The sequence below is a fragment of the Pseudonocardia sp. P-1 genome (assembly GCF_058111925.1).
The window spans coordinates 2,552,150-2,664,583 of sequence record NZ_CM176614.1; the positions used below are offsets into that span (position 1 = coordinate 2,552,150).

The 112,434-nt window shown below is 73.9% G+C and carries 111 protein-coding genes, 3 tRNA genes and 3 pseudogenes; 60 read left to right on the forward strand and 57 right to left on the reverse strand.

Annotated features, from left to right (window positions below; all coding sequences use genetic code 11):
- Positions 1–187: 187 nt before the first annotated feature.
- Positions 188–1,429 carry an MFS transporter gene (locus AC0GKK_RS12355; protein WP_489883892.1) on the reverse strand — a complete coding sequence of 414 codons (1,242 nt, stop codon included), beginning with the start codon at positions 1,427–1,429 and terminating at the stop codon, positions 188–190.
- Positions 1,430–1,543: 114 nt separating this feature from the next.
- On the opposite strand from AC0GKK_RS12355, the gene AC0GKK_RS12360 reads away from it, so the two are divergent.
- Complete coding sequence (locus tag AC0GKK_RS12360) at positions 1,544–2,743, forward strand: class I SAM-dependent methyltransferase (protein ID WP_489883893.1); 1,200 nt, start codon at positions 1,544–1,546, stop codon at positions 2,741–2,743.
- Here the strand turns inward: AC0GKK_RS12360 and AC0GKK_RS12365 are convergent.
- The gene (locus AC0GKK_RS12365; protein WP_073577832.1) at positions 2,740–3,180 is read right to left on the reverse strand and encodes a VOC family protein; all 441 of its coding nucleotides are present in this window, start codon (positions 3,178–3,180) and stop codon (positions 2,740–2,742) included. The two genes, AC0GKK_RS12360 and AC0GKK_RS12365, sit on opposite strands and share 4 nt — an antisense overlap.
- Positions 3,181–3,373: 193 nt before the next feature.
- On the opposite strand from AC0GKK_RS12365, the gene AC0GKK_RS12370 reads away from it, so the two are divergent.
- Positions 3,374–4,387 carry an NAD(P)-dependent alcohol dehydrogenase gene (locus AC0GKK_RS12370; protein ID WP_489883894.1) on the forward strand — a complete coding sequence of 338 codons (1,014 nt, stop codon included), beginning with the start codon at positions 3,374–3,376 and terminating at the stop codon, positions 4,385–4,387.
- On the forward strand, positions 4,384–4,941 hold the full coding sequence (locus AC0GKK_RS12375; RefSeq protein WP_489883895.1) for a nucleoside/nucleotide kinase family protein: 558 nt from the start codon (positions 4,384–4,386) through the stop codon (positions 4,939–4,941). The genes AC0GKK_RS12370 and AC0GKK_RS12375 overlap by 4 nt, the downstream gene beginning before the upstream one ends.
- Positions 4,942–4,991: 50 nt before the next feature.
- Here the strand turns inward: AC0GKK_RS12375 and AC0GKK_RS12380 are convergent, their stop codons facing one another.
- Genes AC0GKK_RS12380 through AC0GKK_RS12390 form a run of 3 tightly spaced genes read right to left on the reverse strand, consistent with a single transcriptional unit; the run spans position 4,992 to position 6,987 of the window.
- The gene (locus tag AC0GKK_RS12380) at positions 4,992–5,735 is read right to left on the reverse strand and encodes a hypothetical protein (RefSeq protein WP_489883896.1); all 744 of its coding nucleotides are present in this window, start codon (positions 5,733–5,735) and stop codon (positions 4,992–4,994) included.
- Positions 5,732–6,631 (reverse strand): ABC transporter ATP-binding protein, encoded by a 900-nt coding sequence (locus AC0GKK_RS12385; RefSeq protein WP_489883897.1) that lies wholly within the window; start codon positions 6,629–6,631, stop codon positions 5,732–5,734. Before AC0GKK_RS12385 ends, AC0GKK_RS12380 begins: the two co-directional genes overlap by 4 nt.
- A complete protein-coding gene (locus tag AC0GKK_RS12390; RefSeq protein WP_208822236.1) occupies positions 6,628–6,987 on the reverse strand; it encodes a GntR family transcriptional regulator in 360 nt (119 codons plus the stop codon). The genes AC0GKK_RS12385 and AC0GKK_RS12390 overlap by 4 nt, the downstream gene beginning before the upstream one ends.
- Positions 6,988–7,109: 122 nt before the next feature.
- Here AC0GKK_RS12390 and AC0GKK_RS12395 point away from each other — a divergent pair, with 122 nt between their 5' ends.
- The 5 genes from AC0GKK_RS12395 to AC0GKK_RS12415 all read left to right on the forward strand — a co-directional run bounded on the left by AC0GKK_RS12395 (position 7,110) and on the right by AC0GKK_RS12415 (position 10,438).
- Positions 7,110–7,436, forward strand: coding sequence for an ArsR/SmtB family transcription factor (locus tag AC0GKK_RS12395; protein WP_405419688.1), 327 nt, complete (start codon positions 7,110–7,112; stop codon positions 7,434–7,436).
- Positions 7,433–7,933 (forward strand): SRPBCC family protein, encoded by a 501-nt coding sequence (locus tag AC0GKK_RS12400; RefSeq protein WP_405419690.1) that lies wholly within the window; start codon positions 7,433–7,435, stop codon positions 7,931–7,933. Before AC0GKK_RS12395 ends, AC0GKK_RS12400 begins: the two co-directional genes overlap by 4 nt.
- A gap of 42 nt (positions 7,934–7,975) precedes the next feature.
- The gene (locus AC0GKK_RS12405; RefSeq protein WP_489883898.1) at positions 7,976–8,923 is read left to right on the forward strand and encodes a DMT family transporter; all 948 of its coding nucleotides are present in this window, start codon (positions 7,976–7,978) and stop codon (positions 8,921–8,923) included.
- 44 nt (positions 8,924–8,967) lie between these two features.
- Positions 8,968–9,654: an ArsR/SmtB family transcription factor gene (locus AC0GKK_RS12410; protein WP_208824655.1), complete on the forward strand. Its 687-nt coding sequence runs from the start codon at positions 8,968–8,970 to the stop codon at positions 9,652–9,654.
- A 100-nt stretch (positions 9,655–9,754) separates the two neighbouring features.
- The gene (locus AC0GKK_RS12415) at positions 9,755–10,438 is read left to right on the forward strand and encodes a TetR/AcrR family transcriptional regulator (protein WP_489883899.1); all 684 of its coding nucleotides are present in this window, start codon (positions 9,755–9,757) and stop codon (positions 10,436–10,438) included.
- A gap of 36 nt (positions 10,439–10,474) precedes the next feature.
- Here the strand turns inward: AC0GKK_RS12415 and AC0GKK_RS12420 are convergent, their stop codons facing one another.
- From AC0GKK_RS12420 to AC0GKK_RS12440, 5 genes are all read right to left on the reverse strand, one after another.
- Positions 10,475–11,191 carry a hypothetical protein gene (locus AC0GKK_RS12420; RefSeq protein ID WP_251787236.1) on the reverse strand — a complete coding sequence of 239 codons (717 nt, stop codon included), beginning with the start codon at positions 11,189–11,191 and terminating at the stop codon, positions 10,475–10,477.
- Positions 11,188–11,388: a hypothetical protein gene (locus AC0GKK_RS12425; protein WP_489883900.1), complete on the reverse strand. Its 201-nt coding sequence runs from the start codon at positions 11,386–11,388 to the stop codon at positions 11,188–11,190. Before AC0GKK_RS12425 ends, AC0GKK_RS12420 begins: the two co-directional genes overlap by 4 nt.
- An 11-nt stretch (positions 11,389–11,399) precedes the next feature.
- Complete coding sequence (locus AC0GKK_RS12430; RefSeq protein WP_489883901.1) at positions 11,400–12,047, reverse strand: ATP-binding cassette domain-containing protein; 648 nt, start codon at positions 12,045–12,047, stop codon at positions 11,400–11,402.
- 177 nt (positions 12,048–12,224) lie between these two features.
- Positions 12,225–12,857, reverse strand: coding sequence for a DedA family protein (locus tag AC0GKK_RS12435; RefSeq protein WP_346102827.1), 633 nt, complete (start codon positions 12,855–12,857; stop codon positions 12,225–12,227).
- A 52-nt stretch (positions 12,858–12,909) separates the two neighbouring features.
- The gene (locus AC0GKK_RS12440) at positions 12,910–13,203 is read right to left on the reverse strand and encodes a Dabb family protein (protein ID WP_251787235.1); all 294 of its coding nucleotides are present in this window, start codon (positions 13,201–13,203) and stop codon (positions 12,910–12,912) included.
- 62 nt (positions 13,204–13,265) lie between these two features.
- Here AC0GKK_RS12440 and AC0GKK_RS12445 point away from each other — a divergent pair, with 62 nt between their 5' ends.
- Complete coding sequence (locus tag AC0GKK_RS12445; protein WP_208824631.1) at positions 13,266–13,625, forward strand: DUF1330 domain-containing protein; 360 nt, start codon at positions 13,266–13,268, stop codon at positions 13,623–13,625.
- A 64-nt stretch (positions 13,626–13,689) separates the two neighbouring features.
- Here AC0GKK_RS12445 and AC0GKK_RS12450 read toward each other — a convergent pair whose 3' ends face one another.
- Both AC0GKK_RS12450 and AC0GKK_RS12455 read right to left on the reverse strand, forming a co-directional pair.
- A complete protein-coding gene (locus tag AC0GKK_RS12450; RefSeq protein WP_208824629.1) occupies positions 13,690–15,867 on the reverse strand; it encodes a 3-hydroxyacyl-CoA dehydrogenase NAD-binding domain-containing protein in 2,178 nt (725 codons plus the stop codon).
- A 14-nt stretch (positions 15,868–15,881) separates the two neighbouring features.
- On the reverse strand, positions 15,882–17,102 hold the full coding sequence (locus tag AC0GKK_RS12455) for an acetyl-CoA C-acetyltransferase (protein ID WP_202968078.1): 1,221 nt from the start codon (positions 17,100–17,102) through the stop codon (positions 15,882–15,884).
- A gap of 179 nt (positions 17,103–17,281) precedes the next feature.
- Between AC0GKK_RS12455 and AC0GKK_RS12460 the strand changes: the two genes are divergently transcribed.
- Both AC0GKK_RS12460 and AC0GKK_RS12465 read left to right on the forward strand, forming a co-directional pair.
- The gene (locus AC0GKK_RS12460; protein WP_346102822.1) at positions 17,282–18,070 is read left to right on the forward strand and encodes a MerR family transcriptional regulator; all 789 of its coding nucleotides are present in this window, start codon (positions 17,282–17,284) and stop codon (positions 18,068–18,070) included.
- 29 nt (positions 18,071–18,099) lie between these two features.
- Positions 18,100–18,537: an acyl-CoA thioesterase gene (locus tag AC0GKK_RS12465; protein WP_346102820.1), complete on the forward strand. Its 438-nt coding sequence runs from the start codon at positions 18,100–18,102 to the stop codon at positions 18,535–18,537.
- A gap of 39 nt (positions 18,538–18,576) precedes the next feature.
- Here AC0GKK_RS12465 and AC0GKK_RS12470 read toward each other — a convergent pair whose 3' ends face one another.
- Positions 18,577–19,752, reverse strand: coding sequence for a fumarylacetoacetate hydrolase family protein (locus AC0GKK_RS12470; protein ID WP_405419708.1), 1,176 nt, complete (start codon positions 19,750–19,752; stop codon positions 18,577–18,579).
- Positions 19,753–19,901: 149 nt separating this feature from the next.
- On the opposite strand from AC0GKK_RS12470, the gene AC0GKK_RS12475 reads away from it, so the two are divergent.
- From AC0GKK_RS12475 to AC0GKK_RS12490, 4 genes are all read left to right on the forward strand, one after another.
- Positions 19,902–20,468 (forward strand): hypothetical protein, encoded by a 567-nt coding sequence (locus tag AC0GKK_RS12475; RefSeq protein ID WP_405419711.1) that lies wholly within the window; start codon positions 19,902–19,904, stop codon positions 20,466–20,468.
- A gap of 168 nt (positions 20,469–20,636) precedes the next feature.
- Complete coding sequence (locus AC0GKK_RS12480) at positions 20,637–21,725, forward strand: S-(hydroxymethyl)mycothiol dehydrogenase (RefSeq protein ID WP_476653729.1); 1,089 nt, start codon at positions 20,637–20,639, stop codon at positions 21,723–21,725.
- The gene (locus AC0GKK_RS12485) at positions 21,725–22,351 is read left to right on the forward strand and encodes an MBL fold metallo-hydrolase (protein WP_346102812.1); all 627 of its coding nucleotides are present in this window, start codon (positions 21,725–21,727) and stop codon (positions 22,349–22,351) included. The genes AC0GKK_RS12480 and AC0GKK_RS12485 overlap by 1 nt, the downstream gene beginning before the upstream one ends.
- 157 nt (positions 22,352–22,508) lie before the next feature.
- Positions 22,509–23,654, forward strand: a complete 1,146-nt coding sequence (locus AC0GKK_RS12490) for an MFS transporter (RefSeq protein ID WP_251787230.1) — start codon at positions 22,509–22,511, stop codon at positions 23,652–23,654.
- 43 nt (positions 23,655–23,697) lie between these two features.
- On the opposite strand, the gene AC0GKK_RS12495 is transcribed toward AC0GKK_RS12490, so the two are convergent.
- The 7 genes from AC0GKK_RS12495 to AC0GKK_RS12525 form a co-directional block, all read right to left on the reverse strand.
- Positions 23,698–24,711, reverse strand: a complete 1,014-nt coding sequence (locus tag AC0GKK_RS12495; RefSeq protein WP_489883902.1) for an iron-siderophore ABC transporter substrate-binding protein — start codon at positions 24,709–24,711, stop codon at positions 23,698–23,700.
- Positions 24,712–24,776: 65 nt separating this feature from the next.
- The gene (locus AC0GKK_RS12500) at positions 24,777–25,934 is read right to left on the reverse strand and encodes an amidohydrolase family protein (protein ID WP_489883903.1); all 1,158 of its coding nucleotides are present in this window, start codon (positions 25,932–25,934) and stop codon (positions 24,777–24,779) included.
- Between the two features lie 84 nt (positions 25,935–26,018).
- Positions 26,019–27,707 carry a chaperonin GroEL gene (gene groL / locus AC0GKK_RS12505; RefSeq protein WP_178374671.1) on the reverse strand — a complete coding sequence of 563 codons (1,689 nt, stop codon included), beginning with the start codon at positions 27,705–27,707 and terminating at the stop codon, positions 26,019–26,021.
- Between the two features lie 180 nt (positions 27,708–27,887).
- The gene (gene mimD, locus AC0GKK_RS12510) at positions 27,888–28,199 is read right to left on the reverse strand and encodes a propane 2-monooxygenase effector subunit MimD (protein ID WP_051050022.1); all 312 of its coding nucleotides are present in this window, start codon (positions 28,197–28,199) and stop codon (positions 27,888–27,890) included.
- 44 nt (positions 28,200–28,243) lie between these two features.
- On the reverse strand, positions 28,244–29,452 hold the full coding sequence (locus AC0GKK_RS12515) for a ferritin family protein (RefSeq protein WP_489883904.1): 1,209 nt from the start codon (positions 29,450–29,452) through the stop codon (positions 28,244–28,246).
- Positions 29,449–30,504, reverse strand: a complete 1,056-nt coding sequence (locus tag AC0GKK_RS12520) for an FAD-binding oxidoreductase (RefSeq protein ID WP_062399904.1) — start codon at positions 30,502–30,504, stop codon at positions 29,449–29,451. Before AC0GKK_RS12520 ends, AC0GKK_RS12515 begins: the two co-directional genes overlap by 4 nt.
- Before the next feature lie 205 nt (positions 30,505–30,709).
- A complete protein-coding gene (locus AC0GKK_RS12525; RefSeq protein ID WP_208824647.1) occupies positions 30,710–32,347 on the reverse strand; it encodes a ferritin family protein in 1,638 nt (545 codons plus the stop codon).
- A gap of 344 nt (positions 32,348–32,691) precedes the next feature.
- Between AC0GKK_RS12525 and AC0GKK_RS12530 the strand changes: the two genes are divergently transcribed.
- Genes AC0GKK_RS12530 through AC0GKK_RS12545 form a run of 4 tightly spaced genes read left to right on the forward strand, consistent with a single transcriptional unit; the run spans position 32,692 to position 36,277 of the window.
- Positions 32,692–34,611, forward strand: a complete 1,920-nt coding sequence (locus AC0GKK_RS12530) for a sigma-54-dependent Fis family transcriptional regulator (RefSeq protein ID WP_489883905.1) — start codon at positions 32,692–32,694, stop codon at positions 34,609–34,611.
- A 10-nt stretch (positions 34,612–34,621) separates the two neighbouring features.
- Positions 34,622–34,870, forward strand: a complete 249-nt coding sequence (locus tag AC0GKK_RS12535; protein ID WP_489883906.1) for a hypothetical protein — start codon at positions 34,622–34,624, stop codon at positions 34,868–34,870.
- A gap of 48 nt (positions 34,871–34,918) precedes the next feature.
- Positions 34,919–35,146 (forward strand): hypothetical protein, encoded by a 228-nt coding sequence (locus tag AC0GKK_RS12540; RefSeq protein WP_073577858.1) that lies wholly within the window; start codon positions 34,919–34,921, stop codon positions 35,144–35,146.
- A gap of 30 nt (positions 35,147–35,176) precedes the next feature.
- Positions 35,177–36,277, forward strand: coding sequence for a gamma-glutamylcyclotransferase family protein (locus AC0GKK_RS12545; RefSeq protein WP_489883907.1), 1,101 nt, complete (start codon positions 35,177–35,179; stop codon positions 36,275–36,277).
- 52 nt (positions 36,278–36,329) lie between these two features.
- Here AC0GKK_RS12545 and AC0GKK_RS12550 read toward each other — a convergent pair whose 3' ends face one another.
- Positions 36,330–37,655 carry an MFS transporter gene (locus AC0GKK_RS12550; RefSeq protein WP_489883908.1) on the reverse strand — a complete coding sequence of 442 codons (1,326 nt, stop codon included), beginning with the start codon at positions 37,653–37,655 and terminating at the stop codon, positions 36,330–36,332.
- Between the two features lie 227 nt (positions 37,656–37,882).
- On the opposite strand from AC0GKK_RS12550, the gene AC0GKK_RS12555 reads away from it, so the two are divergent.
- On the forward strand, positions 37,883–38,794 hold the full coding sequence (locus tag AC0GKK_RS12555) for an ABC transporter ATP-binding protein (protein WP_489883909.1): 912 nt from the start codon (positions 37,883–37,885) through the stop codon (positions 38,792–38,794).
- Complete coding sequence (locus AC0GKK_RS12560) at positions 38,791–39,963, forward strand: ABC transporter permease (RefSeq protein ID WP_208824601.1); 1,173 nt, start codon at positions 38,791–38,793, stop codon at positions 39,961–39,963. Before AC0GKK_RS12555 ends, AC0GKK_RS12560 begins: the two co-directional genes overlap by 4 nt.
- On the opposite strand, the gene AC0GKK_RS12565 is transcribed toward AC0GKK_RS12560, so the two are convergent.
- From AC0GKK_RS12565 to pdxH, 4 genes are all read right to left on the reverse strand, one after another.
- Positions 39,944–41,335 (reverse strand): cryptochrome/photolyase family protein, encoded by a 1,392-nt coding sequence (locus AC0GKK_RS12565; protein WP_489883910.1) that lies wholly within the window; start codon positions 41,333–41,335, stop codon positions 39,944–39,946. The two genes, AC0GKK_RS12560 and AC0GKK_RS12565, sit on opposite strands and share 20 nt — an antisense overlap.
- 222 nt (positions 41,336–41,557) lie before the next feature.
- Entirely contained in the window at positions 41,558–42,868 is a 1,311-nt protein-coding gene (locus tag AC0GKK_RS12570) for a citrate synthase (protein WP_100879456.1), read from the reverse strand.
- A gap of 89 nt (positions 42,869–42,957) precedes the next feature.
- On the reverse strand, positions 42,958–44,352 hold the full coding sequence (locus AC0GKK_RS12575; protein ID WP_304580206.1) for an MFS transporter: 1,395 nt from the start codon (positions 44,350–44,352) through the stop codon (positions 42,958–42,960).
- Between the two features lie 50 nt (positions 44,353–44,402).
- A complete protein-coding gene (pdxH, locus tag AC0GKK_RS12580; RefSeq protein WP_489883911.1) occupies positions 44,403–45,056 on the reverse strand; it encodes a pyridoxamine 5'-phosphate oxidase in 654 nt (217 codons plus the stop codon).
- Between the two features lie 200 nt (positions 45,057–45,256).
- On the opposite strand from pdxH, the gene AC0GKK_RS12585 reads away from it, so the two are divergent.
- A complete protein-coding gene (locus AC0GKK_RS12585) occupies positions 45,257–46,396 on the forward strand; it encodes a citrate synthase 2 (RefSeq protein ID WP_489883912.1) in 1,140 nt (379 codons plus the stop codon).
- Positions 46,397–46,546: 150 nt separating this feature from the next.
- On the opposite strand, the gene AC0GKK_RS12590 is transcribed toward AC0GKK_RS12585, so the two are convergent.
- Positions 46,547–47,833, reverse strand: a complete 1,287-nt coding sequence (locus tag AC0GKK_RS12590; protein WP_489883913.1) for an MFS transporter — start codon at positions 47,831–47,833, stop codon at positions 46,547–46,549.
- Positions 47,834–47,903: 70 nt separating this feature from the next.
- On the opposite strand from AC0GKK_RS12590, the gene AC0GKK_RS12595 reads away from it, so the two are divergent.
- From AC0GKK_RS12595 to AC0GKK_RS12610, 4 genes and pseudogenes are all read left to right on the forward strand, one after another.
- Positions 47,904–48,863, forward strand: a complete 960-nt coding sequence (locus AC0GKK_RS12595) for a GlxA family transcriptional regulator (RefSeq protein WP_489883914.1) — start codon at positions 47,904–47,906, stop codon at positions 48,861–48,863.
- Between the two features lie 63 nt (positions 48,864–48,926).
- On the forward strand, positions 48,927–50,060 hold the full coding sequence (serC, locus tag AC0GKK_RS12600) for a phosphoserine transaminase (RefSeq protein ID WP_489883915.1): 1,134 nt from the start codon (positions 48,927–48,929) through the stop codon (positions 50,058–50,060).
- Positions 50,061–51,001: 941 nt separating this feature from the next.
- Positions 51,002–51,883: pseudogene (gene sepH, locus AC0GKK_RS12605) on the forward strand (septation protein SepH); the annotation flags it as partial.
- A gap of 563 nt (positions 51,884–52,446) precedes the next feature.
- The gene (locus AC0GKK_RS12610; RefSeq protein WP_489883916.1) at positions 52,447–52,809 is read left to right on the forward strand and encodes a hypothetical protein; all 363 of its coding nucleotides are present in this window, start codon (positions 52,447–52,449) and stop codon (positions 52,807–52,809) included.
- 87 nt (positions 52,810–52,896) lie between these two features.
- On the opposite strand, the gene AC0GKK_RS12615 is transcribed toward AC0GKK_RS12610, so the two are convergent.
- Positions 52,897–53,706: a TrmH family RNA methyltransferase gene (locus AC0GKK_RS12615; protein ID WP_482636397.1), complete on the reverse strand. Its 810-nt coding sequence runs from the start codon at positions 53,704–53,706 to the stop codon at positions 52,897–52,899.
- Between the two features lie 168 nt (positions 53,707–53,874).
- Here AC0GKK_RS12615 and AC0GKK_RS12620 point away from each other — a divergent pair, with 168 nt between their 5' ends.
- From AC0GKK_RS12620 to AC0GKK_RS12650, 7 genes are all read left to right on the forward strand, one after another.
- Positions 53,875–55,362 carry a glutamate-cysteine ligase family protein gene (locus AC0GKK_RS12620; protein WP_489883917.1) on the forward strand — a complete coding sequence of 496 codons (1,488 nt, stop codon included), beginning with the start codon at positions 53,875–53,877 and terminating at the stop codon, positions 55,360–55,362.
- A gap of 143 nt (positions 55,363–55,505) precedes the next feature.
- Positions 55,506–56,675 carry a hypothetical protein gene (locus tag AC0GKK_RS12625; RefSeq protein WP_489883918.1) on the forward strand — a complete coding sequence of 390 codons (1,170 nt, stop codon included), beginning with the start codon at positions 55,506–55,508 and terminating at the stop codon, positions 56,673–56,675.
- The gene (locus AC0GKK_RS12630; protein ID WP_357545761.1) at positions 56,672–57,187 is read left to right on the forward strand and encodes a hypothetical protein; all 516 of its coding nucleotides are present in this window, start codon (positions 56,672–56,674) and stop codon (positions 57,185–57,187) included. The genes AC0GKK_RS12625 and AC0GKK_RS12630 overlap by 4 nt, the downstream gene beginning before the upstream one ends.
- Positions 57,188–57,190: 3 nt before the next feature.
- Complete coding sequence (locus AC0GKK_RS12635) at positions 57,191–58,330, forward strand: VldE C-terminal domain-containing protein (protein WP_489883919.1); 1,140 nt, start codon at positions 57,191–57,193, stop codon at positions 58,328–58,330.
- Between the two features lie 4 nt (positions 58,331–58,334).
- Positions 58,335–58,901 (forward strand): hypothetical protein, encoded by a 567-nt coding sequence (locus tag AC0GKK_RS12640; RefSeq protein ID WP_476653699.1) that lies wholly within the window; start codon positions 58,335–58,337, stop codon positions 58,899–58,901.
- Positions 58,902–58,925: 24 nt separating this feature from the next.
- A complete protein-coding gene (locus AC0GKK_RS12645; RefSeq protein WP_489883920.1) occupies positions 58,926–60,446 on the forward strand; it encodes a glycoside hydrolase family 16 protein in 1,521 nt (506 codons plus the stop codon).
- Between the two features lie 184 nt (positions 60,447–60,630).
- The gene (locus AC0GKK_RS12650; protein WP_489883921.1) at positions 60,631–61,545 is read left to right on the forward strand and encodes a glycoside hydrolase family 16 protein; all 915 of its coding nucleotides are present in this window, start codon (positions 60,631–60,633) and stop codon (positions 61,543–61,545) included.
- 161 nt (positions 61,546–61,706) lie between these two features.
- Here AC0GKK_RS12650 and AC0GKK_RS12655 read toward each other — a convergent pair whose 3' ends face one another.
- Entirely contained in the window at positions 61,707–63,140 is a 1,434-nt protein-coding gene (locus tag AC0GKK_RS12655) for an NCS2 family permease (RefSeq protein WP_489883922.1), read from the reverse strand.
- 65 nt (positions 63,141–63,205) lie between these two features.
- Between AC0GKK_RS12655 and AC0GKK_RS12660 the strand changes: the two genes are divergently transcribed.
- The gene (locus AC0GKK_RS12660) at positions 63,206–63,514 is read left to right on the forward strand and encodes a DUF2530 domain-containing protein (RefSeq protein ID WP_100879442.1); all 309 of its coding nucleotides are present in this window, start codon (positions 63,206–63,208) and stop codon (positions 63,512–63,514) included.
- Positions 63,515–63,531: 17 nt separating this feature from the next.
- Positions 63,532–64,269 carry an SDR family NAD(P)-dependent oxidoreductase gene (locus AC0GKK_RS12665; protein ID WP_308817890.1) on the forward strand — a complete coding sequence of 246 codons (738 nt, stop codon included), beginning with the start codon at positions 63,532–63,534 and terminating at the stop codon, positions 64,267–64,269.
- Here the strand turns inward: AC0GKK_RS12665 and AC0GKK_RS12670 are convergent.
- The 3 genes from AC0GKK_RS12670 to AC0GKK_RS12680 form a co-directional block, all read right to left on the reverse strand.
- The gene (locus tag AC0GKK_RS12670) at positions 64,266–64,445 is read right to left on the reverse strand and encodes a hypothetical protein (protein ID WP_308817889.1); all 180 of its coding nucleotides are present in this window, start codon (positions 64,443–64,445) and stop codon (positions 64,266–64,268) included. The two genes, AC0GKK_RS12665 and AC0GKK_RS12670, sit on opposite strands and share 4 nt — an antisense overlap.
- A gap of 16 nt (positions 64,446–64,461) precedes the next feature.
- Complete coding sequence (locus tag AC0GKK_RS12675; RefSeq protein WP_489883923.1) at positions 64,462–65,634, reverse strand: L,D-transpeptidase; 1,173 nt, start codon at positions 65,632–65,634, stop codon at positions 64,462–64,464.
- A 132-nt stretch (positions 65,635–65,766) separates the two neighbouring features.
- Positions 65,767–66,783, reverse strand: a complete 1,017-nt coding sequence (locus AC0GKK_RS12680) for a UDP-N-acetylmuramate dehydrogenase (protein WP_489884018.1) — start codon at positions 66,781–66,783, stop codon at positions 65,767–65,769.
- A gap of 56 nt (positions 66,784–66,839) precedes the next feature.
- Here AC0GKK_RS12680 and AC0GKK_RS12685 point away from each other — a divergent pair, with 56 nt between their 5' ends.
- From AC0GKK_RS12685 to AC0GKK_RS12700, 4 genes are all read left to right on the forward strand, one after another.
- The gene (locus AC0GKK_RS12685; protein ID WP_062399848.1) at positions 66,840–67,337 is read left to right on the forward strand and encodes a DUF2505 domain-containing protein; all 498 of its coding nucleotides are present in this window, start codon (positions 66,840–66,842) and stop codon (positions 67,335–67,337) included.
- On the forward strand, positions 67,337–68,209 hold the full coding sequence (purU, locus tag AC0GKK_RS12690; RefSeq protein ID WP_476653691.1) for a formyltetrahydrofolate deformylase: 873 nt from the start codon (positions 67,337–67,339) through the stop codon (positions 68,207–68,209). The genes AC0GKK_RS12685 and purU overlap by 1 nt, the downstream gene beginning before the upstream one ends.
- Before the next feature lie 188 nt (positions 68,210–68,397).
- On the forward strand, positions 68,398–68,571 hold the full coding sequence (locus AC0GKK_RS12695; protein WP_489883924.1) for a hypothetical protein: 174 nt from the start codon (positions 68,398–68,400) through the stop codon (positions 68,569–68,571).
- A gap of 15 nt (positions 68,572–68,586) precedes the next feature.
- On the forward strand, positions 68,587–69,315 hold the full coding sequence (locus AC0GKK_RS12700; protein WP_489883925.1) for a type IV toxin-antitoxin system AbiEi family antitoxin: 729 nt from the start codon (positions 68,587–68,589) through the stop codon (positions 69,313–69,315).
- A gap of 150 nt (positions 69,316–69,465) precedes the next feature.
- On the opposite strand, the gene lon is transcribed toward AC0GKK_RS12700, so the two are convergent.
- The 7 genes and pseudogenes from lon to AC0GKK_RS12735 all read right to left on the reverse strand — a co-directional run bounded on the left by lon (position 69,466) and on the right by AC0GKK_RS12735 (position 76,727).
- A complete protein-coding gene (gene lon / locus AC0GKK_RS12705; protein WP_202968076.1) occupies positions 69,466–71,808 on the reverse strand; it encodes an endopeptidase La in 2,343 nt (780 codons plus the stop codon).
- Positions 71,809–72,053: 245 nt separating this feature from the next.
- A pseudogene (locus tag AC0GKK_RS12710) lies at positions 72,054–72,592 on the reverse strand (YbaK/EbsC family protein).
- Complete coding sequence (locus AC0GKK_RS12715) at positions 72,589–72,843, reverse strand: DUF2516 family protein (protein ID WP_062404096.1); 255 nt, start codon at positions 72,841–72,843, stop codon at positions 72,589–72,591. Before AC0GKK_RS12715 ends, AC0GKK_RS12710 begins: the two are co-directional and overlap by 4 nt.
- 207 nt (positions 72,844–73,050) lie before the next feature.
- On the reverse strand, positions 73,051–73,779 hold the full coding sequence (locus tag AC0GKK_RS12720) for a hypothetical protein (RefSeq protein ID WP_482636386.1): 729 nt from the start codon (positions 73,777–73,779) through the stop codon (positions 73,051–73,053).
- 5 nt (positions 73,780–73,784) lie between these two features.
- Entirely contained in the window at positions 73,785–74,249 is a 465-nt protein-coding gene (locus AC0GKK_RS12725; protein WP_062399838.1) for a helix-turn-helix domain-containing protein, read from the reverse strand.
- Between the two features lie 159 nt (positions 74,250–74,408).
- Complete coding sequence (locus AC0GKK_RS12730; RefSeq protein WP_476653683.1) at positions 74,409–75,752, reverse strand: DUF445 domain-containing protein; 1,344 nt, start codon at positions 75,750–75,752, stop codon at positions 74,409–74,411.
- 282 nt (positions 75,753–76,034) lie between these two features.
- A complete protein-coding gene (locus AC0GKK_RS12735) occupies positions 76,035–76,727 on the reverse strand; it encodes a bifunctional DNA primase/polymerase (protein ID WP_489883926.1) in 693 nt (230 codons plus the stop codon).
- 153 nt (positions 76,728–76,880) lie between these two features.
- Here AC0GKK_RS12735 and AC0GKK_RS12740 point away from each other — a divergent pair, with 153 nt between their 5' ends.
- A complete protein-coding gene (locus AC0GKK_RS12740) occupies positions 76,881–77,681 on the forward strand; it encodes a TspO/MBR family protein (protein ID WP_489883927.1) in 801 nt (266 codons plus the stop codon).
- A gap of 77 nt (positions 77,682–77,758) precedes the next feature.
- Here the strand turns inward: AC0GKK_RS12740 and AC0GKK_RS12745 are convergent, their stop codons facing one another.
- A complete protein-coding gene (locus AC0GKK_RS12745; RefSeq protein WP_020627638.1) occupies positions 77,759–77,962 on the reverse strand; it encodes a cold-shock protein in 204 nt (67 codons plus the stop codon).
- Between the two features lie 605 nt (positions 77,963–78,567).
- On the opposite strand from AC0GKK_RS12745, the gene AC0GKK_RS12750 reads away from it, so the two are divergent.
- Positions 78,568–79,572: a hypothetical protein gene (locus tag AC0GKK_RS12750; RefSeq protein ID WP_489883928.1), complete on the forward strand. Its 1,005-nt coding sequence runs from the start codon at positions 78,568–78,570 to the stop codon at positions 79,570–79,572.
- Between the two features lie 61 nt (positions 79,573–79,633).
- Here AC0GKK_RS12750 and mftR read toward each other — a convergent pair whose 3' ends face one another.
- Entirely contained in the window at positions 79,634–80,272 is a 639-nt protein-coding gene (gene mftR / locus AC0GKK_RS12755; protein WP_489883929.1) for a mycofactocin system transcriptional regulator MftR, read from the reverse strand.
- A 235-nt stretch (positions 80,273–80,507) separates the two neighbouring features.
- On the opposite strand from mftR, the gene AC0GKK_RS12760 reads away from it, so the two are divergent.
- Positions 80,508–81,548, forward strand: coding sequence for a sigma-70 family RNA polymerase sigma factor (locus AC0GKK_RS12760; RefSeq protein WP_208824582.1), 1,041 nt, complete (start codon positions 80,508–80,510; stop codon positions 81,546–81,548).
- Complete coding sequence (locus tag AC0GKK_RS12765) at positions 81,527–82,258, forward strand: aminoglycoside phosphotransferase/kinase family protein (RefSeq protein ID WP_357439184.1); 732 nt, start codon at positions 81,527–81,529, stop codon at positions 82,256–82,258. Before AC0GKK_RS12760 ends, AC0GKK_RS12765 begins: the two co-directional genes overlap by 22 nt.
- A gap of 7 nt (positions 82,259–82,265) precedes the next feature.
- Here the strand turns inward: AC0GKK_RS12765 and AC0GKK_RS12770 are convergent, their stop codons facing one another.
- A complete protein-coding gene (locus AC0GKK_RS12770; protein WP_346105864.1) occupies positions 82,266–82,916 on the reverse strand; it encodes an FMN-dependent NADH-azoreductase in 651 nt (216 codons plus the stop codon).
- A gap of 91 nt (positions 82,917–83,007) precedes the next feature.
- On the opposite strand from AC0GKK_RS12770, the gene AC0GKK_RS12775 reads away from it, so the two are divergent.
- The 3 genes from AC0GKK_RS12775 to AC0GKK_RS12785 all read left to right on the forward strand — a co-directional run bounded on the left by AC0GKK_RS12775 (position 83,008) and on the right by AC0GKK_RS12785 (position 84,744).
- Positions 83,008–83,490, forward strand: coding sequence for a MarR family winged helix-turn-helix transcriptional regulator (locus AC0GKK_RS12775; RefSeq protein WP_251787193.1), 483 nt, complete (start codon positions 83,008–83,010; stop codon positions 83,488–83,490).
- Between the two features lie 62 nt (positions 83,491–83,552).
- Positions 83,553–84,107, forward strand: coding sequence for an ATP-dependent Clp protease proteolytic subunit (locus tag AC0GKK_RS12780; protein WP_357439189.1), 555 nt, complete (start codon positions 83,553–83,555; stop codon positions 84,105–84,107).
- 10 nt (positions 84,108–84,117) lie between these two features.
- Positions 84,118–84,744 (forward strand): MerR family transcriptional regulator, encoded by a 627-nt coding sequence (locus AC0GKK_RS12785; RefSeq protein WP_251787191.1) that lies wholly within the window; start codon positions 84,118–84,120, stop codon positions 84,742–84,744.
- Here the strand turns inward: AC0GKK_RS12785 and AC0GKK_RS12790 are convergent.
- Positions 84,726–85,667, reverse strand: coding sequence for an endonuclease/exonuclease/phosphatase family protein (locus AC0GKK_RS12790; protein ID WP_357439191.1), 942 nt, complete (start codon positions 85,665–85,667; stop codon positions 84,726–84,728). The two genes, AC0GKK_RS12785 and AC0GKK_RS12790, sit on opposite strands and share 19 nt — an antisense overlap.
- Positions 85,668–85,755: 88 nt before the next feature.
- Between AC0GKK_RS12790 and AC0GKK_RS12795 the strand changes: the two genes are divergently transcribed.
- Positions 85,756–86,694, forward strand: coding sequence for a hypothetical protein (locus AC0GKK_RS12795; RefSeq protein WP_357439194.1), 939 nt, complete (start codon positions 85,756–85,758; stop codon positions 86,692–86,694).
- Here AC0GKK_RS12795 and AC0GKK_RS12800 read toward each other — a convergent pair.
- From AC0GKK_RS12800 to AC0GKK_RS12825, 6 genes are all read right to left on the reverse strand, one after another.
- On the reverse strand, positions 86,678–87,622 hold the full coding sequence (locus tag AC0GKK_RS12800; protein ID WP_357439196.1) for an MBL fold metallo-hydrolase: 945 nt from the start codon (positions 87,620–87,622) through the stop codon (positions 86,678–86,680). The two genes, AC0GKK_RS12795 and AC0GKK_RS12800, sit on opposite strands and share 17 nt — an antisense overlap.
- Positions 87,623–87,705: 83 nt before the next feature.
- Positions 87,706–87,779 (reverse strand) — tRNA-Phe (locus tag AC0GKK_RS12805).
- A gap of 36 nt (positions 87,780–87,815) precedes the next feature.
- A tRNA-Asp gene (locus AC0GKK_RS12810) sits at positions 87,816–87,889 on the reverse strand.
- A 40-nt stretch (positions 87,890–87,929) separates the two neighbouring features.
- A tRNA-Glu gene (locus tag AC0GKK_RS12815) sits at positions 87,930–88,002 on the reverse strand.
- Between the two features lie 120 nt (positions 88,003–88,122).
- Positions 88,123–88,341: a hypothetical protein gene (locus tag AC0GKK_RS12820; RefSeq protein ID WP_062399816.1), complete on the reverse strand. Its 219-nt coding sequence runs from the start codon at positions 88,339–88,341 to the stop codon at positions 88,123–88,125.
- A gap of 185 nt (positions 88,342–88,526) precedes the next feature.
- Positions 88,527–89,888, reverse strand: coding sequence for a GDSL-type esterase/lipase family protein (locus AC0GKK_RS12825; protein ID WP_489883930.1), 1,362 nt, complete (start codon positions 89,886–89,888; stop codon positions 88,527–88,529).
- 190 nt (positions 89,889–90,078) lie between these two features.
- Between AC0GKK_RS12825 and AC0GKK_RS12830 the strand changes: the two genes are divergently transcribed.
- The 8 genes from AC0GKK_RS12830 (at position 90,079) to AC0GKK_RS12865 (ending at position 97,914) form a co-directional block, all read left to right on the forward strand.
- Positions 90,079–91,968: a propionyl-CoA synthetase gene (locus AC0GKK_RS12830; protein ID WP_357439222.1), complete on the forward strand. Its 1,890-nt coding sequence runs from the start codon at positions 90,079–90,081 to the stop codon at positions 91,966–91,968.
- 148 nt (positions 91,969–92,116) lie between these two features.
- Positions 92,117–92,374, forward strand: coding sequence for a hypothetical protein (locus AC0GKK_RS12835; protein ID WP_062399812.1), 258 nt, complete (start codon positions 92,117–92,119; stop codon positions 92,372–92,374).
- A gap of 95 nt (positions 92,375–92,469) precedes the next feature.
- On the forward strand, positions 92,470–92,661 hold the full coding sequence (locus tag AC0GKK_RS12840) for a ferredoxin (RefSeq protein WP_062399810.1): 192 nt from the start codon (positions 92,470–92,472) through the stop codon (positions 92,659–92,661).
- A 100-nt stretch (positions 92,662–92,761) separates the two neighbouring features.
- A complete protein-coding gene (locus tag AC0GKK_RS12845) occupies positions 92,762–94,387 on the forward strand; it encodes an acyl--CoA ligase family protein (protein ID WP_062399808.1) in 1,626 nt (541 codons plus the stop codon).
- Between the two features lie 25 nt (positions 94,388–94,412).
- A complete protein-coding gene (locus AC0GKK_RS12850) occupies positions 94,413–95,630 on the forward strand; it encodes an MFS transporter (protein ID WP_489883931.1) in 1,218 nt (405 codons plus the stop codon).
- A gap of 43 nt (positions 95,631–95,673) precedes the next feature.
- Positions 95,674–96,645, forward strand: a complete 972-nt coding sequence (locus AC0GKK_RS12855) for an ATP-binding cassette domain-containing protein (RefSeq protein WP_208824556.1) — start codon at positions 95,674–95,676, stop codon at positions 96,643–96,645.
- Complete coding sequence (locus AC0GKK_RS12860) at positions 96,642–97,460, forward strand: ABC transporter permease (protein ID WP_374107532.1); 819 nt, start codon at positions 96,642–96,644, stop codon at positions 97,458–97,460. Before AC0GKK_RS12855 ends, AC0GKK_RS12860 begins: the two co-directional genes overlap by 4 nt.
- A 67-nt stretch (positions 97,461–97,527) precedes the next feature.
- Positions 97,528–97,914, forward strand: coding sequence for a DUF1304 domain-containing protein (locus AC0GKK_RS12865; RefSeq protein WP_208824554.1), 387 nt, complete (start codon positions 97,528–97,530; stop codon positions 97,912–97,914).
- A gap of 134 nt (positions 97,915–98,048) precedes the next feature.
- Here AC0GKK_RS12865 and AC0GKK_RS12870 read toward each other — a convergent pair whose 3' ends face one another.
- The 3 genes and pseudogenes from AC0GKK_RS12870 to AC0GKK_RS12880 form a co-directional block, all read right to left on the reverse strand.
- Complete coding sequence (locus tag AC0GKK_RS12870; protein WP_489883932.1) at positions 98,049–99,173, reverse strand: DUF4190 domain-containing protein; 1,125 nt, start codon at positions 99,171–99,173, stop codon at positions 98,049–98,051.
- A 105-nt stretch (positions 99,174–99,278) separates the two neighbouring features.
- Positions 99,279–100,077 (reverse strand): annotated as a pseudogene (locus AC0GKK_RS12875) (DUF72 domain-containing protein).
- Between the two features lie 38 nt (positions 100,078–100,115).
- Positions 100,116–100,877, reverse strand: coding sequence for an alpha/beta fold hydrolase (locus AC0GKK_RS12880; protein WP_489883933.1), 762 nt, complete (start codon positions 100,875–100,877; stop codon positions 100,116–100,118).
- Positions 100,878–101,012: 135 nt separating this feature from the next.
- Between AC0GKK_RS12880 and AC0GKK_RS12885 the strand changes: the two genes are divergently transcribed.
- On the forward strand, positions 101,013–101,843 hold the full coding sequence (locus tag AC0GKK_RS12885; RefSeq protein WP_357439238.1) for a serine hydrolase domain-containing protein: 831 nt from the start codon (positions 101,013–101,015) through the stop codon (positions 101,841–101,843).
- Positions 101,844–101,850: 7 nt separating this feature from the next.
- Here AC0GKK_RS12885 and AC0GKK_RS12890 read toward each other — a convergent pair whose 3' ends face one another.
- From AC0GKK_RS12890 to AC0GKK_RS12905, 4 genes are read right to left on the reverse strand one after another with little or no spacing between them, the layout of a single operon-like run.
- Positions 101,851–102,099 carry a hypothetical protein gene (locus tag AC0GKK_RS12890; RefSeq protein ID WP_208824544.1) on the reverse strand — a complete coding sequence of 83 codons (249 nt, stop codon included), beginning with the start codon at positions 102,097–102,099 and terminating at the stop codon, positions 101,851–101,853.
- Positions 102,096–102,320 carry a non-oxidative hydroxyarylic acid decarboxylases subunit D gene (locus AC0GKK_RS12895; RefSeq protein WP_251787177.1) on the reverse strand — a complete coding sequence of 75 codons (225 nt, stop codon included), beginning with the start codon at positions 102,318–102,320 and terminating at the stop codon, positions 102,096–102,098. The genes AC0GKK_RS12890 and AC0GKK_RS12895 overlap by 4 nt, the downstream gene beginning before the upstream one ends.
- Positions 102,320–103,753: a non-oxidative hydroxyarylic acid decarboxylases subunit C gene (locus AC0GKK_RS12900; RefSeq protein ID WP_357439243.1), complete on the reverse strand. Its 1,434-nt coding sequence runs from the start codon at positions 103,751–103,753 to the stop codon at positions 102,320–102,322. The genes AC0GKK_RS12895 and AC0GKK_RS12900 overlap by 1 nt, the downstream gene beginning before the upstream one ends.
- Entirely contained in the window at positions 103,753–104,334 is a 582-nt protein-coding gene (locus AC0GKK_RS12905; RefSeq protein WP_208824538.1) for a UbiX family flavin prenyltransferase, read from the reverse strand. Before AC0GKK_RS12905 ends, AC0GKK_RS12900 begins: the two co-directional genes overlap by 1 nt.
- 59 nt (positions 104,335–104,393) lie before the next feature.
- Here AC0GKK_RS12905 and AC0GKK_RS12910 point away from each other — a divergent pair, with 59 nt between their 5' ends.
- A complete protein-coding gene (locus AC0GKK_RS12910) occupies positions 104,394–104,849 on the forward strand; it encodes a MarR family winged helix-turn-helix transcriptional regulator (RefSeq protein WP_489883934.1) in 456 nt (151 codons plus the stop codon).
- Between the two features lie 435 nt (positions 104,850–105,284).
- Here AC0GKK_RS12910 and AC0GKK_RS12915 read toward each other — a convergent pair whose 3' ends face one another.
- Positions 105,285–105,644 carry a hypothetical protein gene (locus AC0GKK_RS12915; RefSeq protein WP_476655000.1) on the reverse strand — a complete coding sequence of 120 codons (360 nt, stop codon included), beginning with the start codon at positions 105,642–105,644 and terminating at the stop codon, positions 105,285–105,287.
- Between AC0GKK_RS12915 and hrpA the strand changes: the two genes are divergently transcribed.
- The 3 genes from hrpA to AC0GKK_RS12930 all read left to right on the forward strand — a co-directional run bounded on the left by hrpA (position 105,567) and on the right by AC0GKK_RS12930 (position 111,165).
- Complete coding sequence (gene hrpA, locus AC0GKK_RS12920) at positions 105,567–109,466, forward strand: ATP-dependent RNA helicase HrpA (RefSeq protein WP_489884019.1); 3,900 nt, start codon at positions 105,567–105,569, stop codon at positions 109,464–109,466. The genes AC0GKK_RS12915 and hrpA overlap by 78 nt on opposite strands.
- A gap of 36 nt (positions 109,467–109,502) precedes the next feature.
- Complete coding sequence (locus AC0GKK_RS12925) at positions 109,503–109,892, forward strand: VOC family protein (protein ID WP_476653654.1); 390 nt, start codon at positions 109,503–109,505, stop codon at positions 109,890–109,892.
- A 70-nt stretch (positions 109,893–109,962) separates the two neighbouring features.
- Entirely contained in the window at positions 109,963–111,165 is a 1,203-nt protein-coding gene (locus AC0GKK_RS12930; protein ID WP_489883935.1) for an acyl-CoA dehydrogenase family protein, read from the forward strand.
- Positions 111,166–111,180: 15 nt separating this feature from the next.
- On the opposite strand, the gene AC0GKK_RS12935 is transcribed toward AC0GKK_RS12930, so the two are convergent.
- On the reverse strand, positions 111,181–112,416 hold the full coding sequence (locus AC0GKK_RS12935) for an oxygenase MpaB family protein (RefSeq protein ID WP_489883936.1): 1,236 nt from the start codon (positions 112,414–112,416) through the stop codon (positions 111,181–111,183).
- Positions 112,417–112,434: the final 18 nt, after the last annotated feature.

Consider the following 112,434-nt stretch of genomic DNA (forward strand, 5'->3'; position numbering starts at 1 on the left):
TATCCACGACGCTAGAAGCACCCTGTGCACACCAGCCACACCCGCCACCCGTCGGTGGGGTGAGGTCACCCCGGAGGAGGTCACCCGAACCGGCGGCCCGCCATAACGGGTGGGAACCGGGGGACGATCGGGACCAGCGGGACGGAGCGACCGGCCCTCGTGTCACCCCGGCGGGCAACGCCCCGGGTCAGGACCGGGACGGAAGGGTCTCCGGCGCCCGCCACCAGACGAGCGCCGCGACCAGCGACAGCACCCCGGTCACGGCGAACGCCGGCCCGTACCCCCAGACCTCGGCGAGCGCACCGGCCACCAGCGGCCCGGCGATCGCACCGAGATCGGCCGCCATCTGGAATCCCGCCAGCACCGAGCCGCCCCGGGCGCGCTCCCCGATGACGTCGGCGACGGCCGCGTTGAGCGGCGGGTTCACCAGTCCGCTGCCGAGCCCCGCGACGAGCGAGAGCACCAGGAACGCCCAGGGGTCGAGCACCCAGCCGAGGACGGCCGTCGACGCGCCCGACACCGCGAGGCCGGCGATCAGCGGGAGCCTGCGACCGGAGCGGTCGGCGAGACGTCCGGCCAGCAGCAGGGTCGCCGCGTTCCCGGCCGCGAACACCGACAACGCGATGCCGCCGAACGCGTCCTCGCGCCCCAGCGCCTCGACCACCACCAGCGGGACCAGCGCGATGCGGACGCCGAACACCGCCCAGCCGTTCGCGAAGTTCCCCACCAGCGACGCCCGGTAGGCACGGTGGCGCACGGCGTCGCGGAACCGGGTGCGCGGCGGGGGCGCCTCGTCGACCGGGCCCTCCGGCCGGCGCAGCAGCGGCCCGCCCACGACGATCACCAGCACCAGCAGCGCCGCGTAGATCAGGAACGGGGCGCGTACGTCGATCGCGGCGAGGGTGCCGCCGAGCAGCGGCCCGGCGATGTTGCCGAGCAGGAACCCGGTCGCCCACAGGCTCGTCGCGCGGCCCCGCAGGTGCGGCGGGGACAGCCGCACGAGCAGCGACACCGCCGAGATCGTGAACATCGTCGAGCCGACGCCCGCGACCAGGCGCAACGCGATCAGCTGCCAGTACGCCGTCGCGAAGGCCAGACCGGCCGTCGTCACGGCGACGACGGCGAGCCCGGCGACGAACACCCGCAGCTCCCCCAACCGGCCGACGACCGTGCCGGAGAGCGGGGCGAACACCAGCCGCGAGAAGGCGAACACGCTGATCACGGCGGCGGCCGCGGTCACCCCGACGTCGAACGAGCGCGCGAACGCCGGCAGCACCGGCGCGACCAGCCCGAACCCGATGGCGATCGCGAACGCCGACCCGACCAGCACGCCGATCTCACGGGGCAGCGCCGTCGCACCCCGCACCGAGGGGGGCTCGGGCACCGGTGCACCGGGTACGGCGGGGTCGCGGCCGTCGTGCTCGACCACGTGCTCCTCCGCTCCGCTGTCCCGGCCGACGACCGTACGCCCGCCGGTCCGCGGCGGCCGACGCCGGGGCGGGCGCACGACGGTGCCGGGGACGGCGCCGTGGACACTGTCGTCGTGGACGACGATCCGATCGCCCGGCTGGAGCGGCTCGCCGGGCCGGAGGGGACGGCGCTGCTGGAGCGGCTCGCCGTCGCCGACCGGGACGGTGACGCCGCGCTCCGGCTGGGGACCGCGCTGCGCCGTGAGCACGACGCCGGGCTGGTCGCCGACGCGATGGCCCAGGCCGGGCTGCGGGACCGGGCCGCCCGCAAGTTCGCACGGGCCGCGCGGATGTGGTTCACGCGCGACGGGCTGGAGCAGGCGTCGTCGGAGGTGATCGCGCGGCACCGGGCCGCACGCTTCGCCGGGCGCGCGGTCGTCGACCTGTGCTGCGGGATCGGGGGCGACCTGGTCTCGCTGGTCGCGGCGGGCCACGACGTCACCGGCGTCGACCTGGATCCGGTGCACCTGTGGATGGCCGACCGCAACGCGGCCGTGCACGGCGGCTCGGCCCGGACGGTGCGGTGCGACGTGCGCGACGCCGACCTGTCCGGGACCGACGGCGTGTTCGTCGACCCGGCCCGGCGCACCGGCGGCGGCCGGATGCGGACCGGCGAGTCCGAGCCGCCGCTGGACTGGTGCCTGGAGCTGGAGCGGCGGGCCAGCGCGGTCGGGATCAAGGCGGCACCGGGGATCGGCCACGACACCGTCCCGCCGGGCTGGGAGATCGAGTTCCTCGCGCTCGGACGCGAGCTGAAGGAGGCCTGCGCCTGGTCCCCCGCGCTGGCCCGCGCCCGCACGCGCGCCACCGTCGTCGACGACGACGGCGTGCACGAACTGCAGGGCGAGCCGGACCCGCCGGACGGGGACACCGGGATCGCGGTCGGCGAACCGGGCGTCTGGCTGCTCGACCCGAACCCGGCCGTCACCCGGGCCGGACTGGTCTCCGCGCTGGCCCGGGCCACCGGCACCGCCCGGATCGACCCGCGGATCGCCTTCCTCACCGGCGACGACGAGCCCCCGGCCACGCCGTTCGCGCGGCCGCTGCGGGTGCTCGACTCCCGTCCGTGGGACCAGAAGCGGCTGCCCCGGCTGCTGCGCGAGCTCGACGTCGGCGCGGTCGACGTGCGGCGCCGCGGCCTGGCCGGTGACGTCGAGGCGATCGCCCGGAAGCTGCGCGGCCGCGGGTCGCGGCACGCCACCGTGGTGATGACCCGGGTCGACGACCGGCCGTGGGGCCTGGTCTGCGTGGACCCCCGCCGGGGCAGCTCCTAACCGCGGCCGGGGAAGTGGATGAACTCCAGCGCGATGCCGTCCGGGTCGCGGAACTCCAGCGTCGCGTAGCCGGTCGGGTCGGTCCGGTCGACGACACCGCCGTGCGGCACCGTGAGGCTGTCCAGCCAGGCGGCCCAGGCGTCGAGGGTCGCGCGGTCGGCGACGCCGAACGCCAGGTGGTCGAGCGCGCCGCGGGGGCCGCCGCCGTCGCCGTCGGCCGGGGCGTGCAGCTCGATCATCACTCCGGTCACGACGTCGAGGAGCAGCGCCGCCTTCTCCGACGAGCCGTCGGCGGCGTCGTGGTGCGGGAAGGTCATCGGCAGCCGTTGCAGCCCGAGGACGCGCTGGTACCAGAGCGCACTGGACTCCACGTCGGTCACGGCCGCCGCCACGTGGTGGAAGCCGGTGACCGCCGGTCGTTCGATGGCCGAGCCCATGGGCGTCCTTCTCGTCGCCGGCCGCCCGCGGGGCGGCCGGTCCTCCCTCTCGTCGCGGAGCAGTACACCACCGGCGGACCTCCCGGGGGCGGACGACGTCCGCCGGAATGATCGACCGTGCGCGCACCGGTACGTCCGGCGCGGTCGGCGCACCGCGTTGCCCGGCCCGGCCGCGCGTGCCACCGTCGTGCCCGTGACGACGATCGCCGAGGTGCCGGAGTCGATGCGGTGCAGCGTGCTGCGTGCCGCCGGCGAGCTGGAGGTGCAGCGGCGACCGGTCCCCCGACCCGGCCCCCGGGAGGTGCTGGTGCGGGTGGCGGCGGTCGGCACCTGCGGCTCCGACGTGCACTACTTCCGGCACGGCCGGATCGGCGACTTCGTGCTGCGCGAGCCGATGGTGCTCGGGCACGAGCCGTCCGGGCGGATCGTCGGCGTCGGGGAGGGCGTCGACGCGGGGCGGATCGGCGAGCGCGTCTCGCTGGAGCCGGGCGTGCCCTGCCGTCGCTGCCGGTACTGCCACACCGGCGCCTACAACCTGTGCCCGGACATGGTGTTCTTCGCGACCCCGCCGGTCGACGGCGCGTTCGCCGAGTACGTGACGATCGCCGACGACTTCGCCCACCCCGTCCCCGAGCACGTCTCCGACGACGTCGCCGCGCTGCTCGAACCGCTGTCGGTCGCGCTGTGGGCGAACCACAGGGCGGGCACCGGGGTCGGGTCGCGGGTGCTCGTCGCCGGGGCGGGGCCGATCGGGCTGCTCGTCGCGCAGGTGGCGGCGGTGCAGGGCGCCGCCGAGGTCGTCGTCAGCGACCCGGACCCGGCGCGCGCCGCGCTGGCCCGCGACTTCGGCGCGACCGACGTCGTCGCGCCGGGCGCCGATGTGTCCGGTGTGGACGTCTTCGTCGACTGCTCCGGGGTGCCGGCCGCGGTGCTGGGCGGGCTGCCCGCGGTCCGGCCGGGAGGCGCCGCGGTGCTGGTCGGGATGGGTGCCGACGAGATGACGCTGCCGGTGTCGATGCTGCAGTCGCGCGAGATCACCCTGACCGGCACCTTCCGGTACGCCAACACCTGGCCGACGGCGGTGCGCCTGGCCGCGACGGGCGCGGTGGACCTGGACCGGCTGGTGACCGGGCACGTCGACCTCGACCACGTCGGCGACGCCCTGTCCCCCGACGCGTCGCAGGTCAAGGTGGTCGTCCGGCCGTGAGGACGGTCGCGGACCGGGACTGGACCGACACGGTCGCCCGGCTCGTGCACGCCGCCCCCGCCGGGCCCGCCGGGAACCGGCTGGTCACCGTGGACGGGTTCTCCGGGGCCGGGAAGTCCACCCGGGCCCGCGCGCTCGCCGACCGGCTCGGGGCCCCGCTGCTCGAGATCGAGGACCTCTGCCCCGGCTGGGACGGACTGCCCCGGGTCCCGGCGCTGGCCCGGCGCGGGATCGGTGACCCGCTGGCGGCCGGTACGACCCTGCGCTGGACGTCGTGGGACTGGGTGCGCGACCGGCCGGGACCGGAACGCACGCTGGCGCCGTCGGCCGTCGTCGTGCTGGAGGGGTGCGGGAGCGGCGCGGCCGAGCTGGCGCCGGTGACCTCGCTGGCGATCTGGGTGGAGGCGCCGGCGGACGAGCGGGAGCGGCGGCTGCACGGGCGGGCGGACTGGCCGGGCTACGCCCCGTACCGCGACGGCTGGCGGCGCGCCGAACAGGAGCTGGCCCGCTCCGGTGGTGCACCGGAACGGGCCGATCTCGTACTGGACGGCTGAGGGCCCGGCACCACCCCCCACGAGGGTGCCGGGCCCCGCCGGGTCCTCCGTCAGGGAGTCGCGCGGCGCAGCACCAGGTACCCGGCCCCCGCCGCGACCGCGGCGAGGATCAGCGGGTAGCCGGCGAGCAGCGCCCACGTCGGCGTCTCGACGAAGAACCGGCCGAACGCCCCCCAGGCGTCCTGCCAGGTCAGGAGCACGACACCGGCGGCGACCACCAGCACGGGCACCAGGGCCGCGCCCCAGACCCCGAGCTGTCCCCAGCGCCGGAACACCGCACCGAACAGCACGAACACCAGCCCGATCGTCAGCAGCGGCACCCAGTACACGAGCACCTGGGTGACCGGGTTCGACTGGCCCATGAAGCCCATCTCGAAGAACTGGACCCGCAGGCCCCAGCCGTCGGTGGCCCGTTCGACGGCCAGCAGCACGCTGAGCCCGATCGCGCTGACCAGGGTCTCGGCGGCCACCAGCAGGACGGTGCCGAGGTAGAAGTGCCGTCGCGTGATGCCCAGGCTCAGCGCGAACGGCATCACCTGGGTCATCAGCGCGAGGTAGGTGCTGCCGAGGATGAAGAAGAACGACGTCAGCGCGCCGGTGTACCCGGTCTCCACATCTCCGCCGTTGCTCCTCACGACCCACCAGATGGTCTGGTGCAGCACGAAGACGACGGCCAGGATCAGCCAGGCCATCCCGAACCGGCGGCCCCAGTTGACCGTGCCCATCCGGATCGCGGCGCGCACCCGGGCGGGCGCGGCGTCGACCGGGCTGCGGTCGGCGGTGACGGCGGTCATGACAGGACCTCCTGGGCGACGCCGGCGCCCGGCGCCGCGTTCATCTGGGTCGTACGGACGACGAGCTGCTGCAGCGACACCGGCTCGAACTGCAGGTGCGGCTCGGAGGTGCGGGCCGGCGCGACCCCGGCGAGGGTGACGCGCAGGAAGCCGCCGAGGCGCTCCCGGTGCAGCTCCGTGTGGCCGCGGGCGAACCGCTCGACCGACTCGGCGGGCCCGGAGACGGTGACGGCCCGGCCGCGCAGCGTCTCGGCCTCCTCGTCGATGAGCACGCGGCCCCGGTCGATCAGGACGACGTGCTCGATGAGGTCGGAGACCTCGTCGATCAGGTGCGTCGAGAGCACGACGGTGCGCGGGTGCTCGGCGAAGTCGGCGAGCAGGTGGTCGTAGAACATCTGCCGGGCGACGGCGTCGAGGCCCAGGTAGGGCTCGTCGAAGAAGGTCAGCGGGGCCCGCGAGGCCAGCCCGATGATCACCCCGACCGCGGACTGCTGGCCGCGCGAGAGGTTCTTGCAGAGCCGGGTGAGCGGGAGCCCGAACTCCCCGACGAGCCGGTCGGCGAAGGCCTGGTCCCACTGCGGGTACACGCTCGCGGCGGCCCGGAGCGCGTGGTGGACCCGGTACTCGTCCGGGTACTTCAGGGACTCGCGGATGAAACAGGTGCGGGCGAGCACCCGGGCGTTCTCGTAGGGCTGCTCGCCGAAGATCTCGGCGCGCCCGGAGGTCGCGAAGTTCTGCGCGGTGAGGATCTGCATCGCGGTGGTCTTGCCGGCGCCGTTGCGGCCGAGCAGCCCGTGGATGCGGTTCTCCTCCAGCGCGAACGTCACGTCGTCGAGCGCGGTCACGTCGCCGTAGCGCTTCGTGACGCCGTGCATGGCGATCACGTCGGTGCTCATCGGTCGTCCCCCCAGACGTCGATCATCTTCTTGAGCTGCTCGGGGTCGATACCGAGCTTGCGGGCCTCGGTGACCAGCGGAGCGATGTACTGCCGGGCGAAGTCCTCGCGGCGGCTGTCCAGCAGCCGGGACCGTGCCCCCTCGGCGACGAACATGCCGATCCCCCGTCTCTTGTAGAGCACGCCCTGCGTGACCAGCTGGTTGAGGCCCTTCGCCGCGGTGGCCGGGTTGATCCGGTGGAAGGCGGCGAGCTCGTTGCTGGACGGCACCTGGGTCTCCTCCGGATAGGTCCCGTCCACCACCGCGGACGCGATGTCCTCCGCGATCTGCGCGAACAGCGGGCGTCCGTCGTCGATCACGGCGACCTCCCGGTGCCGTAGTGCAGTGGTTCATTAGTCATGTAATGAACCATAGCGGCGAGGAACCGATCCGTCCAGCGGACTACTATTTTCGGTCCGGGTTATATAAACTCCGAGTTGTGGAAGCGTTCGACGTGCTGGGCGACCCCGTCCGGCGGCGCATCCTCGAGCTCCTCGCCGGGGGCGAGCGGACGGCAGGGCGGGTGACCGAGGTCGTCCGCGCCGAGTTCGGGATATCGCAGCCGGCCGTCTCCCGGCACCTGCGCGTGTTGCGGGACAACGGGTTCGCCACCGTCCGGGCGGAGGGGACCCGGCGGCTCTACGCGGTCGACCCGTCCGGGCCTGCCGCGGCCGAGCAGTGGCTGGCCGGGCTGCGCGGCTTCTGGGTGCAGCGGCTCGACGCGCTCGACACCGAACTGGCCCGTGGATCGAGGAGGAACCCGTGACCGATACCGGAAGCCGTGCCGGGGAGGTGGTCCGCGGCGCCGACGGGCGTGCCGTGCTGCGGTTCCGCCGCGTCCACGACGAACCCGTCGCCGACGTCTGGTCGGCGGTCACCGACCCGGACCGCTGCGCGCGGTGGTTCGGGCGGTGGAGCGGCGACGGGCGTCCCGGCGGCACCGTCGAGCTCGTCCTGACCAGCGACGAAGACGGCGGCGGCGCCCCGTCCACCGTGCTCGTCCGGGACTGCGAGCCCCCGCACCGGCTGGTCGTCGACATCCGGGAGGGCGGCGAGCCGTGGGAGCTGTCGGTGACGCTCACCCCGGACGGCGGGGGCACCGTGCTCGTGTTCGAGCAGGTGCTGCCCGACGGGTTCTCCCCGGCCGACGCCGGCCCGGGCTGGCACTGGTACCTCGACCGGCTCGCCGCAGTCCTGGCCGGGGCGCCGATGCCGGACTGGGAGGCGACCCTCGCGGCGACGGCACCGTACTACCGGGGCTGAATTCGGTGCGGGCCGAAACGTCGGGCGCCTAGCGTCGTCGCCGTGACGGGAACAGGGGTGCGGGTCGCCGCGGCGGCCGGGGTGACCGTGCTGGCGTGGGCGTCGGCGTTCGTGGCGATCCGGGCCGTGGGGCCGGCGTTCGGCGCCGGTGCGCTCGCGCTCGGACGACTGGCGGTCGGCGGGGCCGCGCTCACACTCGCGGTGCTGGCATCGCGGTCCTGGGTGCGGCCGACCGCGCGGGAGTGGCTGCTGATGGCGCTGTGCGGGGTGAGCTGGTTCGCGGTGTACAACGTCGCGCTGAACGCGGCCGAGGAACGCCTCGACGCCGGGACCGCGGCGATGCTGGTGAACGTCGGACCGATCCTCATCGCGCTCTCCGCCGGCGTCGTGCTGCGGGAGGGCTTCCCGCGCCCGCTGCTGGCGGGCGCCGGGATCGGGTTCGCGGGGGCCGTGCTGATCGGGTTCGCCACCTCGGGCGACGGCCCGGCCGGCGCCGGGGGCCCGGTGGGCGCGCTGCTGTGCCTGCTGGCCGCCGCGACCTGGACGATCGGGGTGCTCGCCCAGAAACCCGTGCTCCGGCGCCTGCCCGCGGTGCAGGTCACCCAGGTCGCCTGTCTGGTCGGGGCGGTCGCCACGCTGCCGTGGGCCGGCGACCTGGTCGACGCTCTCGGCACGGCGTCCGGGCCGGAGATCGCCGGGATGGTCTACCTCGGGCTCGTCCCGACGGCGCTCGCGTTCGGGACCTGGGCGTACGCGCTGTCGCGGATCGACGCGGGGCAGCTCGGCGTCACCACCTACCTCGTCCCGACCCTGGTGGTGCTCATGGCGTGGCCGGTACTCGGGGAGCTGCCGCCGCCGCTGGCGCTGCTCGGCGGGGTGCTCGCGCTGACGGGGGTGGCGCTGTCCCGCTACCGGGGGCGGACGGCGCGGGAGAGCCGGGTCGCCGCGGGCGGGGTGCCGGGGCCCGGCGGGGACCGGGGCCCGCGGTGACCGGCGGTCCCGGCACGGACGGCGGCCGCGGCTCGGGGGGCCCGATCGACCCGGCCGCCCTCGCCGCCCGGGCCGCACTGCTCGCCGACCGGACCCGGGCCGCGTTCTGCCTCGCGCTGATCGACGGTCGCGCCTGGACCGCGGGTGAGCTGGCCCGGCACGCCGGCGTCGCCCCGTCGACGGCGTCGGCCCACCTGGACCGGCTGGTCGACGCGGGACTGCTCGTCGCCGAGCGGCAGGGCCGGCACCGCTACCTGCGGCTCGGCGGACCGGACGTCGCACGCACGATCGAGACGCTCGCCGCGGGCACCGCGCCCGCCCCGCCGGCCCCGACGCTGCGTGCCTCGCGCGCCGCGGCCAGGCTCGCCTCCGCCCGGACCTGCTACGACCACCTCGCGGGCGCCCTGGGTGTCGCGCTCTTCGACGGGCTCGTCGCCGACGACCTGCTCGCGACCGGGGACGGCCTCGCCCTCACCCCCGCCGGCCGGCTGTGGTTCGCCGGGCTCGCCGGGCCGGACGCGCTCGCCCGCCGCGGCCGCCCGGTGGTGCGGGCGTGCCTGGACTGGACCGAGCGCCGCCACCACCTCGCGGGCACGGCGGGCGCGGTGCTGTGCCGGGCCCTGTTCGACCGCGGCTGGGTCGAGCGCGGCCGGGACCGGCGGTCCGTGCGCCTCACGGCGTCCGGTCGGACCGCGCTGCCGGCGCTGGTCGGGGTGGCGCTGCCGGACTGACGGTCGCCGGGACCCACCCGGGGCGAGGGCCACGAACGAGATCACCGCTCTTGGATCAGCACAGCGCTCGGGGAACAGACCGATGCTCTACCGTGGCCGGGTGAACGCCTCCCGCACCGCCCGCGAGCGGGCCCGCGCCGAGCTCGTCGCCGAGATCACCGCGGCGGCCCGGCGGCAGCTGGCCGAGACCGGCGCGGCCGCGCTGTCCATGCGCGCGGTGTCCCGCGAGATCGGGATGGTGTCCTCGGCGCTGCACCGCTACTTCCCCACCCGCGACGACCTGCTCACCGCCCTGATCGTGCAGAGCTACGACGGGCTCGCCGACGCCCTCGCCACGGCCGACCCCGGCACCGGCCCGGCGGAGCACTGGCGGGGCATCGCGCGGGCCCTGCGCGGCTGGGCGCTGGCCCATCCGCACGAGTACGCCCTGATCTACGGCTCCCCCGTACCGGGCTACCGCGCGCCGACCGACACCGTCCCCGTCGCGGCCCGGGTCCTGGAGCCGCTCGCCCGTGCCCTGGCCGCCGCGCACGCCGCGGGCACGCTCGCCGAGGCACCCGAACCGGACCCCGCACTCGCCGCCGACGCCGACCGCGTCCGCGCCGCGCTGGACCTGCCGGACCTGTCCGACGGGGCCGTGCTCGCCGCCCTCACCGCCTGGACCGGGCTGTTCGGGCACCTGTCCTTCGAGCTGTTCGGCCAGTTCGAGAACGCCGTCGACGCCCGCGACGCCCTGTTCGCGGGCACCGTCGAACGCCTCGGCCGGGTCGCGGGCCTGATCTGAGGACGGACCCGGGGCGGTGCCGGGCGGAGCAGCAGGTCAGCGGCGCAGACGGCCGACCCGCCGGCCGAGACGTGCGCCCAGCTCGCGCAGCCCGCCGCCCTGCTCGACCCGGACCACCAGCGCCGTCGCCGCCACCGCCACCAGCAGCGCGACGACCAGGTCGCCGAACGGGCCCACCCCGAGCCGCCCGCTCCCCAGGGCCGCGGCCGCGGTCCCGACCGGCGGCAGCCACGACTGCGTCCCGGTCACCACGAGCACGACCAGCGCACCGATCAGCGCGACGCCCTCGTTGCGGACCACCGGCCGGGAGAACACCGACCCCACCGCGGCGCCGGTGATCCCGCAGGCCAGGTGGGCGAGCAGCCCGTCGAGCAGGCTCCCGGTCGTCGCCGTGCCCCAGGCCGCGACCACGCCCCACACCACGGCGAGCAGCCCGAGCACCGCCACGCCCGCCGTGGCGGCGATCAGCACGCCGGCCGCGACCGGCCAGGGGCCGCCCGCGGCGGACAGGGTGACGGTGCGGGCGTCGTCGTCCTCGGACTCGGCCAGCGCGTGCGCCAGCCAGGCCCCGACCGGGTAGAGCAGCAGCGCGCTGGCCGCCCACGGCGCGGGCAACGGGCCGGGCGCGCCGCCGAACAGCACGGCGAGGGCGCCGGCGTAGAGCACCAGCGGGGCGACGAAGCGTTCGGTGCGGCCGACGTCCTCGCCCAACAGCATCGCCACGGCGAACGCCGAGCGCACCCGCCGCCTCACCGGCCGCCCTCCGGAGGACCCGGGCGGACCGGCCGCACCGAACGGACCGCGCAGCCCGCGGCGAGCGCGGCCGCCAACCAGGCGTCGCTCTCGGGGGCGGGGACCCGCACGGTGAACCGGCCCGGCGCCGCACCCTCGACGCGGGCGGGCGGCAGCACCCGTTCCAGCAGCGGGCGGGGGTCTCCCGCACAGGCCATGTCCAGGCGCATCATCGCCCGGGCGGCGGCGCGGTCGGCAACGGCACGGAGTCCGGGTCGGAGGCGGTCGCGATCCGGCCCTCGCGCAGCCGGTGCAGGCGGGCGCCGGGCAGACCGGCCGCGGTACCGGTGTGGTCGGTCAGCAGGGTCGGGGCGGCGCGGGCGGTGAGCAGCCGGGTCAGGGCGTCCGCGGCGTCGTCGTCGAGACCGTTCCAGGGTTCGTCGAGCACGAGCACGCCGGGCTCGCAGGCCAGCGCCTGCACCAGCCCGACCTTGCGGGCGTTGCCGGTCGACAGGTCGGCCATCGGCTCGTCGTCGTCGCCGTCGTACCCGAGCTCGGTCAGCAGCACCTCGGCGCGGTCGGCGGCGTCGTCGACGTCGACGCCGCGCACCCGGGCGATGTGGTCGAGCCAGCGTCGCGGGGTCAGCTTGCGGGCGGCCGGGAACCGGTCGGGCAGGTAGCCGACGACCTCGGGGACGTCCTCGACCTCGCCCGCGGTCGGGGCGAGTGCACCGGCGGCGACCCGCAGCAGCGTGGACTTGCCCGCCCCGTTGCCTCCCCGCACGACGGTCGGCACGGCAGGGTCGACGTCGAGGTCGGCACCGCGCAGGGCGACCGTCCCCGACGGGTGGGTGTGGTGGATCCCGACCAGGCGCACCCGACCACCTCCACCGCTCGTCGCCGCCCGTGCGTGACGATCAGGTTCGCACAGCGGCGCGGGCCCGAGGCCCGGCGGTGGCCCGGCGGTGGCCCGGCGGTACGGCCCGTGGCGGGACCGGTACGCAGGGTTGTCGTGATCACCCGTCCGGCGCAGCCGGACGTCGGCTCGGCGCGTTCAGCCGGTCCCGGTCGACACCCCGGCGTCGCGGTGGCGACGCTGCCGGAGTTTCCGCACGACCAGCCACACGATCGCCGCCGCGCCGAGCACGGCGACGACCTTGCTGATCGGCGACACGTAGACCTCGATGACCTCCCAGCGCTCGCCGAGCACGTATCCGAGGGAGACGAACAGCGCGTTCCAGACACCGCTGCCGAGCGCGGACAGCGCGGTGAACCGCAGCAGCGGCATCCGGGCGATCCCGGCCGGGATCGAGATCAGGCTGCGCACGATCGGGATGCAGCGCCCCCCGAGGACGAACCAGTTCCCCCACCGCTCGAACAGCGCGAGCCCCTTCTCCAGGTCCTTCTGGCTGGAGACGACGAACCAGCGACGCCCGCAGAGCCGGTGCACCCGCTCGAACCCGAGCCAGTGGCCCAGCGCGTAGAGGACCAGCGCCCCGGCGACGGCTCCCATCGTGGCCGCCGCCCAGACCGCGACCGGGTCCATCGCGCCGGTCGAGGCGCGGAAGCCACCCAGCGGGAGGATCACCTCCGACGGGATCGGCGGGACCACGTTCTCCAGGAAGATCAGCAACCCGATGCCGGCGGCGCCGAGCCGGTCCACGATGTCGAACACCCACTGCGTCACGCACACCATGGTGCCCGAGGATCAGGTCATCCGGTTGGTCCGGTTCGACCGGTCAGGGCAGGCGGAACTGGATCCGCTCGATCGACGAGCAGAGCGGGGCGAACAACTCGCGACGGATCCGGTTGTGCTCGTCGTCGGCGTCGTAGACGCGGTAGGACTCCTCGTCGGGCAGGTCGAGGGTGAGCACGAAGTGCGCGTTGCCCTCGCGCAGCCCCAGGTCCAGGCCGGCCTTCAGGTCGAGGTCGAGGCCCTCGACGCGCAGGTCGCGCAGCGCCTGGAGGCCCTTCTCGATCCCGGCCGGGTCCACGCCGTCCTTCAGCCGGCCGACCACCACGTTGCGGATCATGTACCGGGCTCCTTCCGTCGTCGTCGGGTACCGCCCCCGGAGATCGACCCTAGACTCGGCCGATGGCAGTGAACCCGTCCGGCGCGGACATGAAGGCCTTCCTCGCCGAGGACCCCGACCAGCCGGTCGTGATGCTGAACCTGCTGCGCTTCGCCGAGGGCGGCGAGGCCCGCTACGACGACTACGTCACCCACTTCCGGGCCACCGCCGCCCGGTTCGGCGCCGAGGTCGTCTACTTCGGGCGCGGGCTGGCACCGGTCGTCGCCGAGCCGGGCCAGGAGTGGGACGCGGTGCTCCTGGTGTCCTACCCGAGCCGGCGGGCCTTCTCCGAGATGGTCCGCGACCCCGGCTACCAGGAGGGGACCCACATCCGGACCGAGGCACTGGTCGAGGCGACGCTGCAGCCCACCGTGCCCCGCTGAGCGGGCCCGGAACGCACCGACCCCCGCCGGCGGAGGCGCCGGCGGGGGTCGGTGTCGGGCGGGGTCAGGCGGCCGCGGTGGCCGACTCCCCCTTCGCCGCGCGGTCACGCAGCGACTGCGGGACCTCGAAGCGCTCGCCGTACTTCGCCTTCAGCTCGTCGGCGCGGGCAACGAAGCCGGCCGGGCCGCCGGGGTAGCCCTCGATGTACTGCAGCACGCCGCCGGTCCAGGCCGGGAAGCCGATACCGAAGATCGAGCCGATGTTGGCGTCGGCGACGGTGGTCAGCACTCCCTCGTCGACGCACTTCACGGTCTCGATCGACTCGATGATGAGCATCCGCTCGGACAGCTCGTGCAGGTCGACGTCGTGGTTCGTCGCGCCGAAGTGCTCGCGCAGACCGGGCCAGAGGCCGGTGCGCTTGCCGTCGGAGTACTCGTAGAACCCGGCGCCGCTGCTCTTGCCCTTGCGGTCGAACTCGTCGACCAGCCGGTCGATCACCGGGTCGGACGGGTGCGGGGTCCAGGTGCCGCCGGCGGCCTCGACGCCCTTCTTCGTCTCCTCGCGGATCTTGCGCGGCAGCGTGAGGGTCAGCTCGTCCATCAGCTGCAGCACCGGGGCCGGGTACCCGGCCTGCGACGACGCCTGCTCGATCGTCTGCGGGTCGATGCCCTCGGCGATCATCGCGACGCCCTCGTTGATGAAGGTGCCGATCACGCGACTGGTGAAGAAGCCGCGGGAGTCGTTGACGACGATCGGGGTCTTCCTGATCCCCAGCGTCAGGTCGAACGCCTTGGCCAGGGCCTCGTCGTTCGTGCGCTCACCCTTGATGATCTCGACCAGCGGCATCTTGTCGACCGGCGAGAAGAAGTGCAGACCGATGAAGTCGTCCGGGCGGTCGACGCCCTTGGCCAGCTCGGTGATGGGCAGCGTCGAGGTGTTCGAGCACAGCAGCGCGTCGGAGTTGATGTACTTCGCGGCCTCGCGGAACACCTCCTGCTTCAGCTCGACGGACTCGAAGACGGCCTCGATGACGACGTCGCAGCCGGCGAGGTCGGCGTAGTCGTCGGTCGGCAGGATGCGGCCGAGCAGCGCGTCGCCCTTCTCCTGCGTGGTCTTCCCGCGCTTGACGCCCTTCTCGACGAGACCCTGCGAGTAGGCCTTGCCCTTCTCGGCGGCCTCCTTCGAGACGTCCTTGAGCACGACGTCCCAGCCGGCGAGGGAGCAGACGTAGGCGATGCCCGCGCCCATCATCCCGGCGCCGAGCACGGCGACCTTGGTCGGCTGCCACTTGGCGGGGCCGTCCGGGCGGGACTTGCCGCCGTTGATGGCGTTGAGGTCGAAGAAGAACGCCTTGGTCATGTTCTTCGAGACCTGACCGGTCACGAGCTCCGCGAAGTAGCGGCCCTCGATCTTCTGCGCGGTCTCGAAGTCGACCTGGCTGCCCTCGACGGCAGCCGCGAGGATGTTGCGCGGGGCCGGCATCGGCGCACCCTTGAGCTGCTTGCGCAGGTTCGCCGGGAACGCCGGGAGGATCGAGGCCAGCGAGGGGCTCGACGGCGTGCCGCCGGGGATCCGGTACTTCGGCTGGTCCCAGGGCTGGGTGGTGTGCTCGGGGTTGGCGAGCACCCACGCGCGGGCCTTGTCGAAGGCCTCCTCGCGGGTGGCCGCGAGCTCGTCGATCAGGCCCAGCTCCAGCGCCTTGGCCGGCTTGTGCCGCTGGCCCTGCGCGAGGACGTTCATGAAGCCGTTCGCGATGCCCAGCATGCGGGTGACGCGGGTGACGCCGCCGCCACCGGGCAGCAGGCCCAGGCTCACCTCGGGCAGGCCGTAGACGACGCCCTTCGCGTCGACGCCGACCCGGTGGTGGGTCGCCAGCGCGATCTCCAGGCCACCGCCCAGGGCGGTGCCGACGAGCGCGGACGCGACCGGGCGGCCGAAGGTCTCCAGCTTGCGCAGCTGGGCCTTGACCTCGGTCACCAGCTCGAAGATCTTCTCGGCGTCGTCGGGACCGGCCGCGCTGAGCTGCTCGAGGTTCCCGCCGGCGAAGAAGGTCTTCTTGGCCGAGGTGACGACGACACCGACGATGTCGTCCTTGTGCTTCTCCAGGTCGTCGACGACCTCCCGCATGGCCTCGCGGTAGGCGTCGTTCATGGTGTTGGCGCTGCTGGCCGGGTCGTCGAGGGTGACGACGGCGACGCCGTCGGCGTCGGACTCCCAGCGGACGGCCTTCTGCTCAGTCACTGATCCAGTCCCTTTCAGACGCGCTCGACGATGGTGGCGATGCCCATGCCGCCGCCCACGCACAACGTGGCCAGGCCGCGGCGCAGGTCACGGCGCTCCAGCTCGTCGACGAGGGTGCCGAGGATCATCGCGCCGGTGGCCCCCAGCGGGTGGCCCATCGCGATGGCCCCACCGTTGACGTTGGTGATCTCGTGGGAGATGTCCATGTCGCGCATGAAGCGCAGGGCCACGGCCGCGAACGCCTCGTTGATCTCGAAGAGGTCGATGTCGCCGACCGACAGCCCGGCCTTGGCCAGCGCCTTGCGCGCGGCGGGCGCCGGACCGGTCAGCATGATCGTCGGGTCGGCGCCGGACAGCGCGGTGGCGACGATGCGCGCACGCGGGGTCAGGCCGTTGGCCTTCCCGGCGGCCTCGGTGCCGATGAGGGTGAGCGCCGCACCGTCGACGATGCCGGAGCTGTTGCCCGCGTGGTGGACGTGGTCGATCTTCTCGACCCAGTGGTACTTCTGCAGCGCCACCGCGTCGAACCCGCCGTCGCGGCCCATCATCTCGAAGGACGGCTTGAGCCCGCCCAGCGCCTCGACGGTCGCGCCGGCGCGGATGTGCTCGTCGCGGTCGAGGATGGTCAGGCCGTTGCGGTCCTTGACCGGGATGACCGAGTTCGCGAAGCGACCGTCGGCCCACGCCTTGGCGGCCCGGGTCTGCGACTCGACGGCGAAGGTGTCGACGTCGGTGCGGGACCAGCCCTCGACGGTCGCGATGAGGTCGGCGCCGATGCCCTGCGGCACGAAGCCGGTGGCGTAGGCGGTGTCGGGGTCCATCGCCCAGGCGCCGCCGTCGGAGCCCATCGGCACCCGGCTCATGCCCTCGACGCCACCGGCGAGGACGAGCTCCTCCATACCGGAGCGGACCTTCTGCGCGGCGGTGTTCACGGCCTCCAGGCCGGAGGCGCAGAAGCGGTTGAGCTGCACACCGGCGACGGTGTCGGGCAGCCCGGACGCGATCGCGGCGGTCTTGGCGATGTCGCCGCCCTGGTCGCCGATCGGCGAGACGACGCCGAGCACGAGGTCGTCGATCGTGTTGGTGTCCAGGTCCGGGTGACGCTCGCGGACCGCGTCGATCAGCCCGGTCACCAGCGAGATCGGCTTGACCTCGTGCAGCGAACCGGAGGCCTTGCCCCGTCCGCGCGGTGTACGGATCGCGTCGTAGATGTAGGCCTCGGGAATCTCGCTCATCCGAACCTCTCGTGGGGTGGTCGGCACGGGGGCGGTACAGGCGGCACTGCCCCTACTTACTGGTAGCTTTTGTTACAGCAGCACTGTCACATGGGTCAAGACGGACCGACGTGCATGTGACACGGATGATGTCACACCAGCACTGTCATATCGAGCGGCCGACCCGTAATCTGCTCGCCATGTCCGCCGCCATCGACGGCTCCGCGCTGAGCCCGACCCCCGACGACGGGGATCTCCTCACCGTCGACCAGCTCGCCGAGCGGACCGGGATGTCGGTGCGCACCATCCGCTTCTACGCGAGCAAGGGACTCATCCCCGCGCCCCGGCTGCGCGGCCGCACGGGCCTCTACGACGCCGCGCACCGCGCCCGGCTGGAGCTGATCGGCGAGCTCACCGGGCTGGGCTTCACCCTCGCCGCGATCGAACGGCAGCTGGAACGGGTACCGCTGGAGACCGCGCCGGAGGAGCTGGCCCTGCAGCGCGCGCTGCTCACGCCCTGGCTGCCCGAGGTCGACGAGGAGCTGGACCGGGCCGGGCTCGACCGGCGCGCGGGTCGCCGTCTGTCCGACGACGACGTCACCACCCTCGAACGGCTCGGTGCCCTGACCCGGCTGCCCGGCGACGGCCCGGCGACCGTCCGGCTGCACGGCGCGGTCGCGCTCGGCTCCGCACTGGAGGCACTGGACTCCGGCCTGCCCCCCGAGCTGTGGAAGCGTTCGCACGACCTCATCGAGCGGCACACCGCCGCGCTCGCGGAGGACCTGATGACGCTGTTCCAGGACGAGGTCCTGCAGCCCTACCGGGACCGCGGCCGCCCCGCCGACGAGCGGCGACGGCTCGCCGCCGCCTTCTCCCGGCTCAAGCCGATCACCCTGCAGGGCGTCGTCGCAGCGTTCGGGCGGGCGGTCAACCGGGCCATCCGGGAGCGCGTCGACTCCTCCGGGGGCTCCGACCGGCACGAGGGGTGAGCCCGGCCGGTGAGTCGTAACATCGGCCCATGGCGAGCTTCGAGTTCCCGGTCCGGGTGCGCTACCACGAGGTCGACGCCCAGGGGGTCGTCTTCAACGCCTGGTACCTGGCCTGGTTCGACGAGGCGATGACCGAGTTCCTCGAGTCCCGCGGTCTCACCTACCGGGCGATGCTCGACGCCGGATACGACGTCCAGCTCGTCCACACCGAGCTCGACTGGCGGGCCGGGGTCGGGTGGGGCGAGGACGTCGCCGTCGCGGTGTCGACGGCGCGGATCGGCCGGACCAGCTTCGCGCTCGACTTCCAGGTCCGCGCCCTCGACGACGCGGGCGAGCGCATCGTCACCTGCGACTGTCGCACCGTCTACGTGGTCATCGCCGTCGACGGCAGCGGCAAGCAGGAGGTGCCGGCGCTGATCCTGAACGCGCTCGGCGACCCCGAGCCGCTGATGCCGCTGCGCCCCTGAGCACCCCCGGCCGAGGGCCTCCCCCGCCGGCTGCGGCGGTCAGGCGCCGCGGATCCGGCCGCGGACCTCGCCGAGGGCGACCCGGCCGCCGTCGCGGGCGGGCGCGGTCGCGGTCATCACGACCTCGTCGCCGTCCTCCAGCCAGGTGCGCGAGGCGCCGCCGGCGAGCACGACCGGGTCGCGGCCGTTCCAGGACAGCTCAAGCATCGAGCCGAACCCGCTGCGCTCCGGGCCGGAGACGGTGCCCGAGCCGAGCAGGTCGCCGGCGCGCAGCCCGGCGCCGCCCGAGGTGAGGTGGGCCACCATCTGCTCCGGGGACCAGTACAGGTCCCTCGCGGGCGGGGACGCGACCAGCTCGCCGTTGACGTGCACGGCGAGGTCGATGTCGAGGCCGAGCGCGGGCTCGCCCGGGGTGAGGTAGGGCAGCGGCGCGGGGTCGTGAGCGGGCAGCGGGACCCGGGCCGCGGACAGCTCGTCGAGCGGTGTCACCCACGCCGAGATCGACGTCGCGAAGGACTTGCCCAGGTGCGGGCCGAGCGGGCGGGACTCGAAGAACTGGATGTCGCGGGCGGACCAGTCGTTGAGCAGCACGACGCCGAGGACGTGGTCGGCGGCGTCGTCGATCCCGACCGGCCCCGGGACCGGCCCGCCGAGGACGAAGCCGAGCTCGGCCTCGAAGTCGAGCTTGGCGCAGGGACCGAAGTCCTCGGGCCCGCGCTGCCCCGACGGGCGTGCGACCGGGGTGCCGGTGACCCGGACCGTGCCGGATCGGCCGTGGTACCCGAGCGGAATCCGCCGCCAGTTCGGGGTGAGCGGGTCCTCGGCGTCCGGACGGAAGATCAGTCCGGCGTTCCGGGCGTGCTGCTCGCAGGCGTAGAAGTCGACGTAGTCGGCGACGGCGAAGGGCAGCACCGGGACCAGTCCCTCGTCGGGCAGGCGGTACGCGGCGGCCCGCTCGTGGTCCTCGCGCCAGCCGCGCAGCCACTGGACGACCTCGCGCCAGGCCGGGGCACCGGCGTCGAGCAGCCGGGTCAGGTCGGGCGCCGCCAGCAGGTCGGGGTACGGGCCGCGCTGCGCGGTGGCCAGCGAGCCGACGTCGAGCAGGCCACCGTCCGGCAGCGGGCAGGCGATACGCGAGCTCCCGGGGCGCCCCTTCCCCGCGACGGCGCCGAGCGCGAGGGCGGGGGCGGTCGTCGGCGGTGGCGCAGTCGTCACGGTCCCCGACCGTAGGCGATCCGGCGACGGCGTGGGTGGGAACTCGCCGCGGTTGTCACACGTTCGACCGGTGCGTCCGATCCGTCCGGATCGGACACGTACCGACACACCACCGGGAACTCACCCGGAACGCAGGAGGACACCCGCAGATGGGTCTGCTCGACAAGCTCAAGGAGCGCCTCACCGGAGGCGCGCAGACACAGCCGCAGCAGGGCTTCGGGGGCGCGCCCCACCAGGGCTCCGGCCGGGCGCAGCAGCAGGATCCCGACCAGCAGGCGATCGAGCGCTACCGCTACATGCTCCGCACCGCCCCGCCGGAGCAGGTGGAGCAGGCACACGCGGAGGCCTTCGCGAAGCTGACCCCCGAACAGCGGCAGGCGGTGCTGACCGACGTCGGCGCGCAGGTCCCCGAGGCCGAGCGGGCGCGGTCGACCGACCCGCAGGAGCTGGCGCGGATGGCGACCCGCGCCGAGATGCGCAACCCAGGGACGATGGAGCGCTCGCTCGCCGGCGGCCGTGGCCCGGGCATGGGCGGGATGATCGCCGGGTCGCTGCTCGCGGGGGTCGCGGGTGCGTTCATCGGCACGGCGATCGCCGGCGCGATGTTCGACGACGCCGGTGCCGGTGAGGACGTGGCCGCGGCCGAGGACCCCCCGGCCGATGACCCCGGCTTCGACGACGGCGGCATGGACATGGGTGGCGACTTCGACTTCTGAGGTCGCCCGGCCCGGCCCCGGTCCGCGTCGCGCGGGCCGGGGCCTTTTCGGTACAACACCTGTTGCAAGGCCGGACCCGACCTGGCACCGTCCGGACACCCGTGCCAGAGTCGCCATCCGAGCATCCGTCCCGAGCGGGCGGCATCGAGGACGAGTGGAGTACGAGCAATGGCACAGCAGGTACGTGGCGTCGTGGCCCGCGCCAAGGGTGAGCCGGTCACCGTCGAGACGATCAATGTCCCCGATCCCGGTCCCGGTGAGGCCGTGGTGAAGATCCAGGCCTGCGGGGTCTGCCACACCGACCTGCACTACAAACTCGGCGGCATCAACGACGAGTTCCCCTTCCTGCTCGGCCACGAGGCCGCCGGAATCGTCGAGTCCGTCGGCGACGGCGTCACCGACGTCGCACCCGGCGACTACGTCGTCCTCAACTGGCGCGCCGTCTGCGGCCAGTGCCGGGCCTGCAAGAAGGGCAAGCCCCAGTACTGCTTCGACACCCACAACGCCACCCAGAAGATGACCCTCGAGGACGGCACCGAGCTCTCCCCCGCACTCGGGATCGGCGCGTTCATCGAGAAGACCCTCGTCCACTCCGGACAGTGCACCAAGGTCAACCCCGACGCCCCCGCCAAGGTCGCGGGCCTGCTCGGCTGCGGCGTCATGGCCGGGCTGGGCGCCGCGGTCAACACCGGCCAGATCGGCCGCGGCGACTCCATGGCCGTCATCGGCTGCGGCGGCGTCGGTGACGCCGCCATCGCCGGGGCGAAGCTCGCCGGCGCGACGACGATCATCGCCGTCGACACCGATCCGCGGAAGCTGAAGTGGGCCGAGGAGTTCGGCGCGACCCACACCGTCAACGCCAAGGAGACCGACCCGGTCGAGTTCATCCAGAGCGTGACCGACGGCAACGGCGCCGACGTCGTCATCGAGGCCGTCGGCCGCCCCGAGACCTACAAGCAGGCCTTCTACGCCCGCGACCTCGCCGGCACCGTGGTCCTGGTCGGCGTCCCGACCCCGGACCTGCAGGCACCGGAGATCCCGCTCATCGACTACTTCGGCCGCGGCGGGGCGCTGAAGTCCTCCTGGTACGGCGACTGCCTGCCCAGCCGCGACTTCCCGATGTACGTGGACCTGTTCCTGCAGGGCCGCTTCCCGCTCGACAAGTTCGTCACCGAGGAGATCGGGATCGACGGCGTCGAGCAGGCCTTCGAGAAGATGCACGCCGGTGAGGTCCTCCGCTCGGTGGTGATCCTCTGATGGCCCCGGTCGACCACGTCGTCACCTCCGGCACCTTCAACCTCGACGGCGGCTCCTTCGACGTCGACAACAACGTGTGGATCGTCGGCGACGACCGCGAGGTCATCGTCATCGACGCCGCCCACGACGCCGACGCCATCGCCGCCGCCGTCGGCGACCGCACCGTCACAGCCGTCGTGTGCACCCACGCCCACGACGACCACGTCAACCAGGCACCCGCCCTCGCCGACCGGTTCTCCGCGCCGATCCTGCTCAACCCGGCCGAGATGGTCCTCTGGGACATGACCTGGCCCGACCGCAAGCCCGACCAGGAACTCGCCGACGGCCAGGTCCTCACCGCGGGCGGGATCGACCTGCGGGTGCTGCAGACCCCCGGCCACTCGCCCGGCTCGTCCTGCCTCTACGCCCCCGAGCTCGGCATCGTCTTCACCGGCGACACCCTGTTCCAGGGCGGACCCGGCGCCACCGGACGCTCCTACTCCAGCTTCGACACGATCATCGAGTCCATCCGCACCACCCTGCTCCCGCTGCCGGCCGACACCCGGGTCCGCACCGGACACGGCGACTCCACCCGCATCGGCGACGAGGCACCCCACCTGGAGGAATGGATCCGCAACGGATCCTGACCCCCGCACACGACGCGGCCCGGCCCCTCACCCCGAGAGGCCGGGCCGCGGCCGTTTCCCCGCCGAGATGCACCCCAGCGGGCCGGGGAGATCCACAAACGGGTCCCGGATCCGGGGAGGGGCGGGCCGGGACCGGTGCGGTCTGACACGGTGGGGCGTGCCCCGGTCGCTGTCGTCGCTCCCGTTCCGCCTGCTCCTCGCCGCGACCGCGCTGGCGTTCGGCGGGTACGCCCTGCTCCTGCCGGTCGTGCCGCTGTGGGTGTCCCGGGGCGGCTCCGGCGAGTTCGGCGCGGGGCTGAGCACCGGCGTGCTGATGGCGGCCACCGTGGCCACCCAGCTGCTGGTGCCCGCGATGCTGCGCCGGGTCGGGCACCGTCCGGTGCTGGTCGTGGGGTCGCTGCTGCTCGGCCTCCCGACGCCGTTGCTCGCGCTGACCGCCGACCTCGGGCCCGTGCTGGCGATCTCCGCGGTCCGCGGGATCGGGTTCGGGCTGGCGACGGTCGCCGGGAGCGCGCTCGTCGCGGAGCTGGTCGAGCCCTCCGCACACGGTCGCGCGTCGGCGCGCTACGGCTACGCCGTCGGACTGCCCCAGCTGGTGTTCCTGCCGGCAGGTGTCGCGGTCGTCGACGCGCTGGGGTTCACCGGGGTGTTCCTGCTGGCGGGGATCACCCCGGTCGCCGGAGCCCTGGTGGTGGCGTTCGTGCGGGGCCCCCGGCGGGCCCCGGCACCCCGCCGCGACGACGCCGTCCCGCACCCCCGCGAGACCCGCAGGCGGCTCCCCGCCGCGCCGGTCCTGGCGATGCTGGGCTGCTCCACCGCGCAGGGCGGTGTGATCACCTTCGCCCCGCTCGTCGCCCCCGGGGCGACGGTCGCGGTGCCCGCCGCGCTGTTCGCCACCGCACTCGGCGCGCTGCTCGGCCGCGGCGTCGCGGGCACCCTCACCGACCGCAGCGGACGTCCCGGGGCACTGCTCCCGGTCGGGACGGCGTGCGCCACGGTCGGGCTGCTCGGGGTGCTCGCCGCGCCGTACGCGTCGGTCCTGCTGGTGGTGGGGGCGGCCGTCGTCGGCGCCGGGTTCGGGCTGGTGCAGAACGACGCGATGGTCGCCCTGTTCGCCGCCGCCGGGCCGCTGCACTACGGCGCGGCCAGCGCCGCCTGGAACATCGCCTACGACGCCGGGACGGGCCTGGGGGCGACCGGGCTCGGCGCGATCGCCGAGCCCTTCGGGTTCGCCGCCGCCTTCGGCACGACGGCCGCGGTGCTGCTCCTGCTCACCCCGGCCGTCCGGCGTCGTCGTGCCTGACCACCACCACGGCAACCCCCGGAACGGCGGTCGGGCCGGCGGGTCAGGTCCTCGGAATCGCCCGCTGCAGCTGGGGGACGACCGCGTCGAGCACGGACGGGAGGCTGAGCACGGTCTGCCAGGCGAAGGCCAGCTCGGTGGCCCCCTCCAGGAACACGGTGCGCCCGTCGCGCATCGCGGGCAACCGCGACAGCAGCGGGTCCCCGACGACCGTCGCCTTCCCGCCGGGGGTGAACGACAGCTGGTCCCAGACGATGAGGTCGTGGTCGAGCTCGCTCGCCTGCTCGAAGCTGAACTCGGTGTAGAACCTGCCTGCGGCCAGCTGGTCGATCCTGGGCGGCACCGTGAACCCCAGCTGGGTGAAGAACCGCGAGCGGGGGTCCTGCGAGGAGAACACGCTGATCGTGTCCGCGCTGCGGCTCGCGACGACGACCGAGCGCCCCTTCCACTGCGGGTCGGCGTCGCGTGCGGCGACGAACCTGGCCTCCAGGTCGGTGACCAGCTTCTCGGCCTCGGCCTCCTTGCCCAGCGCCCGCCCGGTCTCGCGGGTGTACTCCTGCCACGGTGCGCCGTAGTCGTCGAACCCCCGGGGCGGTCCGACGGTCGGCGCGACGGCGCTCACCACCGGATAGCTCTGGGCGTCGAGGTCGGAGTAGAGGCCGATCACCAGGTCGGGGCGCTGTGCGGCGATCTTCTCCGGCTCGATGGAGGACATGTTCAGCACCGCCGGTGCCGCGCCCACCGCCTGCGCGGCCGCCCGGGCCCACGGCTGCACGACGACCTTCTCGTCGCCGTACCAGTAGCGCGCCGCCACCGGCGCCACCCCGAGCGCGAGGATCGCGTCGTGGTCGGTGTAGCCCACGGACACCACCCGCTGCGGGGCCTGCGGGATCGTCGCCGCACCGAGCTTGCCCTCGATCGTCACCGGGAACCCGGCACTCCCCGTCGCGGCACCGGTGCCGGTCTCCGACCTGCCGCCCCCGCCACACCCGGCCAGTACGGCGCCACCGGCCGCGGCCAGCGTCGTGAGAAGCATCTGCCGTCGGGTGAGTCCCATGTCCGTTCCCCTTCGCTCGTCCGGCGGAAGGATAGGACACGTTGTGAGGGTTGCCTTTCCTGCATTCAGGTGGGGCTCAACACTCCTCGCCGACGCGGACGGACGGTGGCGCAGGCCAGGTCGAACCCGTGGACCCGCGCCGCGGTGCCGCCGAGCAGGGCGGCGCGGACGTCGTCGTCGAGCTCGGGGAACCGTCCGCGCAGCTCGTCGGGGTAGCGGAAGGTCATGAGGTCGCGGATCAGGCGCGCCGGGCGCACCAGCGGGTAGCCGCTGCCGAACATCAGCCGGTCCGGGCCGTAGGCGGCCAGCAGCTCGCCGAGCGCCTCGGCGGCGGACACCCGGTGCCGGCGCAACGCGATCAGCAGGTCGGTGAGCAGCACGTAGACGTTGGGCAGGCGGGCCAGCCGGACCAGCGAGGCGGTCGGGGCGCAGGCGGCGCCGACCACGAACCGGATCTTGGGCAGGGCCGTGGCCAGCGCGGCGACCTCGGTGACGTCGACGGCACCGGCCGGCAGCGGCCCGGCGCTGCGCACCCGGACCGGGAGCGCGGACCCGGCGCGGACCGGCTCGGCCCACTCCGGCCACCGGGGCCGCGGTACGGCGTCGTCCTCGGCGACGACGCCCGCGTGCGCCCACTCCGGTGCCGCGCGCGACGGTCGCGCGGTCGGCGCGATCCCGATGTGGACCACCCCGGCGCCGGCCTGCTCGGCCCGGATCAGGGTGCGGCGCAGCCACGGCGCCCGCAGCGACAGCGCGGTCTCCGGACGACGGGCCGGCAGCACGGTCAGCGCGCGCAGACCGTCGCGGCCGACCCGGGCCCCGATGCCGCGGGCGCGGGCCCGGTCGGCGGGGTCGAGCTCCCCCGCCATCGCGAGCCGCCCGGGGTGCTCGGCGGCGAGCTCGGCGTGCCAGGCCGGTGCGGCGAACCCGAGCACGAACAGGTCCTCGAAGCCGGCCGGGACGAGCACCGCGCGGTCCACCGCGGAGAGCACGTGCGCGGCCAGCGCCTGCGGCGTGACCAGCTCGAACGCGTCCGCGGACAGCGGGCGCGGCGACGGGTCGACCATCCGGTGACGATGCAGCAGGTCCGCGACGAACTGCTCCCCGGCCGGGCCCGCCTGGTTGTGCGGCCGTCCGTCCCAGCCGTGCACCTGGGCGTCGACGACCGCCGGGAGACCACCGCGCCCCTGGGGCGCTCCGCAGCACCGGTCCACGACGACCACCTCTCCACTGTCGCGGAGCGGCCCGGCACGCGCAGCGCGTGCCGGGCCGCTCCCCACTGTTCCTGTGACCGGACGGGCCGGTACCTACCCGACCGACGGGCCGAGCCCCATCGACTGGGGCGTGCTCGAGTCCGGGCTGGGCTGCGGGATGCCCTCGTCGAGCTGGCCGAACTCGGTCATGAGCGCCTTGTTCCAGGGCGTGACCTCCTCGGCCACCAGCGAGTTGGTGGTGAGGATCAGCCCGGCGACCGAGGCGCCGTTCTGCAGGGCGGAGCGCACGACCCGCAGCGGGTCGATGATGCCCATCTCGACCATGTCCCCGAAGCGGCCCTCCAGGGCGTCGAAGCCCTCGTCGACGCCCATGGTCGTGACCTGCTTGACCACCTCGTCGCCGTCGTAGCCGGCGTTGGAGGCGATGAGGTGCACGGGCTCGGTGAGCGCGTGCCGGACGATCTCGACCCCGATCCGGTAGTCCCCGGTCACGTCCAGCTCGTCGAGCGCGGGCTCGGCGTGCAGCAGCGCCGATCCGCCACCGGCGACGATGCCCTCGGCCACCGCGGCCCGGGTCGCCTGCAGCGAGTCGTCCACCCGGTGCCGGATCTCGCGGGCCTCGGCGTTGGTCGGCGCCCCGACCGAGATGATCGCGGCCTTCCCGGAGAGCCGGGCGATGCGGTCGGAGAAGAAGTCCTCGTCGGTGCCGATCGTCGCGCGGGCCAGCTCGGCCCGCAGCTGCGACAGCCGGTACTCCAGCTTCTGCTTGTCGCCGTGCCCGCCGATGATCGTGGTGCCCTCGCTGGTGACCTGCACCTGCACGGCGCGCCCCAGGTGTTCGACGTCGATCTGCTCGAGCGAGAACGAGGAGCTCTTGGAGTGCACCTGCCCGCCGCAGAGCGCGGCCATGTCCTCCAGCAGGTGGATGCGCTTCTCGCCGAAGCCCGGCGCCTTGATCGCGACGGCCTGGAAGTGCCCGTTGACGTGGTTGTGGACCAGCATCTGCAGGGCGGTGCCCTCGACGGTCTCCGCGACGATGACGAGCGGGCGCCGGTCGTTGCGCATGATCCGGTCCAGCACCGGCATGATCTGCTGGACGTCCTTGATCTTGTGCGCGGTGAAGAGGATGTAGGGGTCGTCGACGATCGCCTCGAGCGTGCCGGGGTTGGTCACCATGTACGGCGAGACGTACCCGTTGTCGAACTCGAAGTCCTCGACGAAGTCCACCGAGACGCCCGGCAGCGGGGTGTCGTCGACGGTGACGACGCCGTCGTCGCCCACGGTGTGCAGTGCCTTCGCGACGACCCGGCCGATCGTGTAGTCGTCGTTGGCCGAGATGGAGGCCACGCGGGCGTAGTCCTCCTCGGTGCTGACCGGGTGCGACACCGTCTGCAGGCGGTCGACGAGCGCGTTGACCGCGATGTCGATGCCCCGCTTGACCAGCACCGGGTTGCCACCGCGCTCGATGGCGCTCATGCCCTCTCGGACGATGGCCTGGGCGATGACGGTCGCGGTGGTCGTGCCGTCGCCGACCGTGTCGTTGGTCTTGACCGCCGCTTCCTTCACCAGCTGGGCGCCCATGTTCTCGAAGGGGTCGCGCAGGTGGATCTCGCGGGCGATCGTGACGCCGTCGTTCGTGACCTCGGGCGAGCCCGTGATCTTCTCCAGGATGACGTTGCGGCCCTTGGGGCCGAGCGTGCTCTTGACGGCTTCGGCCAGCTGGTCGACGCCGGCCTGCAGCAGATGACGGCCCTCGGCGCCGAAGCGGAGTTCCTTGGCCATGGTGGGTCCTCCCGGAGAAAGAGTCGGTCCAGGTGCGCGGGTGTGGATCAACGTGCGCAGCCGTGGCGCCGCGGAGGCGCGCTGCGCGGGTGGAGCGCACCGCCCGGGCCGTCGCCGGCCGTGGTGGGCCGGGGACGGGTCGTCGTCCCGGGCGGTGCGATCCGGGTGAGGAGCGGGTCCTTACACCGGCTTCAGGTCGAAGTCGATGTACTCGGCGGCGTCCTCGGGATTGGCGAACATGATCGTCTTGTCGTCCAGGTGGACCATCCGCCCGTAGTGGGTGGACATGTTCTCCTCGAACTGGGCGGCGTCGAACCAGCCCTCCTCCTGGCCGGCCTCCTCGTCCATCGCCTCGTAGTCGAGCTCGAACTTGCCCGTGCCGTCGACGCGGATCATCGAGGGCAGGTGCTGCACGGTCACGTTGTCCTGACGGTCCAGGACCGTCGCGATGACCGCGCCGATCTGGTTGTTCATCAGCGTGAATCCGCACATGTTCGACGCGGTGCTGTCCTGCTTGAACGGAGAGTCCGTGCTGGTCACTGCTTCAGCTCCTCGGGGACGTCGAGACCGAGATCGCTGCAGATCCCGGCGAACCGGTTCTTGGCGCGGTCGAGGGAGTCCTCGAACGTCGGCGGCTTGGAGTCCGACTGGGACCACATCGGCTGCATCGTCCGGGCGGCCTCCAGCGCCTGCGGCACGTAGGTCCGCAGCCAGCCGCCCATGAGATCCCGGTTGTGGTCGGCGAACTCGCGGTCCTGGGTGAGCGGCGCGAAGCAGGCGATCGACCAGCGCAGGTCGCGCTGGGCGTAGTCGAACTCGCCGGCACCCATGACGGTCGGGGTCACGTAGTCACCGTTGGTGGCGGCGGACTGCATGACCAGGTTCGACCGGAACAGCTCGCCGACCAACGGTTCGAAGACGCAGTTGGCCGCGAAGATGGCCTCGCCCCAGTCGTCCTGGACCGCGGTGAGGGCCTCGGTGAGCTTGCGGGCGGCCTGCCACTCCGGCGCGTTGTCCCACGCGTCGAGGTGGGCGGCGCCGTCGAAGCCGTCGATCTCCTCCGACAGCGTCAGGTTGTAGAGCGCGAGGTCCTGGGCGAAACGGATCTTGCGGGTGGAGTTCGCCGCGAGCGCCGTGTTGTGCATGTTGGTCGGCGCGGACCGCTCGTTGGACGCGAAGACGTAGAGGCCGAGGATGTGCTCGATGTGCATCCAGGCGCCGACGTTGCGCTCGACGAAGCGCACCCAGTTGGGGTTCCAGAGCTCGAACGCCTTCGCGTTGCGGGCGTTCTCGATGTTCTGGGTGAGCTGCCGGACGACGTTCGCGTTGTAGCGGAAGAGGCTCTGCTCCCACTCCTCGTTCGGGTCACGGAACTCGTGCCACCCGTGGGCCGGCCAGTTCTTGACGTGCATGCCGCCGGAGCCGACGCCGCGCTGCGGCTCCGGCTCGTCGACACCCCAGGCCTTGAGCTTGGTCCAGTGCAGCGGGTAGCCGCCCTCGCCGTTGGCGAAGCCGTAGATCCAGCCCTGCGCGAGGTAGTGCCGCGGGTCCGGCTGGACCTCGACGGTGGTGTCCTCGTACAGCGTCTGCTTCCGCTTGGCGGGCGCGTAGTAGTTGTAGTGGCGTGCGCTCGAGCTCGAGTCCGGGAACTCCCGCGCTCCGGCCTCCGCGTCGGTGAAGACGGGCTTGGGAACGCTGCGCTGCGAACCGGACGACGTGTCCTGTGTGGTGGGGGACTGAGTCATTGCTGTCCGTCCTCGCCTTCTTGCTCACCGGTCGTGGTGAACTTGTCGTAGAAGATGTTGGTCTCACTCACACCCAGCTGGGTCAGCGTCGCGATCGCCGCGTCGACCATCGGCGGGGGACCGCAGACGTAGGCATCCGCTCCCTTCAGATCGGATTCGTTCCGCCTGACCACCTCCGTGATCAGGCCGGTCTCGCCGGCCCAGTCCCCGCCGTCGCCGTCGGACAGGGCGGGGACGTACCGGAAGCCGTTGAGCTGGGGCGCCAGTTCGGCGATCTCCTTCTCGAAGCAGAGATCGGCCGCGGTGCGCGCGCCGTAGTAGAAGGTGGCCCGTCGTTCGACGCCGCCCTCGGCCATCGCCCGCAGCAGGCCCAGTACCGGCGCCATGCCGGCGCCACCGCCGACGAAGACGATCGGCGAGCTGCGGTTCTGGCGGAGGGTGAAGGTGCCGAAGGGCGCCTCGACGTCGAGCCGGTCACCGGGAGCGGCCTTCTCGTCGAGCCAGGTCCCGAACAGCCCACCCGGGTAGACCTTGATGACGAACTCGTAGGTGCCGTCCCGGTTGGGGGTGTTGGCCATGGAGAACGAACGGCTCTCCTCGGTCCCGGGGCAGACGAGGTCCATGTACTGCCCGGGGAAGAACTTGATCTCCGACGGCTCGACCAGCTTGACGGTCAGGTGCCGCATGTCGTGGGTGACGGCCTCGACCGACACGACCTCGACCACGCCCTTGGTGAGGGGCAGGCCGGACCGGATGATCTCCTCGTCGTAGTTGGTCAGCTCGATGACCAGGTCCTCGTAGGCATGTGCCCGGCACAGGAGGGTGTGGCCCTCCTCCTTCTCGTAGTCCGGGAGCGCGAAGGTCGAGTAGCTGTCGTACTCGATGTCCTCGCCCTCGAGCACGAAGGACTTGCAGGCCGAGCACTGGCCCTCCTTGCAACCGTGCATGAGCTGGACGCCCTGCTCGGCCGCGGCGCGGAGGATGTTCTGGTCCTCGTCGACCTCGATCTCGATGCCGACGGGCTCGAACCGCACGACGTGTTTGTCGCCCACGAGTGCAGACCACCTCTCTTGGCGTGACTAGTGGCGTGAGAAAAAAGACCAATCGGACAGATGTGGGCAGGCGTCGCCCGGGCCCCGCCCGGCGGACGGGAGTCCCGGGGTGACCCGGCCGGGGAAGACGACCCCCCGGCCGGGCCGCGGGAAGAGGGACCCGTCATGGCGTGACGGGAACCCCCTCCCCTCGCCTGACCCGCGCTCAGGCGTCGGTGGGCGCGGGCCGACCGGCCGGCCCCTGGCGGTTGTAGTCCGCCACGAACGCTTCGCGCTCGGCGTCGCTCATCTCGTTGAGGATGACGTTGGGGCTGGCCAGGTGCGGCATGCGCCGCATGTGGTCCAGCGTCCACATCTTCTTCGGGTCGAGATCGAGGTGCGGCTGAGCGGTCAGCGTCTTGCCGTCGTCACGGACGAAGCCCATGTCCTGGACGACGTCGGCCCAGTTCCAGCCGTGGTAGAGCGTCTCCCACTCGCGGTGACCCACGAGCTTGCCCATGTTCGGGGTCTCGCGACCCTGGTACACGGGCCGGAAGGCCTCGGCGTCGGTCCAGCGGCAGACCTCGTGGCAGTACGTGCGCCACTGGCCGTCCACCTTGTCGACGACCATGTCCTCGCGCACCAGACACGGGACCATGCAGGTCCAGCAGCGGTGCGGGTACACGTAGTCGACGTCCTCGGCCACGATGGCGTGGTGACCGTTCGGCTTGGCGAGGCGGTTGTAGTTCTCCCACCACTTGCCGTACCGGTCGTACCAGCCCGGGTACTTGTACTCGAACCACTCGAAGTCGGTGTCGGTCATGCCGTCGATGCGCCAGTAGTTGGCGCACCAGCCGGTGGCGAAGAACTGCGCGACCTCGTGGACGTAGCCCTTGTTCCAGATCTGGTTCCAGGACTCCTCGACCAGGTCGTGCGGGATCACCAGGCCGTACTTCTCGAGCGGCAGCAGGTAGCTGCGGTAGTAGTCGTCGTAGATCCAGCGGCGCCACATCTCCGCGTAGGACTCGCGGTCCTTGCGGCGGTCCTTCGTGCCGTACTCGATGAAGGTACCGATGGCGGCGTCGACGACGCGGTGGTTGTTCCACCACGCGTAGCGCAGGTCGCGCTCGAGCAGCTGGCGGTTGTCCTCGTCCGACAGCGCCATCAGGAGCGTGGCGTAGCCGTTGGAGATGTGCCGCGACTCGTCGGACTGCACCGAGTGGAACACCGTCGGCAGCAGGTAGTCGCCGTTGGCGGCCGCCTCTGCCGGCATCGCCACGAACAGGGTGTTCGTGAACGCGGTCTCCGCGACGATAGTCAGGTAGATCGACGCAGCGGTGATGGCGTCACCGGTGATGAACCCCTCCGCGAACTGGCGGCCGATGGTGCCGCAGTAGTCCGACTGGAAGTTCCGCAGCGAGTTGTTGAAGCCCGCCGGGTCGATGTAGTTGTTCATGTACAGGCGCTTGAGGTTCTGCTGGATCGTGCTGTGCCGAACCTCGTCGATCATCTGGATCGCCTGGCCGTTGTGCAGCTCCGGGTTCGGAACCACGTGGAACAGCATCGGCATCGAGCGCGCCGCCGAGATCTCCGGCAACGGGATGATCGACAGGAAGAGCTTCTGCCACTCCAGCCAGCGCTCCTGCACCTGCCGGAACATGTTGCCGCGGATGGCACCGTCCTGGGCGCCGTAGACGCGGTGGTCCTTCTCCTCCTCCATCGGGAAGTACGAGCGCAGGACCTGCTTGAGCGGGTCCTTCTTCGCCGCCTTCTTGAAGGTGTAGTCGGTTCCGTACTTCATGTACGGCTCGTGGTACTGCGGCTCCCAGGAAAGCTCCTGGATCTTCTGGTGAGCCTTCGCCAAACTCTGCCGACTCACGTCGTCTCCTCACGGTGGTGGGTTGTGGTCGGATCAGCGGGCGAGCGCGGGTAGCCCGATGTCGTGGTCGTGCACGGAGGTCGGACGACCCGGTGACGTGGGTGGATGCCGCGGCGCCGGTGCCGTCTGTCTTCCGTGCTGCGAATCACACATGGTCCAGCAGGCATTCGAGGTCTCAATATGAGACTCTTCCGCCCCGCCACCTGTGGTGATCTTGCTCTCACGGCGCGTACCGTCGCCGTGACCACGGGATCCGGGCAGGTCACCGCTGTCGTACGCGGGTCCTCGGTGGTCGTGTCCCGAGCTCGACACAGACGAGGAGGCCGTGTGTGAGACCCCTGCCCGACGGCGCGCAGGGCGCCACCCGGGCGGGCCGGCCGACGCCGCGCCCGCGACACGGACATGACTCCCCCATCACCGGCTCGGCGCCCACACCCGCCACCAGGACCAGCACCAGCGCCGCGGCCGAACGCATCGCGGCGGCCCGCGACGCGTTCCTGCACCACGAGCAGATGCGTGAGGACGTGGTGCGCCCGCCGATCCTGGCGTCCTGGATCCGGTCGCGGGACAGCGACGTCGCGCCCGACTCCATCGACCTGCCCGAGATCGGCCGCGAGACCGACAGCCCGCTGGTGCGGGCGGCCACGCCGATCGTCTCCGAGCTGTGCGACCAGTTCGCCACCGAGCCGGTCAGCCTCATCCTCTGCGACGGCGACGGTGTCGTCCTCGACCGCCGGACCGGTGACTCGGCGCTGCGTCAGCACCTGGACCGGGTGTGGCTCGTCCCCGGTTTCTCCTACGCCGAGCAGCACGTCGGCACCAACGGCATCGGCACCGCGCTGGAGGGCAGGCGTCCGACCGAGGTGTTCGGGCACGAGCACTTCGTCGAGCACCTGGAGGACCTGGCCTGCGCCGGCGCCCCGATCCGGCACCCGGTGACCGGCAAGATCCTCGGCGTCGTCGACCTGACCTGCTGGCGGAGCGAGGCCAACGCGCTGATGGTCGCCACCGCCGCGACGACGGCCCGCCGCATCGAGGAGGCGCTGCTCGCCGCGTCCGGGCGGCACGAGCTGACGCTGCTGCACGACTACCTGACCGCGGTCCAGCGCGGGGGCGACTCCGCGGTGCTCGCCGTCGGCGACGACCTCGTGATGATGAACGACCGCGCCCGCGAGCTCATCGCACCCGGTGACCAGGTCCCTCTGCTCGCGGGGGCGACCGACGCGCTGCGGGCCGGACGCAACCGCCAGCTCGTCGTCGACCTGCCGAGCGGGGCGACCGCGCGCGTGCAGTGCCGGCCGAGCTGGAACGAGGCGGGCTCGGCGGGCGGCATCCTGCAGGTGAGCCTGACCCACCGCGAGACCGTCGGCCGCGGCTCCGCGACCCCCACGATCACCACCGCGCTGCCGACCGCCGTCGGCTCGGGGGCGCTGTGGACCAAGTGCGCCCAGGCGGTGGACCGGCACTTCCGCACCAACGAGTGGCTGGTGCTGCAGGGCGAGCACGGCTCCGGCCGGACCACGCTGGCCCGCGCCACCCACCACCTCCACTCCCCCGCCGGGCACGTCCGTGTGCTCGACGCCGGCGACGTGGGCCCGCGCTGGCTCTCCGAGGTGTCCGACGAGCTCGGCGGCGGCGGCGGGACGCTGGTACTGCGCGAGGTCGACCGGCTCCCCCCGGCCGCCGCGGCGGCGCTCGCCGACGTGCTCGAGCCGCACCGCGAGTCGACCGACCCGGAGCGGGCCTGGGTCGTCGCGACCCGCAGCAGCTCCCGGACGACCGACTCACCCGAGCTCGCGTCGCTGCTGGACTGCTTCCCGCGCACCATCGAGGTCCCGCCCCTACGCCACCACGTGGAGGACGTCGCCGAGCTGGTGCCGTACCTGCTCGCCCGGCTGACGCGCGGCGCCGACCTGACCTGTGCGCCGGAGGCCCTGCGGGTGCTCATGCGGCACCGGTGGCCGGGCAACGTCGAGCAGCTCTACCAGGTGCTGCGCAAGGTCGTGAGCCGTCGCCGCACCGGGGTGATCCGGCTGGAGGACCTGCCGCCGGAGACGCGGGTGCTGGCCCGGCGGGTGCTGACCCCGCTGGAGTCGATCGAGTGCGACGCCATCGTCGACGCCCTGCTCGACGCCGACGGCAACAAGGCCGAGGCCGCGCGCCGGCTCGGGATGAGCCGGGCCACGATCTACCGCAAGATCCGCGGCTACGGCATCGCGACACCCGAGGGGGCGGGGATGTCCCGGTAGCCTGCGCGGCGTGGGTCGCCGCAGCCGGATCGTCCGCGCGTTCTCCTTCCCGGAGGGCATGCCGCCCCCGCTGCTGGTGATGATCCTGCTGAGCAGCTCGATGGCCGGGGTGTTCGTCGTCGCGATGCTGCTGCCGGACACGGCGCCGACGTGGCTGCGGGTGGTGCTGTCCGCGCTCGCGGTGCCGGGACTGATGCTGCTGACCGCGGCGCTGCTGCGCCGGGCGGCGACGCAGGGCAGGCGCCGACACGAGGGGTGACGGCCCGTACGGACTGCGACGCCCCCGGACGGCCCCTACCGTCGGACCATGGCCCTGCTCCGACGGTTGTTCCTGATCCCCGACGGCGTCCCGGCCCCGCTGCGCGGCGCCGTCGCCGCGCTGATCGTGCTGGTCGCCGTGCTCTGGCCCCTCACGCTGCTGCCCGCCGGCACCTCGACGGCGGTGCTCGTCGTGGTGTCCGTGCTGTCGGTCCTGGCGCTGTTCGCCCTGGCGGCGGCGCTGCTGCGACGGCGCTACCCGGGCGCGCACCGCTGAGCCCCGGTCGTTGATCTACGGTCCGTGCCCATGACGGGAACGGACATCGCTGCACCGTGGCCGGACTCGGCGTTCCCCGCCGACCCCTACCCGGGCGCCCGGCCGCCGTGCTCGTTCCTGCACACCGACGGCCGCACCCACCCGCTGACGGCCGACCCGTCGGCGCCCTCGGGATGGCGGGCCGGCGGCCGCTGCCTCGACGACGTGCTCACCGGCCTGGGCGCACCGCGGCTGGCCGGGCGGGTGCCGCTGCTGGCCTACGGCTCGAACGCCTGCCCGTCGAAGATCACCTGGATGCGCGACGCGCGCGGGCTGGGCGGGCCGGTGGTCGTGCTGCGGGTGCGCACCGCGGGCCTGGCGGCGGTGTGGGCGGCCGGTCGCCGCGTCGTCGACGACCAGCGTCCGGCCACCCTGGCCGCCCTCGACGGTGCGGTGGAGGAGCACACCGTGTGGCTGGCCGCACCGGAGCAGTTCGCCGCGCTCGACACCGTCGAGGGCCGAGACGCCGACCCGCCCCGCTACCGGCTCGCCCGGGTCGCGACCGGGCGCGTGACCCTCCTCGACGGCGTCGGGGTGCTGGACCGGCCGTGGGCCTACGTCGCACCGCAGACCCCGACCGGGGACGACCGCACCGACCGCCGGCCGCTCGTGCTCGACGGCGCCCCGGTGACCTGCACCGCCCTCGACCAGGCCGGGGCCGCCGCGCAGGCCGGGACGTCCGGCCCGGACGGGCTCGACGCCGACACCGCCGAGGGGGTGCCCGTGCCGGAACACTGGCCGTCCCGGGTGTTCGTCTACGGCTCGCTGATGCCGGGTCAGCGCGCGTTCGGGCTGCTGCGCGCGCACGCCTCGGCGACGCTGCCACAGCCGGCGGTGCTGCCGGTCGGCGGGATCGCCGACACCGGGCACGACTACCCGGCCCTCACCCTCGACACCGGCGACGGCGTGCCCGGCTGGGTCGTCGAGCTGGCCGACCCGGTGTCCGCGCTGGCGATCCTGGACGCCTACGAGGGGCCGGAGTACACGCGGGTCCGGGTGGTCGTCGAGGACGGCACCGTCTGCTGGGCCTGGGTGTGGGCGGCGGCGCGGGACGGGCACGTGCCGCTGGCCCGGGGGTGGGCGGCGCGCTGAACGCGGACCGGGCCCGCCCCCGGTGGGGACGGGCCCGGTCGGGCGGTACGCGTCAGGAGCCGGTCTTCGCGGCCTGCCGCGCGCGGTGCTCGGCGAGCCCCGGGACGTCCCGGCCGGCGATCGACACACCCTTCGTCTCGATGACGAAGTAGAGCGCGATCATGCCGACCACGCAGGCGCCCATCATGTAGTAGGCCGGGAACAGGACGTCGCCCGTGCCCTCGATGGCCGCCTCGTTGATCAGCGGCGCGGTGCCGCCGAACGCCGCCGTCGCCACGTTGTAGGAGATCGCCATGCCGGCGAACCGGACGTGGGTCGGGAACATCGCCGGGAACGTCGCGGAGATCGTCCCGAGCTGCAGCAGGTAGATCAGGCCGAGCACGGTGAACCCGAGGATCGCCAGCGGCACGCTCACCGCCATCAGCATGTACATCGGGATCGCCAGCACGAAGATGCCGACCAGTGAGATCCACCAGCACGGTTTGCGGCCGATCCGGTCCGACAGCGCACCGGCGAACGGGATCAGCAGCATCATCACGACCTGGCCGACCACGGCGACGGTGTCCGCGCTCGCCGAGTCCATCGACAGCGTCGTCTGCAGGTAGGTCGGCATGTAGGTCAGCAGCGTGTAGTTGATGACGTTCAGCGCGATGACCAGTCCGAACAGCGCCAGGATCGGCTGCCAGTAGCGGACGATGAGGTCCTTGAGCGCTCCGGTCGCGGCGGACTCGGACTCGCCGGCGGCCTCCAGGTCCCGGAACACCGGGGTGTCCTCGAGCTTGGTCCGGATGTAGAGACCGATCATGGCCAGCGGCAGGGCGATCATGAACGGGATGCGCCAGCCGTAGTCGAGCATGGCCTGCTCGCCGATCGCGGTCTCCAGGCCGAAGACGACCAGCACCGCGAGTGTGAAGCCGGCCAGGGTGCCGAACTCCAGGAAGCTGCCCCAGAAGCCGCGCTTGCGGTCCGGCGCGTACTCCGCCATGAACGTGGCGGCGCCGCCGTACTCACCGCCGGTGGAGAAGCCCTGGATGATCCGCAGCAGGAACAGGAGCGCCGGGGCGGCCCAGCCGATCGTCTCGTACGACGGGATGACGCCGATCAGGAACGTCGCGACGCCCATCAGGATGATCGTCATCGACAGGACCTTCTGCCTGCCGATGCGGTCACCGAGCGGGCCCCACACGAAGCCGCCGAGCGGCCGCAGGACGAACGAGATCGCGAACCCGAGCAGGGTCCCGAGATATCCCAGCTCACCCGGGAAGAACGCGTTCGTCAGTTCGACCGTCAGGTAGGCGTAGATGCCGTAGTCGAACCATTCCGTGGCGTTTCCGATCGCCGACGCGGCGACCGCCCTCCGCAGGACGGAGGGCTCCACTTCGTCCTGACCACCCTGCTGACCAGCGTCTGCCGGAGTCGATGACATTCGATAATCCCCCCACTGTCGAAATGCCGGACCGCAAGCGGAGCCGCATTTCGTTACGCGATCGACATGGTGAGCGTCTTTGCGGTGTGCGGAGCTTACAGAGCGAAAAGGGGGGCTGCCACCCACGGGTGGAGATCGATCCCCGGCCCTTCGCGACGGCCCCGTGTAGCGTCGCGACCGTGCTGGCGATCGACGGCCTGGCCAAGCGGTTCGGCCCCGCCGTCGCGCTGGACGGGGTGAGCTTCACGGTCGGCGCGGGCGAGGTGTTCGGCTTCGTCGGCGGCAACGGGGCGGGCAAGACGACGACGATGCGGATCGTGCTCGGCGTCCTCGACGCCGATGCCGGCGCGGTCACCTGGAAGGGCGGCCCGCTCGGTCCCGCGCAACGGCGCCGGATCGGCTACCTGCCCGAGGAACGCGGTCTGTACCCACGGATGCGGGTCGCCGAGCAGCTCGTCTACCTGGCCCGGCTGCACGGGCTGTCCCGGTCGGCCGCGCTCGCCGCCACCAAGACCTGGACCGACCGGGTCGGGCTCGCCGACCGCCGCGGCGACGAGGTGCAGAAGCTGTCGCTGGGGAACCAGCAGCGGGTGCAGCTGTGCGCCGCGCTGGTGCACGACCCCGACCTGCTGGTCCTCGACGAACCGTTCTCCGGGCTGGACCCGGCGGCCGTCGACACCCTGGGGGCGGTGCTGCGCGAACGCGCCGCGGCCGGGGTGCCCGTGGTGTTCTCCTCCCACCAGTTGGAGCTGGTGGAGCGGCTGTGCGACCGGGTCGGGATCATCTCGGCGGGCCGGATGGCCGCGGTCGGGACGGTCGACGGACTGCGGGCCGGGGCCGCCGACCGCTACGACGTGACGGGCCCGCCGCCCGGCTGGGCCGACACCGTCGCCGGGGTGCGGGTCGTCGGCACCGAGGGCGACCGCACCCGCGTCGAGCTGGCGCCGGGCACCGACGACCAGGCGCTGCTCGCCGCGGCACTGGCCGCCGGACCGGTGCACGCGTTCGGTCCGTACCGGCCGCCGCTGACCGAGCTGTACCGCGACGCCGTGCGCGACCGCGCCGTCCCGGCGACCGACGGTGCCCGATGAGGACGGTGCTGCTCGTCGCGCGGCGGGAGATCACCACCCAGCTGCGGTCGCGGACGTTCGTCGTCGGGATCCTGCTGATGCTGCTGGTGTTCGGCGGCTACGGCGCGGTGATCGTGTTCGCCGGGTCGCAGAGCTCGTCGTCGTCGCTGGTGCTCGACGGGCCGGCCCGCGAGCTGCGCGGCGAGCTGCAGGGCACCGCGGACCGGCTGGGCACCGCGCTGCGGCTGACCGAGGCCGGGAACCGGGCCACCGCCGAGTCGATGGTCCGCACCGGCGAGGCCGACGCGATGCTCACCGGGGCGCCGGGGACCTACCAGCTCGTGGGCCTCGACGACGTCGCCCCGGGGCTGCGGTCGCTGGTCGCCGACGTCGTCGAGCAGCAGGCCGTGCGCGAGTCGCTGCTCGCCGCCGGGGCCGACCCGGAGCGGGTGAGCACGCTGTCCGGGGTGGGCGTGCGCACCCTCGAACCGGTCGACACCGAGCTGGGCCAGCGGGTGGGGACCGCGTTCGTCGTGACGTTCCTGCTGTTCTTCTCGGTCACCGCCTACGGCGCGGCGGTCGCGCAGGGGGTGGTCGAGGAGAAGTCCGGACGCGTGGTGGAGCTGCTGCTCGCGACGATCCCGGCCCGGCAGCTGCTCGCCGGGAAGGTGCTCGGACTCGGTCTGGTCGGGCTGCTGCAGCTGCTGATCCTCGGCGCGGTGGGCGCGGCCGTCGCGGTGGGCACGGGCGCGCTGGCCGTCCCGGCGCTGCTGCTGCCGACGCTGGTGTCGGCGCTGGCCTGGTACCTGGTCGGGTTCTTCCTGTTCGCGACGCTCTACGCAGCGGCGGGGGCGCTCGTGTCCCGCCAGGAGGAGCTCCAGTCGGTGACCGCGCCGATCGCCGTCGTGCTGCTCGTGCCGTTCCTGCTCGCCGTCGCCGTGCTGCCCGTGGACCCGCGCAACCCCGTCACCACGGTGCTGTCGTTCGTGCCCTACCTGTCGCAGACGCTCATGCCGGCCCGCACCGCGCTGGGGGTCACCGCGTGGTGGGAGCCGGTCGTCGCGTTCGTGCTGGCGCTGCTCGCGCTGGCCGGGATGGTGGTGCTGTCGGCCCGCGTCTACCGCAACTCGGTGCTGCGCACCGGGGCACGGGTCCGCTGGCGGGACGCCCTCAGGACCGGGCGGCCTTGACCTGGTCGTAGCGGGCGAGCGCGTCCTCCCGCTCGGCCTTGTGGTCGACCATCGGCTCCGGGTACCCCTCCGGGATGCCGCCCTTCAGCTTCCACGGCTGGTGCACGGCCTTCCCCTCGACGTCGGCGAGCTCGGGCACCCAGCGGCGCACGTAATCGCCGTCGGGGTCGAACCGCTCGCCCTGGGTGATCGGGTTGAAGACCCGGAAGTACGGCGACGCGTCCGTCCCCGACCCGGCCGTCCACTGCCAGCCGTGCTGGTTGGAGGCCAGGTCGCCGTCGACGAGCAGCGCCATGAAGTGCCGCGCCCCCCGCCACCACGGGATGTGCAGGTCCTTGACCAGGAACGAGGCGACGATCATCCGCACCCGGTTGTGCATCCACGCCTCACCGCGCAGCTGGCGCATCCCGGCGTCGACGATCGGGAAGCCCGTCCGGCCCTCGCACCAGCGCTCGAAGTCGGCGTCGGCGGCCTTCCCGGTGCGCAGCGGCAGGTGGTCGAAACCCTTGTCGTAGTTCTCGCGCGCCGAGTCCGGGCGCCGGTGGAGCACGTCGGCGTAGAACTCGCGCCAGGCGATCTCGGTGCGGTAGGCCTTGACCGAGTCGCCCCGGTGCTGCGCGAGGTCGGCGAGCAGCGTGCGCGGGTGCACGCAGCCGTACTTGAGGTACGGCGACATCCCCGAGGTGCCCTTCTTCGCCGGCAGGTCGCGGTCGGACTCGTAGTCCAGGACGCCCTCGTCGAGGAAGTCGCGCCAGCGCGCCAGCCCGGCGGACTCCCCCGGCTCGGGCAGCTCGGCCTCGACCGGCTCGTCGCCGGGGACCTTCACCGCGCGCGGACCGCCGTCCTTGTCCGAGGGGTCCATCCAGGTGCACGTGGACGCGTCGGTGCCGGCCGGGGGGCGCCAGCCGTGGTCGGCCCACGCGCGGCTGAACGGGGTGAACACCTTGAACGGCCCGCCGCCGCCCTTCTCCACCCGGCCCGGCGCGACGGCGTACGGCGAACCGGTGCGGACGAGTTCGACGCCGTCGTCGGACAACGCCTTCTCGACGTTCTCGTCCCGTTCGCGGCCGTAGGGGCCGTAGTCCGCGGCGACGTGCACGGTCTGCGCGCCGACGGCCCGCGCGACCCGCGGGACGACGTCGGCCGGGTCGCCCCTCACCACGAGCAGCTTCCCGCCGAGGGCCTCGTCGAGCTCGCGCAGGCAGCCGTAGAGGAAGTTCGCCCGCGCGGCACCCGAGGGCTTCAGCAGTACCGGGTCCAGCACGAACAGCGCGAGCGCACGGTCGGCGGCGTCGGCCGCGGCGAGGAACGTGGGCTGGTCGGCGACCCGGAGGTCGCGCCGGAACCAGACGACGGCAGTGCTGGGCGCCATGCCGGTCGACGCTAGCGGCGCCACGGCCGCGCCGCCCACCGAGCCGCCGCGCCCCTCCGGTATTGCCCCCAGGGGAACTTTCGTGGCTTAGAGCGCTACGAGGGTTCCCCTGGGGGCGCCGGGGCGGCAGTGCGCGAGGCGGGGCGGCGGCTCCCCGGAACGACCGAGCGGGCCGGTCGTGGGACCGGCCCGCTCGGGGGGTGAAGCAACAGGGCTACGCGGTCAGCGCTGCCCGACGGGCACGTACAACCGCTCCGCGGAACCGGTGTAGAGCTGGCGCGGACGCCCGATCTTGTTCTGCGGGTCGTTCATCATCTCGCGCCAGTGCGCGATCCAGCCCGGAAGCCGGCCGAGCGCGAAGAGCACGGTGAACATCTTCACCGGGAAGCCCATCGCCCGGTAGATGACGCCGGTGTAGAAGTCGACGTTCGGGTAGAGCTTGCGCTCGACGAAGTAGTCGTCGGCCAGCGCCTTCTCCTCGAGCGTCATGGCGATGTCGAGCAACGGGTCGTTGACGCCGAGCTTCTTGAGGATCGTCTCGGCCTGCTCCTTGACGATCTTCGCGCGCGGGTCGTAGTTCTTGTAGACCCGGTGCCCGAAGCCCATCAGCTTCGCGCCCTGCTCCTTGTTCTTGACCCGGTTCACGAAGTCGTCGACGTTGCCGCCCTCGACGTCCTTGATGCGGGTCAGCATCTCCAGGACCGCCTGGTTGGCGCCGCCGTGCAGCGGGCCGAACAGCGCGTTGACGCCGGCGGAGATGGAGGCGAACAGGTTCGCCTGGCTGGAGCCGACCAGCCGCACCGTCGACGTGGAGCAGTTCTGCTCGTGATCGGCGTGCAGGATCAGCAGCGTGTCGAGAGCGCGGACCATGTCCGGGTCCAGCTCGTAGGGCTCGGCAGGGAACCCGAAGGTCATCCGCAGGAAGTTCTCGACGAGGCCGAGGGAGTTGTCCGGGTACAGGAACGGCTGCCCGACGGACTTCTTGTACGCGTAGGCGGCGATCGTGAAGACCTTCGCCATGAGCCGCACGGTGGAGAGCTCGACGGCCTCCTCGTCGTGCGGGTCCAGCGAGTCCTGGTAGAAGGTCGACAGCGCGCTGACCGCCGACGACAGCACCGGCATCGGGTGCGCGTCCCGCGGGAAGCCCTCGAAGAAGCGCTTGAGGTCCTCGTGCAGCAGGGTGTGCCGGCTGATCCGGTTGGTGAAGGCGTCGAGCTGCTGCTGGCTCGGCAGCTCGCCGTAGATCAGCAGGTAGCTGACCTCGAGGAACGTGGAGTTCCCGGCCAGCTGGTCGATCGGGTAGCCGCGGTAGCGGAGGATGCCGGCGTCACCGTCGATGTAGGTGATCGCGGACGAGCAGGCAGCGGTGCTGGTGAAGCCCGGGTCGAAGGTGACCAGGCCGGTCTTGCCGAGCAGCTTGCTGACGTCGACGGCCTGCGACCCCTCCGTCGGGGTGTGCACCGCGGTCTCGAACTCGCCGCCCGAGTACCGGAGTACGGCGGTGTCGGACTTGGCGGCGGTCTCGTCGGACATGTGGAGGTTCCCTCTCACAGCGGGGATCAATCGGGTCTCGAGCACACGCTAGCCCGCCGGGGCGATTACGCAGAACGCGGCGACGATTCTCACCCTCCGTCGCGGGGTGCCCGATATCGGAGGAACTCCGGGAAGCGCCACACGCACAGCAGCACGCCCACGATCACGGCGAGGCCGCCGAGCGTCGCGGTGGGGCCGGGCCCGACGAGCGAGGCCACCGACCCGTGCCACATGTCGGCGAGCCGGGGCCCGCCCGCGACGACGACGATGAACACGCCCTGCATCCGGCCGCGCATCTCGTCGGTGGCGACGGTCTGCAGCATCGACGACCGGTAGACCGAGCTGACCAGGTCCCCGGCACCGGCGACGGCGAGCGCGAGCACCGCGAGGAACAGCGACCCGGTGAGCCCGAACACGAGCACGCCGCCGCCCCAGACACACACCGCGACGACGACCGCGACGCCCTGGCGCTGCACCTTCTGCAGCCAGCCCGAGAGCACGCCGCCGGCGACCATCCCGATCGGGATCGCGGCGTACAGCAGGCCCTGCTGGATGCCGCCGTCGGCCGACCCGCCGAAGGTGTCCACCGCCATCTGCGGGAACAGCACCCGGGGCATGCCCAGACCCATCGCGATCACGTCGACCAGGAACGAGACGAGCAGGATGCGCTGCGTCCCGACGTAGCGGAAGCCGTCGACGACCGAGCGCAGCCCCACCTTCGGGCGGGCGCCGTCGACCCGTTGCGCGGAGCTGGGCAGCGCGGGCAGCCGCCAGGTCGCCCACAGCGTCGCCAGCAGGAAGATCGCATCGATCAGGTAGAGCGTCGACAACCCGATGAACGGGATCAGCACCCCGGCCAGCAGCGGCCCGAGCACCGCGCCGACCTGCACGACGGTCATGTTCAGCGCGTTCGCCGCGGGCAGCTGCTCGGCGGGCAGCAGCCGCGGGATGACCGCGCTGCGGGTGGGCTGGTTCATCGCGAGCATCGCCGACTGGAACGCGAACAGCACCAGCACGACCCACACGTTCCCGGCGCCGCTGGCCGAGACCACCCACAGCGCCAGCGAGCTCAGCGCGATGCCGGAGCCCGTGAACAGCAGCATGACCCGGCGGTCGACGGCGTCGGCGATCGCGCCGCCCCAGAGCCCGAACACCACGAGCGGGACCAGCCCGAACAGGCCGGTCAGGCCCACGTACGCCGACGACCCGGTCAGCTGGAAGACCTGGATCGGCACGGCGACGACCGACAGCTGGGCGCCGATCACCGTGACGATCCCGGCGGTCCACAGCCGCCGGTACGCGGGCGTGCGCAGCGGGGTGGTGTCGGCGAAGGTCGACCGCAGCAGGCCGGTGACCCGACCGGCGCGGGTCCGGGTGGTCGGGCCGTCGCCCGTTGCGGACGGGACCGGCCGGGTCGGGGAGTCCCGTTCCGCGCCGGGCACGGGCTCGGTCGGCCCGTCCCCCGGATCGTTGCGACTGCTCACGACGTCAAGGTGTACACGGGCCCCCCGACGGTGCGCCTCCGGGTTCCCTCCTAGGGGGCGAGCCTGCGGACCGACCAGGCGTCGTCGCGGCCGGCCTCGAAACGCAGCCGGTCGTGCATGCGGTCGGCGCGGCCCTGCCAGAACTCGACCTGCCACGGCACGATCCGCCAGCCGCCCCAGTGCGGGGGCCGCGGGATCTCCTCGACGCCGTCGAAGCGGCGGGTGACCCCGGCGAGCGCCTGGTCGAGGACGGTCCGCCCGGCGACGATCGTCGACTGCGCCGACGCCCACGCCCCCAGCTGCGACCCGCGCGGGCGCAGCGCCCAGTAGGCGTCGGACTGGGCCTCGGAGCAGCGCTCCACCCGGCCGGAGAGCTGCACCTGCCGCGCCAGGTCGTACCAGGGGAAGGTGACCGAGGCGACGCGCGTGCGGTTCAGGTCGTGGCTCTTGGCCGAGGTGTAGTTCGTGTAGAAGACGATCCCGCCGGCGTCGAGGCCCTTGCACAGGACGGTGCGCGACGACGGCACCCCGTCCGGGTCCGAGGTCGCCAGCACCATCGCGTTCGGCTCGGTCAGCCCGGCCTCACGGGCCTGCTCCAGCCACGCGGTGAGCTGTTCGTGCCAGGTCGGAGCGAGGTCGTCGACGTCGAGCGGGCGGCTCGAGTAGTCCGTCCGCATCCTCTCGAGGGCGGGCGCGTCGGTCATCGGTTCCCCTTCCGGACAGGTGGGTGCGTCTCGCACGGTAAGCGCGCCGGCGCCGCGTGTGCACCCGCCGATCGGAGTGGTCGCGACCGGTGTTCACGCACGGGAGTCCGGTTCGTGATCGACGCCACCGGTCGGTCGCGTTGCCCTGCTGACCCGTTCGGAGCAGGGTGACGGCGACGATCCGAGCCGAAGGAGACCCGGTGACCCAGACGACCGCGCACGAGGTGCCCCCGCCGCCGCCCGGCTTCACGTCCGGGCTGGAGGGCCACGTCGCGTTCCGGACCGAGATCGCCGAGCCCGACAAGGACGGCGGGTCGCTGCGCTACCGCGGCGTCGACCTCGAGGACCTCGCCGGCACCGTGACCTTCGGCGACGTCTGGGCGCTGCTGGTCGACGGCCGGTTCGGGCAGAGCCTGCCGCCCGCCGAGCCGTTCCCGATCCCGGTGCACACCGGAGACGTCCGGGTCGACGTGCAGGCGGCGCTGGCCATGCTCGCCCCGTACTGGGGCTACCGCCCGCTGCTCGACATCGACGACACCGAGGCCCGCGACAACCTGGCCCGCGCCTCGGTGATGGCGCTGTCCTACGTCGCGCAGTCCGCCCGCGGCATCGGTGTGCCCGCGGTGCCGCAGTCGCGCATCGACGAGTGCTCGACCATCACCGAGCGCTTCATGACCCGCTGGCGCGGCGAGCCCGACCCGCGCCACGTCGCCGCCGTCGACGCCTACTGGGTGTCCGCCGCCGAGCACGGCATGAACGCCTCCACCTTCACCGCCCGGGTGATCGCCTCCACCGGCGCCGACGCCGCCGCGTCGCTGTCCGGCGCGATCGGCGCCATGTCCGGTCCGCTGCACGGCGGCGCCCCGGCCCGGGTGCTACCGATGATCGACGAGGTCGAGCGCACCGGCGACGCCGAGGCGCTGGTGACGGGCCTGCTGGACCGCAAGGAGAAGCTCATGGGCTTCGGGCACCGGGTCTACCGGGCCGAGGACCCGCGGGCCCGCGTGCTGCGCCGCACCTGCCAGGAGCTGAACGCCCCGCGCTACGAGGTGGCCGCCGAGCTGGAGCGCACGGCGCTGGCGATCCTGCGCGAGCGACGCCCGGACCGTCCGATCGAGACGAACGTCGAGTTCTGGGCGGCGGTGATCCTCGACTTCGCCGAGGTCCCGCCGCACATGATGCCCGCGATGTTCACCTCGGCCCGGACCGCGGGCTGGTCGGCGCACGTGATGGAGCAGAAGCGCGAGGGCAAGCTCGTGCGCCCGAGCGCGCAGTACATCGGCCCGGGCCCGCGCCGCCCGCAGGAGGTCGAGGGCTGGGACTCGGTCGTCGCCCGCTGACCGGGCCCGCGCCCGTGCGTCGTACGGGACCCCTCCCCCGAGCTTGCCGGGTTGGTTCTCGGTCACGGTCGACCTCTGTCCGCCCGGTTCTGCCCTACCGGACATCGGGGCCCCCGGGCGGGATCTCCGGCGATCGTGAGCCGACGGTGATCAGCCGGTGGGCAGCGGCGAGGGGACCCGCCGGCGCCGGATCGCCAGCGACAGCCCGGCCGCGACGACGCAGAGGACGGCGCCGCCGTACCAGGCCGCGTCGTAGCTGCCCAGCGCGTCGCGGACCAGCCCCGCGACGAGTGCGGCGAACGCCGCCCCGATCTGGTGCGAGGCGAAGATCCAGCCGAACACCACCGCCGAGCGGGCGCCGAACGCCTCGCGGGCCAGCGCCATCGTCGGTGGGACGGTCGCGACCCAGTCCAGGCCGTAGAACACGACGAACGCGAGCATGCTCGCGTTCAGATCGGTCCCGAACAGCGGCGGGAGCAGGAACAGCGACAGCCCGCGCAGCGCGTAGTAGGCGCCCAGCAGGAGCCGCGGGTCGACGCGGTCGGTCAGCCAGCCGGAGAAGATCGTCCCGAGCAGGTTGAAGATGCCGACCAGGGCGAGCAGGGAGGCCGCCGTCGTCGCGGGCATGCCGTGGTCGTGCGCGGCGGGGACGAAGTGGGACTGGACCAGCCCGGCCGTCGTCGCGCCGCAGATGAAGAACCCGCCGACGAGCAGCCAGAACGTGCCGGTGCGCGAGGCGTCGGCCAGGGCCCGCAGCGCCAGCCGCGCGGCACCCGTGCGCTGCAGCGGGACGACGTCGGCCTCGGTGCCGCCGTAGGGCAGGACCCCGGCGTCGGCGGGGCGGTCCTTCAGGAACAGCAGCACGACCGGCACCACGGCCAGGGCCGCGCCCGCGGTGATCAGCGCCGCGGGCCGCCACCCGCCCGACTCGACGACGGCCGCGACGAGCGGCAGGAACACCAGCTGCCCGGTGGCGGTGGCGGCGGTGAGGACGCCGGAGACGAGGCCGCGACGGGCGACGAACCAGCGGTTCACCACGGTCGCGACCAGCGCCATCGCCATCGACCCGGTACCCAGCCCGACGACGACGCCCCACAGCAGCACCAGCTGCCAGACCGCCGTCATGAACACGGTCGTGCCCGCGCCGACCGCCACCATGACCAGCGCGGTCGCGACCACGCGGCGCACGCCGAAGCGCTCCATCAGCGCCGCCGCGAACGGCGCGGTCACCCCGAACAGGGCGAGGTTCACCGCGAGCGCGAAGGAGATGGACCCGATGCCCCAGCCGAACTCGGCGTGCAGCGGCTCCACCAGCACGCCCGGCGTGGAGCGGAACCCGGCCGCGCCGAGCAGGGCGAGGAACGTCGCTCCGGCCGCCCACCAGGCCGGGTGCACCCGGCGCCGCTGCGTGTCCGCCGTCGCGGGCGCTGTCGTCATGGCTCCATCGTGCGGTGGCGCTGCGATGCGCAACAGTGGCCGCTCGGACGACATGTGCAAGAATTCGGCCATGCACCGGGTCGGAGTGCTCGCCGTCGACGGGGTGATCGCCTTCGAGCTGAGCATCCCCGAGCGGATCCTCGGCACCACGACCACGGCGGACGGCACCCCGCTCTACGACGTGCGGGTCGCCACCGTCGACGGCGGCCCGGTCCGCACCAGTGCCGGGTACCGGGTGCTGCCCGAACACGGGATCGAGGCGCTGGAGCGCGCGGACACCCTGGTCGTGCCGGCCGTGCGCGGCCCGAACACCGGCGACCCGGGCTCGGCCGTCCTCGGCCTGGTGCGCCGGGCCGTGGACCGCGGCGCGCGGGTGGTCGCGATCTGCACCGGCGCGTTCACCCTCGCCGCCGCCGGGGTGCTCGACGGCCGCCGCGCCACCACCCACTGGGCGCACGTGGACGACTTCCGCGCGCTGTACCCGCACGTCGAGCTCGACCCCGACGTGCTGTTCGTCGACGACGGCGACGTCCTCACCTCGGCGGGCGTCGCCGCGGGCCTCGACCTCTGCCTGCATCTGGTGCGCCGCGACCACGGCGCCGGGACCGCCGCGGCGACGGCCCGGCGCAACGTCGTCGCGCCGTGGCGGGAGGGCGGGCAGGCGCAGTTCGTGGAGTCCCACGTCCCCGGCGGTGGCCCCGACACCCGCGCCGTGCGCGAGTGGGCGTTGCAGCACCTCGACCGGCCGCTCGCCGTCGAGGAGCTGGCGGAACGGGCGTCCATGAGCGTGCGGACCTTCACCCGCCGCTTCCGCGCCGAGACCGGCACCAGCCCGGGGCGCTGGCTGTCCGCGCGCCGCCTCGACCTCGTGCGGCGCCTGCTGGAGACCACCGACCTCCCCGTCGAGCAGGTCGCGGCCCGCTCCGGCTTCGGCACCACCGCCGCGCTGCGCCAGCGGCTGCACGCCGACATCGGGATGGCCCCGCTCGCCTACCGGCGCTCGCACCGCGCCCCCGCCGTCACCCGGTGACGCCGGCGGGTGGCACGCAGCACTCGTCGCACGGCACGCCGGTCCGGCTGCGACACTGGTGGGGTGACCTCCCCTGCCGATCTGAAGATCCCCGGCGATCTCCTTCCGCAGGACGGCCGCTTCGGATGCGGTCCGTCCAAGGTGCGCCCCGAGCAGCTGTCCGCCCTCGCCGCGACCGGCGACTCCCTGATGGGCACCTCGCACCGGCAGAAGCCGGTGAAGGAGCTCGTCGGACGGGTGCGGTCCGGGCTGGCCGAGCTGTTCTCACTGCCCGACGGCTACGAGGTCGTCCTCGGCAACGGCGGCTCCACCGCCTTCTGGGACGCGGCCGCGTTCGGCCTGGTCCGTGAGCGCTCGCTGCACCTGACCTACGGCGAGTTCTCCCAGAAGTTCGCCGACACCACCACCGGCGCGCCGTTCCTGGCCGACCCGGTGATCGTCAAGGCCGACCCGGGCAGCGCGCCGGAGCCGGTGAGCGACCCGTCGGTCGACGTCATCGCGTGGGCGCACAACGAGACCTCGACCGGCGTCGCGGTGCCCGTCAACCGGCCCGCGGGCACCACCGACGACCAGCTCGTGCTGATCGACGCCACCTCGGGCGCCGGCGGGCTGCCGGTCGACATCACCCAGTCCGACGTCTACTACTTCGCCCCGCAGAAGGGCTTCGCCTCCGACGGCGGCCTGTTCCTCGCGATCATGAGCCCGAAGGCCCTGGAGCGGGTCGCCGAGCTGGCCGCGTCGGACCGCTGGATCCCGCCGTTCCTGTCGCTGGCCACCGCCGTCGACAACTCTGGTAAGGACCAGACCTACAACACGCCGTCGCTGGCGACCCTGTTCCTGCTCGAGGACCAGGTCCGCTGGATGAACGCGCTGGGCGGGCTCGACGGCTGCGTCGCACGCACCCGCGACTCCTCCGAACGGCTCTACACCTGGGCCGACAAGAGCAGCTTCGCGACGCCGTTCGTCACCGACCCGGCGCACCGCAGCCTGGTGGTCGGCACGATCGACTTCGACGACGCCGTCGACGCCGCCGCGGTGGCGAAGGCGCTGCGCGCGAACGGGATCGTGGACACCGAGCCGTACCGGAAGCTGGGCCGCAACCAGCTGCGGATCGGGATGTTCCCGGCCGTGGAGCCGTCGGACGTCTCGGCGCTGACCGCGTGCATCGACTGGGTCGTGGAGCGGCTGGGTTCCTGACCGTGCCCCGGGAGGGCATCCCTCCCGGGTGAACGAGGACCGTCCACCGAGGTGGGTCGACCGGCTGCGGTCGGCCCACCCGGCGGCGGCCCTCGTCGTGGCGGCGGTGCCCGCCGACACCCCGACCGTCCCGACCGTCGCCACCGGGGCGCCGCTCCCGGACAGGTCCCGGCCGCCCGCAGCCGCTCTTCTGCTCGTCGCCGTCGCGCCCTCGGAGTCCACGCGCCCCCGGCCTGCGGGCGATGTCGTCCCGCGACGCCGCCGACGCCGTGCCGGCGTCGCGAACCCGGCCTCGGGCGGATCCGGCCGGGGTCGGGGCGGGCGGGGATCACCCACGCCGGCGGTGGACGGCCGCGCCGCCCGGGGCGACGCGCGGCGGACAGCGGGCGCCCGCGTGCGCGTCGGCCGGTGATCCACATGGCGCGCGCAGCTCCGTCGTGTGCGCGCGTCCGGACGCGCGCGGGCCGCCGATCACCGCGCGGACCGCGGATCACCGCGCGGGCGGGGGATCGCCGCGCGGACGGGGGATCGCCGGGCGGGTCCGGTCACCGCGGCAGGAGCGCGCCCGCAGGTGCCTCGCGTCCACCCGCCACGACGGCCCCGCCGTCCCCGTCGTGACACCGCGCCGGGGGGATACGTCCCGGCCGTCCCGTTCCGCATCGGGGTGGCTCCGGCACCGCGCACACCGGGTTGTGTCGCGGCGCGGCGTCGTTGCGTGATCGATAGCAACTCGTTGTAGTCACACACGTATCAATCGCCCCAATTACCTCGTGAGTCACGAACTGTGCGACGCTGCGCACGGTGAGTGAGAACGGCTCGGCGGTCCCCCGGGCGAGTAGGTGTTGTCGACCAGGCAGAACTCGCCCGGCGCGCCTCACCCGGCACGGACCCCTCGCCATCTACCGTCACCCGGACGGGGACGACAGCAGGAGGTCAGGTCGATGCGCGCGTTGCGGGTCGTGGGGGTGACCGGGGACGGCTCGGTCGTCCTCGAGGACCCGGGGCGTCGCGAGCGCTACACGGTGCCGGCCGACGAGCAGCTGCGGGCCGCGGCACGGGGTGACGTGACCCGGCTCGGCCAGATCGCGATCGAGTTGGAGAGCCAGTTGCGCCCACGGGAGATCCAGGCCCGAATCCGGGGTGGCGCGTCGGTCGACGAGGTCGCAGCCGCGGCCGGCGTCCCGACCCAGAAGATCGAACGCTTCGCCTATCCCGTCCTGCTCGAACGGTCGCGGACCGCCGAGCTGGCCCAGGGCGCCCACCCGCAGCGCGCCGACGGACCCGACTCGCGCACGCTCGGCGAGACCGTCGCGCACACCTTCGGCCTGCGCGGACAGGATTACGGCGGAGCCGGCTGGGACTCCTGGAAGGGCGAGGACGGCAAGTGGGTCGTCGTCCTGACCTGGCAGACCGGCCGCTCGGACAACGCCGCGCACTGGGCGTTCCAGCCCGGCGCGCACGGCGGCACCGTCGTCGCGCTGGACGAGCACGCCTCCGACCTCGTCGAGGGTCTGCCCGCACGCCCGCTGCGTCCGCTCGGCGCGGTGGTCGACATGGCCCGCGACGAGGACCACACCCCCAGGCCCGACGACCGCCGCTCCGGCGCGCGCCGTCGCGGCCGCCGGTGGGCAGCAGCCCGAGGCCTGGGCCGGGCGCGGGATCGCGCCCGAGCAGCGCCGGGCGAGCCCCCGCCGCCCCGGACCCGCGTCGAGACGCCCGGTCGCACCGTGGGCGCCCGCCCGGACGACACCCGGGCCCCGGCCGCCGCGGCGCCCGTGGTCCCCCGGCGCGCCGAGCAGGTCGAGGACGCCGGGTCCTCCGCTGCGGCCGACACCTCGCAGGCCGACTCCGCGAACACCGACGGCACGGTTGCCTCGACCGCCACTGCGGACGCTCCCGGCGCCGACACGGCCGCGGCGGTCGGCACGGGTACGACCGGCGCAGCCCCGAGCGGCTCCGCCTCGACCGGTACCCCGCCGAACGATGCCTCCTCGAACGGCGTCTCCTCGAAGGGCTCGGCCCCGGCCGCCGCGGCACCGGTCGGTGCGGGCCCGACCGGCCGGGAGTCGACGGCCTCGGACACCGCGGCGGACCCGGCCACCCCCGTGCCGGCAGGCACCGGCTCCACCGCCCCCACGGGGCCGGCACGGACGCAGGGGCCTCGGCCGTCCCGGCCCCGGCCGCCACGGACGCGGGCGTCACGACCGCGTCCGGTGCGGAGACGTCCGCCACCGACTCCGGGTCCGGGTCCAGGGGCGACGCGACGAGCCCGGCCGCGTCGTCGGCGCCGACCTCGTCGGACGCAGCCACGGCCGCCTCCGCGTCGGACGCCGCCGCACCGACCACCACGAACCCGACGACCCCGGGCTCGACCACGGCGGCCCCGGTGCAGGACGGCGGGACCGCCGCGTCGACCACCCCGGCGCCGACCACCGCGGCGTCCGCGGGCACCACCGCGGGCTCCACGAGCACCTCCGCCGATCACGGCGAGGCCTCCCCGACCGCGTCGGGCGACGCCCCCGGCGAGGGGGCCGACGCACCCACCGGGGCTGCCGCGGCCACCACCGGGGCACCGGGCACGTCGTCGTCGGACGGCTCGGACCAGGAGACGGACCCCGCTCCGGCACAGGACACCGAGAGCGCGGCGCCGCGTCGCCCGTCCACCGCGGGATCGCGGCGGACGAAGAAGGGCAAGCCGGTCATGCCGTCGTGGGACGAGGTCCTGCTCGGCGTCCGCGGCCAGCGCTGACACGTTCCCGCAGGGGTTCCGTCCTCCCGCACCGGATCCGGTCCCGTGTGGGAGCACGGGTCCGGTGTGGGACCGCACCGCCCGCGGTCAGCCCCCGCCGGTGACGGCGTGGAAGGCGACGGCGGCGGCCGTTGCGACGTTGAGCGAGTCCACGCCGCTCGCCATCGGGATCCGGACCCGGCGGTCGGCGGCGGCCAGTGCCTCGTCGGTGAGACCGGGACCCTCCGCACCCAGCAGCAGGGCGACCTTCCGGCCGCACAGGCCCGCCGAGGCGAGGGGCTCGGCGTCGGCGGAGGGAGTGAGGGCGGCGACGGTGAACCCCGCCTCCCGCAGCCGGTCCACCGAGGCGGGCCACGCGCCGTCGAGGGTCGTGAACGGGACCCTGAGCACGTGCCCCATCGAGACGCGGACGCTGCGCCGGTACAGCGGGTCCGAGCAGCCGGGGCCGAGCAGGATCGCGTCGACGCCGAGGGCGGCGGCGTTGCGGAACAACGACCCCAGGTTCTCGTGGTCCCCCACCCCCTCGCAGACGGCCAGCGTGCGGGCGCGGGCCAGGACGTCGTCGAGGGACGGCGCGGGAGCCCGGTCGGCGACGGCGAGCACCCCCCGGTTCAGGTGGAACCCGACCGCCCGGGCCATGGTGTCGGCGTCGGTCGCGTAGACCGGGACGTCGACGCCGGCGAGATCGTCGGAGAGCTCGTCGAGGCGACGCGGGACCCCCAGCAGGGAGCGCACCGGATACGGCGAGTCGAGCAGCCGGCGCACGACGACGACACCCTCCGCGATCACCAGCCCACGCCCACCGGGCCGATCGGGGCGCCGATCGGCGGTCGTGAGGTCGCGGTAGTCGTCGATTCGGGGGTCGTCGGAGTGCTCGACCGTGGTGAGTATGGCCACGACGCCCGATCGTCCCACGTCACGGACCGTTCGCCGCGCCTGGTCGCCCGGTCAGCCGGTACCGCCCGGTCCGGCGATATGACACGGTGTAGTGCCGCCTCCTCCGACAACGGTCCTCCGCCGTGTGAGTGAGAAGGCGCTCCCCGTTCGATGGAGGTCGGTTCGCGCATGGGTCAGGTGGTCGACCGGACGACGTTCAGCCGGCGCGACCGCCAGCGGTACCGGATCAAGGTGCAGCGCTGTCTGGACACTCTCGGTGACCTGCTCAGCAGCTACCCGTTCTCCGACACGGAGCCGATGACCGGCGTCGAGATCGAGTTCAACCTGGTGGATACGGAGCTGGCGCCGTCGCTCAACGGGAGCGACGTGCTGGACACGATCAACTCGGGCGAGTGGCAGACCGAGCTCGGCCGCTGGAACCTCGAGCTGAACCTGCCGCCCCGGCCGCTGCCCGGCGACCAGTGGCGCCAGCTGGAGCACGAGCTGCTCGACCTGCTCGCGGGCGCCGGGGCGAAGGCCGGTGACCTGCGCACCCAGCTCGTCATGATCGGGATCCTGCCGACGCTGGACCCGGCACACATGACCGCCGAGGCGATCTCCCCCGAGGACCGCTACGAGGCGCTCAACGACCAGATGCTCAACGCCCGGGGCGAGCCGATCCGGATCGACATCGCCGGCTGCTCGCCGGAGGAGCGGGTCAACGCCGACTTCGACACGATCATTCCCGAGGCGGCCTGCACGTCGATGCAGCTGCACCTGCAGGTGTCCCCCGCCAACTTCGGGCGCTACTGGAACGCCGCGCAGTGCCTGGCCGGTGTCCAGCTGGGGCTCGGGTCGAACTCGCCGTTCCTGCTCGGGTCACAGCTGTGGTCGGAGACCCGGATCCCGCTGTTCGAGCAGTCCTGCGACGTCCGGACCCCCGAGTTCCACAACCAGGGGGTACGGCCGCGGGTGTGGTTCGGTGAGCGCTGGATCGACTCGGTGCTGGACCTGTTCTCCGAGAACGCCCGCTACTTCCCGGCGCTGATGCCGCTGACGTCCGATGTGGACCCGGCGACGCAGATGCGCGACAAGGGCTTCCCGGACCTGCCCGAGCTGACCCTGCACAACGGCACGATCTGGCGCTGGAACCGGCCGATCTACGACAGTACGGGCGACACCCCGCACGTCCGGCTCGAGAACCGGGTGCTCCCCGCGGGACCGACGACCGTCGACATGGTCGCCAACGCGCTGTTCTTCTACGGCCTGCTGCGCACCCTGGTCGAGGCCGACCAGCAGCTGTGGCGGGCGGTGTCGTTCGAGGCGGCGCGGGAGAACTTCCAGACGGCGGCCAAGCACGGCATGCACGCTCCCCTGTACTGGCCCGGCACCGGCTGGGTGCTCCCCGACGAGCTCGCCCTGCGCAAGCTGCTCCCCCTGGCCCACGAGGGTCTCGCCCGCTGGGGCGTCTCCGGCGCGGTCTGCGACCGGTACCTGACGGTGCTGGAGCGGCGCTGCGTCACGCGTCAGACCGGGTCGTCGTGGCAGATCGACACCGTCGCCGCGCTGGAGGCGCGGGGCGCGGACCGGATGAGCGCGCTGCGCGGCATGCTCGAGCGCTACCTGGCGCACTCGACCGCCAACCAGCCCGTCCACACCTGGGAGATCCCCGGCTGATCGGCTTCGCCATCGCGAAGCATTCTCCGCGACCGGGCCCGCCCACCGCCCGCACGTTCCTACCGTCTCTCTCCGCACACCCGCCCGGGTGCGCGTACGGGACGGAGGGACATGTCCATCCAGCACCACCCCGACCGGCGTCGATGACCCGGGCGACGACGATGTCCCCGTTCCGGCTGTTCGGCCGCACCGCCCGCGACGAGCGCCCCCTCGACGACGGCCCCGACCCCTGGCTCGACGACCCGGCGCCCGACCCGGCTCCGCGGCCCGCCGCGCCCCGGGCCCGGGAGGCCGCCCCGGCTCCGTCGACCCGTGGGACGCCCGCGGCTCCGGTGGCGGAGGGCCCCGCGACCGCGGCGGCGCGGCCGGCGGTCTGGACGCCGCGGCGGCCGCCACAGGAACCGGTCGCGGAGCCGGAGCCGGTCACCGATCCCTTCGGCTTCCCGCCGGTGCCGCCGGCCGGGCCGCCCCCTGCCGCCGACCCGGCCCCCGCCACCGCCACCGCCCCCGTCTCCGACGAGGTCGCCGCGGCCTGGGCGGCGTGGGCGCCTGCCGCGACGACGCGGGCCGACGGCACCCACGGCGGCGCCGATACCGGTGTGCCGCCGTCCGTGTCCGACACCGCGGCCGCTGCGTCCGGTCCGGCACCCGCTGCCCCGGACCCGCCCGGCTCCGCAGCGCCGTCCGGACGGGCGACACCCGCTGTGCCCTTCGGCCCGGCGTCCTCCGGATCGGCGCCCACCACACAGGCGCCGTCCGGCCCGGCTCTGTCCGATCACGGTCCGGCCGCCCGCTCGTCCGGAGCGCCGGTCGGGACCCCCTCGCCGATCGTCGACCCCGCCGAGGCGTCCGCACTGGCCGGGGCCTTCGCCGCGGACCTGCTGTCCTGGGACGAGGACGACGTCGCCCGCCGCGGCCGCGTCCTCGCCGCCTACCTGCCCACGACCGCGGCCGACGGGCTGCTCGGCTGGACCGGGACCGGACGCCAGCGGGCCGACCTCGTGCTGCCGGGCCGCGTCAGCACCGACGGCGACCGCGCCGTCGTCGACGTCCGGGTGCGGGTCGTGCCCTACCGCCGCGTCGACGCCCGCGGGGCGGCCGCGCCGGAACCCGAACCCGACGACCCGATCGGGGCACCCGCCGGTGCCCCGGCCCCGGCCGCGCGCGGCTGGCGCGGGCTGGCCGCGCGATGGGTCCGGCTGGAGGTGGGCGTGGTCCTCACCGGCGACGGGCTCGTCGTCGACGCGGGGCCCGAGGCGGAGCCGGCCCGGCGCCCGTCGCCGGTCGACCTCGCCCGGGGCGGTGCGCGGTGAGCGGGCGGATCCCGGTCGTCGGAGGTCTGGCCGGCGGGGTCGGGACGACGACCGTCGCCCGGGCCCTGCACGGCCGTGACCTGGGGCGGGTGTGCGGGCCGGACCTGCTGCCCGACGTCGTCGTCACCCGGGACACCGTGGCCGGGCTGGCCGCCGCCGCCCTCGTCGCCCCGGCACCCGGGCCGGGCGCGCCGGTCCTGGTCCTGCACCCCGGCACCGCCGACCCCGACGGCATCGACGCCGACGCCGCAGGTCCCGGCTGGGCGGCCGTCGTCGCGCTGCCCGCGGTGCCGGGCTGGGCCCGCTCGGCCGACCCGTGGTCGGACGCGGCCGGGGTGCTCACCCGTCCCGGGCCCTCGGCCGCGGTCCGCCGCTACGCCGACGCGATCGGCCGGATCGTCACCGCGCTGACGACGTCCGGCCGGCTCGACCGGCCGCTCACCCCGGCCGGCGTCGGTGGGCTGCGACCCCTGCGCGGGGTGCTGGCGGTCCCGACCGGGCCGGTCCGGTGAGCCGTGCGAGCGCTGCTGATCGTGCCGGTCGTCGTCGCACTCCTGCTGGGGGCGGCGGGGCAGGTCCTGGCCGCACCGGCCGCGGAACCGGTCACCTCGGGCGTCGACGCGGCTCACGTGCCGGAGGCGGCGCGGCCGTACCTCGACCTGGTCACGGACCTGACCTCGCAGGGCTGCCCGGAGCTGCCACCGGCCTGGGTGGTCGCCCAGGTGCAGGCGGAGTCGGGATGGGATCCGGAGCTGCGCACCGGCACCGCCGCCGGGCTGCTGCAGGTCTCGGAACGGACCTGGGTCGCGGCCGGCGGCGCACCCTGGCCGGCCGCGGCGCTCACCGAGCCGGAGGGGCACCTGCGCGTCGTCGTGCCGTGGCTCTGCTCGACGCTGCGCGCCGCCGCCGGGTACCTGGCGACGACCCCGAAGGACGTGCCGGTGCTCGACGCGATGCTGGTCTGCCACATCGCGGGCTGCAGCCGGGTCACCGGCTCGGCGTCGGGGGTCCCGGCGGGCGGGGAGGCGGGCTGCTCGCAGGCGTGCGCGTCGGCGATCCGGCGCTACCTCGACGCGGTGCACGGCTTCGTCGCGGACTACTCCGGTACGACGGCCGTCGACGACCGCGAGTCGTCCCCGCCACCGCCGCAGAAAGCCGCCCCGGCGAAGGCACCGGCCGCGAAGGACGCCGCGTCGGCACCGGCACCCGCCTGGACCGGCGGCGCGACGGGCTGCCACGAACCCGATCCGGTGCGCTCCGACGGCTGCCTGACCGGCGCGACGAAGCACGGACTCGATGCGGTCCGGGCGGTCTTCGGCCCGACCATCGAGACGGTCGGCTGCTGGGACGAGCACCTGCAGAACCCGCGGTCGGACCATCCGAAGGGCAGGGCCTGCGACGTGTTCACCGGGAAGGCGGGGGCGTTCGCGAAGGGCGCCGACCTCGACGAGGGCTGGGCGATCGCGCGCTGGCTGGAACGCAACGCGGCCCCGCTGAAGGTCGAGTACCTGATCTGGCAGGGCCGCTACTGGGACCCCTCGGTGCGCGCCGACGGCTCCGGCTGGGGCCGCCGCTACACCGGCGGCGGGGTCTACGACACCGCCGACGCGACCGGCGGCCACTACGACCACATCCACATCAGCTTCGCGGAGTGACCCCGTGCGACGTTCCCTGCCGCTGCTCGTGCTCGCCGCGGTCCTCGCGGTTCCCCTGGCCCTGCTGGTGCCCGCGCTGCTGCCCGGACCGCCGTCGCAGGCCGTGCTGACCTCGGCCGACCGGGACGCCCTCGGTGATCCCGGTCCCGTCCGCGGAGCGGAGCCACCCGTGCCGGCGACGCGGCCGTCGTCGCCCGGGGCGGTGGCACGCGCCTACCTCGTCGCCGCGCACGGCACCCGGGCCGGCGCGGCCGCGGGCACCACCCTCGACGGCACCCCGTACGCACTGCCCGGCAGCCCGGCCGCGGCCGGAGCGCCCGTCCTCGACCCGCCGCCGCCCGGCACGGGACGGACCGCCGAGGTCGAGGACCTCGACGAGGGCGCCACCGACTGGGCCCGCGGGCGCACCGCGCTCGTCGCGACCGTCCGCACGACGACGGCCGGCCCCGGCGCGGCCCCCGAGGTCCGGCGCTGGCGTACCCGCGTGGTCATGGCGCTCGACGCGGCGGGCCACTGGCTGGTCACCGCCGACACCCCCATCACCACCGACACCCCCGACGTGGACGACTGACGTGACCGAACCTTGGAGTGGGCGATGACCGCCGACGAGCTCGAGCAGCTGCTCAAGTCCCTGCTGGCCAAGGGGGTCACGGTCGTCCTGCTGGCGCTGGGCCCTGCCGGGGAGCTGGTGGGGGTGGAACCCGGGGGGTCCGCGACGCCGTCGGTGAGCTCCGGGCAGGACGCCGCCGGTGCGCCGCGTCCGGACCTGGAGCTGGGGGCCGACGGCGAGGTGTGCGTCGGGTCGGGCGGGTCCTCCGGGGCCGGGTCGGGCTCCGGCTCCGGGTCGGGCTCCGACAGCTCGGGCGGCGGGGATCGCGAGCGCGGGTCCGGTGCCGACGGGTCCACCGCCGGGTCCGCCGGGGCCGGCGGCGACCCGTCCGGCGGGCCGGAGGACGGTGGCGACGGCGGGGCCGGCGGCTCCGACGGGTCGGACGACTCCGACGACCGGCGCCGGGCCGGCGGGTCGGACGACTCCGGGAGCGGCAGCGGATCGGACGACAGCGGCTCCGGGGACAGCGGCTCCGGAGGCTCCGGTTCGGACGACAACGGCCCCGGCGACAGCGACGCGGGCAGCGGCTCGGGCAGCGGCAGCTCGGGCAGCGGCGACTCGGGCAGCGGCGGCACCGCCTCCGGCGCCCCCGACGAGTCCGGTGCCACCGCCTACGGCACCAGCGACGACGCCGCCGCGGGCCTCCTCACCGGTGGCACCGGCGGCCGGACCACCCCCGCCCCCTGCCCCACCGGCTCGGGTGGCGCGGCCGATCCCGCGCCCGCCACCGGGAGCACCCCGGAGGCGGGCGGTGCGACCACCGGCGGTGCGACGGCGGCCGAGGGCACCACCGCGGCGGCGAAGCTCGGCTGGGGCCGGCCGGTCCGCGCCGACGAGTTCGACAACGGCACCGAGGGCTGGAGCATCTACGACGGCGCCGGGCACGCGGGCAACGGCCGTCGCACCCCGGACGCGGCCGCGGTGGCCGACGGCGTCCTGACGATCACCGGCGACAGCCAGGGCAACACCGCGGGCATGGCGTGGAAGGAGGGCTCCCAGCAGTACGGACGCTGGGAGGGGCGGGTGCGCGCGCCGGTCGGGGACCCGTCGTACAACGCCCTGCTGCTGCTCTGGCCCACCGCGGAGAACTGGCCCGAGGGCGGCGAGCTCGACTTCATGGAGATGATGGACCCCGAGCGGCAGAAGACCAACGCGTTCTTCCACTACGGCGCGGACAACTCCCAGGTCGAGGGCTCGGTCGAGATCGACGCGACGCAGTGGCACAACTGGGCCCTGGAGTGGACGCCGGACCGGATCACCGCCTACGTCGACGGCGAGAAGTGGTTCGAGACCACCGAGCAGAAGGTGCAGCCGCCGGGGCCGATGCACCTCTGCATCCAGCTCGACTGGTTCCCCAAGGGCGGGTCGGGGAAGGAGACGCAGATGCAGGTCGACTGGGTCCGCCAGTACACCCTCGACGGGGGCGCAGCCGGCGGAGCGAACGGCGGAGCGGCGGACGGCGGCAGCGCCACCGGCAGCGGGGGGACCACGGGCTCGACCGGCTGAGCCCGGCCATGATCACCGGTTGTGGAGTACGGAGGTACGCGAAGCGCACCCTGCGCTCCACAACCGTCGATCATGGAGCCCCGACCGGCCCCGCCGCGGGAGGTGGCCCGGACTTCTCAGCTCCCCCACAGCCGTCCCCTCCTAGGCTGCCGCCGACCCGCCGTCGACGAGTGAGGAGGGGGTCGTGCCGGAACAGACGGAGCAGGAGCCCGAGCACGACCCCGAGGCACCGTCGCGACGCCGCTGGCCCGCCGTCGTCGGCATCGTGGCGGGTCTGGCCGTGCTGGCCGGTGTCGTCACCGTCGCCACCGACCCGTCGCTGCTCACCGGCTCCTCGACCCCGACACCCGCACCGTCGGCCCCGGCGACGCCGCCGGGCGGGATGCACGACCAGGAACGCCCGACCGAGGTCGGCGAGCTCGACCCCGCGTCGCGCTCGGACACCGAGGCGGCGGTGCGCAACGGCTGGCGTCTCACCGACCACGACGAGTTCGACGGCGCCACGCTCGACCGCACGCGCTGGAGCCCGTACACCGGGGAGACCACCGGCGGCAACGGTCGGCACCTCGCGGAGAACATCTCCGTGCGCAACGGTGAGCTCGTCCTGACCAGCCGGGGGCGCACGTCCGCCGGTCTGGCCTGGCGCGGCGGCCAGCAGTACGGCCGCTGGGAGATCCGGGCGAAGACCAACCCCGCCGTCGGCTACGGCGACGTGGCACTGCTCTGGCCGGACGCCGAGGACTGGCCCGAGGGCGGCGAGCTCAACTTCTTGGAGATCCCGAAGCCGCAGCGCGACGAGACGCACACGATCGTCCACTACGGCGAGGACAACAGCCAGGTCGGCAAGACCGTCCGCGGCGACTTCACGCAGTGGCACACCTACGCCGTCGAGTGGCTGCCCGACCGGGTCGTGTTCTACATCGACGGCGCCGAGGTCTTCCGCACCACCGATCCGGAGCAGATCCCGCCGCGGTCGATGCACCTGGCGATGCAGCAGGACATCGGTCCCTACGGCGACGACTGGATCCCCGCTCCGGACGCGACCACGCCGGACTCGCTCGACTTCCAGGTCGACTGGGTCCGCATCTACGCGCCCTGACCCGCTCGGCGGCGGGTCGGGTGTGACTGGGGAAAGAAGGAGGCCCCGGACCCTGTGGGGTCCGGGGCCTTCTCCTGTCCCGAACTGACGCGCCGCTCCCACCACGAAGCGACGAGATTGAGGTTAGCCTAACCTTCGTCGTGGGCGCAAGGGGCGGGTTCTCAGCCGAGCAGCTCCCGCAACGGTCCCACGCCGAAGTACCCCACGAACAGCACCGCCACGACCCACATCAACGGGTGGACCTGGCGCGCGCGACCGGTGGCCGCGGCGAGCGCGACGTAGCTGATGAAACCGGCGCCGATGCCGTTCGCGATCGAGTAGGTGAACGGCATGACCGTGATCGTCAGGAACACCGGGATCGCGGTGCGCAGGTCGTCGAGCGAGACCGAGGTGATCTGGCGGAACATCAGCGCGCCGACGACCACCAGCGCCGGGGCGGCGGCCTCCACCGGGACGATCGCGTACAGCGGCGTGAAGAACATCGCCAGCAGGAACAGGACACCGGTCAGCACGTTGGCCAGACCGGTCCGTGCGCCCTCGGCGATGCCGGCCGCGGACTCCACGAAGATCGTGTTCGACGACGCCGACCCCACACCACCGGCGACCGCGCCCGCGCCCTCGACGACCAGCGCCTTCCCGACGTCCGGGAGCTTGTCGTCGGAGTCGGTCAGGCCCGCCTGGCGGCCGAGACCGGTGAGCGTGCCCATCGCGTCGAAGAAGTTCGCCAGCACCAGGGTGAAGATCAGCAGGACGACGGTGATGATGTCGAGCCGGGTGAACGCCCCGAGCGAGACCTGCCCGACCAGCGACAGGTCCGGCAGCCCGACGATCCGGTCCGGGATGGCGGGCACGGCCAGCGACCAGCCGCCGGGGTTGGCCGGGCCGCCCGGGCCGACCCGGACGATCGCCTCGACGACGATCGCGATGATCGTGTTCACCACGACGCCGATGAGGATGCCCGCACGGACACCGCGGGCGACGAGCACCCCGACGATGATCAGTCCGACGACGAAGACGAACGTCGGCCAGGAGGCGATGGAGCCGCCGGTGCCCAGCCCGACCGGGACCGTGGTGTTGGCCGCGTCGGGCAGCCGGCGCACGAAGCCGGAGTCGACCAGGCCGATCAGCGCGATGAACGCGCCGATGCCGACCGCGATCGCCGTCTTGAGCTCGGTGGGGACGGCGTTGAACACCGCCGTCCGGAAGCCGGTCAGGGCGAGGATCACGATGATGACGCCGTTGATGACGACCAGGCCCATCGCCTCGGGCCAGGTCATCAGCGGCGCGATGGTCACCGCCAGCAGGGTGTTGATCCCCAGGCCGGTGGCGATCGCGAACGGGTAGTTCGCGACGACGCCGAAGATGATGGTCATCACGCCCGCGACCAGGGCTGTCACCGCGGCGACCTGCGCGACCGGGAGGATCCCGCCCAGCGCGTCGGCCTTGGCCGACGGGTCGCCCGGCGTGACGCTGCCGAGGATCAGCGGGTTCAGGACGATGATGTAGGCCATCGCCATGAACGTGACGAGACCCCCGCGCAGCTCGCGGGAGACGGTGGAGCCGCGCTCGGACACGCGGAACAGGCGCTCGATCACGGCGACACCCTAGACGCGGTGCAACGCTGCGGGTTCCGTACGTGCACCGTTTAGGCTACGGCCCCGTGACGGCCCACGACAGCGAGCGCGCGAGCGACCCCCCGCCCCCGCCGCCGTTGCCGGCGCGCTTCTACGAGTCCCCGCCGGTGATCCTCGGCGGGATGCTGCTGTGGGCGGTCGGTGCGGGCGTCGCCGCCGCGTTCGTGATGGTCACCGGATCCGGGTTCGATCCCGCGAGCGGCGCCGGCGCCTGGTTCTGGACCTGCATCGCCGGGGTCGGGGTGGGCCTGTTCGGCGCCGCGGTGTTCTCGGCGCAGCGGGCCGCGGCCCGGCGCGGGGACCGGTCGGCGCAGCGCGGCGTCGAGCCGAGGTAGGTCATAGGCTCGGCGGCATGACCGCGAACGACCGTCCGACCGCCGTCGTCACCGGGGCCTCCTCCGGGATCGGCGCCGCCACCGCCCGTGCGCTCGGCGCCGCCGGCTTCCACGTCGTGCTGGGGGCCCGCCGGGTGGAGCGCTGCGAGGAGATCGCGAAGGAGATCGACGGCACGGCGCTGCCCCTCGACGTCACCGACCGGGAGTCCGTCCGCGCGTTCGCCGACGCCGTGCCCGAGGCGAAGCTGCTGATCAACAACGCCGGCGGCGCGAAGGGGCTGGAGCCCGTCGCCGATGCCGACGAGGACGACTGGCGCTGGATGTGGGAGACCAACGTCGCCGGCACGCTGCGTCTGACGCAGGCGTTCCTGCCGAAGCTGCGGGCGTCGGGCGACGGGCACATCGTCACGGTGACCTCGATCGCCGCGCTGGACTTCTACGACAACGGCGCCGGCTACACCGGTGCCAAGCACGCCCAGGCGATGCTGCACCGCACCCTGCGCGGGGAGCTGCTCGGCGAGCCGATCCGGATCACCGAGATCTGCCCCGGCATGGTGGAGACCGAGTTCTCCGAGGTGCGGCTGGGCGACGCCGAGAAGGCGGCGAAGGTCTACGAGGGCCTGACCCCGCTGACCGCCGACGACGTCGCCGACACGATCGTCTTCGCCGCGACCCGGCCGTCGCACGTCAACCTGGACCAGATCGTGCTCAAGCCGCGCGACCAGGCGTCGGGCACGCGGCGGCACCGGCGCTAGAGGGTCTCCTCCGACCGGCGGTTCTGGTCGGCGTCGTCACCGGGGCTCTCGCTCCGGGCGGCGCCGGCGATCCGTTCCTCGGACTCGCGCAGGATCTGTTCGGCACCGGGTTCGGTGCCCTCCTCCTCCGGGAGCGGGGTGGCACGGCTGGCGACGCGGTCGTCGGGAACGCTCATGGCGGGCGGGTACCCGCTAGGACAGCGCCGACAACCCCTTCCACTTCTCCCAGGACAGCGTCCAGTCCCACAGGTCGCCGTCGCGGGCGGAGAGCTGCACCGGGGTGCCGGTGACCTCGACCGGGTCGCCGTAGAGCACGGTGTCGTAGTACGCCTTGGCGTTCTCGATCGACAGGTTCACGCAGCCGTGGGTGACGTTCGCGGCCCCCTGCGCGGCGGCCGACACCGGGTTGGCGTGGATGAACTCGCCGTTGTTGCTCATCCGGACCGCCCACTTCTCGACGACGTCGTAGCCGTACTGCTGCGAGACCATCCGCTTGTCGGTGAACTTCTCGGTGACGACGTGGATGCCCGAGCGCGTGTTGCGGTTCGGGTCGTCGGCCAGGCCGTAGGACGCGGGGTAGTCCGCGATCTGCTTGCCGTCGCGGATCACGATCATCCGGAACGATCGGGCGTCGGCCTTGACGATCTGGGCGCGGCCGATCGCGAACGACGTGGTCAGGTCCTCGGCGCCGTAGCTGCCGCCGCCGTAGTCGACGCCCTTGAGCGGCGCGTCCACGGTGACCTTCGTGCCCGACGGCCAGTACTCCTTCGGCCGCCAGTGCACGCGCGAGCCGCCGTTCTCGTCGGGCAGCCAGCCCCATGCGCCCTCGACCTCCGTCGAGGTCGTGACCTCGAGGACCTTCTCGATCGCGGCGCGGTCCTCGACGTGCCGGTCGAACTGGATCTCGATCGGCGCCGCGATGCCGACGGTGCGGTCGTCGCCGATGTTCAGGGTGCCGCGCACGGTGTGGGCGGGTTCCAGTGTCGCGACGGTGCCCTGCACGGGGGTCGCCGTGCCGTCCGGGGCGACGGCGCGCCCGTGCCAGGTGTAGGTGGTCGCGAAGTCCAGGTCACCGCTGCTGGTCCAGGTGGTGCGGTCCGGGGACAGCGCGCCGTCGACGGCGTCGCCGTCCGGGCCGGTCAGCGACACCCCGTCCAGCGTGCCGCCCGCCGCGCGGACCGAGACCGGCTGCGCCGGGTTCGCCGACGACGCCGAGGCGGCCGGCTGGTAGCTCACCTGTGGTCCGGCCGGGGCCGGGGCGGCCTGCGGCACCGCCGGGTCCTGCGGCGGGGCCGCGAGGGCCACCGCCCCGACGACGCCCAGCGCGCCGATCAGCGCCACCACGACGATCAGTACCCGTCGCAACCGTTCCCCCGCGTACTCGATCTCCTGCGTTGCGCACCGACCGTACGCCGGGATCCGGTCCACGTGATCGGCAGGAGGACGGTGCTCCCCCGTGCGGCGCAACGTGAACCGGACGTCGATGTACAGAGGGTGTCAGACGGCGCAGTTCACCAGCACCGGTTCGGGATGCAGGGTGACGCCGAACCGCTCGGCGACGCCGCCCTGCACCTCACGGGCCAGGGCCAGCAGGTCGGCCGTCGTCCCGCCGCCGCGGTGGGTCAGGGCCAGCACGTGCCGCGTCGACAGCGACACCCGGCCGCCGGGGCCGGCGTGCCCGCGGCCGAACCCGGCGTTCTGGATCAGCCCGGCGGCGCTGAGCTTGACCCGGCCCTCTCCCGCGGGCCACGCGGCCAGGCCGTCGACCTGCGGCGCCCGCTCGGTGGGCAGGATCGGGTTGGTGAAGAACGAGCCGGCCGACCAGGTGTCGTGGTCCTCGGCGTCGAGGACCATGCCCTTGCCGCGACGCAGCCCGAGCACCGCCTCGCGGACGGCGGCCGGGTCGGTCCGCGTCTCCGGGTCGACGCCGAGGGTGCGGGCGAGCTCGCCGTAGCGGATCGGGGCGGAGCGGCCGTCGGCGTGCAGCGCGAAGCGCACCCGCAGGACGATCGCGTCGTCGCTGCCCTTGAGGACGCTGGTGCGGTAGGCGAGCCCCAGGTCGGAGGCGGGCACGTGCGCGCGGACGGTGCCGGTGCGCCGGTCGTAGAGGTCGACGTCGACGAGCAGGTCGGCGACCTCGACGCCGTAGGCACCCACGTTCTGCACCGGGGTCGCGCCGGTCCGCCCGGGGATCCCGGACAGGCACTCCAGCCCGCCGAGCCCGTCGGCGACGGTCGCGGCGACGACGTCGTCCCAGTCCTCACCGGCCTCGACGGTCAGCAGCACCCGGTCGCCGTCGCGCTCGTGGCCGATCCCGCGCCCCGCCAGCAGCACGGCGGTGCCGTCGAACCCGGCGTCGGCGACGACGAGGTTCGACCCGCCGCCCACCAGCAGCACCCGTTCCCCGGCCCGGTCGGCCGCGGCGACGGCGTCGACCACCTCGGCCGCGCCCTCGGCGCGCACGATGCGGGAGGCCGGTCCGCCGAGGCGCAGTGTGGTGTGCGCACTGAGCATCGGGTCGACCGTTGTCGGAGCGGGGGAACTCACGACCGCAACGGTAGCCTTCGCCCATGCCGCGCTCGATCGACTACCGCGCAACGTCCGCGCATCCGGCCTCGAAGGTCTACGCGGCGATGGTCGACCGCGATCTCCTGGAGGAGCAGCTGCGTCACATCGGCGGCCCCGGGGCCGGGGTGACCGCGTACGAGACCACCGCCGACGGCGTCCGCTACACGCTGCGGCACGGGATCCCGGGCGAGCACCTGCCGTCGATCGTGTCGTCGTTCGTGCCCGGCGGGGACCTGCAGATCGACCGCAGCGAGCAGTGGCGGGCCGGCGACTCGGGCGTCTACGACGGCACCGGCTCCGTGAAGGTCATCGGCACCCCCGCCACCGCACGGTCGGTGATGCGGATCGCCGACGTCGACGGCGGCAGCGAGGTCCGGATCCGGGCCGAGGTCACGGTCAAGGTCCCGCTGGTGGGTGCGAAGATCGAGCAGGCGGTCGCCGGGCAGATCGAGCAGCTGCTCGCCGCCGAGACCCAGTTCACCCTCTCCCGGATCTCCTGATGCCCCACTACGTGATCACCCTGTCCTGTCCGGACCGCACCGGCATCGTCGCGCGGATCAGCACGTTCCTCGCCGAGCTCGGCGCCTCGATCACCGAGGCCGCGTACCACGCCGACGTCGAGGCCGGGGTGTTCTGCACCCGCCAGGTCGTCGACGCCGCGTCGGTCCCCTTCGGCGTCGACGAGCTCCGCGCCCGGTTCGCCCCGGTCGCCGCCGAGCTGGGCGGTGAGCACCGCATCTCCGACACCGGCGTCCGCAAGCGCGCCGTGCTGCTGGTGACCCGCGACCAGCACTGCCTGCACGACATCCTCGGCCGGGTGTGGGCGGGCGAGCTGCCGGTGGAGATCACCCGCGTGATCGGCAACCACACGTCGCTGGAGCCGGTCGTCGCCGCGCACGGCGTGCCGTTCCACCACGTGCCCTTCCCCGCGCCCGGCGACCCGACCCGCGAGCAGGGCAAGGTCACCGCGTTCGAGGAGATCCGCAAACTCGTCGACGACGACTCCCCCGACGCGATCGTCCTCGCCCGCTTCATGCAGGTCCTGCCCGCGCACCTGTGCGAGGCCTGGGCCGGGCGGGCGATCAACATCCACCACAGCTTCCTGCCGTCCTTCGCCGGGGCGCGGCCCTACCACCAGGCCCACCGGCGCGGGGTCAAGCTGATCGGCGCGACCTGCCACTACGCGACCGCCGACCTCGACGCCGGCCCGATCATCGAGCAGGACGTCGCCCGCGTCGACCACGGGGACACCGCGACCGACATGGTGCGCCGGGGACGCGACATCGAACGCCTGGTGCTGGCCCGGGGGCTGCGGTGGCACCTGGAGGACCGGGTGCTGATCCAGGGCAACCGGACCGTCGTCTTCCGCTGAGCCCGCAGCCCTGCGGCCCGGCCCTGCCGGGTCGCGCGCAGCAAAGTGTCGTCGAGATGCAGCTCAGCGGGAATTGTGGATCTCCGTGGCCCGCTGAGCTGCATCTCGGCGTACGTCCTCGTTCGCGATGGCGATGGCGTCCGGCCGATCCGGTCCGTCGGCCGGGGCAGCCGGCGCACGATCAGCGCGTGACGATCCCCGGATGGCCCGAGGTGTTCCGCGGGACCGCGGCCGTGGCGGCGGGTCTCGTCACGCCCGACCTTCTACGAGGGCCCCGTTACCGCCGGCTGCTCCCGGACACCTACGCGCCGGCCGACCTGCGCCCCGACCTACGGCTCCGCTCGCTCGCGGCGCACCGCTGAGCCGGATCGGACGCCGTGCTCAGCGGATACTCGGCCGCCGAGCTGCTCGGCGCGTCGTGCGCACCGTGGGCCGCACCGGCCGAGGTGACCGTCGGTGCGGCGCACCCCGGAGCCCGCTCCCGTGACGGTGTGCTCGTCCGCCGCGACGTCCTGCACCCCGACGAGGTGACCGAGGTCCGCGGCGTCCGGGTCACCACGCGTGTCCGCACCGCGTTCGACCTCGCGCGGCGTCTGTCCCCGACCGAGGGTGTCGTCGCCGTCGACGCACTGTCCCGCGGATCGTTCGACCCGGACGTGCTGCTGAACCTCGCGGTCCGGCACGCCCACGCCCGGGGTGTCCGGCGGGTGGTCGACGCGTCGGCGTGGGCCGACCCGCGCGCCGGCTCCCCGCCCGAGACCCGGCTCCGGCTGGTCCTCGTCCGGGGTGGCCTCCCGCGGCCGGTGCCCCAGCACCCGGTCCTCGACGACGCCCGGCGCACGGCGCTGTGGCTGGACCTGGCCTACCCGGACCACCACCTCGGCGTCGAGTACGACGGCGGCGGCCACGTCGCGACGCCCGAGGCGGCCCGCGCCGACGCACGACGGCACACCCGGCTCGTCGCGGCGGGGTGGCGGGTGCTGCGCTACACCGCACCGGACATGCACCGACGGCCCGACGAGATCGTCGCCGAGGTGGGCCGGGCCCTCGACCACACTCGCCGAGATGCAGCTCAGCGGGCCGTGGAGATCGACAGATCCCGCTGAGCTGCATCTCGGCGAACTGCCCCGGGGGGACAGCTGCGCGTGGACGGGCGTACCGCCGGGGCGCGCGGGGCGCGCACACGACGGCGCCCGCCCCGCGTGCTGCGGGACGGGCGCCGGGTCGTGCGGCTCGGGCCGCGGGTCGGACGGAGGTCAGGCCGCGGACTGCTCGGCCGTCGCGGCGTCGTGGGCGGGCTCCAGGGCGATCGCCAGGACCTCGGAGACGTCGGCGACCGGGTGGACCCGCAGCTCCTCGCGGACCGAGGCCGGGACGTCGTCCAGGTCCGGCTCGTTGCGCTTCGGGATGATCACGTCGGTCAGTCCGGCCCGGTGCGCGGCGAGCAGCTTCTGCTTCACCCCGCCGATGGGCAGGACCTTGCCCTGCAGCGTCACCTCGCCGGTCATGCCGACCGAGCTGCGGACGGGACGTCCGGAGGCCAGCGACGCCAGCGCCGTCGTCATCGTGACGCCGGCGGACGGGCCGTCCTTCGGGACCGCACCGGCCGGGACGTGCACGTGCAGCTTGCGCGACGCGAGGTCACCGGCCAGCCCGCGCGAGCGCAGGTAGGACAGCGCGATCGAGACGGACTCGGTCATCACCTCGCCCAGCTGCCCGGTGATCTGCAGGCCCGGCTCGCCGTCCATCGAGGTGGCCTCGATGAACAGCACGTCACCACCGGCACCGGTCACCGCCAGCCCGGTCGCGACGCCCGGCACCGAGGTCCGCTCGGCGGACTCCGGCGTGAACCGCGGACGGCCGAGGTAGGTGACGAGCGCGTCGGCGTCGACGTGCACCGGGCGCTCGGTCTCCGACGCGTCCAGCTGGACGGCCACCTTCCGCAGCACCTTCGCCAGGCCCCGCTCCAGCTGCCGGACCCCGGCCTCCCGGGTGTACTCGGCGGCGATCATCGACAGCGCGACGTCGGTGAACTCGACGTCGCCGTCGTCGAGACCGGCCTTGGCGACCTGGCGCGGCAGCAGGTGGTCACGGGCGATCGCGACCTTCTCCGGCTCGGTGTAGCCGTCGAGCGTCACGATCTCCATGCGGTCGGCCAGCGGGCCGGGGATCGCGGAGCCGTCGTTCGCCGTCGCCAGGAACAGCACGTTCGACAGGTCGAGGTCGACCTCCAGGTAGTGGTCGCGGAACGTGTGGTTCTGCGCCGGGTCGAGGACCTCCAGCAGCGCCGCGGTCGGGTCACCGCGGAAGTCGCTGCCGACCTTGTCGATCTCGTCGAGCAGCACGACGGGGTTCATCGAGCCGGCCTCGCGGATGGCGCGGACGATCCGGCCGGGCAGCGCGCCGACGTAGGTGCGCCGGTGACCGCGGATCTCCGCCTCGTCCCGGACGCCGCCGAGCGCGACGCGGACGAAGTTCCGGCCGAGCGCGCGGGCGACCGACTCCCCCAGCGACGTCTTGCCGACGCCGGGCGGGCCGACCAGCGAGAGCACCGCGCCCGAGCCGCGGCCGCCGACGGTGTCGAGACCCTTGCGCTCGCGACGGGCGCGCACGGCGAGGAACTCGACGAGACGCTCCTTCACGTCGTCGAGGCCGGCGTGGTCGGCGTCGAGGATGCGGCGGGCCTCCACGAGGTCCGACGAGTCGGTGGTCGTGGTGCTCCACGGGATGTCGAGGACGGTGTCGAGCCAGGTCCGGATCCAGCCGGACTCCGGGCTCTGGTCCGAGGAGCGCTCCAGCTTGCCGACCTCGGTCAGCGCGGCCTTGCGCACGTCGTCGGGCAGGTCGGCGGCCTCCACGCGGGCGCGGTAGTCGTCGGAGCCCTCCGGGTCGTCCTCACCCAGCTCCTTGCGGATCGCGGCGAGCTGCTGGCGGAGCAGGAACTCGCGCTGCTGCTTCTCCATGCCCTCGCGGACGTCGTTCGAGATCTTCTCGGTGACCTCCTGCTCGGCGACGTGCTCCTTGGTCCAGCTCAGGAGCTTCTCCAGCCGGGCGTCGAGGTCGGTCTCGGCGAGCAGCTCGGCCTTGTGCGCGACGTCCAGCCACGACGCCCACCCGGCGAGGTCGGCGAGCGCGCCCGGGTCGTTCGTCTGCTGCACGGAGTCGATGACCTGCCAGGCTCCCCGCTGCTGCAGGATGCCGATCACCAGGGCCTTGTACTCGCGGGCGAGTTCGTGGGTGCGGCCGGTGGGCTCGCCGGCGTCGACCGGCTCGGCCTCGACCCAGAGCGCCGCGCCGGGGCCGGAGACCCCCGACCCGATGCGGGCGCGCCGCTCGCCCCGCACGACGGCGGCCCGGTCCCCGTTGGGGAGCCTGCCGATCTGCTCGAGCACGGCGACGACGCCGATGGCGCCGTAGCGGCCGTCGATGCGGGGCACGACGAGCACCCGTCTCCCGTCGTCGCGGTCCTGGGCCGCGGCGGTGGCCGCGTCCACCGCGGCACGGGTGTCGGAGTCGTCGAGACGGACGGGGACGACCATGCCGGGCAGGACCACGGCGTCGTCGAGGGGCAGGACCGGGAGCGTCAGCACGTCACTCATGTCCTGCCCAACCACACGGAGGGTCCTCCGCTTCCCGGAGTTGAGTCGTGTCCGCTCAGGGCGAACGCGACCACCGGAGCACGTCACGGCGACCGTGGGCACACCGGGTTCCGCGGGCGGCCAGTTCCTGCCGCTGCCCGCGGGCTGGACCTCGGCCGACGGGCCCGCCGTCCCGCTCCCCCGCGGGGGTAGCCACCGGCTGGGGTGCACCGCCGCGGAGGCGGCCCGCAGCACGGGCTGCCGACTCAGCGCGCGAGGTCCGGCACGACCTCGGCGCCGGGAAGCGACGCCAGCAGGTCGCCGGGCACCGCCGGCTTCCCGCCCGCGTCCCGCTCCCGACGACGACGGCGTCGGCCCCGGCGACCCCGGGCGACAGCCGGAGCGGCCAGTCCGCGGGGAGCCCGATCGGGGTGATGCCGCCGTAGGCCATCCCGGTCAGGGCGACGGCGTCGTCCATCGGCGCGAACGACGCCGTGCGCACGTCGAGGCGGCGCTTCACCGCGCCGTCGACGTCGACCCGGGTCGTCGCGAGGACCACGCAGGCGACGTACCGGGTCTCGCCGCCACGCCTCCCGGCGACGACCACGCAGTTCGCGGCCCGTTCGACCGGGGAGGAGTAGGCGGCACAGAACGCGGCGGTGTCGGCCAGGTCGGGATCGATCTCGGCGACGGCGATCCGGCCCGCGTCGAGCCCCGCCAGCGCGACGGCGACGGGCTCCGCGAGCAGGTCGGGCCGGGCCGGCGCCGGGACGGCCGTGAGCGCCCCGAGGGCCGGGGGGTTCACCAGCGCGGTCCGCCGCCCTGGACCTCCATCACCGCGGGCTTGACGTCGACCAGGTAGACCAGCGTCGCGACGGTGGCGGCCAGCCAGAACATGGCACCGCCGAACATCGGGCCGTTCGTGATGATCAGGAGCAGCAGCGCGACGCCGGTGATGCCCAGCCATGCGTTCTTGGTGAGCTTGCCCGCCGCGGTGAAGGCGTCCGCACGTTGCATCAGTGCGTGCCCGAACGAGAACCCGCCGACCACGACCATGATCCACTTGATCACGAAGATGATCAGTTCATCGGGGGCACCTGGCAGTGACAGCACTCGGCCAGGGTACGGACAACCCGGGCGTCGGTCACGTCCGGCGCCGGATCCGGGCAGGACGATCCGCATCCGCACACGACGGCGCCCCCGGCCGATCGGGATCGGCCGGGGGCGCGGGTCGTGCTCACCGGGCGCGGGGCCCGGCGGGTGTCACTTCTTGGCCGACGCCGTCGAGGTACCGCGGCGGGTGGTCGGCTTGCGGGCCGGGACCTTCGCGCCGGTGGCGGTCTTCGGGTCGGTCTTGGCGGCGGTGCGGCGCGCGGTCGAACGCGTGGTCGTCGCGACCTCGTCGCCGGCCTCCTCGATCGCCTCGGCGGCCTCCTTCGAGACCTCGGTGACGACCTCGGCGGCCTCGCTCGCGGCGGTCTGGGCGCGGCGGGCGACCTTCTCACCGACCGAGCGGGTCTGCGTGGTGACCGCACCCAGGGTCTTGACGGCGACGTCGTGGGTCTCGTCCACGAACTCGTCGACGCGGGTGTCGAACTTCTCGGTCAGACCCTCGACGGTCGCGATGGCCTGCTTGACCTGCGGCTGCTTGCGGATCCGGCCCCAGGCCTTCTCACCGCGCTGGGCGAATCCGACGTAGACGCCCTCGACCTCGGAGCGGAACTCCTCGACCTGCTTGCGGATGTTGTCCGAGGACAGCTTGCCGCGGAGCTCCTTGAGCTCGTCGGGGAGCTCCTGGACGCGGGTCTGCACCTCCTCGGCGCGCTTGGTGGCGGTGGAGCGGGCGTCGGTGACGGCCTTGCTCACGGTGGTGACGGCGAAGTCGCCAGCGCCCAGCACGGCGAGCAGCGGGGTGCGGACGACCTCGGCCTGCTCGGCGGTCTGCTCACGCAGCTTCTGCACGTCGGCGCTGGTGGGGAGGTTCACGGCCATGGTGATCACTTCCTCGTATCGGTGGGGGTGTCGGTGGTGCCGGCAGAGAGGCCGTTCTCCCTGCGAAAGGACTCGTAGACATCGAGCAGCACACGTTTCTGCCGCTCGTTGAGAGTCGGATCGGTGAGCACCGCGTCGGTCACCTGACCGGCGGGCCGCTCCTCGAGGATCCCGGCGCGGACGTACAGCGCCTCGGCGGAGATCCGCAGCCCCTTGGCGATCTGCTGCAGTATCTCGGCGGACGGCTTGCGCAGCCCGCGCTCGACCTGGCTGAGATACGGGTTGCTGACGCCCGCGGTGCGGGCCAGCTGCCGCATGGAGACCTGGGCGGCCTCGCGCTGGGCGCGGATATAGGACCCGATGTCCTCCACCGCGTGCCCCACGGTCTGACCGACGCTCTCGACGGCCTGCGCGACGCGCTCGACGGGTTCGACGGACTCACGCTCTCCGTGCTTGCGCTCGGTGGCCATCCATCTCACCTCCGCCTCGATCCGTTCCTCACTGACGGAACCGACCGTACGCGGCGCCGCTAGCTCCTGCAAGCACAGTGCTAGCGCTGGTCACGTGGCGTGCGCCACGTCGGTGACGGCCCGGTGACGGTGCGATGTCATCCGGGGACACCCGACCGATCACCCGATGACGAGCTCCCCCACGGTGTGGATGACCAGGCCGGCGAGCGCCCCCACGACGGTGCCGTTGATCCGGATCCACTGCAGGTCCCGCCCCACCTGGAGCTCGATCTTGCGCGAGGTCTCCTCCGCGTCCCAGCGGGCGACGGTCTCGGTGATCAGGGTGGTGATCTGGTGCCGGTAGTGCCGCACGACGTACGACGCGGCGTCCGCCAGCCAGCCGTCGAGCTTCGCGCGCAGCTCGGCGTCGCGGCCCAGCCGCCGCCCGAAGGCCATGAGGCCGTCGCGCACGCGCAGGCGCAGCTCGTTCGACGGGTCGTCGGCGGCGTCGAGGACCATGGACTTCACGACCGTCCAGGCGCGGCCGATGAAGTGCTGCACCTCCGGGTGCTCGACGACCTGGCGCTTGACCTGCTCGGCGCGCTCCATCGTCGTCGCGTCGTGCTGCAGGTCGCGGGCGAACTCGGCGAGGTAGCGGTCCACGGCGTGCCGCAGCGGGTGCTCGGGGTCGGTCTTGACCGCCCAGGCGTACCCGCGGATCTCGGCGAACAACTTGTCGGCCACGAGGTCGTCGACGAAGCGCGGCGTCCAGGACGGTGCGCGATCGTGCACGACCCGCAGGACCATCTCCTGGTTGTCGGCGACCCAGTCGTAGGCGCGGTCGCAGACGAGGTCGACCAGCCTGCGGTGGGCGCCGTCGGCCAGGACGCCCTCCAGCGCCTTGCCCATCGGCGGACCGACCGGGATCTCCATCAGCTTGCGCACCGCGACGGTCTCGATGACGTTCTGCACGTCCTCGTCGCGCAGCACGGTCACGAGGGCCCGCGCGGCGGTGACCAGCTCGGTGGTGATCCGGTCGGCGTTGTGCTGCTCGGCGATCCACCGCCCGACCGACTCGCTGACCCCGATCCGCTCGAGCTTGTCGCGGACGACGGACTCGGACAGGAAGTTCTCCCCGACGAAGTCCCCGAGGCTGTCACCGATCATGTCCTTCTTGCGCGGGATGATCGCGGTGTGCGGGATCGGGATCCGCAACGGGTGCCGGAACAGCGCGGTCACCGCGAACCAGTCGGCGAGCGCACCGACCATGCCGGCCTCGGCGGCGGCCCGGACGTAGTCCGCCCCGGGGACACCGCGGACGACCTCGAAGTACTTCGCGACGAAGAACACGACCGTCGCGCCGAGAAGGAACCCGGTGGCGACGGCCTTCATGCGCCGCAGGTCGCGCCGCTTCTGCTCGTCACCGGGGCCGAAGCCGCCGAGAGGGACGCTGGGAACGGATCCGACGGTGCGGTCCCGCTGCGGGACGGGGGTCGGGCGCTCCGGCGCGCGGGAGGTCTGCACACACCCATAGTGCCCGGGGACACCGACATCGGGCGGCGGGGGCACGCGCCGTGGGTCCCGGCCGGGCCCGGGGGATGTCCCGCCGGACCCGGCCGTGGCCGGTGGAGCGGCTGCGCGGCGAGGGAGAAGTGCCCCCTCGGGCGCCGCTTCCGGGCGTACCGCCCGGCCGGTCCCGGCGTCCCCGCGGGTGATCGGCGGGGACGGCAACGGGACGGAACCCGGGCGGGCGGTACGCGGTCGCGCGGGCCGGATCCTCGGTTCCGTCCGGGCCGCGCGGGAGGGTCAGCGCCGCAGGGCGCCCGGGACGCCGGACTGCTCGGCCCGCGCCTCCTGCTCGTCGGGCAGGGCCTGCTCGCTGTCGCGACGGCGCACCGCGTCGCAGATCGCCTCGACGACGACCGCGGCCTCGGGCACCCGGTAGCCGACCCGCGCCGGGGCCACGCGCCACTGCACCCAGCCCTCGGGACGCTCGGTCGGCGGGGCGACGACGCCGATGCCGTCGGTGTGCAGCACCACGTCGGTGTGCAGGCTCAGCTCGGCCGGGAGCGCGTGCCGCGGGCTCATCGGGAACCACCAGGTGCCCTCGGGCGTCGCGGCGACCGGCACGACCTCGCCGGCCTCACGCAGCGTCCGGCAGACCCGGCGACCGATGACCGCCGGGACCTCGACCACGTCGAGCACGTCGCCCGTCGCGAGCATGACCTCCGCGCCCGGCCCCGGCACGAGCGGCCAACCGTGGTCGGCGTACTCGCGAGCGGCCGCTCGCAGCTCCGCGCCGTAGACGGCTCGGTAGCTGTCCCACCAGGACATGGAGGTCACTTCCTTCCGCTTGCGCGACAACCCCTGTGGTGCCGCTTTCCCTGTGAAGTACAACACCAGGATCGGGCTCCGGGCACGAGTTCGCGAGGAGTACGCGGCGAGGGTGCGCAGCGGCGAGACGAGCGGGGAGCGCCGACCGCACGGCGTCGCGACCACCGGTGAACGGCGGGTGACCGGGCGCAGCGGACCGACGACCGGTGGCAACCCCGCCGCCGTCCGGCGCAGTGCCGGTCGTCGTACCGCTCGACATGCCTCGTGCGTCGATTGTCTTTATCATCGAGATGGTTGCGACGATCGGAAGGACTGGACATGGCGTCGACGACGGCGAGGGCGGGCCGCACGGCAGGCCCGGCCACCGGGATGGACACGGCACGCACCTGGGCGGTGCTCGCCGTGGCGGTGCTGCAGGCGGTGGCGGGCTCGCTCGGCGGCAGCGGGACGTTCGGGGAGTCGCAGCGGGTGCTCAGCGACCGTTACCCCTCACTGGTCACCCCGGCGACGGTGGCGTTCTCCGTGTGGGGCCTCATCTACCTGGCCCTGCTCGTGTACGCGGTGTACCAGTCGCTGCCCGGGCAGCGGTCGCGCCCGGTGCACCGGGCGACCGGCTGGCTGTTCGTGGCGACGGCGGCGCTCAACGCGGGCTGGATCGTCGTGTTCTCCCAGGAGCTCCTGGGTACCGCGCAGCTGCTGATCGTGGCACTGCTGGTGACCCTGGCCGTGGTGCTGCACCGGCTCGCCGCGTTCCCCGCCGAGGGAGTGGCCGACCGGGCACTCCTGCACGGCCCGCTGGCCTTCTACACGGGCTGGGTGTCACTCGCGACCGTGGCCGGGTTCTCGGTGACGCTGACCTACTGGGGCGCGCCGCTCGGCCCGGTGACGGCCGCGGCACTCCTCGCTGCCGGCGTGCTGGCCGCGGGCGTCGCGACCCGGCGGACGACGGCGGCGCTGCCCTACGCGGCGACGGCCGTCTGGGCGCTGGTCTGGGTCACGGTGGAGTCCGCGACGGCCGGGACGGTGCCGGTGACCGTGGTCGCGGCGCTCGGCGCCGTGGCGGTGGTCGTCGCGGCGGCACTGCGGGCGCGGGAGGGGCTGCGGCCGGCCTTCGGCTGACCCCGGGAACGACGACGGCGCCGGTCCCCGAGGGGAGCCGGCGCCGTCGCGGTGCGCGGGTCGTGCCCGCGCAGAAGTCAGATCACGCGGACCGAGTCGGCCTGCGGGCCCTTCTTGCCCTGGCTGGCCTGGAAGTCGACGCGCTGGTTCTCCTCCAGCGTGCGGAATCCGTTCGACTCGATGGCGGAGTAGTGGACGAAGACGTCCGGTCCCTCGTCGTCGGTGGCGATGAAGCCGAAGCCCTTCTCGGCGTTGAACCACTTGACGGTGCCCTGCGGCATAGCGTGTGTCCTTCTCAGATGGAGCGGTTCCGGCCCTCACAGCAAGAGCCGGAGGTCGCGTGGACACCGCCGTGGCACCTCAGCACCGATCGACGACGCCCACCGTCACAACTTCACACGGACGCTTCGCGGCGATCGGAGAAGAACGACTGCAACCGACGCGGACGCTACCACGGCTCTCCGGCACGTCGACCGTCCTCACTCGACGCCCCCGCACGGGCCCGTTCCGCGACGCCGACCGCCCGTCGCACCACTCCGGCGCGATCACGGAACGTGAGATCTGATCCGCCGATCGGCGACGGGCGGTCATCACCGTCCCGAACGGGTGAGCGCAGGACGTGTTCCACGCCGTCGGGTGAGCGCCGGGCGCCCGTCCTCCCCGATTCGGGTGGTGACGGCGGTCCGGGCCCGTCCAACGGCCCCCTCCGTCCCCGGACGGGGTCGCCCGTTCCGGGTGCGTTGCGGTGCGATCCGCTCACAGCGTGACCGATGGGGCCCCTGTGACTCGTGTGGCCACGATCGGGCCACTGGTGGACGACGCCCGGTGACCGCAAGCTCAGCGCCGTCCGTCACCCCGTGCAGCAGCACAGCGAACTGGAGAGACCGTGCGATCCCGAGTCACCACTTCCGTCGCCCTGACCCTCATGATCGGCACCCTGGGTGTGTACGGCGCCGGCGTGGCCGGCGCGGCCGAGCCCGTTCGGGCCTCCACCCCGGTCGCCCCGGCCGCGACCGTCACCCACGCGCCCGCCGCGGCGTCCGACGGCCCGCTGGACCGGTTGTTCGACACGCTCTTCGGGAACGGCGCGGCGACCGCCCCGGCGACGCCCGCCGACACCACCGTCCCCGTCCAGGACGTGCCGACCCCGGGCGTCCCCGCGGCTCCGGGCGCCCCGGCCGTCCCGGCAGCTCCGGCCGTCCCCGGCGCGCCGGCCGCGCCGCAGGTCCCCGCCGCGCCGGCTGTTCCGGGTGCGCCGGCGGCCCCGGCCCCGGACCCGGCCGCGCCCGCCGTTCCGGCTGCGCCCGCCGCTCCGGCCGTGCCCGCGGCCCCCGCCGCTCCCGCGGTGCCGGCCACCCCCGCCGTCCCGGGCACGCCCACCGCTCCGGAGGCCCGGGCCGTTCCGGGCGCTCCGGCCGTTCCGGGCGCTCCGGCCGCTCCGGTGGCGCAGGTCGCCCCCGCGGCGCCGGCCGCCTCGGCGACCCCGGCCGTCGCCGTCACCTCGGACACCGCGGGCCGGCAGGCCCCCGAGCCCCCGGCCGTCCCGGGCGCTCCGGGCGTTCCGCAGGCGCCGGCCGCCCCGCAGGCCCCGGCGGCCCCCCAGACCCCGGCCCTCCCGCAGGCGCCGGCGGCCCCGGCCGTCCCGGGCGCTCCCGCGGCCCCGGCGGTACCCGCCGTCCCGGGTGCGCCCACCGCTCCGGCTGCCCCTGCCGCTCCGGGTGCCCCGACCGCTCCCGCCGTGCCCGCGGCCCCGGCAGCACCGGGCGCCCCGGCCGTCGCCACCGCCCCGGACGGCACCGCCGCTCCGCAGGCCCCGGCCGACGCCCGGACCCGGGACACCGCCCCGACCCGCCCGAGTCTGTGGGAGCGACTGTTCGGCACCACCCGCTGACCTGCGACGCAGGCACCACCACGCGACGGCGTCCCGCACCGGGGCGCCGTCGCGGTGCGTCTCAGGGGAGCTCGGTCGCCCAGCCCCGCTGCAGCGCCCGCAGCACCTCGTCGAGCAGGTCGGCGAGCTCGGAGCCGTCGTCGGCCAGCCAGCGCTCGTAGGCCGCGATGCACACGCCCAGGCAGGCGTGTCCGACGCTCTGCGGGACGAGCTCCGAGGCGTCCTCGCCACGACGCTCGGCCACGTAGTCGGCCACGACCTCCCGCCACGAGGCGTAGCGCAGCGTCGAGTGCGCCTGCAGCGCCGGGGTCTGCAGGATCAGCCGCAGCCGGCGCCGGTGCCAGGGCTGCTCGTCCGACTCGACGTGGTTGAACTCCAGCACCGCCCGCCGGACCCCCTCCAGCGTCGGCAGGTCCGACGGCTGGGCCGCGAGCACCGCGCGCATCCGCACCAGCTGCTCCTCGAAGGCGCCCCAGGCGATGTCGTTCTTGGAGGCGAAGTACCGGAAGAACGTGCGACGCCCGATCCCCGCGGCGTGCGCGACGTCGTCGACGGTCGTGTGCTCGAACCCCTGGTCGCTGAACATCTCCAGCGCGATGTGCTCGATCTCCGAGCGGGACGTGACCGGGCGACGACCGGCGCGGCGCGCCCCGCCCCCGCCGGTACTCCCGATCCCGTCGTTCTCGGTCACCGCTGACATCGTCGCCCCGCCGTGCTCCCCGACTCCTCCGTCGTGCCTGCGACCGGCGGACCGGGAGGGTCGAGCGGAACGCCGTCGGCCTCGATCATCCCACGTCGCGGCCGGCCCGTCGGCGCACGTCGCCCCTGTTCGGCGGCCGTTCGTCGCGCGGGCCCTCCACTTTGTCGGTGTGGCGCGGCACACTCGCGGCCAGACGGACCGGGACCCACCCGGACGGGTACGTCGAGGGGGAACCATGAGCGCACCCGCACGGGCCGCCGACACCACCGTGGACGAGCGGCCACCCGAGGAACGCCTCGAGGACCACCGGCGTGAGCTGACCGGCTACTGCTACCGGATGCTCGGCTCGGCCTTCGAGGCCGAGGACGCGGTGCAGGACACGATGGTCCGGGCCTGGAAGGGCGTCGCGAAGTTCGACGGCCGCTCCTCGCTGCGGTCCTGGCTGTACCGCATCGCCACCAACGTCTGCATCGACGCGTTGAACGGGCGCAAGCGCCGCGCCGTCCCGATGGACATCGGAGGCCCCGGCGCACCGGTCGCCGAGTCGCTGCGCGAGCCGCTGCCCGACGCCGAGTGGCTCGAACCGATGCCCGACGCCCGGGTGTCGACGCCCGCCGGGGACCCGGCGGACAAGGCCGTCGCGAAGGAGACGATCCGGCTGGCGTTCATCGCGGCGCTGCAGCACCTGCCGGCCCGCCAGCGCGCCGTCCTGATCCTGCGCGAGGTCCTGTGCTGGAAGGCCGCCGAGGTCGCCGAGCTGCTGGACACCTCGGTCGCGTCGGTCAACAGCGCCCTGCAGCGCGCCCGCGCCACCCTGGGCGAACAGGGCATCTCCGAGGCGGCGCCGCAGACCTCCCCGGCGATGGACCCGGCGCAGACCGCGCTGCTGATGCGCTACATGGCAGCGTTCGAGGCGTTCGACATGGAGGCGCTGACGGCGCTGCTCCACGAGGACGTCGAGCAGAACATGCCCCCGCTGGAGCTCTGGTTCCGCGGCCGGGACGACGTCATCGCCTGGATGGCGACCGGCCCCGGGCAGGGCTGCCGCGGGTCGCGGGTGGCTCCGGTGGAGATCAACGGGACGGTCGGCTTCGCCCAGTGGAAGCCGTCCGGGCCGAACGGCGAGTTCGAGGCCTGGGGCATCACGGCCCTGCGGATCGAGGACGGGGCGGTCACCGGGCTGAGCATCTTCCTCAACACCGAGCTGTTCGGCTACTTCGGGCTGCCGCTGAAGCTGGCCGACCGGCCGGAGCTGTGGGAGCCGAAGGCCGGCTGACGCCGCCCGGGCTCGCCGCCTGGCCGGGGCTGCGCATCACGGCCCGGCTCGGCGGCGGGCACCGCGGCGCGGTCTGGGCGGCGACGGACGGGAGCCGACGGCTGGTGGTCCACCGGAGCGGGCGGACGCCCGCGGCGCTGGACTGGGAGCTCGACCTGACCGGCGAGCTGCGGGCCCACGGTTTCCGCGTACCCGACGTCGTCCCGACCGGTGACGGACGGCGGCGGTGCGGGGCGGTCGTCGTCCGGACCTGGCTCGACGGCGACCCACCCGGGCCGGGCGACGAGGCCGCCGTCGCTGCCGAGCTGCACCGGCTGCACGCCCTCACCTCGGGGCGGAGCCAGCGGCCGGGGTTCGTGGGCACGGTCGAGCTGCTCGCGGGCGCCGTCCGGGGCGGGGACGTGGACCTGACCGCGATGCCGTCCGACGTCGTCGCGGAGTGCCGGGCCGCGTGGGCCGTGGTGGGCGGTCCGGTCGCCGTCGTCCACGGCGACCCCGGCCTGGGCAACATCCGGGTCCTGGACGGACGTCCGGGCCTGCTCGACTGGGACGAGTGCCGGGTGGACCGGACGGCGCTCGACCTCGACGGTGGGCCCGGGGCTGCCCGCGAGGCCCGCCGCGCCGTCGACGCGTGGGAGGTCGCCGTCTGCTGGACCGTCGAGCCCGGCTACGCCCGGGAGCGGCTCGCCGCGCTGCGCGCCGCCCCCTGACCGGGCCTCACGCGGCCGGCGTCACCGCGGCGACCCGCTCCCCGGCCGTCCGGGCGTCGATGCGGGCGCGCTCGCGCTTCTCCGCGGCCAGCGGGCGCAGCTCGCTCATCGCGGGCACCACGTCGGCCAGGGTCAGCTCCGTCTCCACGACGGTCACGTCGGCACCCCACACGTCGCGCAGGATGCGGGTGATCCAGCCGGAGCCGTGGTCCCAGCCCTCGCGCGGGGTGCCCGGCCCGTAGCCGCCTCCCCGGGAGACGACGAGCACGACCGGGCGGCCGGCGAGGGGCGTGCTGCCCGGCGCGAACCGGGGGTCGGTGATCAGGGCGTCGACCCAGGTCTTCAGGTGCGCCGCGATGCCGAAGTTGTAGAGCGGCGATCCGATGACGACGGCGTCCGCGGCCAGCACCTCGTCGGCCAGCTCCGCGATGCGCGCGAGGGCCCCGCGCTGCTCCGGGGTGCGGTCGGCCTCGGCCACGTACCCGGCCGCGACCGCGGTGGTCCACAGGTCGGCGGGCAGCGGGGCGGTGCCCAGGTCACGGCGGACGACCTCGGCGCCCGGTCGCGCGTCGAGGTAGGCGCGCTCGACCTCGTCGGCGATCTCGCGGCTGACGGAGCCCTCGGTGCGGATGCTCGCGTCGAGTCGGAACAGGGACATGACGACCTCCCGGTCGATCTGGGGCGAAGATGTTCTGTTGAACAGAGTATCTGCGCGAGAGACGACCTTGGCAAGCGCGTACCCTGTGACGATGTCCGGTCCGTCCGCCCCGCAGAGCGTCGAGTGCGACCTGGCGTGGGCGTTGGCCCGGGTCGCCCGCGACCACGCCACGGCGGTGCAGTGCGTCGTCGGCACGCTGCCCGGCGGTCAGCGCGGCTTCCAGGTGCTCGCCGCCGCGGCCGGGGACGATCCGCCCACCCAGCTCGCACTCGCCCGCAAGCTCGGCGTGGACCGCACCGTGATGACCTACCTGCTGGACAAGGTCCAGGAGGCGGGACTGATCGAGCGGCACCCCGACCCGAACGACCGACGGGCCCGCCGGATCGTGCTGACCACGGCCGGCCGGGCGCTGCTCTGCGAGACCGAGACGCGACTGCGCGCCGCCGAGGCCCACATCCTGGCGCCGCTCTCCCCGGACGAGCAGGGCGCGCTCCGCACGCTGCTGCGCCGGGTCGCGACCGCGGGCACCGACCCGACCTCCGCCGAGGGCGAACCCCGTCCGCCGTCGGCGTAACCGCAGCTCAGGTGGCCCGACCCGGCCCTAGTGTCGGGCGGCACCCGAGGAGCGGAGATCCGATGCCCGTCCTGTCCACCCCGTCCGACCCCGCCGACCGTCTGCTCGGCGAGCGGATCGTGCTGCTCGCCCGCGAGATCGACGACGACGTCGCCGCCGAGACCTGCGCGCGCCTGCTCCTGCTGGCCGCCCAGGACGCGCGCCGCGACATCACCCTGCACGTCCTGGCGCCCGGCGGCTCCCCGGTCGCCGCGATGGCGGTGCACGACACGATCCGCACGCTCGGTGTCGACGTCGCGACCGTCGCCGTGGGATCGCTCGCGGGCCCGGTGCCGTTCCTCGTCGCGTCGGGGACGCCGGGCAAACGGCTCGCCCGCGCACACGCCGCGTTCCTGCCCACCGCCGACGGGCCGGTCCGCGGCTCGCACCCCGGCGACGTGCGGGTCCGGGCCGACCACCTCGCCGGACGCCGCCGCGAGATCGAGTCGCTGACCGCGGCGTACTGCGGCGCCCCGTTGCCCGACGACGCCCGGGACCGCTGGCTGTCGGCGGCGGAGGCGGTGACCTTCGGCCTCGTCGACGGGCTGTCGGAACCCCGGACCGAAACGGATAGCTAGAGTCTCCGATGTGCGAGTCTCGGATCTGTCCCGGTCGTCCGGTGTCCCCGTCGCGACGATCAAGTACTACCTGCGCGAGGGCCTGCTGCCCCGCGGCGAGACGACGTCACCGAACCAGGCCCGCTACGACGACGCGCACGTCCGCCGGCTGCGCCTGATCCGGGCGCTCGTCGAGGTCGGCGGGCTGCCGATCGCGACCGTCCGCGAGGTGCTGTCGGCCGTCGACGACCCCGCGGTCGGCCTGCACGACATGCTCGGCCGGACGGTCTACGCGATCACCGGCGACGTCGGCGCGTCCGGCTCGCTCGACGAGGCGGAGGCCGACCTGGCCGGAGCCGTGGCCCACGTGGGCTGGCAGGTCGGGAAGGACGCGCCCGCGCTGGCCGGGGCCCGGTCGGTGCTGGCCCGGATGCACGAGCTGGGCTGGGGCCCCGGCGAGGAGACCCTGCAGGCGTGGGCCGAGGCCGCCGACCGCGCCGCGGAGGGCGACCTGGCCGCGATCGGGCGGACCACCGACCGCGAGGAGGCCGCGGAGACCGCACTGGTCGGCACCGTCCTCGGCGACGCCCTGCTCGCGGCCCTGCGCCGGATCGCCCAGGAGAGCCGCTCCGCGCAGCGCTACCGCGCCGGGTCCTGAGTCCCGGGCAGCCGCACCGTCACCAGCACCGCGCGGTGGTCGCTGCCCGGGGTCTCGAGGACGACGTGGCGGCGGGTCACCGACCCGCGGGGCACGAGCACGTGGTCGATGCGGATCCCGGCCCAGCGCGGCAGCGACGACGGGAAGGTCCCCACGAGCCCCCGCACGGTGCCGTCGGTGGCGTCGACGCAGTCGCCGGACGCGTCGCGCAGCCGCCGATGGTCGACGACGGCGTTGAGGTCCCCGGCCACGACCGGCGCCGGTCGGGTGCGGGTCCACTCCCCGATCAGCGCGAGCTCACCGGTCCACAGCTCGGTCCACCGCGGGTTCGTCGGCGCGGAGGTGTGCACCGCGTACAGCGTCCGGGCACCGAGCAGCCCACCGGTGACCTCCAGGTGCGGCAGCCGCATCCCCTGCCCGGGCCGCACGTCGACCTCCCCGGCCCGCGGCGCGACCAGTACCACCGTGCCGCGCTGGTCCGGGACGCCGGGCGGGACCGAGGACCAGCCCCGGTAGCCACCGAGCAGGGGCAGGAGCCGGTCGAGGTAGGCGACGCCCGCCTCGGGCAGCACGACGACGTCCGGCCGCTCCCGGGTCACCGTCGCGGCGAGCGCGCCGGTGTCGGCCCGCCCCAGCAGCACGTTCGCGACGAGCACGGTCAGCTCGGGCCCGTCCGGCAGCGGGCCGTCGGGGCGCGGCAGCACCCGTCGCAGCGCGGGAGCGGCGGCCGCGGCGCCGGCCAGGCCCACCGCCGTCGCGGTGCGGCGCAGCCCGGTGAGCCGCAGGAGACCCGCGACCCCCAGTCCGGCGACGCCGAGGTGCGGACGCAGCGCGGTCAACCCGACCAGGGCGGAGCGCCGGTCGGTCCGCCACCGCCGCGGCAACGCGGTGACGGCGGTACGCAGGGCTCGGTCGACGATCATGGACACGGGTGGACAACGGACGCGGGCCGCGCACGGTTCCATGCGAGCCATATGGACAGTCCAGCTATCGGATAGTTACAGTATCCACATGCGGAACATCCTCGCGTGGCACCGTCCGTTGATGGTCGTCGGTCTCGTCTGCGCCGCGGCCGTCCCGCTCGGCCTGCTGGGCACCCTCGTCGACCCGCGCGAGGTGCTCGGCGCGCCGGTGTGGCTCAAGCCCACCAAGTTCGCCGTCTCCATCGCGATCTTCTGCGTGACCTGGGCCTGGCTGTACGACCAGCTGCGCTCCCGGCGCGGCCGGACCCGTGGCGCGTTCCTCGCGGGCACGGTCGCGGCGGTGGCCCTGGTGGTGGAGATGGTCGTCATCGCCGTCCAGGCCGGGCGGGGCACGACCAGCCACTTCAACTACACCTCCCGGCTCGACGCGGGCCTGTGGACCACCATGGGGATCTCGATCGTCCTCGTCTGGCTGGCGACGTCGTGGGTCGCCGCCGGGCTGTTCGCGGTGCGCGACCTCGACCCCGCCCGCACGGTCGCGATCCGCGCCGGCGCGGTGCTCGCGCTGGCCGGTATGGCGCTCGGCTTCCTGATGACGTCACCGACCCCGGACCAGCTCGCCGACTTCCGCGGGATCGCCGGGGCGCACGCCGTCGGCGTCCCGGACGGCGGCCCGGGACTGCCGCTGGTCGGGTGGAGCACGCTGGGCGGCGACCTGCGCGTCCCGCACTTCGTCGGGATGCACGCGCTGCAGCTGCTGCCGCTGCTGCTGATCGTGTTCGAGCTGGCCGCAGGGCGGGTGGCACGGCTGGCCGACCCACGGGTGCGTCGCGACCTGATGACGACGGCCGCCGCCGGCTACACCGGCGTGCTCGCCCTGCTGACCTGGCAGGCGCTGCGCGGACAGCCGCTCGTCGAGCCGGACACGCCCACCGTCGCCGCGGCCGGGGTGCTGACGGTCCTGATGGTGGCCGGCGCCGTCGTCGCGCTGAGGGAGCGGCGACCGGTGCTCACGCCAGGCAGGTGAGCGGGCGCCCGCCGTTGTACTCGACCATCTCGGTGAGCGCGACCGTGCTGTCGATCGGGGCGCCTCGCTCGGCGCCGTCGAGCTCGGCGTAGGCGCGGTGCAGGTTCCCGACGATGCGCTCGGCGTCCGGCCACTCGCCGAACCGGCCGAGGTCGGTGTCGCGGGCGGCCTCCAGCGGGCGAATGCCGGCGTCGCGGGCGCGCTCGGCCAGGTCGAGGACGAACCGCAGGTAGTCGACCGTGTCCCGGAGCGGCCCGTCGCCCCGGAACACCGGCCCGTGGCCGGGCACCGTCGTCGCGGCCCCGAGCGGGAGCACCACCTGCTCCAGGACGTCGATCGCGCCGGTCACCGAGCCCATCAGCAGGAACGGCGTGCCGCCGTTGAACACCAGGTCCCCGCAGTAGAGGACCGACCGGTCGGGTACGTGCACGAGGACGTCGTTGGTGGTGTGGGCGGGCGTCCCGACGTGGAGGACATCGGCCCGCAGGTCCCCCAGGTGCAGCGCGATGCGGTCGATGAAGGTGAGGAACGGCGGGTCCAGCGGGAGCGAGCCCCAGTCGCCGTGGTCCCAGAACGGCAGGTCCCGGGGCGGGCCGAAGGCGATCATCTCCGCGCGTGCCCGCTCGTGCGCGACGACCGTCGCGCCGGAGAACAGGGCGTTGCCCCAGGTGTGGTCGCCGTGGTGGTGGGTGTTGACCAGCGTGCGGACCGGCCGGTCGGTGACCTCGCCGATCGCGGCCGCGAAGGCCCGCGTCCGGCGCTCAGTGGAACAGGAGTCGACGGCGACGGCCCCCTGCGGCCCGACGAGCAGGCCCGTGTTGTTGATCCACCAGGTGCCGTCCGGCTGGACGTAGGCGAAGAGCCCGTCGGAGACCTCCTCCAGCCGGGGCGGGCCGGGGACGGTGATGTCGTGCGGGTAGGAGCTCATCGGCCGATCGTGACCGAACCGACCCCGGAACGCACGAGAGCCGGTCGGTGGCTACCGACCGGCTCTGCGGGGGATCAGGACTGTGGCCAGGGGCGGGGTCGAACCGCCGACCTTCCGCTTTTCAGGCGGACGCTCGTACCAACTGAGCTACCTGGCCCCGGCCTCCGGTGAACCGGAGATCCAGAGAGTGGAGCGACCCAGACGGGACTCGAACCCGCGACCTTCGCCGTGACAGGGCGACGCGCTAACCAACTGCGCCACTGGGCCTTGCTCTCGCGAGACGCATCGTAGCCGATGTGTCTCGCGGTACCCCCAACGGGATTCGAACCCGCGCTGCCGCCTTGAAAGGGCGGAGTCCTAGGCCGCTAGACGATGGGGGCTGGGACCAGGCCCGAGGGCCTCGACCTTCCCTCAACGGCTGTCCGTTGGGAGTGAGGAAACCTTACGACACCGCTCCGAGGGGCCCTGCAACCACCCCCCGGTTCCGGCGTCGCCGCAGGTCAGCGAGCCACGGGTGGCGGCTGTTCCGGGTTGCCGGAGATCAGCCCCAGCATGTCGAGCAGCTCGCGCAGATCCTCGGAGTCGTCCGAGTTCCGGGCGACGACGAGCCGGGCGCGCTGCACCTGGTCGTCGGAGACCTTGAAGGCGTCGGCCGCGTTCCGCGGCGCCGGAATGGAACTGGTGTCGTCGTCGATGCCGCGCTTCGCGCCGATGGTCACGAGGCCTCCCCGTAGGCCGCCAGGACCTGCTCCGGGCCCGTCCGTGGGACGCGCCGCGTGCCGGTGTCCGTCGGTACCGCCACGTGCTGTGGCCGTGACCAAGACGTTACCCATCGTGCGGGGACCCCGCACGCCCCTTCCCGGGTGACGGCCGGTCACCCGGCGCTGTGGGGGACGGGTGCGGCTCAGCGATCCCGCGAGACCCGGCAGGGGCTGCCGGACAGCTCCCCGACCGGCACGGATGCCGCCAGCGCCCGGTACCCGGCGGGCGACGGGTGGAGCCCGTCGCCAGAGTCCAGATCCGGACGGAGCCGGTGCGGATCACCCGGGTCGCCCAGTGCGGCGGCCGCGTCGATCACCCCGTCGGCCCAGCGACGACCATCCGAACGGAGCCAGCCGTTCACCTCGTCCCGGGCCGCGACGGCCGTCGGGGTGGCGCGACCGCCGCTGGCCGACGGCGGGATGGTGGTGAGGAACACGCGCAGCCCCGCGGCGCGGGCCCGCTGGGCGAAGCCCTGCAGCCCGGCGACGAGGTCACCGGCGGCCGCGCCGGCGGCGAGGTCGTTGGTGCCGACGAGCAGCACCACGTCGCGCACGCCGGGGACGGCGGCCACGTCGTCGTCCCAGCGGGTCGACGGCGCGTCACCGCCGGCCGGCGGGTCGTCCTGCAGCAGCTGGTTGCGCGACAGTCCCGCGTTCAGCACGGTCATCGGCCGGTCGCCGCCCGCCGCGGCCAGCCGGGCGGCGAGCTGGTCGGGGAAGCGGTCGTCGCCGCCGGGGGTGGAGCCCACGCCGTCGACGAGGGAGTCCCCGATCACGAGGACGGCGCCGTCCGGGCGGGCCGCCAGGACCTCCAGACCGGTCAGCACCGGCCAGGACTGCAGGGTCGTGTCGAAGCCCGCCGCGTCCGGGGCCGCGGTGCGGTCCCCCGGCCCGGACAGCCACGCGGTGCGCATCGCGACCGGGTGCGAGCCGATCGTGCGCGGCACCTCGGCCAGGAACAGGCTCACCGTCAGCGGCACGCCCGCCGCGGCGGCGACCGGTGCGGGATCGGTCAGCACCTCGGCACCCGCCGGGATGTCGGCCACGGGGGCCCCGCCGACGGTCAGCGGGACCGGCCGGGTCACCGCGGCGCCCGGGCCGGTGGCGCCGACGGTCATCGCCGCGATCCGCAGCGGCCCGTCGCCGTGCCGGTTGGACAGCCGCAGCCGCAGCTCCTCCCCCGCCGCGCCGGGCCGCACCACCATCCGCAGCGTCCGGCCGGCGAGACTGTCGCCGGGGACGGCCTGCTGCGCGGCGTGCCAGGCGGCCGTCCAGCCGGGGGTGCACGTCGTCGCCGCGGCCGCCGCCGGGACGACCGACGGGACCGGGGCACAGCCCGCGGCCACGAACCCGGCGAGCAGCGTCCCGAGCACCGCCGCACCGGCGGCACCCCGCCTGCCACGCCACCGGACCGCACCGTCGTCGGGCCGCACCGGCACCGCCTCCCGTCCGTGGGCCCGCCCGCGGATCGGACGGGTCCCCCACGCGCTGTGTCGGGCCGTCACCCGATCACGTTACGGATCCGCCCGGTCACACTGCGACGATCGGCACATCGTCGTCGACGAACGGCCCGTCCCTCCGGAGCGGTCCGCCCACGGGAGGGCTGCGCACTGTCGGTGTCACCTCCTAGGGTCGTCGGCGACACGAGGGGCGGCCACCGTGGGCCGCCGGGATCGCCAGAGGAAGAGGACGACGGTGACCACCTACGAGGAGATCTTCCGTTCCAGTGTGGACGACCGTGAGGGCTTCTGGCTCCGCGCGGCCGACGGGATCGACTGGGACGTCGCCCCGACCCGCGCGCTCGACGAGTCGAACCCGCCGTTCTACCGCTGGTTCCCCGACGGCGAGCTGAACGTCGCGTACAACGCGCTCGACCGGCACGTCGACGCCGGGAACGGCGACCGCACGGCCCTGGTGTACGACTCGCCGGTCACCGGGTCGCGGCGCTCCTACACCTATGCGGAGCTGCGCGACGAGGTCGCGCTGTTCGCGGGCGTGCTGCGCGACCAGGGCATCGGCCACGGCGACCGGGTCGTCGTCTACATGCCGATGGTCCCCGAGGCCGCGATCGCGATGCTCGCCTGCGCCCGCCTCGGCGCCGTCCACTCGGTGGTCTTCGGCGGGTTCGCCGCCAAGGAGCTCGCCGTCCGGATCGACGACGCCGGGCCCAAGGTCGTCGTCTCGGCGTCCTGCGGCATCGAGGGCAAGCGCGTCATCGAGTACAAGCCGCTGCTCGACCGGGCGATCGAGCTGTCGGACCGCAAGCCCACGTCCACGGTGATCCTGCAGCGCGAGCAGGCCACCGCGCAGCTGGGCCCGACCGACGTCGACTGGGCCGAGGCCGTCGCCCACGCCACGCCGGCCGACCCGGTCCCGGTGAAGGCCACCGACCCGCTCTACGTGCTCTACACCTCCGGCACCACCGGCAAGCCGAAGGGCGTGGTGCGCGACTCGGGCGGCTACGCCGTCGCCCTGGCCTGGTCGATGCCCAACATCTACGACGTCGGCCCCGGCGAGACGATCTTCACCGCGTCCGACGTCGGCTGGGTCGTCGGCCACTCCTACATCGTCTACGCGCCGCTGCTGGCCGGAGCGACGACCGTGCTCTACGAGGGCAAGCCCGTCGGCACGCCGGACGCCGGGCAGTTCTGGCGGGTCGTCCAGGAGAACGGGGTGAAGTCCGTCTTCACCGCGCCCACGGCGTTCCGGGCGATCAAGAAGGAGGACCCGGAGGGCACGTTCCTCGGGCAGTACGACGTGTCCTCGCTGAAGTACCTCTTCCTCGCCGGGGAGCGCCTCGACCCCGAGACCCACCGCTGGGCCTCGGATCTGCTCGACATCCCCGTCATCGACCACTGGTGGCAGACCGAGACCGGCTGGCCGATCGCAGCCAACCCGGCGGGCATCGAGCTGCTGGAGATCAAGCCCGGCTCACCGACCCGTGCCATGCCCGGCTGGGACGTCCAGGTGCTCGACGAGCGGGGCGACCCGGCCGAGCCCGGTGTCGACGGCGCGATCGTGGCGAAGCTGCCGCTGCCGCCCGGTGCGTTCCCGACCCTGTGGAACGACGACGAGCGCTACGTCAGCTCCTACATGTCGGCGTTCGAGGGCTACTACCTCACCGGCGACGGCGGGCACCTCGACGCCGACGGCTACGTCTTCGTCATGGGCCGCACCGACGACGTCATCAACGTCGCGGGCCACCGTCTGTCCACCGGCGGGATGGAGGAGGTCCTGGCCTCGCACCCGGACGTGGCGGAGTGCGCGGTGATCGGCGTCGCGGACACCATGAAGGGGCAGATCCCGCGCGGTTTCGTGGTGCTGAAGTCCGGCGTCGACAGCGACGCCGAGGGCTACGAGGACGGGCTGCGCGCCGAGCTCGTGCAGATGGTGCGCGACCAGATCGGCGCGGTCGCCTCCCTCAAGGACGTCGCGATCGTCCCGGCCCTGCCCAAGACCCGTTCCGGCAAGATCCTCCGCAAGACGATGCGCGGGATCGCCGACGGCGCCGAGGAGCCGGTGCCCTCCACCATCGACGACGCGTCGGTGCTGGACACGCTGCGTCCGGTGCTGCGGAGGGAGTGAGCGCCCTCCATCGGGTGGTCCGGATGCGCCCCGCTTGACCCGGATCACCCGATGGCGGTAACGGCGGACGGCCGCGACCCGATGGTTGGTCGACGGCCGCTGCCGCTCCCCGGCATCCCCCGCGCGGTCGTCGACGTGGAGGTGTGCCGTGGACCCGGCGCGACTGCGACTCGCGGCACTGGCCGCCCCGGTGGCGCTCGGCGCCCTGCTCGGCGTGGCCGCGATGCTCGAACCCGACGAGGTGCGCCTGCCCTCGGTCGGCAGCATCCCGGTGACCACCCGGGCGACGACCGCGCTCCTCACCGGGGTGCCGCACACCACCCCGCCGCCGACGCCCGTGCAGGCCCGCGCGAACCTCGCGCCGCAGCCGTTGCCGACCGCCGCCCAGACCCGCGACAGCCGCTGACCTGCGGCCTTCCCGAGCGAGGAAGGGAAGCATAACCGCAGGTCAGGGAGCCCTCAGTCCTGCGGCGTCGGCACGGCGGGGGCACCATGGATGCCATGAAGGTCATCGTGGATTTCGACCGCTGCGAGAGCAACGCGGTCTGCATGGGTGTCGCGCCGGAGGTCTTCGAGGTGCGCGACGACGACTACCTCTACATCCTCGACGAGAACCCGGCCGAGTCGCTGCGGCCGAAGGTCGAGGAGGCGGCACGGAGCTGCCCCAAGGCCGCCATCACGATCGAGGGCTGAGCCCCGGCGGTCGGGGGGCTCGGCCGGCGCGGGTTGCCGGGTACTCCTCGCGGCGAGCAGTATCGCGGCGACGAGTGCACCGCCTGCGAAGGAGCCGACCGTGACACAGGGCGCGACGACCGACGTCTGGACCACCCCGCTCACCCCGTTGGCCTTCCTGGGCCGCTCGGCCGAGGTGTTCGCGGAGTCCACGGCGATCGTCTACGGCGACCGCAGGCACACCTACGCCGAGTTCGCGGCGGAGGCGACCCGGGTGGCGAACGCCCTCGCCGCGTCGGGCGTCGAGCCCGGTGACCGGGTCGCCTACCTGCTGCCGAACGTCCCGGAGATGCTCGTCGCGCACTTCGCGGTGCCGCTGGCGGGCGCGGTCCTGGTCGCGATCAACACACGGCTGTCGACCGAGGAGGTCCGCTACATCCTGGACCACTCGGCGGCCACGGTGCTGGTCGTCGACGCCGTCCTGTACGAGACGGTCCGCCCGGTCGCCGACGAGCTGGCCACGGTCCGCGAGATCGTCACCGTCGTCGACCCGGCGGCGCCCGGCGACGGCGTCGGCTCCGGGACGAGCTACGCCGACCTGCTCGCCCGCGGCTCGGACGACCCGCGGCCCTGGGCCGTCGACGACGAGCGGGCCACCATCACGATCAACTACACCTCGGGGACGACCGGCAACCCGAAGGGCGTCGAGTACCACCACCGCGGTGCGTACCTGAACTCCTTCGGCGAGATCGTCCACTCCGGGCACACCGCGGACAGCGTCTACCTGTGGACGCTGCCGATGTTCCACTGCAACGGCTGGTGCACCCCGTGGGCCGTGACGGCCATCGGCGGCACCCACGTCTGCCTGCGCGAGGTCCGCGGCGACACCATCTGGCGGCTGATCGGCGAGCACGGCGTCACCCATCTCAACGGCGCCCCGACCGTCGTCACGACGATCATGAACGCGCCCGAGGCCGTCACCCTGGACTACCGGCTGACGATCACGACGGCCGGCGCGCCGCCGTCGCCGACGACCATCCTGCAGATGGAGCGGATGGGGTTCCGCATCGTGCACGTGTACGGCCTCACCGAGACCTACGGGCCGTACGCGGTGAACCAGTACCAGCACGCCTGGGACGACCTCGACGGCGAGGAACGGGCCCGGCTCCAGGCCCGCCAGGGGGTCGGCATGGTGTGCGCGGACCGGGTCCGGGTGGTCGACGAGGAGATGGCCGACGTCCCCCGCGACGGCGCCACGATGGGCGAGATCGTGATGCGCGGGAACAACGTCATGAAGGGCTACCACCGCGACGAGGAGAAGACCGCCGAGGCGTTCCGGGGTGGCTGGTTCCACTCCGGCGACCTGGGCGTCGTGCATCCCGACGGCTACGTCGAGCTGCGCGACCGGGCCAAGGACGTGGTCATCTCCGGCGGCGAGAACATCTCCACCGTCGAGGTCGAGCAGGCGATCGTCTCGCACGACGCGGTGCTGGAGGCCGCCGTCGTCGGGGTGCCGGACGAGAAGTGGGGCGAGGTCTGCAAGGCCTTCGCCGTGCTCAAGCCGGGCCGCTCCGCCGAGCCCCAGGAGCTGATCGACCACGTGAAGACGAGGATCGCCCGCTACAAGGCACCCAAGTACGTCGAGGTCGTCGACGAGCTGCCCAAGACCTCCACCGGCAAGGTCCAGAAGTTCGAGCTCCGGGAGAAGGAGTGGGCCGGCCGCGGGGACTCGCGCATCCAGGGTTGACGCATATCGGTTAGCGTTGCTGAACGTGAGCATCGCAACCGAACTGGCCACGACGGACACCGCGTCGCCGTCCGCCTTCCGCGTCGCGACCGGCGCGGTGGTCGTGACGACGGCATCGGTGCTCCCGGTGTTCCTCACCGGCGCCCTATCGGTGCAGCTCTCGCGCGACCTGGCCTTCGACCCGTCCGGGCTGGGGCTGGTCGTCGCGCTGTACTTCGGGGTCAGCGCGCTGTGCTCGCTGCCGGTCGGCATGGTCGTCGAGCGGGTGGGATCACGGGTGACCAGCCGGATCGCCGTCGTCGGGGCGGCGGTGCTGATGGCGGCCCTGGCGCTGGGCGCGCGGTCCTACGTCGCGCTCGTCGTCCTGCTGCTCTGCGGCGCCTGGTGCAACGTGATGGGCCAGCTGTCGTCGAACCTGACGCTCGCGCGCTCGGTGCCCGCACACCGGATGGGGCTGTCCTTCGGGGTGAAGCAGGCCGCGATCCCGGCGGCGACGCTGCTGGCCGGGCTGGCCGTCCCCGCGGTGGCGCTGACCGTGGGCTGGCGCTGGGCGTACGGGATCGGCGCGCTGCTGGCGCTGGCGGCACTGTCCGCGTGCCCGCGCACCGACGCCCGCCCGGCGGCCCGCACGGGGTCCGGCGACCGGGCGACGGCCGCGCTCGCCGTGATCGGCGCCGCCTCCGGGCTCGCGGCCGGGACCGCGACCGCGCTCGGCATCTTCCTGGTCGCCTCGGCGGTGGACCGCGGGATCGACCCCGGTCTGGCCGGGCTGATGCTGACCCTCGGCAGTGTGGTGGGGCTGTCGGTGCGGATGCTGCACGGGTGGCTGGCCGATATGCGCTCGGGCGGCCACGTCGCCGTCGTCGCGGCGAGTCTCGCCGCGGGCGCCGGCGGGTTCGGGCTGCTCGCCGTGCCCGGGACGCCCGCGCTGGTCGTCGGGGTGGTGCTGGCGTTCGGGCTGGGCTGGGCGTGGCCGGGTCTGCTGCAGTTCGCCGTGGTGCGGCTCAACCCGTCCGCCCCGGCCGCGGCGACGTCGATCGTGCAGGTCGGTGTCTACGCCGGCGGTTTCGCCGGACCGATCGTCTTCGGCTCGCTCGCCACCCACGCGGGCTTCCCGACCGCGTGGACGGTCAACGCCGTCGTGATGCTGGTGTCGGCGGCGTTGATGCTGGTCGGGCGCCGGATGCTGCTCGCCCACGCGCGCCGCCGGGCCGAATCAGGACGCAGGTTGTCAGGGTCGTAGGGCACAGTGGCCCCCGCTCGCACCTTCCGAGGGGGACAACACGATGCCGGACGCGATCCGCGCCACGGGACTGGTCAAGACCTATGGTTCGCTCCGCGCGCTCGACGGGGTCGACCTGTCGGTGCCGGAGGGGACGGTGCTCGGCCTGCTGGGCCCGAACGGCGCCGGGAAGACCACGGTCGTCCGGGTGCTGACCACACTGCTGACACCGGACGCGGGCGAGGCCACCGTGGCCGGCGTCGACGTGCTGGCCGACCCGGCAGGCGTCCGCCGCCGGATCGGTCTGTCCGGGCAGTACGCCGCGGTCGACGAGTACCTGACCGGCTTCGAGAACCTGGAGATGGTCGGGCGGCTGTACCACCTGGGTCGGCGCCGGGCCCGGGACCGGGCCCGTGAGCTGCTGGCCGACTTCGGCCTGACCGACGCCGCGGACCGTCCGGCCCGGACCTACTCCGGCGGGATGCGCCGCCGGCTCGACCTGGCCGGGGCGCTCGTCGCCGACCCGCCGGTGCTGCTGCTCGACGAGCCGACCACCGGGCTGGACCCGCGCAGCCGCAACGACCTGTGGGACGTGATCCGCGGTCTCGTCGCGCGCGGGACGACGCTGCTGCTCACCACCCAGTACCTGGAGGAGGCCGACGCTCTGGCCGACGAGATCGTGGTCATCGACCACGGCCGGGTCATCGCGCGCGGCACCGCGGACGAGCTCAAGTCGCAGGTCGGCGGGGAGCGCCTGGAGGTCACGACCAGCCTGGCCGACGACCTGGAGCCCACCGCCGCACTGCTCGCCTCGCTCGGCGTGGGTGAGGCCGTGCTGGACCGGCACCGCCGCTCCCTGACGATGCCGGTCAGCGGCGGGGTCGAGGTGCTGCGCGCCGCGCTGGACCGGCTCGCCGAGGCCGGCACCAAGGTCGACGACGCGGGGCTGCGCCGCCCGACGCTCGACGACGTCTTCCTCACCCTGACCGGGCGCCCCGCCGACGAGGCGGACCAGGCCGAGGAGCCGACCCCGTGAACGCCGCCGCCACCATGCTCGCCGACGCCTCCGTCGTCGCGAAGCGCAACCTGATCAAGATCAAGCGGGTCCCGGACCTGCTGGTCTTCACCACCCTGTCCCCGATCATGTTCGTGCTGCTGTTCGCCTACGTCTTCGGCGGCGCGATCGACCCGGCCGGCGGCGGGGCCGGGTACCGCGAGTTCCTGATGGCCGGGATCTTCGCCCAGACCGTCATCTTCGGGGCCACGAACACCGGCGCCGGGCTCGCCGAGGACGTCAAGAAGGGCATCATCGAGCGGTTCCGCTCGCTGCCGATGTCGTCGTCGGCGGTGCTGACCGGCCGGACCCTGTCCGACGTGGTGAACAACCTGATCGTGCTGGTCGTGATGTCGCTGACCGGGCTGCTGGTCGGCTGGCGCATCCACACCTCGGTCGGCGAGGCGCTCGCCGGGTTCGCGGTGCTGATCGTGTTCGCCTACGCGTTCTCGTGGGTGATGGCGTTCGTCGGGCTGCTGGTGCCGAGCCCGGAGGTCGTGAACAACGCGTCGTTCATCGTGATCTTCCCGGTGACGTTCCTGGCGAACACCTTCGTGCCGCTTAACTCGCTGCCCGGCCCACTGCGGCTGTTCGCCGAGTGGAACCCGGTCTCGGCGGTCACCGCGGCCGCACGGACCCTGTTCGGCAACGACGGCGCGATCCCCGCGTCGGCGTCCGCCTCGGACGCCTGGCCGCTGCAGCACCCGGTGCTCTACGTGCTGATCTGGTCGGTCGTGATCGTCGCGGTGTTCGCGCCGCTGGCGAGCCGGCAGTACCGGCGGGCAGCGAGCCGCTGACCCCGCTGCCGCCGGTCCCACTACGGTCCCCCTGCGGCGGAACGGTTCCGCCGCGGAGGGGGCCGTCGTGATCGTCGCCGGGCTGGTGCTGACCGGGATCGGGGCGCTGATCCACGTCTACATCTTCGTGCTGGAGTCGCTGCTCTGGACCACCGACCGGGCCCGGGCGACCTTCGGTACGGACCGCGCGGAGGCGGAGCAGACCCGGGCGCTGGCGTTCAACCAGGGCTTCTACAACCTGTTCCTCGCCGTCGCCGTGCTGCTCGGGGCCGTGGTGTTCGCGACGGGCGCCCGCAGCGTCGGCGCGACGCTGGTGTTCACCGGGGCGGGCTCGATGGTCGCCGCCGGGCTGGTGCTGCTGCTGTCGGACCCGTCGAAGCGGCGGCCGGCGTCGATCCAGCTGGGGCCGCCGCTGCTGGGCGTGCTGGCCCTCGCGGTGGGGCTGGCGGCCTGACCCCGGACGTGGGAAGGCCCTCCCCGGGCGTCCCCGGGGAGGGCCTCGTCGTCCGTCGGGACGCTCGTCGTGCGTGACCACTCCAGCGACTGCGCAGGCGCGTCGCTGCCGAGCGTCCCGGCGTCCGTCTGGGGTCAGCCGACCTGGTTGAGCCAGGCTCCGCGGCTGTTGGAGAAGTCCATCGCGTCGTAGAGCAGGACGTACTGCCCGGTCGCGCCGCTCGGCCGGTCGAAGCAGACGGTGCCGGTCGTGGTGCCGCCGGGCGCCAGCTGGCCGGCGGAGAGCAGCGAGTCGGAACCGAGCAGCGTGGTCATCAGCGCCGCGCCGTTCGGGTCCTGGAGCTTCCAGTCGAAGCCCCCGTTGAAGGACTCCGTACCGGATCCGGTGTTGGTGTAGGTGACGTCCGAGCACAGGGTCTGCCCGATGGTCGAGTCGCCCGGCTGCAGCGGGGTGGCCGCGATCTGCAGGTTCCCGACGGTCAGCGTCTCACCTGCATCGGCGACCACGTCGTCGGCGGTCGCACCCGGGAAGGCGCCGGAGGCTCCCGACCCGGCCACGGCCGGAGTCGCCGTCGAGGAGGTCGTCGGCAGACCCGACACCGCGGCGGCGAACACCGACGCGTAGAGGACGCAGACCATGAGCCCGATCGCCGAGAGCACGGTGCCCGCGATCGCGACGCCGCGGTTGTCCGCCCGGCCCCTGCTCGCCCGGACGACACCGAGCACACCGAACAGCAGGCCCAGCAGCACCAGTGGCCAGGCGATCATCCCGATGATCGGGATGAAGGAGAACAGCAGGCCCAGGATCCCGAGCACCAGCGCGGTGACGCCGAACCCGTTGCGCGGGGCGACAGCGTGGACGGCCGGGGCCGCGGTGCGCTGCTGCGGGACACCGCCGCGCCGGGCCGCACTCGGCCAGGGCTGGGCGCCGGTGGCGGCCGGGGCCTGCTGCTGCGGGCCGCGGGCCTGCTGCGGGACCCCGCCCGGGTTGGTGCGGCCGAAGGGCGGCCCGCCGAAGGGGACCTCGGGGTGGCCGTCGTAGTAGGGGTTCGGGTTCCCGCCGGAGTGCTGCGGCCGGGGCTGGTGGTGCGGCGCCCAGCCCTGCGGCGCGGCACCGCGCGGGTCCTGCGCGTACTGCTGCTGGTGGCGGCCGGGGCCCTGGGGGCCCGGGTACTGCTGCGGGACACGGTGCGGGCCGGACTGCTGCTGCGGCGGGCCGGAGAGGTCCGGGGCGCCGTGGCGGTTCTGCGGAGTGGTCACGTCACGGCTGTCGCGGCGACGGCGGCCGGCGTATCAGGCGGCCCGTCCTTATCAACAAATGTGAGGACAGGTCCGTTCAGCCGTGCCGGTAGTCGGCCGAACAGGTCAGCCGAGGCGGTCGATCAGGGCCAGCGCGTCGGTCGGTGCGTGGACCTTCGCGTCGTTGTCGAAGTAGCAGACGACGTCGTGCCCGGCGTCGCGCCAGCCGCGGATGCGCTCCGCCCAGCCGTCGAGGGCCTCGGCGGTGTAGCCGCCGGTGTAGAGCTCCCCCTGGCCGTGCAGGCGCAGGTAGACGAGGTCGGCGGTGACCTCGTCGAACACCGGCCAGGTGCCCGCGGAGTCGGACAGCACCAGCGCGACCCCGTGCTCCCGCAGCAGCGCGGTGAACGCCGGGTCCCGGAACGACGGGTGCCGCGGCTCGACCGCGTGCCGCAGCGGGCGGTCGGCGTCGGTCTCGACCAGCGCCCGGCCGTCGAGCCGCTCGTCGTGCCCGGTCGCGGCCCGGGCGACGGCCGTGGTGCTCGCCGGCAGCAGCTCCAGGAAGCGGGCCAGCCGGTCGGCGTCGAACCGCATCCGGGGCGGCAGCTGCCACAGCACCGGGCCCAGCGCCGACCCCAGGCCGAGCACGCCGGAAGCGAGGAAGTTCGCGACCGGCACCGCGACGTCGCGCAGCTGCTTGAGGTGCGTCACGAACCGCGGGCCCTTCACCGCGAACACGAACCCGGCCGGGACCTGCTCGGCCCAGGCCCGGTAGTTCTCCGGGCGCTGCAGGGAGTAGAACGACCCGTTGATCTCGATCGAGGTGACCTGCCGGGACAGGTACTCCAGCTCGCGGCGCTGCACCAGTCCGGGCGGGTAGAACGTGCCGCGCCACGGGCGGGTAGCGCCACCCCGACGTCCCCACCAGGGTCCGTCCGGGCCGGGGGGCGGATCCGGGGCGCGTCACGTGCCGCCGACCAGCCCGCGCAGCGCGGCCGCCCCGGCGACCGGGTGCGTGACGGGCCCGTCGTGGCCGCCGGGCAGCTCGACGAGCCCGCGGCCGAGCCGGGACGCGAGCACCTCGGCGCAGCGGTGCTCCCAGCGCCCGCGCGACTCGAGCCCGCCGGTGGGGACGACCCGGACCCCGCTCGCAGTGATGTCGTCGGGGTCGATGCGGACGGCCCGTACCGCGGGGACGTCGTGGCGCAGGAACCGGCGCAGCGCGGGCTCCGGGTCCCCGGACGGCGGCTCCGGCCGGTAGCCGGGTTCGACGGGGTCCTCGCCCGAGGTCAGCGCGGCCATCAGCCGCAGCGCCCCGCCGAGGTCGTCGCGTGCGGCGAGCGCCTCGACCCGGTCCAGGGCCGCCTCGCGGTCGGCATCGCGGACGAGGCCGGGCAGCGGCGGCTCGTGCGCCACCAGCGTCGTGACCAGGTCCGGGTGGCGCACCGCGAGCAGCAGGCCGATCACTGCCCCGATGCTCACCCCCACGACGGCGGACGGTCCGGTGTCGGCCAGCAGCGCGGCGGCGTCGTCGGCGTGCGCGGTCAGCCCGACCGGGTCCGGCCCGGCCGGGCTGCGACCGACGCCGCGCCGGTCGTAGGTGCGGACCCGGTGGGTGACGGCGAGCTCGCCGACGAGCATCCGGGCCGCGCCGGCCTCGGCCACGCCGCCCTGGACCAGCAGCAGCGGCGGTCCCGACCCGGTGGTCTCGTGGTGCAGTGACACGGTGCCCTCCCTCGCGGTGCGCGGCCGGATGCGGGACCCGGCGGGCGCGGTACGGGCCCGATCATCGCCCGGGCGGCTGCGGTCCCGCCCGTTTGCCAGGATGGACGGCATGCGCACCCGACCGCACCTCCCGTCGTGACCGAGCTCGCCCCGGCGGTGCGCCGGGTCCTGGACTGGCCGGTCGACCACGTGGGCGCGGCCGTCGTCGCCGCCGACGGCACCGTGCTCGCCACCGCGGGCGACACCGACCGCGAGTTCGGTCTGGCCTCGGTGACCAAGCTGCTCTCGGCCTACGCCGCGCTGGTCGCCGTGGAGGAGGGCGCCGTCGACTGGGACGACGCGGCCGGCCCGGAGGGCGCGACCGTGCGCCACCTGATCGCGCACACCTCGGGTCTGGCGTTCGACACCGACGACGTCCGTGCCGCCCCGGGTGAGCAGCGGATCTACTCGAACACCGGGTTCGCGGTGCTCGCCGGCGCCATCGCCGAGGCGACCGGCATCGGGTTCGCCGAGTACCTGCACGAGGCCGTCTGCGCCCCGCTCGGGATGACGCACACCCGGCTGGAGGGCTCGGCGGGCGCGGGCGCGGTGTCCACCGTCGACGACCTGGCCCGCTTCGCCGCCGAGCTGCAGGCCCCGCAGCTGCTGGACCCGCGCACCGTCGCCGAGGCGACGACCGTCGCCTACCCCGGGCTCGACGGCCTGCTCCCCGGCTACGGACGGCAGCGGCCGAACGACTGGGGCCTGGGCATGGAGATCCGCGACGGCAAGTCCCCGCACTGGACCGGGGAGCACTCGTCGCCGCGGACCTTCGGCCACTTCGGGCAGTCCGGCACGTTCCTGTGGGTCGACCCGGACGTGCGCGCCGCCGCCGTCGTGCTGACCGACCGCGACTTCGGGCCGTGGGCGGTCCAGGCGTGGACGCCGTGGACGGACGGGGTGCTCGCGGCGCTCGGGGCCGGCTGAGGACGGGTCAGGGGCCGACCCGGTCGAAGCCCCAGGAGTGCGGCGGCCGGGCCAGCAGCTCGCCGGGCGGCTCGGGCAGCGTCGTGCCGGCCGGCACCCCGACCGCGATGACGACGACCCGCCCGCCGTCGGCGACGAACAGCTCGTGGCGCTCGGCGCCGGCCAGCGCGACGGCGGCCCGCTCGCGCACGTGGGCGAGGAGCTCGTCGCGCCGGCCGTCGGCGGCGCGGGCCTCCCACATCAGCGTCGGGGTCACGCCCGGCGCTCCGGGACGGTCGGCACGTCGACCGCGGCGGCCACGTCCTGCTCGGTGACCCGGAACCGGGCCGGGTAGTGCGCGGCGTCGCGGACGGCGGGCGGCTCGGTGTCGCGCCAGACGAAGCCGCACAGGCTGCAGCGGTGCACGGTCCACACGCCGGGGACCGGGGAGGTCGCGAGCACGGCGGCGCCGTCGGTGGAGCAGCGCGGACAGGTCATCAGCGGTTCTCCTTCCGGTCGCCGGCGACGAGGCGGCCGAGGCGCTCGACCCAGGCCGCGGTGTCGTCGGGCGGCACGACGCCCTGGGAGTAGTGCCCGCGGTCGTCCGGGGCGGTCGGGGTGGTGGCGTCGATGATCAGCTTGTGGGTGATCCCGGCCGGGTCGGACCCGGGGTCCAGCGGCAGCACCGGCAGGTCGGGCAGGGTCACCAGGTCGTGCGCGGGGTGCATCTTGGTCGACAGCGCCCACATGACCTGGGGCAGGTCGAAGGGGTCCACGGTGTCGTCGACGCAGATCACGACCTTGCAGTAGCCGAGGCCGTGCGGGGTGGTCATGGTCCGCATCCCGACGGCCTTGGCGAAGCCCCCGTAGCGGTTGCGGACCGAGACGATCGCGAGCAGGCCGTGGGTGTACATGGCGTTGACCGCGCGCACCTCGGGGAACTCGGCCTGCAGCTGCTTGAGCAGCGGGACGCAGGTGTTCGGCCCGATGAGGTAGTCGCACTCGGTCCACGGCATGCCGATGTAGAGGTGCTCGAAGTAGGGCGTGGTCCGGTAGGACACCCGGTCGATGCGGATCTGCGGCATCCGGCGGCCGCCGGAGTAGTGCCCGGTGAACTCGCCGAACGGGCCCTCGAAGTGCCGCTCGCGGCCCAGGACGACGCCCTCCAGCAGGATCTCGCAACCCCACGGGACGTCGAGCCCGGTCTCCGGACCGGTGGCGATCGGGCAGGGCGAGCCGCGCAGGGCGCCCGCCATCTCGTACTCGCTGTCGGCGTAGGCGATCGGCATGCCCGCGACCAGGGGGATCGTCGGCTCGTTGCCGAGCGCGATCGCGACCGGCAGGTCCTCGCCGCGCTCCTCGGCGCGGCGCAGCTGCAGCGCGATGTCGTGCTGCGGGACGGGCTGCAGACCGAGCGTGCGCGGCCCCTGGACCTCCATCCGGTAGATGCCCAGGTTCTGCTTGCCGAAGGACTTCGGGTCGTCGGGGTCGCGGCTGACGACGGCGGCCTTGTCGATGTAGAAGCCGCCGTCGCCGGCGTTGATGCGGAACAGCGGCAGCAGCGAGAACAGGTCGACCGCCTCGCCGGCGACGGTGTTCTCCGCGAACGGCGGGTCGGCGCGCCGCTCGACCGGGACCGGGAAGGCGTCCCAGCGACGGCCGAACTCCTCGACCTGCTCGCGCACCGGGGTCTCCGGCGGCAGCCCGAGCGCGACGGCGTGGTTGGCCCAGGAGCCGTGCGCGTTGAGCACGATGTTCGGGTCGCGGAACCCGGCGACGTCGGTGAACAGCAGCGCGGGGGCGCGGTCGCCGAGCTTCGGGGCGGCGGCACCGGCGGCGCCGAGGTCGGGCTCGGCCTTCACCTCGTCGTCGATGCGCAGGAGCTGGCCGTGCCGCTCGAGCTCGGCCAGGTAGTCGCGGAAGGTGTCCATCAGGCGCTCCTCCTCTGTCGGGCGGACCCGCCGGTCCAACGGCGGGCCCGCGGGGCGGGCAGGTCGAACTGGTCGCAGATGCGGGCGACGACGTGGTCCACGACGTCGTCCACCGCGGCCGGGTGGTTGTAGAAGGCGGGCATCGGCGGGACGATCCGCACCCCGGTGCGGCGCAGGGCCAGCATGTTCTCGAGGTGGATCTCCGACAGCGGGGTCTCCCGCGGCACGAGGACCAGCTTCCGGTCCTCCTTGATCGTGACGTCCGCGGCGCGGGCCACGAGCCCGTCGGCGATGCCGTGCCGGATCTGCGCGAGGGTCTTCATCGAGCAGGGGACGACGACCATCCCGTCCGTGCGGAACGAGCCGGACGAGATCGAGGCCGCCTGGTCCCCGAACGGGTGCGCGGTCCCGGCCAGCGCCTCGACCTCGGGCACCGTCCAGCCGGTCTCCTCGACGATCGTCGCCCGCGCCCACTTCGAGAGCACGAGGTGCGTGTCGACCTCGGCGTCGCGCAGCGCCTCCAGCAGGCGGATCCCGAGGATCGCGCCGGTCGCGCCGGTGATTCCCACGACGAGTCGCACCGGACCACCTGCCAACTAGTTCGTATACTAACTGTTTGCATACGCTCTATACTCGCGGCATGACCGATCGCAACCCGGGTGCCGACGAGGCGGTCGTCCACCTGCTCCGCCGGGTCCTGCAGTCCCACACCGCGGCCTGGCAGCAGCGCGTCCCGCAGCTGACCAAGCCGCAGTACGCGATGCTCGACGCGCTGCGCCGGCGCCCCGGGATCGACCAGGTCACGCTCGGATCGCTCGCCGCGACCGACAAGGGCACCACCACCGAGCTGCTGCGCCGGATGGAACGCCACGGCTGGCTGACCCGCTCGCGCTCCGAGACCGACCAGCGACGACGGCTGGTCCACCTCACCGACGAGGGCGAACGCCTGGCCACCGGGGCCGCGACCGAGGCCCGTGCGCTGGCCGCCGAGTTCCTCGCCCCGCTCGACGAGGCCGAGCGGGCCCGGTTGCGCGACCTGCTGGCCCGGCTCGCCGAGACGGGGTCCGACACCGTTCCCGAGGGGGACGGGAGCTGAGCCGGAAACCGTCGCGCGGGGCGGGAATGATCCGGGACCCCCGCCCGTTGGAACGACTGTCCGAGCCGGGCGAACCGAGTCCCCGGGCCGCAATAGACAACCGCCGCCGTGGAGTTCCGTTCGGCTGGAGCCGCGGTGCGCCACTCGCCGCGAGGCGACCGGCGTCCGGTTCGGACCCCATACCGCCGATTCCCGAAACCCATTCGACGACGCCTGCGAGGCCGGTCACCATGGTCGGCGCACGCCCGGTCCCGGGCGAGCAGGCAGACTGAACGAACGATGTCCAGCGAACCCGTCCCGTCTCCGACTTCCGCACAGCCGTCGTCGCACGACCGTCCGCGCCGACCCCGCCGCCGTCCCGGCGCACGGGGCGACCACCAGGCGCGCGGCGGGAGCTCCGGCACCCCGCAGGACACACCTCCACACGAGAACACCTCATCGGACCTCGCCGCAGCGCAGGCCGCCCCCGGGACGGAGGGCGCCGCGCGCGGCGTCCCGGCCCGCGATCAGCAGCGCCGCCGTGCATCGACGCAGCGCCGCCGCGGGCCTCGGGGTCGGCGCGCTGCCGTCACGGCGCCCGGCCCCGACCAGCCCGGCCGTCGCGGCCCCGACCGCGACGGCCGCGACTCCGCCGAGCCGCTCCCCCCGCTCGACGACGCCGAGCTCACCGCCCTGCGGGAGCGCCTCGACGCGCTCGGACCGGCCGAGGCCGAGCGGCTGCGCGGCCGGCTGGACCGGGCCCGCGACGGGCGTGCCCAGCAGCGGGTCGCCGACGCCGTCGCGAAGGCCGAGCACCGCGTGGAACGGCGCCGCGCCGCGCTGCCGCGGATCTCCTACCCCGCGACGCTGCCGGTCTCCGCACGCCGCGAGGAGATCGCCGACGCGATCCGCGACAACCAGGTCGTGATCGTCGCCGGGGAGACCGGATCCGGGAAGACGACGCAGCTGCCGAAGATCTGCCTCGAACTGGGCCGCGGTGTGCACGGGATGATCGGGCACACCCAGCCGCGGCGGCTCGCCGCGCGCACCGTCGCCACCCGGATCGCCGAGGAACTGGGCGTCGAGCTCGGCGGGGCGGTCGGCTGGAAGGTCCGGTTCACCGACGCCGTCGGCGACTCGACCATGGTCAAGCTGATGACCGACGGCATCCTGCTGGCCGAGCTGGCCGGCGACAAGGACCTGTTGGCCTACGACACGCTGATCATCGACGAGGCGCACGAGCGCAGCCTCAACATCGACTTCATCCTCGGGTACCTGACCCGGCTGCTCCCCCGCCGTCCGGACCTCAAGGTCGTCATCACCTCGGCGACGATCGACCCGGAGCGCTTCGCCCGGCACTTCGGCGCGGCCACCGACGGCGGTGACCCGACCCCGGCCCCGATCGTCGAGGTCTCGGGGCGCACGTTCCCGGTCGAGGTGCGCTACCGCCCCGTCGTCGACCCGGACGACCCCGACGCCGATCCCGACCGGCAGCTGGACGACGCGATCGGCGACGCCGTCGTCGAGCTCCAGCGCGAGGGCCCGGGCGACGTGCTGGTGTTCCTGCCCGGCGAGCGCGAGATCCGCGAGGCCACCGAGGCCCTGGAGCGGCGCAACCTGCGGAACACCGAGATCCTGCCGCTCTACGCCCGGCTGTCGACGGCCGAGCAGCAGCGTGTCTGGGCGCCGCACGCGGGCAACCGGGTGGTGCTGGCCACCAACGTCGCCGAGACCTCGCTGACCGTGCCCGGCGTCCGCTACGTCGTGGACACCGGCACCGCGCGCATCTCGCGCTACTCGCGCCGGCTCAAGGTGCAGCGGCTGCCGATCGAGAAGATCTCCCAGGCCTCGGCGAACCAGCGGTCCGGGCGCTGCGGCCGCACCTCCGACGGCATCGCGATCCGGCTGTACGCCGAGGACGACTTCGACGCCCGCCCCGAGTTCACCGACCCGGAGATCCTGCGGACCAACCTGGCGTCGGTCGTCCTGCAGATGATCGCGCTGGACCTGGGCGAGATCTCGGAGTTCCCGTTCGTCGAGCCGCCGGACCGGCGTGCCGTCGCCGACGGCCTGGACCTGCTGCACGAGCTCGGCGCGCTGCGCCCGGACCGGCGCTCGCTGACCGCGGTCGGACAGTCGCTGGCGCGGCTGCCGGTGGACCCGCGGCTGGGCCGGATGCTCGTGGAGGCGCACCGCAACGGCTGCCTGCGCGAGGTGCTGGTCATCGCCGCCGCGCTGAGCGTGCAGGACCCGCGCGAGCGGCCCACCGAGCAGCGCCAGGCCGCCGACGACAGACACCGCCGCTTCGGTGAGGACGGCTCGGACTTCCTGGCCTACCTGCGGCTGTGGGACCACCTGAACGCCCGCCGCGACGAGCTGTCGGGCAGCCGGTTCCGCCGCGAGCTGCGTGAGGACTTCCTGCACTACCTGCGTGTGCGCGAGTGGTGGGACCTGCACGGCCAGCTCCGCCAGGCCGCCCGCAGCTCCGGCATGGATCTGAACGACCACGACCCCGAGTGGCCGCGGCACGCCGACCGGATCCACCAGTCCGTCCTGGCCGGGCTGCTGTCGCAGGTCGGTATGCAGGACCCTCTCTCCGAGAAGGCCACGGGGAAGCGCAGAGGGGACGGTGGAGACGGGAAGAAGGAGCGGAAGGGCCCGAAGGACTACCTCGGCGCCCGCGGCGCGAAGTTCGCGATCTGGCCCGGCTCGGGACTGGCGCGCAAGCCCCCGCGCTGGGTGATGGCCGCCGAACTCGTCGAGACGACGAGATTGTGGGCGCGGACCGTCGCACCGGTCCAGCCGGACTGGATCGAGCCCCTCGCCGGACATCTCGTCAAGAAGACGTATTCGGAACCGCGCTGGTCACGCACGCGCGCGTCCGCCGTCGCGACCGAACGGGTCACGCTGCACGGGCTGCCGCTGGTGGCCGACCGCAGCGTCGCCTACGGCCGGATCGACGCCGAGGTGAGCCGCGACCTGTTCCTGCGGCACGCCCTCGTCGAGGGCGACTGGGAGACCCGGCACCCGTTCTTCCACGCCAACCGGGAGCTGCTCGACAGCGTCGAGGAGCTCGAGCACCGGGCGCGGCGTCGCGATCTGGTCGTCGACGAGGACACCCTGTTCGCCTTCTACGACGAGCGGGTCCCCGCCGACGTCGTCTCCGGTGCGCACTTCGACCGGTGGTGGAAGAAGGAGTCGAGGCGGGCCCCGGACCGGCTGACCTACACCGAGGAGATGCTCGCGACCGAGGCCGCGAAGCAGGTCGACCGCGCCCACTACCCCGACCACGTCGAGGCGGGCGGTCTGACCCTGCCGCTGTCCTACGCGTTCGAGCCCGGCCATCACGAGGACGGCGTGACCGTCGACGTACCGGTGGCGGCACTGAACCAGGTCGACCCGACGCCGTTCACCTGGCAGGTGCCCGGGCTGCGCGAGGAGCTCGTCACCGCCCTGATCCGGACGCTGCCGCGGAACCTGCGGCGCAACTTCTCCCCCGCCCCGGACCACGCGAAGGCGGTGCTGGCCCGGCTGCGCGGCGAGACCGGCCGGCGTCCGCTGCTGGACGTCCTGGAGGACGAGCTCGGCCGGATGCGCGACGTGCACATCCGGCGTGAGGACTGGGAGCTGGAGCGGCTGCCCGAGCACCTGACGGTGACCTTCCGGGTGCTCGACGAGTCCGGCGCCGAGCTGGCCCGCGACACCGACCTGGACCGGCTGCGCCGCGCCCTCGCCCCGAAGGTCCGCGAGGAGCTGGCCGCCGCGGGCAGCGACGTCGAGGCGACCGGGCTGACGTCGTGGACGATCGGCGACCTCCCCCGGGAGCTGCCGATCCGGCGTGGCGCGCACACGGTCACCGGCTACCCGGGCCTGCGCGACCGCGGCACGAGCGCCGACGTCCGGGTGTACGCGACGGCGCCCGAGCGCGACCCCGCCCACCACCGCGGCGCCCGGCGGCTCCTGCTCCTCAACACCACCCACCCGGGGAAGCAGGTGCAGCGAGGCCTGGACAACCGGGCGCGGCTGGCCCTGTCGCGCAACCCGCACGGCTCGCTCGACGCCCTGCTCGACGACTGCACCACCGCCGCGGCCGACCACCTGATGACCCGGGGCGGCGGCGACCCGTTCGACGAGGCGCAGTACGCCCGGCTCGCTGAGCTGCTGCGGATGCGGCTGCCGTCGACGACGTTGCAGGTCCTCGACGCCGTACGCGGCGTGCTGGAGGTCTGGCACCGGGTCGGTGCGGCGCTGGCGGACCTGCGCGGCCCCGCCACCCGCGACGGCGTCGCCGACGTGACGGCGGTCGTGGGCCGGCTGACCGCGCCGGGCTTCGTCACCGCCGCCGGGGCGACCCGGCTCGGCGACGTGAAGCGCTACCTGCAGGGCTGCGAGCTGCGGCTGGAGAAGCTGCGCGCCGACCCCGCCCGCGACGCCCGGTGGACCGCCGAGATCGCACCGGTCGAGGCGGAGTACCGCGGGCTGCTGGCCGCCCTGCCCGAGCACACGCCGCCGTCGGCCGCGCTGCGCGAGATCGGGTGGATGGTCGAGGAGCTGCGCATCTCGCTGTACGCGCACCCGATGAAGACCCGCCATCCGGTGTCGGTGCAGCGGATCGAGCGGGCGATCGACGCGCTCTGAGGCGTGACTGTCGGGGGTCGCAGGCACACTGCCCCCATGACCGATGCACCCGTTGCCAGGTTCGCACTGTTCGCGCTCGACTGCCCGGACCCGCTGGAGCTCGCCCGGTTCTACTCCGCGATCACCGGCTGGCCGGTCGTCGGCCCCACCGACACCGACCCCGACTGGGTCGAGCTGGACGCGGGCGGGGCGGGCGCCACCCTGGCGTTCCAGCAGATCTCCGAGGGGGAGTTCACCCCGCCGGAGTGGCCGGGGCAGGTGCGCCCGCAGCGCGGGCACGTCGACTTCGACGTGCCCGACCTCGACGCCGGGGAGGCCGCGGTGCTGGCGCTCGGCGCCGTCAAGCACGAGACCCAGCCCGCACCGGAGAGCTTCCGGGTGTTCCTCGACCCGATCGGGCACCCGTTCTGCCTGGTGCGGGCCTGAGTTCCGCCCGGCGGAACCCCGGTGATTCTGTGAGGATCAGGTCTCCGTCGACGGCGAGGGGCCCGCGATCATGACCGCACCGACCACTCCGTACACCGAGCTGGGCGAGGCTCTGGGCACCGACTTCTTCTCGGTGCGCGACCAGTTCACCGACGAGCAGTGGCAGCGCTTCGCCGACACCCGCACGTTCGTCGACACCGAGGTCCTCCCCGGCATCAACGACTACTGGGAGCGCGCGGAGCTGCCCTGGCACCTGTTCCGGCGCCTGCCCGAGCTCGGGATCGTCGGCGAGGACATCCAGGGCTACGGGGCGGCCGGGATGAGCCCGCTCGCGCTCGGCCTCGCGCACATGGAACTGCACCGCGGCGACGGCTCGCTCGGCACGTTCCTCGGGGTGCACGCGGGCCTGGCGATGAAGGCGATCGCGATGTGCGGCTCGGAGGAGCAGCGGCAACGCTGGCTGCCGTCGATGTCCACCATGGACAAGTTGGGCGCGTTCGCGCTGACCGAGCCGATGCACGGTTCGGACTCGGTCGCGCTGGAGACCACCGCGACCCGCGACGGCGACCACTGGGTGCTGCGCGGGTCGAAGCGCTGGATCGGCAACGGCAGCGTCGCGGACCTGGTGGTCGTGTGGGCGCGCGACACCGACTCCGGCGAGGTGCTCGGGTTCGTCGTCGAGACCCCGGCGGAGGGCTACGAGGCCACCGTCATCCCGGGCAAGGTGTCGCTGCGGGCGCTCTGGCAGGCCGACATCGAGCTGGACGGGGTCCGGGTACCGGAGGAGAACCGGCTGGCGCAGGCGCGGACCTTCGCCGACTGCGCCGCGGTGCTGGCCACCACCCGGGGCACCTGCGCCTGGATGGCGCTGGGCCACGCGACCGCCGGCTACGACGCCGCCCTGCGCTACGCGCTGGAGCGCGAGCAGTTCGGCAAGCCGCTGGCGAGCTTCCAGATCGTGCAGCAGCGGCTCGTCGCGATGCTCGCCGACCTGACCGGCATGCAGCTCTACTGCATGCAGTCCGCCCGGCTCGCCGAGGTGGGCAAACTGTCGCCGACCGTCGCGGGGCTGGCGAAGATGCACAACACCCGGACCGCCCGCAAGATCCTCTCCGAGGCGCGCGACCTGCTCGGCGGCAACGGGATCCTGCTGGAGCACCACGTCGTGCGGCACTGGGCCGACATCGAGGCGATCCACACCTTCGAGGGCACCGAGACGATCCAGACCCTCATCGTGGGCCGGGACGTGACCGGGATCAGCGCGTTCACCTGATCCCGGCGGGCGCGGTCAGGCGGCCAGGTCGCGGGGGCCGGGCGTCTCGCGGCCGAAGCGACGGGCCAGGTCGGCCTCGACGCGGCGGTCCGAGCGGCGCTCCAGCCACCGCCGCCCCCGTGCGGTCCGCGCGACGAGCAGCGACTCGACCAGGTTGCGCAGCACCTGCGACGGCCACATCCACGCCGCGGTCACCGGCAGGTCCAGATCGCGCAGGCCCTCGGCGCGCAGAAACACCCGCAGCAGCGACAGCAGCCGTCGTCGCTCCCAGGCGCCGCGGAACCGGTCGGCGGGGCCACCGGTCCGCTCGCTGCGCAGCCCCTCGACGAGCGCGCCCGCGAGCAGCGGGCCTGCCGGGGTGACGTCGCCCTGGGCCAGCACGATGTGGTGGTTGAACGCGTTCTGGGCGCGCTCGGTGTCGAACAGCCAGTCGTCGTCGACGCCCATCAGCCACCCGACGTAGCGCCACAGGTGCATGATCGCGTCGCCGTCGGCGCGCGGGACGTGCCGTCCGAGCAGGCGGCAGCCGAGGATCGCGGTGCTGTTGAACAGCCCGAGCGTGGCCGCGGCGTCGGCCTGGTTGATCGGCAGCCCGTGGCCGGCGACGTCGTAGCGGTCGCCCCGCTCGAACCGCTCCGCGACGAGGGCGTGCATGGCGCGCACGTGCAGCGTCGCCGCCCAGCCCGCACCACCGGGCACCATCCCGCCGGGACGGCTGACGGCGAACGCCCACGCCTGGGTCTCACCGAGGCGGCGCATCGCGCCGGCGCCGGTGAGCCCACCGGTGCGGACGAGCAGCTCGGTGGGGCCGCCGTAGCGGTAGCCGCCGATCAGCGAGAGTCCCAGCAGCACGTCGTCGCGGCTGCGGCCGAGCCTGCGGTAGGCGCGGGCGCCGCGTTCGAGCAGGTCCCGGTCGAGCCAGTCCGGGTCCGGGGTGACCGCGGCGAGGAAGTCCCGCAGCGCGGGCGGGGCGTCGGCCGGCGCGGCGCCCGCGGCCAGCGCGGTGTGCAACGCCCGCATGGTCACACGGCCGCTCCCGGCGCGGCCCGCGTCGTCGCGGTCGCGTCCCATCGCGCGGGCCAGCGCGGCGCCGGTCTCGTCGCGGGTGAGCATCCGGCGGCCGATCTCGGCGAGCAGTGCGGGGTCGGGGTCGCGGACCCCGGCGACCAGGCCGAGCGGACGGGCGATCCGCGCCGCACGCTCGGGCGCACTGCGGAAGCGTCGCGGGGCGACGGGCGGCTCTGCCAGCATGGACCGATGCTGACACGA

Coding starts and splice junctions, on each gene's coding strand:
- AC0GKK_RS12365 (WP_073577832.1), bottom strand. CDS start 3,180: ATGGGCTCGGCCATCGAACGACCGGCGGTCACCGGCTTCCACCACGTG.
- AC0GKK_RS12380 (WP_489883896.1), bottom strand. CDS start 5,735: ATGACCGCCGTCACCGCCGACCGCAGCCCGGTCGACGCCGCGCCCGCC.
- AC0GKK_RS12385 (WP_489883897.1), bottom strand. CDS start 6,631: ATGAGCACCGACGTGATCGCCATGCACGGCGTCACGAAGCGCTACGGC.
- AC0GKK_RS12425 (WP_489883900.1), bottom strand. CDS start 11,388: ATGGCCTGTGCGGGAGACCCCCGCCCGCTGCTGGAACGGGTGCTGCCG.
- AC0GKK_RS12440 (WP_251787235.1), bottom strand. CDS start 13,203: ATGATCCGCAACGTGGTGGTCGGCCGGCTGAAGGACGGCGTGGACCCG.
- AC0GKK_RS12445 (WP_208824631.1), top strand. CDS start 13,266: ATGGCAGTGAACCCGTCCGGCGCGGACATGAAGGCCTTCCTCGCCGAG.
- AC0GKK_RS12455 (WP_202968078.1), bottom strand. CDS start 17,102: ATGAGCGAGATTCCCGAGGCCTACATCTACGACGCGATCCGTACACCG.
- AC0GKK_RS12460 (WP_346102822.1), top strand. CDS start 17,282: ATGTCCGCCGCCATCGACGGCTCCGCGCTGAGCCCGACCCCCGACGAC.
- AC0GKK_RS12465 (WP_346102820.1), top strand. CDS start 18,100: ATGGCGAGCTTCGAGTTCCCGGTCCGGGTGCGCTACCACGAGGTCGAC.
- AC0GKK_RS12475 (WP_405419711.1), top strand. CDS start 19,902: ATGGGTCTGCTCGACAAGCTCAAGGAGCGCCTCACCGGAGGCGCGCAG.
- AC0GKK_RS12480 (WP_476653729.1), top strand. CDS start 20,637: ATGGCACAGCAGGTACGTGGCGTCGTGGCCCGCGCCAAGGGTGAGCCG.
- AC0GKK_RS12485 (WP_346102812.1), top strand. CDS start 21,725: ATGGCCCCGGTCGACCACGTCGTCACCTCCGGCACCTTCAACCTCGAC.
- AC0GKK_RS12495 (WP_489883902.1), bottom strand. CDS start 24,711: ATGGGACTCACCCGACGGCAGATGCTTCTCACGACGCTGGCCGCGGCC.
- groL (WP_178374671.1), bottom strand. CDS start 27,707: ATGGCCAAGGAACTCCGCTTCGGCGCCGAGGGCCGTCATCTGCTGCAG.
- mimD (WP_051050022.1), bottom strand. CDS start 28,199: ATGTGCGGATTCACGCTGATGAACAACCAGATCGGCGCGGTCATCGCG.
- AC0GKK_RS12515 (WP_489883904.1), bottom strand. CDS start 29,452: ATGACTCAGTCCCCCACCACACAGGACACGTCGTCCGGTTCGCAGCGC.
- AC0GKK_RS12540 (WP_073577858.1), top strand. CDS start 34,919: ATGGCCCTGCTCCGACGGTTGTTCCTGATCCCCGACGGCGTCCCGGCC.
- AC0GKK_RS12545 (WP_489883907.1), top strand. CDS start 35,177: ATGACGGGAACGGACATCGCTGCACCGTGGCCGGACTCGGCGTTCCCC.
- AC0GKK_RS12560 (WP_208824601.1), top strand. CDS start 38,791: ATGAGGACGGTGCTGCTCGTCGCGCGGCGGGAGATCACCACCCAGCTG.
- AC0GKK_RS12565 (WP_489883910.1), bottom strand. CDS start 41,335: ATGGCGCCCAGCACTGCCGTCGTCTGGTTCCGGCGCGACCTCCGGGTC.
- AC0GKK_RS12570 (WP_100879456.1), bottom strand. CDS start 42,868: ATGTCCGACGAGACCGCCGCCAAGTCCGACACCGCCGTACTCCGGTAC.
- pdxH (WP_489883911.1), bottom strand. CDS start 45,056: ATGACCGACGCGCCCGCCCTCGAGAGGATGCGGACGGACTACTCGAGC.
- AC0GKK_RS12590 (WP_489883913.1), bottom strand. CDS start 47,833: ATGACGACAGCGCCCGCGACGGCGGACACGCAGCGGCGCCGGGTGCAC.
- AC0GKK_RS12595 (WP_489883914.1), top strand. CDS start 47,904: ATGCACCGGGTCGGAGTGCTCGCCGTCGACGGGGTGATCGCCTTCGAG.
- AC0GKK_RS12620 (WP_489883917.1), top strand. CDS start 53,875: ATGGGTCAGGTGGTCGACCGGACGACGTTCAGCCGGCGCGACCGCCAG.
- AC0GKK_RS12625 (WP_489883918.1), top strand. CDS start 55,506: ATGACCCGGGCGACGACGATGTCCCCGTTCCGGCTGTTCGGCCGCACC.
- AC0GKK_RS12645 (WP_489883920.1), top strand. CDS start 58,926: ATGACCGCCGACGAGCTCGAGCAGCTGCTCAAGTCCCTGCTGGCCAAG.
- AC0GKK_RS12665 (WP_308817890.1), top strand. CDS start 63,532: ATGACCGCGAACGACCGTCCGACCGCCGTCGTCACCGGGGCCTCCTCC.
- AC0GKK_RS12670 (WP_308817889.1), bottom strand. CDS start 64,445: ATGAGCGTTCCCGACGACCGCGTCGCCAGCCGTGCCACCCCGCTCCCG.
- AC0GKK_RS12680 (WP_489884018.1), bottom strand. CDS start 66,783: ATGCTCAGTGCGCACACCACACTGCGCCTCGGCGGACCGGCCTCCCGC.
- AC0GKK_RS12685 (WP_062399848.1), top strand. CDS start 66,840: ATGCCGCGCTCGATCGACTACCGCGCAACGTCCGCGCATCCGGCCTCG.
- purU (WP_476653691.1), top strand. CDS start 67,337: ATGCCCCACTACGTGATCACCCTGTCCTGTCCGGACCGCACCGGCATC.
- lon (WP_202968076.1), bottom strand. CDS start 71,808: ATGAGTGACGTGCTGACGCTCCCGGTCCTGCCCCTCGACGACGCCGTG.
- AC0GKK_RS12715 (WP_062404096.1), bottom strand. CDS start 72,843: ATGGTCGTGGTCGGCGGGTTCTCGTTCGGGCACGCACTGATGCAACGT.
- AC0GKK_RS12720 (WP_482636386.1), bottom strand. CDS start 73,779: ATGGCCGTGAACCTCCCCACCAGCGCCGACGTGCAGAAGCTGCGTGAG.
- AC0GKK_RS12725 (WP_062399838.1), bottom strand. CDS start 74,249: ATGGCCACCGAGCGCAAGCACGGAGAGCGTGAGTCCGTCGAACCCGTC.
- AC0GKK_RS12740 (WP_489883927.1), top strand. CDS start 76,881: ATGGCGTCGACGACGGCGAGGGCGGGCCGCACGGCAGGCCCGGCCACC.
- AC0GKK_RS12745 (WP_020627638.1), bottom strand. CDS start 77,962: ATGCCGCAGGGCACCGTCAAGTGGTTCAACGCCGAGAAGGGCTTCGGC.
- mftR (WP_489883929.1), bottom strand. CDS start 80,272: ATGTCAGCGGTGACCGAGAACGACGGGATCGGGAGTACCGGCGGGGGC.
- AC0GKK_RS12760 (WP_208824582.1), top strand. CDS start 80,508: ATGAGCGCACCCGCACGGGCCGCCGACACCACCGTGGACGAGCGGCCA.
- AC0GKK_RS12770 (WP_346105864.1), bottom strand. CDS start 82,916: ATGTCCCTGTTCCGACTCGACGCGAGCATCCGCACCGAGGGCTCCGTC.
- AC0GKK_RS12775 (WP_251787193.1), top strand. CDS start 83,008: ATGTCCGGTCCGTCCGCCCCGCAGAGCGTCGAGTGCGACCTGGCGTGG.
- AC0GKK_RS12780 (WP_357439189.1), top strand. CDS start 83,553: ATGCCCGTCCTGTCCACCCCGTCCGACCCCGCCGACCGTCTGCTCGGC.
- AC0GKK_RS12790 (WP_357439191.1), bottom strand. CDS start 85,667: ATGATCGTCGACCGAGCCCTGCGTACCGCCGTCACCGCGTTGCCGCGG.
- AC0GKK_RS12795 (WP_357439194.1), top strand. CDS start 85,756: ATGCGGAACATCCTCGCGTGGCACCGTCCGTTGATGGTCGTCGGTCTC.
- AC0GKK_RS12800 (WP_357439196.1), bottom strand. CDS start 87,622: ATGAGCTCCTACCCGCACGACATCACCGTCCCCGGCCCGCCCCGGCTG.
- AC0GKK_RS12840 (WP_062399810.1), top strand. CDS start 92,470: ATGAAGGTCATCGTGGATTTCGACCGCTGCGAGAGCAACGCGGTCTGC.
- AC0GKK_RS12855 (WP_208824556.1), top strand. CDS start 95,674: ATGCCGGACGCGATCCGCGCCACGGGACTGGTCAAGACCTATGGTTCG.
- AC0GKK_RS12895 (WP_251787177.1), bottom strand. CDS start 102,320: ATGACCTGTCCGCGCTGCTCCACCGACGGCGCCGCCGTGCTCGCGACC.
- AC0GKK_RS12900 (WP_357439243.1), bottom strand. CDS start 103,753: ATGGACACCTTCCGCGACTACCTGGCCGAGCTCGAGCGGCACGGCCAG.
- AC0GKK_RS12910 (WP_489883934.1), top strand. CDS start 104,394: ATGACCGATCGCAACCCGGGTGCCGACGAGGCGGTCGTCCACCTGCTC.
- AC0GKK_RS12925 (WP_476653654.1), top strand. CDS start 109,503: ATGACCGATGCACCCGTTGCCAGGTTCGCACTGTTCGCGCTCGACTGC.
- AC0GKK_RS12930 (WP_489883935.1), top strand. CDS start 109,963: ATGACCGCACCGACCACTCCGTACACCGAGCTGGGCGAGGCTCTGGGC.
- AC0GKK_RS12935 (WP_489883936.1), bottom strand. CDS start 112,416: ATGCTGGCAGAGCCGCCCGTCGCCCCGCGACGCTTCCGCAGTGCGCCC.